Annotated in this window: 97 protein-coding genes and 5 pseudogenes (2 of these 102 cut by a window edge); 63 read left to right on the top strand and 39 right to left on the bottom strand. The window is 45.4% G+C overall.

Annotated elements, in window-relative coordinates:
* The 3 genes from nudC to AC6I8Y_RS15755 form a co-directional block, all read left to right on the top strand.
* Positions 1-476, top strand: partial view of an NAD(+) diphosphatase gene (gene nudC, locus AC6I8Y_RS15765; RefSeq protein ID WP_498021536.1) — the 3' portion only. Its footprint begins 307 nt before the window's first position; 476 of the gene's 783 nt are visible here — the last part of the coding sequence; its start codon lies beyond the left edge, outside the window; the stop codon is at positions 474-476.
* A gap of 308 nt (positions 477-784) precedes the next feature.
* Positions 785-1,852, top strand: a complete 1,068-nt coding sequence (hemE, locus tag AC6I8Y_RS15760; protein ID WP_498020522.1) for a uroporphyrinogen decarboxylase — start codon at positions 785-787, stop codon at positions 1,850-1,852.
* Between the two features lie 120 nt (positions 1,853-1,972).
* Positions 1,973-2,503, top strand: coding sequence for a DUF4136 domain-containing protein (locus tag AC6I8Y_RS15755; protein ID WP_498020521.1), 531 nt, complete (start codon positions 1,973-1,975; stop codon positions 2,501-2,503).
* Between the two features lie 296 nt (positions 2,504-2,799).
* Here AC6I8Y_RS15755 and AC6I8Y_RS15750 read toward each other — a convergent pair whose 3' ends face one another.
* Complete coding sequence (locus AC6I8Y_RS15750; RefSeq protein ID WP_394151372.1) at positions 2,800-3,933, bottom strand: integrase core domain-containing protein; 1,134 nt, start codon at positions 3,931-3,933, stop codon at positions 2,800-2,802.
* Between the two features lie 399 nt (positions 3,934-4,332).
* Entirely contained in the window at positions 4,333-5,259 is a 927-nt protein-coding gene (locus AC6I8Y_RS15745) for a D-2-hydroxyacid dehydrogenase (RefSeq protein WP_394153092.1), read from the bottom strand.
* Between the two features lie 65 nt (positions 5,260-5,324).
* On the opposite strand from AC6I8Y_RS15745, the gene AC6I8Y_RS15740 reads away from it, so the two are divergent.
* Complete coding sequence (locus tag AC6I8Y_RS15740) at positions 5,325-5,912, top strand: YjaG family protein (RefSeq protein ID WP_042478981.1); 588 nt, start codon at positions 5,325-5,327, stop codon at positions 5,910-5,912.
* Positions 5,913-5,947: 35 nt separating this feature from the next.
* On the opposite strand, the gene greB is transcribed toward AC6I8Y_RS15740, so the two are convergent.
* The gene (greB, locus tag AC6I8Y_RS15735) at positions 5,948-6,427 is read right to left on the bottom strand and encodes a transcription elongation factor GreB (RefSeq protein WP_234494973.1); all 480 of its coding nucleotides are present in this window, start codon (positions 6,425-6,427) and stop codon (positions 5,948-5,950) included.
* A 105-nt stretch (positions 6,428-6,532) separates the two neighbouring features.
* Positions 6,533-7,402 (bottom strand): helix-turn-helix domain-containing protein, encoded by an 870-nt coding sequence (locus AC6I8Y_RS15730; protein ID WP_498020520.1) that lies wholly within the window; start codon positions 7,400-7,402, stop codon positions 6,533-6,535.
* 354 nt (positions 7,403-7,756) lie between these two features.
* Between AC6I8Y_RS15730 and ompR the strand changes: the two genes are divergently transcribed.
* Together ompR and envZ are read left to right on the top strand one after the other, a co-directional pair.
* Positions 7,757-8,476, top strand: coding sequence for an osmolarity response regulator transcription factor OmpR (ompR, locus tag AC6I8Y_RS15725; protein ID WP_498020519.1), 720 nt, complete (start codon positions 7,757-7,759; stop codon positions 8,474-8,476).
* 86 nt (positions 8,477-8,562) lie between these two features.
* Positions 8,563-9,885, top strand: a complete 1,323-nt coding sequence (gene envZ / locus AC6I8Y_RS15720; RefSeq protein ID WP_498020518.1) for a two-component system sensor histidine kinase EnvZ — start codon at positions 8,563-8,565, stop codon at positions 9,883-9,885.
* A 90-nt stretch (positions 9,886-9,975) separates the two neighbouring features.
* On the opposite strand, the gene recG is transcribed toward envZ, so the two are convergent.
* From recG to gmk, 5 genes are all read right to left on the bottom strand, one after another.
* Positions 9,976-12,054, bottom strand: a complete 2,079-nt coding sequence (gene recG, locus AC6I8Y_RS15715) for an ATP-dependent DNA helicase RecG (protein ID WP_394153123.1) — start codon at positions 12,052-12,054, stop codon at positions 9,976-9,978.
* 135 nt (positions 12,055-12,189) lie between these two features.
* Complete coding sequence (gene trmH / locus AC6I8Y_RS15710) at positions 12,190-12,876, bottom strand: tRNA (guanosine(18)-2'-O)-methyltransferase TrmH (protein WP_498020517.1); 687 nt, start codon at positions 12,874-12,876, stop codon at positions 12,190-12,192.
* A gap of 63 nt (positions 12,877-12,939) precedes the next feature.
* Positions 12,940-15,057, bottom strand: coding sequence for a bifunctional GTP diphosphokinase/guanosine-3',5'-bis pyrophosphate 3'-pyrophosphohydrolase (gene spoT, locus AC6I8Y_RS15705; RefSeq protein WP_042476939.1), 2,118 nt, complete (start codon positions 15,055-15,057; stop codon positions 12,940-12,942).
* 45 nt (positions 15,058-15,102) lie between these two features.
* Entirely contained in the window at positions 15,103-15,375 is a 273-nt protein-coding gene (gene rpoZ / locus AC6I8Y_RS15700) for a DNA-directed RNA polymerase subunit omega (protein WP_006071268.1), read from the bottom strand.
* Between the two features lie 193 nt (positions 15,376-15,568).
* A complete protein-coding gene (gmk, locus tag AC6I8Y_RS15695) occupies positions 15,569-16,192 on the bottom strand; it encodes a guanylate kinase (RefSeq protein ID WP_042477262.1) in 624 nt (207 codons plus the stop codon).
* Between the two features lie 380 nt (positions 16,193-16,572).
* Between gmk and AC6I8Y_RS15690 the strand changes: the two genes are divergently transcribed.
* The gene (locus AC6I8Y_RS15690) at positions 16,573-17,943 is read left to right on the top strand and encodes an NCS2 family permease (protein WP_394153130.1); all 1,371 of its coding nucleotides are present in this window, start codon (positions 16,573-16,575) and stop codon (positions 17,941-17,943) included.
* Positions 17,944-18,260: 317 nt separating this feature from the next.
* Here the strand turns inward: AC6I8Y_RS15690 and AC6I8Y_RS15685 are convergent, their stop codons facing one another.
* Positions 18,261-19,127 carry a YicC/YloC family endoribonuclease gene (locus AC6I8Y_RS15685; RefSeq protein WP_128648010.1) on the bottom strand — a complete coding sequence of 289 codons (867 nt, stop codon included), beginning with the start codon at positions 19,125-19,127 and terminating at the stop codon, positions 18,261-18,263.
* Positions 19,128-19,278: 151 nt separating this feature from the next.
* On the opposite strand from AC6I8Y_RS15685, the gene rph reads away from it, so the two are divergent.
* Positions 19,279-19,995, top strand: a complete 717-nt coding sequence (rph, locus tag AC6I8Y_RS15680; RefSeq protein ID WP_234494980.1) for a ribonuclease PH — start codon at positions 19,279-19,281, stop codon at positions 19,993-19,995.
* 236 nt (positions 19,996-20,231) lie between these two features.
* Entirely contained in the window at positions 20,232-20,873 is a 642-nt protein-coding gene (gene pyrE / locus AC6I8Y_RS15675) for an orotate phosphoribosyltransferase (RefSeq protein WP_338165597.1), read from the top strand.
* 61 nt (positions 20,874-20,934) lie between these two features.
* Here the strand turns inward: pyrE and AC6I8Y_RS15670 are convergent, their stop codons facing one another.
* The 4 genes from AC6I8Y_RS15670 to coaD are packed head-to-tail and all read right to left on the bottom strand — an operon-like array spanning position 20,935 to position 24,732.
* On the bottom strand, positions 20,935-21,747 hold the full coding sequence (locus AC6I8Y_RS15670; protein WP_498020516.1) for a galactosyltransferase-related protein: 813 nt from the start codon (positions 21,745-21,747) through the stop codon (positions 20,935-20,937).
* A 2-nt stretch (positions 21,748-21,749) separates the two neighbouring features.
* Positions 21,750-23,189, bottom strand: a complete 1,440-nt coding sequence (locus tag AC6I8Y_RS15665; RefSeq protein WP_498020515.1) for an ArnT family glycosyltransferase — start codon at positions 23,187-23,189, stop codon at positions 21,750-21,752.
* A 47-nt stretch (positions 23,190-23,236) separates the two neighbouring features.
* Entirely contained in the window at positions 23,237-24,235 is a 999-nt protein-coding gene (locus tag AC6I8Y_RS15660) for a glycosyltransferase family 9 protein (RefSeq protein WP_498020514.1), read from the bottom strand.
* A 2-nt stretch (positions 24,236-24,237) separates the two neighbouring features.
* Positions 24,238-24,732 (bottom strand): pantetheine-phosphate adenylyltransferase, encoded by a 495-nt coding sequence (gene coaD, locus AC6I8Y_RS15655; protein WP_498020513.1) that lies wholly within the window; start codon positions 24,730-24,732, stop codon positions 24,238-24,240.
* A 141-nt stretch (positions 24,733-24,873) separates the two neighbouring features.
* On the opposite strand from coaD, the gene AC6I8Y_RS15650 reads away from it, so the two are divergent.
* Positions 24,874-25,905, top strand: coding sequence for a glycosyltransferase family 9 protein (locus AC6I8Y_RS15650; RefSeq protein WP_498020512.1), 1,032 nt, complete (start codon positions 24,874-24,876; stop codon positions 25,903-25,905).
* Positions 25,906-25,969: 64 nt separating this feature from the next.
* Here AC6I8Y_RS15650 and AC6I8Y_RS15645 read toward each other — a convergent pair whose 3' ends face one another.
* Both AC6I8Y_RS15645 and AC6I8Y_RS15640 read right to left on the bottom strand, forming a co-directional pair.
* Positions 25,970-26,767, bottom strand: coding sequence for a glycosyltransferase family 2 protein (locus AC6I8Y_RS15645; RefSeq protein WP_498020511.1), 798 nt, complete (start codon positions 26,765-26,767; stop codon positions 25,970-25,972).
* Positions 26,764-27,819 (bottom strand): glycosyltransferase family 9 protein, encoded by a 1,056-nt coding sequence (locus AC6I8Y_RS15640; RefSeq protein WP_498020510.1) that lies wholly within the window; start codon positions 27,817-27,819, stop codon positions 26,764-26,766. Before AC6I8Y_RS15640 ends, AC6I8Y_RS15645 begins: the two co-directional genes overlap by 4 nt.
* A 121-nt stretch (positions 27,820-27,940) precedes the next feature.
* Between AC6I8Y_RS15640 and AC6I8Y_RS15635 the strand changes: the two genes are divergently transcribed.
* Complete coding sequence (locus tag AC6I8Y_RS15635) at positions 27,941-28,645, top strand: 3-deoxy-D-manno-octulosonic acid kinase (RefSeq protein ID WP_498020509.1); 705 nt, start codon at positions 27,941-27,943, stop codon at positions 28,643-28,645.
* 21 nt (positions 28,646-28,666) lie between these two features.
* Here AC6I8Y_RS15635 and AC6I8Y_RS15630 read toward each other — a convergent pair whose 3' ends face one another.
* The 12 genes from AC6I8Y_RS15630 to rfaD all read right to left on the bottom strand — a co-directional run bounded on the left by AC6I8Y_RS15630 (position 28,667) and on the right by rfaD (position 41,929).
* Positions 28,667-29,587, bottom strand: coding sequence for a WavE lipopolysaccharide synthesis family protein (locus AC6I8Y_RS15630; protein ID WP_498020508.1), 921 nt, complete (start codon positions 29,585-29,587; stop codon positions 28,667-28,669).
* A 9-nt stretch (positions 29,588-29,596) separates the two neighbouring features.
* Positions 29,597-30,337, bottom strand: a complete 741-nt coding sequence (locus AC6I8Y_RS15625) for a glycosyltransferase family 2 protein (RefSeq protein ID WP_498020507.1) — start codon at positions 30,335-30,337, stop codon at positions 29,597-29,599.
* Complete coding sequence (locus tag AC6I8Y_RS15620; protein WP_498020506.1) at positions 30,334-31,929, bottom strand: capsular biosynthesis protein; 1,596 nt, start codon at positions 31,927-31,929, stop codon at positions 30,334-30,336. Before AC6I8Y_RS15620 ends, AC6I8Y_RS15625 begins: the two co-directional genes overlap by 4 nt.
* Positions 31,920-32,300: an HAD hydrolase family protein gene (locus AC6I8Y_RS15615; RefSeq protein ID WP_498020505.1), complete on the bottom strand. Its 381-nt coding sequence runs from the start codon at positions 32,298-32,300 to the stop codon at positions 31,920-31,922. The genes AC6I8Y_RS15620 and AC6I8Y_RS15615 overlap by 10 nt, the downstream gene beginning before the upstream one ends.
* Positions 32,297-33,556 carry an O-antigen ligase family protein gene (locus AC6I8Y_RS15610; protein WP_498020504.1) on the bottom strand — a complete coding sequence of 420 codons (1,260 nt, stop codon included), beginning with the start codon at positions 33,554-33,556 and terminating at the stop codon, positions 32,297-32,299. The genes AC6I8Y_RS15615 and AC6I8Y_RS15610 overlap by 4 nt, the downstream gene beginning before the upstream one ends.
* Positions 33,557-33,573: 17 nt before the next feature.
* Complete coding sequence (gene waaA / locus AC6I8Y_RS15605) at positions 33,574-34,848, bottom strand: lipid IV(A) 3-deoxy-D-manno-octulosonic acid transferase (protein WP_498021534.1); 1,275 nt, start codon at positions 34,846-34,848, stop codon at positions 33,574-33,576.
* A gap of 22 nt (positions 34,849-34,870) precedes the next feature.
* Entirely contained in the window at positions 34,871-35,281 is a 411-nt protein-coding gene (locus tag AC6I8Y_RS15600) for a GtrA family protein (protein ID WP_498020503.1), read from the bottom strand.
* Positions 35,281-36,276 (bottom strand): glycosyltransferase family 2 protein, encoded by a 996-nt coding sequence (locus AC6I8Y_RS15595; protein ID WP_498020502.1) that lies wholly within the window; start codon positions 36,274-36,276, stop codon positions 35,281-35,283. Before AC6I8Y_RS15595 ends, AC6I8Y_RS15600 begins: the two co-directional genes overlap by 1 nt.
* On the bottom strand, positions 36,276-37,121 hold the full coding sequence (locus tag AC6I8Y_RS15590; protein WP_498020501.1) for a glycosyltransferase: 846 nt from the start codon (positions 37,119-37,121) through the stop codon (positions 36,276-36,278). Before AC6I8Y_RS15590 ends, AC6I8Y_RS15595 begins: the two co-directional genes overlap by 1 nt.
* Positions 37,122-37,197: 76 nt before the next feature.
* On the bottom strand, positions 37,198-38,214 hold the full coding sequence (gene waaF, locus AC6I8Y_RS15585; RefSeq protein ID WP_498020500.1) for a lipopolysaccharide heptosyltransferase II: 1,017 nt from the start codon (positions 38,212-38,214) through the stop codon (positions 37,198-37,200).
* Complete coding sequence (locus AC6I8Y_RS15580; RefSeq protein ID WP_498020499.1) at positions 38,211-39,977, bottom strand: bifunctional glycosyltransferase family 4 protein/polysaccharide deacetylase; 1,767 nt, start codon at positions 39,975-39,977, stop codon at positions 38,211-38,213. Before AC6I8Y_RS15580 ends, waaF begins: the two co-directional genes overlap by 4 nt.
* A gap of 1,010 nt (positions 39,978-40,987) precedes the next feature.
* Positions 40,988-41,929, bottom strand: a complete 942-nt coding sequence (gene rfaD, locus AC6I8Y_RS15575; RefSeq protein ID WP_498020498.1) for an ADP-glyceromanno-heptose 6-epimerase — start codon at positions 41,927-41,929, stop codon at positions 40,988-40,990.
* Positions 41,930-42,182: 253 nt separating this feature from the next.
* Here rfaD and AC6I8Y_RS15570 point away from each other — a divergent pair, with 253 nt between their 5' ends.
* The 28 genes and pseudogenes from AC6I8Y_RS15570 (at position 42,183) to AC6I8Y_RS15435 (ending at position 74,818) form a co-directional block, all read left to right on the top strand.
* Positions 42,183-42,407 carry a hypothetical protein gene (locus AC6I8Y_RS15570; protein WP_394153167.1) on the top strand — a complete coding sequence of 75 codons (225 nt, stop codon included), beginning with the start codon at positions 42,183-42,185 and terminating at the stop codon, positions 42,405-42,407.
* A gap of 130 nt (positions 42,408-42,537) precedes the next feature.
* Positions 42,538-43,179, top strand: coding sequence for a YjbF family lipoprotein (locus tag AC6I8Y_RS15565; RefSeq protein ID WP_498020497.1), 642 nt, complete (start codon positions 42,538-42,540; stop codon positions 43,177-43,179).
* Between the two features lie 50 nt (positions 43,180-43,229).
* On the top strand, positions 43,230-43,751 hold the full coding sequence (locus AC6I8Y_RS15560) for a capsule biosynthesis GfcC D2 domain-containing protein (RefSeq protein WP_498020496.1): 522 nt from the start codon (positions 43,230-43,232) through the stop codon (positions 43,749-43,751).
* Complete coding sequence (locus tag AC6I8Y_RS15555; RefSeq protein WP_498020495.1) at positions 43,681-43,995, top strand: capsule biosynthesis GfcC family protein; 315 nt, start codon at positions 43,681-43,683, stop codon at positions 43,993-43,995. Before AC6I8Y_RS15560 ends, AC6I8Y_RS15555 begins: the two co-directional genes overlap by 71 nt.
* Positions 43,982-46,178 (top strand): annotated as a pseudogene (locus AC6I8Y_RS15550) (YjbH domain-containing protein). Before AC6I8Y_RS15555 ends, AC6I8Y_RS15550 begins: the two are co-directional and overlap by 14 nt.
* Positions 46,179-46,457: 279 nt before the next feature.
* Positions 46,458-47,573 carry a polysaccharide export protein gene (locus AC6I8Y_RS15545; protein WP_498020494.1) on the top strand — a complete coding sequence of 372 codons (1,116 nt, stop codon included), beginning with the start codon at positions 46,458-46,460 and terminating at the stop codon, positions 47,571-47,573.
* A 49-nt stretch (positions 47,574-47,622) separates the two neighbouring features.
* The gene (locus AC6I8Y_RS15540; RefSeq protein ID WP_498020493.1) at positions 47,623-48,063 is read left to right on the top strand and encodes an arsenate reductase/protein-tyrosine-phosphatase family protein; all 441 of its coding nucleotides are present in this window, start codon (positions 47,623-47,625) and stop codon (positions 48,061-48,063) included.
* A gap of 77 nt (positions 48,064-48,140) precedes the next feature.
* Positions 48,141-50,303 (top strand): polysaccharide biosynthesis tyrosine autokinase, encoded by a 2,163-nt coding sequence (locus AC6I8Y_RS15535; RefSeq protein WP_498020492.1) that lies wholly within the window; start codon positions 48,141-48,143, stop codon positions 50,301-50,303.
* Between the two features lie 599 nt (positions 50,304-50,902).
* Positions 50,903-51,382: an outer membrane beta-barrel protein gene (locus AC6I8Y_RS15530; RefSeq protein ID WP_498021532.1), complete on the top strand. Its 480-nt coding sequence runs from the start codon at positions 50,903-50,905 to the stop codon at positions 51,380-51,382.
* Between the two features lie 58 nt (positions 51,383-51,440).
* Complete coding sequence (locus AC6I8Y_RS15525; protein WP_498021530.1) at positions 51,441-54,143, top strand: SLBB domain-containing protein; 2,703 nt, start codon at positions 51,441-51,443, stop codon at positions 54,141-54,143.
* An 18-nt stretch (positions 54,144-54,161) separates the two neighbouring features.
* A complete protein-coding gene (locus AC6I8Y_RS15520) occupies positions 54,162-55,124 on the top strand; it encodes a Wzz/FepE/Etk N-terminal domain-containing protein (RefSeq protein ID WP_498020491.1) in 963 nt (320 codons plus the stop codon).
* A 389-nt stretch (positions 55,125-55,513) separates the two neighbouring features.
* Positions 55,514-56,830: a flippase gene (locus AC6I8Y_RS15515; protein WP_498020490.1), complete on the top strand. Its 1,317-nt coding sequence runs from the start codon at positions 55,514-55,516 to the stop codon at positions 56,828-56,830.
* A 41-nt stretch (positions 56,831-56,871) separates the two neighbouring features.
* The gene (locus AC6I8Y_RS15510) at positions 56,872-59,190 is read left to right on the top strand and encodes a polysaccharide pyruvyl transferase family protein (RefSeq protein ID WP_498020489.1); all 2,319 of its coding nucleotides are present in this window, start codon (positions 56,872-56,874) and stop codon (positions 59,188-59,190) included.
* A gap of 5 nt (positions 59,191-59,195) precedes the next feature.
* Positions 59,196-60,419 carry a glycosyltransferase gene (locus AC6I8Y_RS15505; protein ID WP_498020488.1) on the top strand — a complete coding sequence of 408 codons (1,224 nt, stop codon included), beginning with the start codon at positions 59,196-59,198 and terminating at the stop codon, positions 60,417-60,419.
* Positions 60,407-61,207: a glycosyltransferase family 2 protein gene (locus AC6I8Y_RS15500; protein ID WP_498020487.1), complete on the top strand. Its 801-nt coding sequence runs from the start codon at positions 60,407-60,409 to the stop codon at positions 61,205-61,207. Before AC6I8Y_RS15505 ends, AC6I8Y_RS15500 begins: the two co-directional genes overlap by 13 nt.
* Before the next feature lies 1 nt (position 61,208).
* Positions 61,209-62,483 (top strand): WzyE family oligosaccharide polymerase, encoded by a 1,275-nt coding sequence (locus AC6I8Y_RS15495; RefSeq protein WP_498020486.1) that lies wholly within the window; start codon positions 61,209-61,211, stop codon positions 62,481-62,483.
* Positions 62,483-63,562 carry a glycosyltransferase family 4 protein gene (locus AC6I8Y_RS15490; RefSeq protein WP_498020485.1) on the top strand — a complete coding sequence of 360 codons (1,080 nt, stop codon included), beginning with the start codon at positions 62,483-62,485 and terminating at the stop codon, positions 63,560-63,562. Before AC6I8Y_RS15495 ends, AC6I8Y_RS15490 begins: the two co-directional genes overlap by 1 nt.
* On the top strand, positions 63,555-64,019 hold the full coding sequence (gene pssD / locus AC6I8Y_RS15485; protein WP_498020484.1) for a PssD/Cps14F family polysaccharide biosynthesis glycosyltransferase: 465 nt from the start codon (positions 63,555-63,557) through the stop codon (positions 64,017-64,019). The genes AC6I8Y_RS15490 and pssD overlap by 8 nt, the downstream gene beginning before the upstream one ends.
* Positions 64,016-64,477 carry a PssE/Cps14G family polysaccharide biosynthesis glycosyltransferase gene (gene pssE, locus AC6I8Y_RS15480; protein WP_498020483.1) on the top strand — a complete coding sequence of 154 codons (462 nt, stop codon included), beginning with the start codon at positions 64,016-64,018 and terminating at the stop codon, positions 64,475-64,477. Before pssD ends, pssE begins: the two co-directional genes overlap by 4 nt.
* A pseudogene (gmd, locus tag AC6I8Y_RS15475) lies at positions 64,477-65,599 on the top strand (GDP-mannose 4,6-dehydratase). Before pssE ends, gmd begins: the two are co-directional and overlap by 1 nt.
* A gap of 83 nt (positions 65,600-65,682) precedes the next feature.
* Positions 65,683-66,642: a GDP-L-fucose synthase gene (gene fcl, locus AC6I8Y_RS15470; protein WP_498020482.1), complete on the top strand. Its 960-nt coding sequence runs from the start codon at positions 65,683-65,685 to the stop codon at positions 66,640-66,642.
* 42 nt (positions 66,643-66,684) lie between these two features.
* Positions 66,685-67,137, top strand: a complete 453-nt coding sequence (locus AC6I8Y_RS15465) for a GDP-mannose mannosyl hydrolase (protein ID WP_498020481.1) — start codon at positions 66,685-66,687, stop codon at positions 67,135-67,137.
* Positions 67,138-67,178: 41 nt separating this feature from the next.
* A complete protein-coding gene (locus AC6I8Y_RS15460) occupies positions 67,179-68,621 on the top strand; it encodes a mannose-1-phosphate guanylyltransferase/mannose-6-phosphate isomerase (protein ID WP_498020480.1) in 1,443 nt (480 codons plus the stop codon).
* Between the two features lie 22 nt (positions 68,622-68,643).
* Positions 68,644-70,092, top strand: a complete 1,449-nt coding sequence (locus tag AC6I8Y_RS15455) for a phosphomannomutase (protein WP_498020479.1) — start codon at positions 68,644-68,646, stop codon at positions 70,090-70,092.
* Positions 70,093-70,145: 53 nt separating this feature from the next.
* On the top strand, positions 70,146-71,315 hold the full coding sequence (locus AC6I8Y_RS15450; RefSeq protein ID WP_498020478.1) for a nucleotide sugar dehydrogenase: 1,170 nt from the start codon (positions 70,146-70,148) through the stop codon (positions 71,313-71,315).
* Positions 71,316-71,451: 136 nt separating this feature from the next.
* Positions 71,452-72,638: pseudogene (manA, locus tag AC6I8Y_RS15445) on the top strand (mannose-6-phosphate isomerase, class I).
* A 250-nt stretch (positions 72,639-72,888) separates the two neighbouring features.
* Positions 72,889-73,770 (top strand): UTP--glucose-1-phosphate uridylyltransferase GalU, encoded by an 882-nt coding sequence (galU, locus tag AC6I8Y_RS15440; protein ID WP_498020477.1) that lies wholly within the window; start codon positions 72,889-72,891, stop codon positions 73,768-73,770.
* 94 nt (positions 73,771-73,864) lie between these two features.
* Positions 73,865-74,818: a patatin-like phospholipase family protein gene (locus tag AC6I8Y_RS15435; RefSeq protein WP_498020476.1), complete on the top strand. Its 954-nt coding sequence runs from the start codon at positions 73,865-73,867 to the stop codon at positions 74,816-74,818.
* 94 nt (positions 74,819-74,912) lie between these two features.
* Here AC6I8Y_RS15435 and wecA (AC6I8Y_RS15430) read toward each other — a convergent pair whose 3' ends face one another.
* From wecA (AC6I8Y_RS15430) to AC6I8Y_RS15420, 3 genes are all read right to left on the bottom strand, one after another.
* A complete protein-coding gene (wecA, locus tag AC6I8Y_RS15430) occupies positions 74,913-75,992 on the bottom strand; it encodes a UDP-N-acetylglucosamine--undecaprenyl-phosphate N-acetylglucosaminephosphotransferase (RefSeq protein ID WP_498020475.1) in 1,080 nt (359 codons plus the stop codon).
* Positions 75,993-76,193: 201 nt separating this feature from the next.
* Positions 76,194-77,285 carry a UDP-N-acetylglucosamine--undecaprenyl-phosphate N-acetylglucosaminephosphotransferase gene (wecA, locus tag AC6I8Y_RS15425; RefSeq protein WP_498020474.1) on the bottom strand — a complete coding sequence of 364 codons (1,092 nt, stop codon included), beginning with the start codon at positions 77,283-77,285 and terminating at the stop codon, positions 76,194-76,196.
* A 330-nt stretch (positions 77,286-77,615) separates the two neighbouring features.
* The gene (locus AC6I8Y_RS15420; protein ID WP_042477068.1) at positions 77,616-77,840 is read right to left on the bottom strand and encodes a hypothetical protein; all 225 of its coding nucleotides are present in this window, start codon (positions 77,838-77,840) and stop codon (positions 77,616-77,618) included.
* A gap of 334 nt (positions 77,841-78,174) precedes the next feature.
* On the opposite strand from AC6I8Y_RS15420, the gene AC6I8Y_RS15415 reads away from it, so the two are divergent.
* The 18 genes and pseudogenes from AC6I8Y_RS15415 (at position 78,175) to AC6I8Y_RS15330 (ending at position 98,253) form a co-directional block, all read left to right on the top strand.
* A complete protein-coding gene (locus AC6I8Y_RS15415; protein ID WP_498020473.1) occupies positions 78,175-79,527 on the top strand; it encodes an MBL fold metallo-hydrolase in 1,353 nt (450 codons plus the stop codon).
* A 327-nt stretch (positions 79,528-79,854) separates the two neighbouring features.
* Positions 79,855-80,868: a UDP-N-acetylglucosamine 4,6-dehydratase (inverting) gene (pseB, locus tag AC6I8Y_RS15410; protein ID WP_498020472.1), complete on the top strand. Its 1,014-nt coding sequence runs from the start codon at positions 79,855-79,857 to the stop codon at positions 80,866-80,868.
* The gene (gene pseC, locus AC6I8Y_RS15405; protein WP_498020471.1) at positions 80,865-82,040 is read left to right on the top strand and encodes a UDP-4-amino-4,6-dideoxy-N-acetyl-beta-L-altrosamine transaminase; all 1,176 of its coding nucleotides are present in this window, start codon (positions 80,865-80,867) and stop codon (positions 82,038-82,040) included. The genes pseB and pseC overlap by 4 nt, the downstream gene beginning before the upstream one ends.
* Positions 82,040-82,732, top strand: a complete 693-nt coding sequence (gene pseF / locus AC6I8Y_RS15400; protein WP_498021528.1) for a pseudaminic acid cytidylyltransferase — start codon at positions 82,040-82,042, stop codon at positions 82,730-82,732. Before pseC ends, pseF begins: the two co-directional genes overlap by 1 nt.
* Positions 82,729-83,817 carry a UDP-2,4-diacetamido-2,4,6-trideoxy-beta-L-altropyranose hydrolase gene (gene pseG / locus AC6I8Y_RS15395; protein WP_498020470.1) on the top strand — a complete coding sequence of 363 codons (1,089 nt, stop codon included), beginning with the start codon at positions 82,729-82,731 and terminating at the stop codon, positions 83,815-83,817. The genes pseF and pseG overlap by 4 nt, the downstream gene beginning before the upstream one ends.
* Positions 83,814-84,467 (top strand): formyltransferase family protein, encoded by a 654-nt coding sequence (locus AC6I8Y_RS15390; protein WP_498020469.1) that lies wholly within the window; start codon positions 83,814-83,816, stop codon positions 84,465-84,467. Before pseG ends, AC6I8Y_RS15390 begins: the two co-directional genes overlap by 4 nt.
* Complete coding sequence (locus tag AC6I8Y_RS15385; protein ID WP_498020468.1) at positions 84,454-85,149, top strand: formyl transferase; 696 nt, start codon at positions 84,454-84,456, stop codon at positions 85,147-85,149. Before AC6I8Y_RS15390 ends, AC6I8Y_RS15385 begins: the two co-directional genes overlap by 14 nt.
* A gap of 1 nt (position 85,150) precedes the next feature.
* The gene (pseI, locus tag AC6I8Y_RS15380; protein WP_498020467.1) at positions 85,151-86,206 is read left to right on the top strand and encodes a pseudaminic acid synthase; all 1,056 of its coding nucleotides are present in this window, start codon (positions 85,151-85,153) and stop codon (positions 86,204-86,206) included.
* On the top strand, positions 86,196-86,867 hold the full coding sequence (locus tag AC6I8Y_RS15375) for a PIG-L deacetylase family protein (RefSeq protein ID WP_498020466.1): 672 nt from the start codon (positions 86,196-86,198) through the stop codon (positions 86,865-86,867). Before pseI ends, AC6I8Y_RS15375 begins: the two co-directional genes overlap by 11 nt.
* 20 nt (positions 86,868-86,887) lie before the next feature.
* Positions 86,888-88,114, top strand: a complete 1,227-nt coding sequence (locus tag AC6I8Y_RS15370) for a lipopolysaccharide biosynthesis protein (protein ID WP_498020465.1) — start codon at positions 86,888-86,890, stop codon at positions 88,112-88,114.
* Between the two features lie 113 nt (positions 88,115-88,227).
* The gene (locus AC6I8Y_RS15365) at positions 88,228-89,409 is read left to right on the top strand and encodes a capsular polysaccharide export protein, LipB/KpsS family (RefSeq protein ID WP_498020464.1); all 1,182 of its coding nucleotides are present in this window, start codon (positions 88,228-88,230) and stop codon (positions 89,407-89,409) included.
* The gene (locus AC6I8Y_RS15360; protein WP_498020463.1) at positions 89,402-90,511 is read left to right on the top strand and encodes a glycosyltransferase; all 1,110 of its coding nucleotides are present in this window, start codon (positions 89,402-89,404) and stop codon (positions 90,509-90,511) included. The genes AC6I8Y_RS15365 and AC6I8Y_RS15360 overlap by 8 nt, the downstream gene beginning before the upstream one ends.
* Position 90,512: 1 nt before the next feature.
* Entirely contained in the window at positions 90,513-92,795 is a 2,283-nt protein-coding gene (locus AC6I8Y_RS15355) for an NAD-dependent epimerase/dehydratase family protein (protein WP_498020462.1), read from the top strand.
* Entirely contained in the window at positions 92,785-93,630 is an 846-nt protein-coding gene (locus tag AC6I8Y_RS15350) for a glycosyltransferase (RefSeq protein ID WP_498020461.1), read from the top strand. Before AC6I8Y_RS15355 ends, AC6I8Y_RS15350 begins: the two co-directional genes overlap by 11 nt.
* 1 nt (position 93,631) lies before the next feature.
* On the top strand, positions 93,632-94,540 hold the full coding sequence (locus tag AC6I8Y_RS15345) for an NAD-dependent epimerase/dehydratase family protein (protein WP_498020460.1): 909 nt from the start codon (positions 93,632-93,634) through the stop codon (positions 94,538-94,540).
* Positions 94,537-95,088, top strand: a complete 552-nt coding sequence (locus AC6I8Y_RS15340; protein ID WP_498020459.1) for a sugar transferase — start codon at positions 94,537-94,539, stop codon at positions 95,086-95,088. The genes AC6I8Y_RS15345 and AC6I8Y_RS15340 overlap by 4 nt, the downstream gene beginning before the upstream one ends.
* Positions 95,089-95,162: 74 nt before the next feature.
* A pseudogene (locus AC6I8Y_RS15335) lies at positions 95,163-97,075 on the top strand (polysaccharide biosynthesis protein).
* A gap of 11 nt (positions 97,076-97,086) precedes the next feature.
* Positions 97,087-98,253, top strand: a complete 1,167-nt coding sequence (locus AC6I8Y_RS15330) for a nucleotide sugar dehydrogenase (protein WP_498020458.1) — start codon at positions 97,087-97,089, stop codon at positions 98,251-98,253.
* A gap of 108 nt (positions 98,254-98,361) precedes the next feature.
* On the opposite strand, the gene rraA is transcribed toward AC6I8Y_RS15330, so the two are convergent.
* Positions 98,362-98,877, bottom strand: coding sequence for a ribonuclease E activity regulator RraA (gene rraA, locus AC6I8Y_RS15325; protein ID WP_234495051.1), 516 nt, complete (start codon positions 98,875-98,877; stop codon positions 98,362-98,364).
* A 79-nt stretch (positions 98,878-98,956) separates the two neighbouring features.
* Complete coding sequence (locus AC6I8Y_RS15320; RefSeq protein WP_498020457.1) at positions 98,957-99,874, bottom strand: 1,4-dihydroxy-2-naphthoate polyprenyltransferase; 918 nt, start codon at positions 99,872-99,874, stop codon at positions 98,957-98,959.
* A gap of 189 nt (positions 99,875-100,063) precedes the next feature.
* Between AC6I8Y_RS15320 and AC6I8Y_RS15315 the strand changes: the two genes are divergently transcribed.
* The gene (locus AC6I8Y_RS15315; RefSeq protein ID WP_498020456.1) at positions 100,064-100,360 is read left to right on the top strand and encodes a GIY-YIG nuclease family protein; all 297 of its coding nucleotides are present in this window, start codon (positions 100,064-100,066) and stop codon (positions 100,358-100,360) included.
* Between the two features lie 69 nt (positions 100,361-100,429).
* Here the strand turns inward: AC6I8Y_RS15315 and hslU are convergent, their stop codons facing one another.
* From hslU to priA, 5 genes and pseudogenes are all read right to left on the bottom strand, one after another.
* Positions 100,430-101,764 (bottom strand): ATP-dependent protease ATPase subunit HslU, encoded by a 1,335-nt coding sequence (hslU, locus tag AC6I8Y_RS15310; RefSeq protein WP_234495054.1) that lies wholly within the window; start codon positions 101,762-101,764, stop codon positions 100,430-100,432.
* Between the two features lie 213 nt (positions 101,765-101,977).
* Positions 101,978-102,520: an ATP-dependent protease subunit HslV gene (gene hslV / locus AC6I8Y_RS15305; protein ID WP_234495055.1), complete on the bottom strand. Its 543-nt coding sequence runs from the start codon at positions 102,518-102,520 to the stop codon at positions 101,978-101,980.
* A gap of 158 nt (positions 102,521-102,678) precedes the next feature.
* Positions 102,679-103,223, bottom strand: a pseudogene (locus AC6I8Y_RS15300) (SPOR domain-containing protein).
* An 81-nt stretch (positions 103,224-103,304) separates the two neighbouring features.
* Entirely contained in the window at positions 103,305-104,312 is a 1,008-nt protein-coding gene (gene cytR / locus AC6I8Y_RS15295) for a DNA-binding transcriptional regulator CytR (RefSeq protein WP_234495057.1), read from the bottom strand.
* A gap of 270 nt (positions 104,313-104,582) precedes the next feature.
* Positions 104,583-106,784, bottom strand: a complete 2,202-nt coding sequence (gene priA, locus AC6I8Y_RS15290; protein ID WP_498020455.1) for a primosomal protein N' — start codon at positions 106,782-106,784, stop codon at positions 104,583-104,585.
* A gap of 283 nt (positions 106,785-107,067) precedes the next feature.
* Here priA and rpmE point away from each other — a divergent pair, with 283 nt between their 5' ends.
* Positions 107,068-107,286 carry a 50S ribosomal protein L31 gene (gene rpmE / locus AC6I8Y_RS15285; protein ID WP_006071169.1) on the top strand — a complete coding sequence of 73 codons (219 nt, stop codon included), beginning with the start codon at positions 107,068-107,070 and terminating at the stop codon, positions 107,284-107,286.
* Between the two features lie 593 nt (positions 107,287-107,879).
* On the top strand, positions 107,880-109,139 hold the full coding sequence (locus AC6I8Y_RS15280) for a malic enzyme-like NAD(P)-binding protein (RefSeq protein ID WP_042477146.1): 1,260 nt from the start codon (positions 107,880-107,882) through the stop codon (positions 109,137-109,139).
* Positions 109,140-110,286: 1,147 nt separating this feature from the next.
* On the opposite strand, the gene metJ is transcribed toward AC6I8Y_RS15280, so the two are convergent.
* Positions 110,287-110,607, bottom strand: a complete 321-nt coding sequence (metJ, locus tag AC6I8Y_RS15275) for a met regulon transcriptional regulator MetJ (protein WP_006071165.1) — start codon at positions 110,605-110,607, stop codon at positions 110,287-110,289.
* 271 nt (positions 110,608-110,878) lie between these two features.
* On the opposite strand from metJ, the gene AC6I8Y_RS15270 reads away from it, so the two are divergent.
* The 3 genes from AC6I8Y_RS15270 to metF all read left to right on the top strand — a co-directional run.
* A complete protein-coding gene (locus AC6I8Y_RS15270) occupies positions 110,879-112,048 on the top strand; it encodes an O-succinylhomoserine (thiol)-lyase (protein ID WP_042477149.1) in 1,170 nt (389 codons plus the stop codon).
* Between the two features lie 6 nt (positions 112,049-112,054).
* Positions 112,055-114,490: a bifunctional aspartate kinase/homoserine dehydrogenase II gene (locus AC6I8Y_RS15265; RefSeq protein ID WP_498020454.1), complete on the top strand. Its 2,436-nt coding sequence runs from the start codon at positions 112,055-112,057 to the stop codon at positions 114,488-114,490.
* A 469-nt stretch (positions 114,491-114,959) separates the two neighbouring features.
* Positions 114,960-115,343, top strand: the 5' portion of a protein-coding gene (gene metF, locus AC6I8Y_RS15260; RefSeq protein ID WP_042477154.1) for a methylenetetrahydrofolate reductase. 507 nt of this gene lie beyond the right edge of the window; the window shows 384 of its 891 coding nt (coding positions 1-384); it begins with the start codon at positions 114,960-114,962; the stop codon falls past the right edge of the window.

Genomic DNA, 115,343 nt, shown 5'->3' with positions numbered 1-115,343 from the left:
CTCAATGCGGAGGTCGCAATCACCTAAACCATAATCAGCTCACTATGCAGTGCCAAGACTGCCGAACGCTGCATTATCCACGTATCTTTCCCTGCATTATCGTCGCTGTACGCAAAGGGCAAGACATCTTGCTGGCTCAGCATAATCGCCATGCAGGCGGCATGTACACGGTGATTGCTGGGTTCTTGGAAGTGGGTGAGACACTAGAAACTTGCGTTGCTCGTGAGGTGGAAGAGGAAACCGGCATCAAGGTCGCCAATATTCGCTATTTTGGCAGTCAGCCATGGGCGTTTCCATCGAGTATGATGATGGCGTTTCTTGCTGACTATGAGAGTGGTGATATCAAACCGGATTACAGTGAGCTCAAAGACGCCCAGTGGTTTAATACTAATGAGCTCCCCTTGGTCGCGCCTGAAGGGACCATTGCCAGATCGCTCATTCATGCGACCGTCGAGGCGGCTGCAGCAGAAAAATGACAAAAAAAACCCTCCGCGTGCGGAGGGGGTAAGTAAGATGTCGTTATGAGATGCTGAGTCTAGAGACTCAGTAGTATTATTGTAATTTTCGCTAGCAAACAAACTTTTAACATTCCTTTTGGTCCTTGGCAAACTCACCACATAACTGCGTATTGATAATATGATCTGCTTTGCAAAGTGACTCTTTTTTGAGCGGTAGCGCAACACAGGCGATGACCCTCAAATTTTGGTAAAAGAATTGTTATCTAAGGCTGCCAACCATGAATGAATAGCGGTAAACTAACGCCTTTCGAATTGGAGAAAAAAGAATGACGGAATTAAAGAACGATCGCTATCTTCGAGCGTTGTTAAAGCAACCTGTAGACTACACACCAGTATGGATGATGCGCCAAGCGGGCCGTTACCTTCCAGAATACCGTGAGACTCGCTCAGTAGCGGGTGATTTCATGTCACTGTGTAAGAATGCAGAGCTAGCGTCTGAGGTGACCCTTCAGCCGCTACGCCGTTTCCCACTGGATGCCGCCATTCTATTTTCTGACATCTTGACGATTCCTGATGCAATGGGCCTAGGTTTGTACTTTGAAGCGGGTGAAGGTCCTAAGTTTGAGCGCCCGATTACCTGCAAAGCAGATGTCGACAAGATTGGTATTCCAGATCCAGAAGGCGAGCTAAAGTACGTAATGAACGCCGTCCGTCAGATCCGTAAAGACTTGAATGGTGATGTTCCGCTGATTGGTTTCTCTGGGAGCCCTTGGACACTAGCCACTTACATGGTAGAAGGTGGCAGCTCAAAAGCCTTCACTAAAATCAAGAAGATGATGTACGCAGAGCCGCAAATACTGCATGCACTTCTTGATAAGCTAGCAGACAGCGTTATCGAATATCTAAATGCTCAGATCAAAGCGGGTGCTCAGTCTGTGATGGTATTTGATACTTGGGGTGGCGTATTAACTCCTCGTGATTACAACCTGTTCTCACTTCAATACATGCACAAGATTGTCGATGGCCTTATCCGTGAAAACGAGGGTCGCCGCGTTCCAGTGACCTTGTTCACTAAGAACGGTGGCATGTGGCTAGAGCAAATCTCTGCAACAGGTTGTGATGCGGTCGGTCTAGACTGGACCATCAACATTGCCGATGCGAAAGCTCGCGTAGGCGATAAAGTGGCGCTTCAAGGTAACATGGATCCATCCATGCTTTACGCGCAACCTGAGCGTATTCGTGAAGAAGTGGCGACCATCCTAGAAGGCTTTGGCGACGGTGGTACAGGTCATGTATTCAACCTAGGTCACGGCATCCACTTGGATGTACCACCAGAGAATGCTGGTGTGTTTGTAGAGGCCGTTCACGAGCTATCTAAGCCATACCACAAGTAATTCACCGCCAATTACTGACGTCTAAATAATGAGATGCCGTTATTTCCTAAAGGGGAGTAACGGCATTTTTGTCTCACTTTGACTACGCTTTAACTAGGTCTTGTGTTGTGAGGCAACCCTATGTTCAAAGTGCTTGTTTCCTTTCTAGCTTCGCTGCTGTTTCTCACCGGTTGTGCCTCAGACGTCGCAACCGACTACAACTCTAGCGTTAACTTCGCTGCGTTCAACACGTATCAATACCAAGAAAACGCTGAGGCGCCAGTTAGCCTAGATGGTGCCCGTATCAAACAAGCCGTTGATAACGAGCTCAATGTTCGAGGTTTTTCCATGGTGGAACAAGATGCAGACTTGGTTGTGCGCTATGACATCCTTGAGGGCACAGAATTAAGGGCGGATGGTCCTAGCTTTGGATTTGGTATCGGAACAGGGGGGTACAACAGCGGCTATGGTGTAGGTGTCCGCACTCCAACGCGAGTGAAGGAAAAGAAATTTGGTAAATTGGCGGTCGAGCTTGTTGACCCAAAAACCAATGATGTGGTGTGGCGCTCTGTCTCGCAGCGCCAGTTAACCGAGACCATGGAGCCAGCCGACAGAGATGTGTTTGTGCAGGAGCAGGTTCACAAGATGTTTGAGGAGTATCCTGCGAGATAGTCTAGTTGCGTCGAGTAGCCCCCTGCCTACGTAGGTGAGCGGCTAGTAGGGTGGCGACCATTTTGAGTATGACGCACCCACAACTCGCGTCATTCCTGTGCAAGCAGGAATCGACTTGAAGCTTGGTGCGTACGTTGAGTAGACCCCTGCCTGCGCAGGGGTGACGAATATCTTGCGAGCAATGAACTAACAACTCACGTCATTCCTGCGCAGGCAGGAATCTACCTGAGGCTTGGTGCATGCGTGTACTGATGGTCACATAGGTAACACTTTAAACCGGCCACATAGGTAACACCCTATGTTGGCCGAATTACTTTTCCAACAACTTCATCGACAATCCCTAATCTCATTTCTCCAAATCGAAGCAACCAACATCGATTGTCGATATATTCCAAACTGACGTACTCGCCTAATAGTCTTCTAGTGACATAAATGGCTTGCCCGTTAAGTTTAATATAGCCGCCACATTTCACCTTTCTGACTTCATGTTCGCTAGGATATTCCAGCGGTGGTAATTGATTGGGGAATGGTCGAGGAGACTTTCTATAAACGTCCGCAGGACACTTCCCTAATCCAAGAGATTGATGAGGACGCTCTTCATTGTATTGCAATTTGAAGCGATTAAGAGCCCGTTGCTGAGCCGATAAATTGCCCTTCGGTGGTTTGGCTACCTCAGCCTTCAAGGTTCTATGCATCCTTTCATGCCGGCCATTCTGTTGTGGGCACCCCGCCTTAATTCTCTCAGGATAGATACCAAGACGAACTAGCCAGATTGATAGCGGAGTAAGCCCTCCTAAGGTTACACACGCAAATGGCCAGCCATTGTCCGTTCGAATCATTCTAGGTAAGCCATACTCCCGAAAAGCCGCTTCATAGGCACTTTGTACAGCGGGCAGTTTGGTGTTGTAGAGTCCTTTACACACCAGGAGCATACGACTGCAATTGTCAGTGAGAGTGAGTGGGTAACACCACCTATCGTTCCCCATTTTAAACTGACCTTTAAAGTCTGCACTCCAAACATCATTTGGCTCCATCGCATGAGCAAGAGGCTGAGTTTGAGGTGGCGTCGTCAGTCTTCTTCTCTTGGGTCTGACAAGGTTGTGGCGCTTAAGGATTTCACCAATGGTACTTGGCGCAGGCCAATGCTGAGAATGGTTAGAACGATAGAGGGCGGAGTGGATTTTGACAGGCCCCCAGTTTGGATAACGAACCTTTAAATCAAGTATCCGTTTCACAACCCAGTCCGGCGTTTGATTGGAATGGGTATGTCTAGCTCGACTCAAGTCAGCTAAACCAGTCATTCCTTGCTCACGGAAACGGTTGATCCATTTGTAGCCTGTTTTACGAGCTATGCCATAACGCTGGCACAGCTCGCTAATAGAAAATCGATGGCTAAGCCAATCTTCAATGAAAAGTTCTCTTTGGCTCATGATACAAGTCTCTTCCCATGGCATAAGCTTCTCCTCTTCGAAGCTTACACATTAGCACTTGTTACCCATGTGCCCGGTTAGAACTGTTACCTATGAGCCCGGTCAATACCGCGTTGAGTAGACCCCTGCCTGCGCAGGGGTGACGAATATCTTGCGAGCAATGAACTAACAACTCACGTCATTCCTGCGCAGGCAGGAATCGACTTGAGGCTTGGTGCGTACGTTGAGTAGACCCCTGCCTGCGCAGGGGTGACGAATATCTTGCGAGCAATGAACTAACAACTCACGTCATTCCTGCGCAGGCCGGAATCTACCTGAGGCTTGGTGCGAGCGTCGAGTAGCCCTCTGCCTACGTAAGCGCGCGGCTAGTGGGGTGACGACTACTGAGAGTGATGACTCCTAATACCCACGCTCAAAATCAATCAAATTCTGTAACTGAAACCCATCACGCCAACGCAGATAATTCTCAGCAAATATCTCGACCACCTGCTCAGGAAAACTAATCGCCGCTATATGAGGTGTCACGGTTACGTTCGGATTACTCCAGTAAGGGCACTCTTGCGAGATAGGCTCATCAATAAACACATCTAAAAACGCATGCACCAGATTACCGCGTTCCAAGGCGTTAAGCAGAGCGTTGCCATCCACCGTTTGACCGCGGCCAACATTAAAAAACAACGCATGGCGACAAGCCGCAAATAGGCGCTCATCGAAAAGGCCGTCAGTAGATGGCGTATTAGGGAGCGTGTTGACGATGATATTCGCACTTTCAAGCGCTTTGCCCGCCTCATTGATATGGTAGGTCTCTGCAAAGGCACTTTGTCTTGGTGGGATTCCGGTGCGATTAATGCCTATAGGGATAATCCCGAGAGCTTTGACAGTATTGGCAAGATGGCTACCAATTGCGCCGGTACCAAAAATGACCATGCGTTTACCGATCATGGATTGATAAGTGTGAGGCTGCCAATCACGTTTTTGTTGCTGCTGCTTGTAAAGGTCGAAGTGTCGGAAATAGCCAATCGAGTAACCCAGAACGTATTCACTGATCTGCTGACCAAAAATGCCTTTCACATTAGTGAGTTTGTAATCCTTACGAAGTGACTCGCCAAGCAGTGCATCGATACCAGCATACGTTGACTGAACCCACTCTAACTCCTTAGCGTCACCCAGTTGTGATGCCAGCTTTGGTGGTGCTGCGAGCAAGATGGTTGCATCACCGATCTCGGCGGTGATCTCGAGATCTGGCAACTGTTTGGTTTCAAGGAGCTTTAGATAGTGGTCATTGTTGTCCGTCACAAGTGCTAAGCGATGCTTTTGCGTCGTCATTTCTGGCTATTCCCTATCCGTTTGGTTACACTTCCGCTGTCTACATTCACTACGGCAGAGCGACCATGTTAAAGAACCCTATTCAGGTACGTATCGAAAAATTTGAGCCTTGGCAGCATATCACTTTTATGACCTGTTTGTGCGAACGTATGTACCCCAACTTCGCTATGTTCTGTGAGCAAACCGAGTTTGCGGAAGCGCGCGTGTACCGCAATATCTTGGATGCGGTATGGGAACTGCTGACGGTGAAAACCGCTAAAATCAACTTCGAAAAGCAGCTTGAGAAGCTAGAAGAGGTCATTCCGAACTCAGAAGATTTCGAGATGTATGGCGTATACCCGGCGATTGATGCCTGTTTTGCGCTGTCGACGCTTCTGCATGGTTTGCTTGATCGCGATTACCTACTTGAGTCGAGCCTAAAAATCAGCCAGCAGTCCGTAGCGACGGTTGCTCAACTAGAGCAGGCTGAAACCGGCGTTGAGATCACCAACGACAACCAGAAAGAAAACGAAGCCGTGTGTGAAGAGTGGGATGTTCAATGGGCTATCTTCCGTCCACTTCGTGACAGTGAAGAGCGCGATATTGAGCTGATTAAAGATCTGCGCCTAGAATTGAAAGAGCAGGGCATCAGTAATATTGGTGTTGAGATTTAAATACAAAAATGGCCCAGTTCTCTGGGCCATTTTTGTTATAAACCGTTGTAGCTTATTCGATTAACAAACCACTCTTTGATGCCTTCTGGTGTCTTCACCACGAATTCATCATCGACTTCTTTCTTTAGAATCGCTCTTGCCATTGGTGCATCAATGGAAATGTAGCCTTTCGCGCCACCGTAGATTTCATCTGGGCCGACAATACGAAAGCTCATGGTATCGCCATCTTCGTTCTCAATCTCGACCCAAGCACCAAAGAAGACTTTGCCTTCTTGCTGAGGGGAGTAATCGACCACAGTGACTTGCTCTAGGCGTTTGCGAAGGTAGCGGACACGGCGGTCAATTTCGCGCAGGCGCTTCTTGTTGTACTGATAGTCAGCGTTCTCGGAGCGATCTCCAAGCGACGCAGCCCAAGTCACTTTTTTCGTTACCTCAGGGCGCTCTTCACGCCACAAGAAATCGAGCTCTTTTTTAAGTTTGTCATACCCTTCGCGGGTGATTAGGTTTGTTTTCATTGTTCAATCGTTTCGCCATTCATCATTGCGAGCTAAGTCCACTCACGGAGTAGTGGATTCATTCGCACATGGCTACATATTGCCATGAAAACAAAAAAGCTCAATCTATGCTGGAGTGGCGCTTTTCTCGCTGTGAACTTCGGCAGCATTGAGACGGCGGTCTCTTTGCACTTTCTGGTGGTGACTCAGCAATGACAAGATCCGACCTTCATCATGTATCCGCTCAAAGAATGGGTTGGCAGTCAGCGCATTAATGTTGCACTCATACACGCTGAGTTCGCCAATGCTGTACTTCTCTGGGATATAAATGTCGGAAATCACCGTCTTAGCGTATGGTTTGATCGCTGTGGTCAGCACTTTCTTGCCTTCAAACATCTCGCAAGCATGGCGGTGAACCTGACGATACAGCGTTTTATCGAGGGCGAGATAGCTAAGTAGGCAGTCTTGGCCGCCGCCATCTTTACCATAAACGATATGACCAACCATCGCGTTATTGTGAAGGGCGACCACCACATGTATTTCACTGACAGACATCACACTGATCAAGTCATCAAAGCCGATATTGCGATAGTTCTCTTGCGCGTAAAGGATCTGCTCGCGATAGACCTCAGGCAGTTTGTCCCAAGGGTAGGTGACATAGCGATCGATAGTGCATGGGTATAAAGTATCGAATCCGACAAAGAACTGATCGTATTTCTCAACACTTTGAATGAGCCTGAGCTCTTCTTCTGAGTACTGATAAGGCTGCTGAAAAAACGCCGCAACGCCAACGCGTCGCATGAGAGAAGGTTGGCCATTGCCATGCTCCCACTTACTCAGCATAGGTTGATTGACGCCTTGAAAAGCTCGGTGAGACAAACTCAGCGCTTCCACGAGGTCTAGTTGAGACATACCATTGAAACTTCGCCAGTGCTTTAGAGCCTGGGCAAAATTATCACGCGAAAAATGAAGTTCCCATTGGGGCGCTAGAGTCATAACCTTTCCTTGAATAATTCAAAACAAGATACCGTATACAGGGTATATGACAGAACGATGCCTCGTACGCTAAAACCAAGTTTCAGGATGTTACAAAGCGTTAGCGGGCGCAAGGAATATAGCTACAGGGTTAAATAGGTTTCAGGGAGTAAATTTCCTCAACATGCGATAAACATCGCTCATATCACATAGAACTGTGACGAAGGTGAATAATATAGACCATAATTAATAATCTCTAACAATTCCGTGCACAATTTTTACGCAAGGAATGTTACATTTACCGCTGATACGCTGATTTGTCATAGTGTTAGACAATTTAGTGTGTGGATAGCCTTTTTAGTGGTGGAATCGAATATGCAAGAAAATCACAAGATTTTAGTTGTTGATGATGATGCACGTCTGCGTGCATTACTAGAGCGTTACTTATCAGAGCAAGGATTCCAAGTACGCAGTGTTGCTAACAGTGAGCAGATGGACCGCCTGTTAACCCGTGAAAACTTTCACCTTATGGTATTGGATTTAATGCTACCTGGTGAAGATGGCCTGTCGATCTGTCGTCGTTTACGTAACGCCAACAACATGTTGCCGATTCTAATGCTGACAGCGAAGGGCGATGAGGTAGACCGTATCGTTGGCCTTGAGGTTGGCGCGGATGACTACCTTCCTAAGCCATTCAACCCGCGCGAGCTGCTGGCTCGTATTAAAGCGGTGTTGCGTCGTCAGATTATTGAAGCGCCGGGTGCACCTAGCCAAGAAGAGTCTGTGGTTGAGTTCGGTGACTTCCGACTAAACCTAGGTACTCGTGAAATGTTCCGCGGTGAAGAGGCGATGCCTCTAACCTCTGGTGAGTTTGCAGTACTGAAAGCGTTAGTGACTAACGCGCGTGAGCCAATGTCTCGCGACAAACTGATGAACATGGCGCGTGGTCGTGAATACTCAGCAATGGAGCGTTCAATCGACGTTCAAATCTCTCGCCTACGTCGTATGCTAGAGATTGACCCAAGTAAGCCTCGTTACATTCAAACGGTATGGGGTTTAGGTTACGTCTTCGTGCCAGACGGCAAAGAAGCATAATCTCGCTGGTTTTATGAAGGCTCTGGATGGATTCAGAGCCTTTTTTGTTTATTATCAACTCTCGTCTTCGCTCCAAAGGAAACGTTATGCGCTTTCGTAGCTCGTTCACCCAATCCATTCTTTTGTTCTTTACTCTGCTTATCGCCAGTCAGGTTTTCTCGTACTACGCGGTGTATAACTACGCGCTGGTACCAAGTTTGCAGCAGTTCAACAAGATACTGGCGCATGAGTTGGTGTTCTTCTTGGAAGATACCGAAGATGTCGATGGTCAGATTGAGATGGACGCGCCGCTGCGCAGACAGGTGCTGGCTCAGCTTGGTGTGACCATTCATGCTGATGACAGTGCGATGGCGAATGAGTTTAATCATGCTCTGCCTATCGACTTGATGAGTGAAGAGATGACCGAGGAGCTGCAATCCAAGACCGAGGTGCGGCTGATCTTAGGCGAAGAGAGCTATATTCTCTGGATGCAGATTGATGCTCTTCCAAACTCTCTGATCCGCATTCCTTTGTCGGAGCTGCAAGAAGAGGATTTCGCACCGCTGTTTCGCAATAGCTTGATTATGGCATTGTTTGTTATTGTGGGTGGTTGGCTGTTTATTCGACTGCAAAACCGTCCATTAACCGCCTTGGAGAATGCAGCAAAGCTGGTGGGTAAGGGTGAGATCCCACCGCCACTGCCAGAGCGAGGCGCGTCAGAGATTCGCTCTGTAACCCGTGCATTCAATCAAATGGCGAAGGGCATTCAAGAGCTTGAACAAGACCGTACATTGCTTATGGCCGGTATCAGCCATGATATCCGCACGCCTTTGACTCGTATTCGACTCGCAACAGAGATGATGTCGCCAGAGGATAGCTATTTGGCGGAGGGGATCATCAGTGATACCGAAGAGTGTAATGAGATCATCGGTCAGTTCATGGATTACCTCAAACCGGTCAATACTCAATCCTTTGAACCTATGAGCCTCAATGATATCTCGTCTGATATTGTTTCTTCCGAGGGTGGCTATGAGGTGCAGATTGAGTACGCGCCAATGAAGAACATTAAAGATATCGAAGGTAGTCCAATTGCCATCAAGCGGGCCATTACCAATCTGGTAGTGAATGCGGTTCGTTACGGTAATGGTTGGGTGAAGGTCACGACAGGGATGACGGTGGATAACAAACTGGCTTGGGTCACCATTGAGGATAATGGCCCAGGTATCGAAGAGAGCCAGATCGGTCGTTTGTTCGAACCGTTCACTCGCGGTGATACCGCTCGTGGCAGCGAAGGCACGGGTCTAGGTCTGGCGATCGTGAAGCGAATTATCAGTCAGCATCATGGCTCGGTGAGCATCACTAATCGCAGTGGTGGTGGCTTGAAGGCACAAGTGAGTTTTCCTGTGCCGAAAGGCAATAAAAAGCTCTAATCAGCCTCACTTGAATAGAAACTGAATAAAAACATTGAAAGGTAAAGTCACGCGCTGGCAGCGTGTGACTTTACTTGCCTCGCTCTAGAGTTATGCTTTCGCGTAAAACTCTCGGTCGCCGAGCCAGCGGTCGATAATCTTCTTGGCGTTGTCTGGATATTGCTCATGAACATGGCGCGCAATGCGCTGAACTTCGGGCACTAATCGTTGGTCGCGCACCAAATCCGCAATCTTAAACTCAGCCAATCCCGTTTGCTTGGTGCCCAGTAGCTCGCCCGGCCCACGGATCTCCAAGTCTTTTTGCGCGATCACGAAGCCATCATTACTCTCACGAAGCACGCCTAAGCGCTTCTGTGCAGTTTTAGAAAGTGGGGAGTGATACAACAGCACACAGTGGCTCGCCACACTACCACGTCCCACACGGCCGCGTAACTGGTGCAATTGAGCTAGACCAAGGCGCTCTGGGTTCTCGATAATCATCAAGCTGGAGTTGGGGACATCCACACCCACTTCAATCACCGTAGTGGCCACCAATAGATGCAGTTCATTGTTTTTAAAGCGCTGCATGACGTCTTGTTTCTCGGCAGGCTTCATGCGGCCATGCACTAAGCCTATTTTGAGATCGGGCAGTTTGCGCTGCAGGTCTTCAGCCGTGTCAGCTGCTGCTTGCGCTTCAAGTACTTCCGACTCATCGATAAGGGTACACACCCAATAGGCTTGCTTGCCTTCGTGTAGGCAGGCGTTTTTAACTCTTTCAATCACATCATCGCGCTTAGTATCGGGAATGGCGACGGTTTGAATCGGGGTTCGACCTGGTGGAAGCTCATCGATAACTGAAGTTTCTAAGTCAGCATAAGCGGTCATCGCCAGCGTTCTTGGAATTGGCGTTGCCGTCATGATCAACTGATGAGGGTAGAAGCCTTGCTTGGCCCCTTTTGCACGTAGCTCTAGACGTTGGTGGACACCAAAACGGTGCTGCTCATCGATGATGACAAGGGCGAGGTTGTTAAATTCAACTGACTCCTGAAACAGCGCATGAGTCCCCACCACCATCTGCGCTTCACCACTGGCTATGCGCGCCAGCTCGGCTTCTTTCGCTTTACCTTTCTGCTTACCAGACAGCCAACCGACTTGGATGCCCATCGACTCAAACCAGCCGGCAAAGTTAATAGCATGCTGCTCAGCAAGCAGTTCAGTAGGCGCCATCATAGCGACTTGATAGCCGTGTTCAATGGCGCGCACAGCAGCCAAAGCGGCAACCAGCGTTTTACCCGATCCCACATCGCCCTGGACTAACCGCATCATAGGGATTGGCTTTTGTAGGTCGGTTTCTATCTCTTGAACGACGCGAGCCTGAGCGCCTGTTGGTGAGAAGGGCAGTTGTCCGAGTAGCTTTTGTTTAAGCGTCTCGACAGGCTGCAGCGCGATAGCCGCGTCCTGCTGACCTTTGCTTCGCACGGCCAACATCGACAGGTTCTGTGCCATCAACTCTTCAATGATAAGACGCTGCTGCGCAGGGTGTTTGCCTTCATCAAAATCGTCGAGGTTAATATTCGGTGGCGGGCGGTGAATTACGTGCAGCGCCTCAGCAAGCGTCATCTGTTGGTTGTACAAGCCGCTTGGGAGGAGTTCATCTACTGCTGCACCGTCCATTAGCTCAAGGGCTTGGTCGGTTAAGCTCTTTAGAGTGAGCTGCCTTAAACCTTCTGTCGTCGGGTAGATGGGCGTCAGTGTTTGCTCTAGCTTTGGCGTTTTCCCTTCAGCATGAAATTTGTATTCAGGATGGATGATTTCAAGACCATGATTACCGCGCTTTACCTCACCATAAGCGACGATGATGCGCCCTTCGGAGAAGTTGTTCTTCATAGCCGCGGTGAAGTTGAAAAAGCGTAAGGTAATGGTGCCATTGCCATCACTAACCTTCACCGTCAGCATCTTGCGACGACCAAAGGCGACATCGCTGCTCATCACCTTACCTTGCACTGACCCCCAAAGACCGGGGTGTAGTTTGACGATAGGGTAAATACGCGTGCGGTCTTCATAGCGATGAGGTAGGTGAAACAGCAGGTCTTGCACCGTGTGCAATCCTACCTTTTCAAGTTTCTCTGCGACTTTTGCCCCAACGCCAGAAAGCGAAGTTAAAGGAATTGCCGACAGTAACTGAGCCATATTCACCATCCATCAGAGTGTTAGATGAGAATATTCAAGCATTTTACTGTCTTTTTGTACAGTTTTAATGGCTTCAACCTATATTATCGAGCTCTGCCCTCACGGCGCTTTCTATATGGTATGAAGCCGATAAGGCTACTTCTTCTGCATCTCCTTCCACCACGACTCATCAGCAACAATCTGCCCTTCGTCATCGAGTGGTGGATAGGGCATATTTTTCTTCTTTGCGACCTTGGCGAGAACAGGATGACCACGCTCAAAGAGGATGCGGTGAATGGTTTCTTTTGGAAGTACACTCGTATCGCGATCGTACATACCCGCCAGCTGACGCTGACGTTGCGCTTCGAATAAAATAAGCGCGCTGGCAACCGAGACATTAAGTGATTGCACCATGCCTACCATCGGAATAATGATGTCCTGGTCTGCTTCACCTAAGGCGTCTTGGGTAATACCGTTTTTTTCACCGCCGAGGATGATGGCCGTTGGCTTGGTGTAGTCGATCTCGCGAAAGTCGACGGCGTTATCTGATAGGTTGGTGGCTAGTACTTGCATGCCTTGTCTCTTTAGCTCGCGCACAGCATCTGCGACCGTATCGTGAGTTTCAACTTCCACCCAGTTACGCGCGCCTGCTGAGGTGTGGCTTAGGGTACGCATCTTCTCATCAGGCCAAACTGCATGGACCTTGTGCACACCCGCGGCATCGGCGGTGCGAATAACGGCAGAGACATTGTTCGGCTTGTGAACTTGTTCTAGCAGTAAAGTCAGATCGGGTTGGCGTGCTTTGAGCACTTCCTGAATACGATTGTAGCGTTCTAAATTCATTAGGATGTTCCAAATAAAACGGGCTCGATATTCATCGAACCCGTGTTAGATCAAGCATTAGCTTTAGTTCTTACGACGTCTGACTCGCAGTGCGTGTGGCATAACGCGAATGCGCTTCATGATGCCGGCAAGGTGCACACGGTCTTTGGTTGTCAGCAATACCGTCACAGTATACAAACGACCATCACGCTCTTCCGTCGAAATGCCGTGAATGTTTGAGCCAGTCTTCGCAATCACATTGGTGAGCTCGGCAAGCGCACCTTGGTGGTTTTGCAGATCGACTTGAAGTTCTGCAGTGAACTCTTGCTCGTAGTCGTCACTCCACTCTACCGCCATGTACTTATCTGGCTCTTTCTGGTGACCACGAACGTTTGGACACGTTTCACGGTGAACCACAAGACCACGACCTGGCGACACATGGGCAATGATGTGATCATCAGGGATTGGGTGACAGCAGTTCGCGAACGTCAGAAGAATACCTTCCGCGCCGCGGATTGGCAGCTTCTTACCTGATGATGGAATAGAGCTTGTTTGTGTTAGCTCGTCCGTATCACCCAGTAAGCGTCTCGCAATCACGATGCTCATGAGTTCGCCAAGACCAATCGCAGCAAGCAAGTCGTCGAGCGACTCAAGCTTAAGGTCGGTGAGCACTTCGTTGATGTTCTCTGGGTAGATGGTATCAACAGAGTGGCGACCTAATGCATGGTTAAGCAGGCGGCGACCCAGAACCACAGACTCTTCACGACGCATGGTCTTCAGCACCTGACGGATCTTAGTGCGAGCACGTGACGTCACGACATAGTTTAGCCATGCCGCATTTGGACGAGCACCTGGTGCACTGATGATCTCAACGGTTTGACCGTTCTTTAGAGCCTTGCTTAGTGGGTACGGGTTACGATCAACGCGAGCTCCCACACAGGTGTTACCGACATCGGTATGCACCGCATAAGCGAAGTCGACCGCAGTCGCGCCAAGCGGTAGCTCGACGATACGACCTTTTGGTGTGAACACGTAAATCTCATCTGGGAACAGATCGGATTTTACGTTTTCAATAAATTCAAATGAGTTACCTGCGCTTTGCTGTAGCTCAAGCAGGCTTTGCATCCAACGCTGTGCCTTAATCTGCGCAGTAGTGCCAGTGCGATCGCCATTGCCTTTGTATGCCCAATGCGCTGCCACACCCTTGTCTGCCATCTGGTCCATGTCTTCAGTACGAATTTGTACTTCAACAGGAACACCGTGAGGACCAACCATCGAGGTGTGAAGAGATTGATAGCCGTTCGCCTTTGGTACCGCAATGTAATCTTTCATGCGACCTGGACGGGGCTTATACAGGCTGTGTACTTGACCAAGTACGCGATAGCAGGTGTCCGCCGTGTCCACGATAACGCGGAAGGCGTAGATATCCATGATGGTGTGGAAGCGCTGCTCTTTGGTTTTCATCTTGTTATAGATGGAGAACAGATTCTTCTCACGACCTAGTACGCGACAGTTCAAGCCAACCTCACCGAGGCGGCCTTCGATCTCGCTATGGATACGTTGGATCATTTCCTTACGGTTACCGCGAGCAGCTTTCACTACTTCTTTTAGAACGCGATAACGGTTTGGATAAAGCGCTTCAAAACCTAACTCTTCAAGCTCGGTCTTGATGTTGTGAATACCGAGACGATGCGCAAGCGGCGCATAGATCTCTAGGGTTTCACGAGCAATACGGCGTTTCTTGTCCGGACGAAGCGCGCCCAATGTACGCATGTTATGAGTACGGTCACTGAGCTTAATCAAGATCACGCGGATGTCTTGCACCATGGCAAGCACCATCTTGCGGAAGTTTTCCGCTTGAGCTTCTTTGCGATCTCGGAATTTTAGCTTGTCGAGCTTAGAGACGCCGTCCACGAGTTCCGCGACGGTGTTGCCAAACTGTTCTTCTAGCTCTTCTTTGGTGACTTCCGTATCTTCAATAACATCATGCAACAGTGCTGCTTGCAGTGTTTCAATATCCAGACGCATTTCTGCGAGGATACGAGCTACCGCAACAGGGTGGATGATGTAAGGTTCACCGCTAGAGCGGGTCTGCCCTTCATGGGCATCTCTTGCTACCACATAAGATTGACGCAGAGCCTCAATTTGAGGCTCTGTTAGGTATTCTTGGGCAACGTCTTTAAGGCTATCGAATAGGTACAAATTATAGGCCCGAAAGTCGATGGAACTCTGATTGGATAGGTCGAATTAACGGTTGTGAGCGATGCTGCTTACTGCCGCTAGTTCTGCAGCTTCTTGCTCTTGCTGCTCTTGACGCTCGCGTGCGTCTAGTACTTCTTTCGTGATCAAGCCTTCTTCGATTTCGCGTAGAGCGATAACCGTTGGCTTATCATTTTCTTCTGGCACTAGTGCATCTTTACCACCGATTTGCATCTGACGTGCGCGGCGAGCCGAAATAAGAACTAGGTCGAAGCGGTTGCCAACTTTTTCAACAGCGTCTTGAACAGTTACGCGTGCCATAAGAACTCCAATAGTTAACTAAATTTTTGATGACGAGAAAGTATACAGGCTATTACATTTAGATTCTAGATCACAAATGATCCGTTTAGCTACTGTTACTTAGGGTTTATCGGCGATATCACTAATGAGATCGCCTGTTATTTCATTTCATCGCGCTAGGCGAAAAACAGAATAGGTATGAAATACGAGCGAATTACTCCGCTAGTAGCGCATCCAGCATGCCTTTATATTTCACAGCTTGCTTGTCTTGCTTCAAACGCTCAGCGCGTAAAATTGCTTTAAAATCAACAAGTGCGCCATCAAAGTCATCGTTGACGATAACATAGTCGTACTCGTTGTAATGTGACATTTCTGATTTTGCTTCGCTCATGCGTTTTGCGATCACTTCATCGCTGTCTTGACCGCGCACGTTTAGGCGACGCTCAAGCTCACTGTTTGACGGCGGCAGAATAAAGACGCTTTTCGCTTCTGGCATCTGCTCGCGGATTTGGCGCGCGCCTTGCCAGTCGATATCTAGGAAGACATCGATGCCTTTATTTAGCGTTTCTTCAATCCACAAGCGAGACGTACCGTAGTAGTTACCAAACACTTCGGCATACTCAAGAAACGCGCCTTGCTCAATCAGTGATTCAAACTCTGATTTTTCAACAAAGTGGTAGTGCACGCCGTCTTCTTCACCAGGGCGCATGCCGCGAGTGGTGTGAGAAACAGAAACCTTCATTGCGTAGGTTGGGTTTTTTTCCAACATAGCTGCAATTAAGCTCGATTTACCAGCGCCGCTTGGTGCCGATACGATATACAGGGTGCCTTTACCAATCATTTGTCAGTGTCCGCATTCTTGGGTTGAAGGAATAGAAGCTGCGCGATGCACTCTTCTATTTTAGATAAAACACTGGCCCAAGTGCTGAAATTTCGGCCAGAAAAATGGAGGCGAAGAGTATCATGATTGAGGGCAGCACGACAAGCTGTCTTCTCTTTGATGTGAGGACTTGCATAAGGCGCGTAGGGTAGGTGCCGATAGTCGAGAGATAACATTGAAGGCAAACGTTTGCTTATTTATCAAGGTTTTGTTTTTTAAGCGATAAAAACCAACAAGAAAAACATTGATTTATTTCTCTGGCTGATTAGAATTCGCGCCATTATTTTTGTCGCGCATACGTTTGCGTCTCCGTCATTTCTATCTTTAAAGGTTCCACTGTGAGTGCAGAATTAGCTGGCCAAAGGCAAGCCAACCCCTCTTTTATCGAAGCTACCTTCAAGGTGAGCGAGCGTAAATCTACGATCGGCACCGAGGTATACGCAGGTTTTATTACGTTTCTAGCGATGAGCTACATCCTAGCGGTGAACCCAGCCATCTTGGGTGACATTCCCGGCATGGACCGTGGCGCGGTATTCACTGCAACGGCGCTAGCTGCGGCATTTGCGACTCTGATTATGGGTTTCTTTGGTAACTACCCAGTGATGTTGGCACCAGGTATGAGCATGAATGGCTTCTTTAAAGGCATGCTTCTTAGCGGATCTGTGGCTCTGGTTTGGCATGAAGCGCTACTGGGTATCTTCTTCTCGGGCATCATCTACTTGATCTTATCGATGACTAAGATCCGTAAGGCGATGATTGAATCGATTCCAGAAGACCTTAAGCTGGCGATTACCGTATCGCTCGGCTTGTTTATCGCGTTCTTGGGACTTAAGAACGCCGGTATCATCGTTTCAAACCCAATCATCTTGGTGAGCATGGGCGATATCCTGAACCCTCAGGTTATGATCGCTTACATCAGTATCTTCATTGCTCTGGGTTGTATGGTTCGCGATATCAAGCTAGCGACGTTTATCTCGTTCATGTCGGCCATCGTTCTAACCATCCTTGCTGACACCTTTATGGGCACAAGCAACGCGCCAATTCCAGACCAGCTCGTCGCGATGCCGCCAAGCATGGCAGGTAGCTTTGGTGCTATCTTCGATTTCTCTGGCTTAACGGCAGAGAAGATGTTTGATCTGCTGTTCATCGTGATTATCTTTTTGATTGTCGATTTCTTCGATGGCTTGAGCACGATTGTTGGTGTGGGCCGCGACGCTGGCATCATCGACAAAGACGGGAAGGTGCCAAATGCTCGTTCAGCGCTCGTTGCAGATGCGGGTGGTACTGTAATGGGTTCGCTGCTTGGCACAACGTCGGTTACAGCATTCTCTGAGTCGGGTATCGCGTCTTCTCAAGGTGCGAAAACGGGTCTAGCGGCAGTTGTAGTAGCCGGTTTGTTCTTTGTCTCTCTATTCTTATACCCGCTATTCTCATTGTTCTCTGCAGCCATGGTGGCACCAGCGATGGTCGTCGTTGGTATCTATATGATTGGTCGCCTGGGCGATATTAAGTGGGATAAAAAAGAGTCGCGCATCGCTGCCTTCTTTACCATTATGTTTACTGTGCTGAGCTTCTCACCAGCAAACGGTATGGCGATGGGCTTTATCAGTTATGCGTTTAGTATGGTTGTGGCAGGCAAGGGCAAAGAGGTTCACCCAGTGATCTATGTGTTGTCGGCGCTGTTTATGACTTACTTGGTGTTGTTGTAGTCACTAATAATCGGATAACCCTACAGCGCTGTCATTCCTGTGCAGACAGGAATCTATTTGAGGCTTGGCGCGAGCGTTGAGAAGACCCCTGCCTGAGCAGGCGCACGGCTAGTGGGGTGACGATCATTTTGAATTGCGATGAACCCTAAAACGCCGTCATTCCTGTGCAGACAGGAATCTTCTTGAGGCTTGGTGCGAAAGTTGAGTATCCCTCCGCTAACGCAGTAGCACGACTCATGTGTGGGCGGTTACTTTGAGCGCGGTACACAAGCAATAAAAAAGCAGGCATCAGCCTGCTTTTTTGTCATTCAACAGAATTACTCAATATTCTGAATCTGCTCACGCATCTGCTCAATCAACACCTTAAGCTCAACACCTGATGCGGTGATATCCGTGCTGATGGACTTAGACGCTAGCGTGTTCGACTCGCGGTTAAACTCTTGCATCATAAAGTCGAGACGACGACCGACTGCACCACCTTTCTTCATGATGCTGTTGGTTTCTTTAACGTGAGAATCGAGGCGATCTAGCTCTTCGGCTACGTCAGACTTTTGCGCCAGAAGAATCAACTCTTGCTCAACGCGAGAAGCATCAAGCTCGATCTTAGCTTCTTCAAACTTGCCAAGTAGACGTTCACGTTGCCATTCGATGATTTCTGGCATGCGAGCGCGAACCTTCACCACTTCTTCTGTGATGGCATCTAAACGCTGAACGATCAACGCCTTCATGTTTTCACCTTCACGACCACGCGCTTCGATGAAGTCACTCAGTGCACCCTCAAAGCCGTCTAGTAGTGCTTTGTTGATGGTGTCCATATCTTGCTCTGGCGTTTCCATCACACCTGGCCACTGCATGACTTGGAATGGGTTAATGCGGTTTTGCTCACCAGTCAGTCCCATGATTTGGTTCGCTGCACCAATCACTTGCTTAGCGAGTGTTTCATTGATGTTCAGCTCGCCTTTAGCTGCAGGGTTTGCTTCAAAGCGAAGGTGACATTCGACCTTACCGCGCGCCAAACGCTTACGGAAGCGCTCACGAAGTACAGGTTCAAGACCACGGAACTGCTCAGGAAGACGGAAGTATGTTTCGAGATAACGTTGGTTTACAGAGCGGATTTCCCATACTGCGCTACCCCAGTCACCTTTGACCTCTTTGCGCGCGTACGCGGTCATGCTGTAGATCATGAAATGATTCCCTTGGATTCAATAAATGTGTTCAAACTGTCTTCATGGTAGCACAGAGCTCGAATCGAAGTCACACAACCTAGACCCATACTCGCTTCTCCGTTATAATCTTCGCCCAACCAAATTCGCTTCCCCAACAAAGGTAATGTCCATGCGTCCAAATGATCGCGCAGCAGACCAAGTGCGCCCAATAAAAATTACTCGCAACTATACCGCTTACGCAGAAGGCTCTGTGCTGGTAGAGTTCGGCAATACCAAAGTGTTGTGTAACGCAACAGTGGAAGAGAATGTACCTCGCTGGCTAAAAGGCCAAGGTAAAGGCTGGGTAACCGCTGAATACGGCATGCTACCACGCTCAACGCACTCAAGAATGCGCCGTGAAGCGGCAAGTGGCAAGCAAGGCGGCCGCACCATGGAAATCCAACGCCTAATCGCTCGTAGCCTACGTGCAGTCGTAGACCTAGAAGCCATGGGTGAAATCATGGTGACAGTCGACTGTGACGTTATCCAAGCGGATGGTGGTACTCGTACTGCATCTATTTCTGGCGCTAGCGTTGCAATGGCAGACGCATTTGCTCACCTTGTAGCAAAAGGCACACTAAAAGCGAACCCAATGAAAGGGCACGTTGCGGCAGTATCTGTGGGCATTCTTGGTGAAGACGTTCTGTGTGACCTTGAATATACCGAAGACTCGGCAGCCGATACCGACATGAACGTTGTGATGACGGAAGATGGTCGCATGATCGAAATCCAAGGCACCGCAGAAGGCGAACCGTTTAGCCACGATGAGCTAATGGCGCTACTGGCGTCAGCGAAGAAAGGCATTACCGAGATCGTAGCAGCTCAGAAGCTGGCATTAGAAGATTGATTGATGGCTCCCGTAAGGGGGCTATTTTTTTGTGTATTACAGATACACAACGACACGTCATTCCACTGGCCGTGCGCCTACGCAGGCAGGAATCTACTTGAGGCTTGGTGCATGCTTTGAGTAGACCCCTGCCTGCGCAGGGGTGACGAACTGTTTAGGCAGTAAAAAGACAAAAAGCATCATGTCTACCGGGTATGACAACAACATACCTAAACACAACAACCGAGAGAGATAAAATGAAAGCATACCAGCGTGAATTTATTGAATTTGCATTAGAGAAAGAAGTCCTAAAATTTGGCGAGTTTACCCTTAAATCTGGTCGTAAAAGCCCTTACTTCTTTAACGCTGGGCTTTTCAATACGGGTCGTGACCTTGCACGTCTAGGTCGCTTCTACGCAGCAGCGCTAGCGGACTCTGGCATTGAGTTTGACGTGCTATTTGGTCCTGCTTACAAAGGCATCCCAATTGCAACAACTACAGCGGTTGCCTTGGCCGATCACCACGACATCGATACACCTTACTGCTTCAACCGTAAAGAAGCGAAAGACCACGGTGAAGGTGGCAACCTGGTAGGTAGCGCACTTGAAGGTCGTATTATGCTGGTGGATGACGTAATCACGGCAGGTACTGCGATTCGTGAGTCAATGGAAATCATCAAGGCGAACGGTGCAGACCTCGCGGGCGTGCTGGTTGCTATTGACCGTCAAGAGAAAGGCAAAGGTGAGCTATCTGCGATTCAAGAAGTTGAACGCGACTTTGGCTGCGCAGTGATTTCAATCGTAAGCCTGACTGACCTTATTACTTATCTTGAAGAGAAAGGTGGTAATGCTGAGCATTTAGAGGCGGTGAAGGCGTATCGAGCTGAATTTGGTATCTAGTTACCTAAAGCAAAGCGAAAGATAAAAGAGCAGGCATAAGCCTGCTCTTTTTCGTTGATGACTAAAGCCATTTTGAGAGCCCGTTTCGGGCAAATTTAACGCGATTTTTTTCTTTTTCTTCTTTGATGCGCTTTAGTTCTTCGTCACCGTCATCGGCCTCTCTAATAGGGTGTTCTAAGTGAAACAGGACAGCTCTGCCCGCAACACCATAATAATCAACGTCTGCGAGTATTAGACGCCGGTGTAGGTCAATATCTTCCCCCCCCCATCCAACGTAATCCTCATCAAATCCGTTTACTTCCAGAAAATCACTGCGGTCAACGGCAAAGTTGGCACCGTAGGGCCAGATGTCTTTGACTTTCTTCAGAAAAGGTAGCATTGCGTCTGGGAAACGTAGAGCTTGCTCCGAGTGAGACGCCACCTTGAAGATAGATAAGCAAAGCAATCTAACGCTGTTATTCAAGAAACTCGGCTGTTTAACTCGGCGCTTGAGTTCGCTCGTTAGTTTCTCTCGCAAGTTAATACGTGGCCCGGTCGTTATCATCTTTGGCTGATATAACGACCTATGGTCACTTATAAAATATGGGCTAGGGATACAATCACTATCTGAAAAAATAATTCTGTCAGCAGTGCTGCTAGCGGCTGCTTTGTTTAGAATCATCGATCGACGAAATCCTATATCTTCATGCCACACATGGCGAATGTTGAGTCCCTTGTTCTTAAAGTCTTCAACTACGTTTTTTATCGATGGACCCGAGCCATCATCAGCGATGCAAATGGTAAAGTCTGTATCTCGCTGGTTTAAGTAGCCAGCGAGAGTCAGAGACAAAACATCCGCATCATTGTAGGCAGACAATATGACTTCGTATTTCATTACTATTTGATATCTTCTACTTTATCGCTTTCTACGTCAGCGTTATCGAGATGACACAAATAAGCGATACGAGCCGAACTCGTTGCATTTGTCTCTTCACAAGAGTCTAGCAACTGATAAGAGTTCAGTTCCCATTCAACCGCTTTACGGCGAAGGATCAGGTAGAATTCTTTTTCACCCTTGGCTTGTTGCTCCGCGTTGTAAACTTTAGCCTGACCATTACTGTAGTACTGGCCAGAGTAAGTGCGGTGGTGCGCATAGTAAGTTGGGATGTTAGGGTCGATAGCGTCAAAGATCGATTTATCACTATTGTCCGCAACTTTGCCTGTCGACAGCAAATAAGTCGCAACGATAAGCGCTACCGGTACCACAAGAGCTGCGATTGACAGCCAAACAATATCTTTCTTCTTCCAGAAAATAGCGAACAGCAAACCTACCGCTGGTGCTCCAGGCAGTACGTATGTTGGTAGGATATTGCTAGACATAGTAAACAGCACAAGCGGTGATAGCGCCCACCAGATGGCGAAACTCGTAAAGCCATTGTTTTGTTTCGCTTGCTCTAAACCAAACTTGGCTCGAACAACCATCAGAACAGGTAAAATCAAAGACCAAGGAAGGACTGCGAGTAACCAGAAGAACCAAATCTTACCCTTTGGCTCTTCGTGGCCGCTGCCATAAAGATCGCCGGTCCAGCCTGGCTCAACGAAGCGCTTGTAATGCTCGCCAACAATGAAGTAGTCAAGGAAACCAGGGGTCGCTTTTTCTGCAAGCAGGTACCATGGCAGGGCGATGGCCAACATTAGTAGGGTGCCTTTGATGAGCGGGAATCGCTTCCAAAGCTCAACAAATGCGCCAATCAAACCGTGCTGAATGACCATCCACGGGAAGACAGCTAGTCCAAATAGCACGATGGCTACCGGTCCTTTCGCTAGCAAGCCGACAGCAAGCCCTGCGAAGCCAACATAGCCCCAGAACGTCTTGCCAAGCCAGCATTGATAAAAGCCAATCATGGCCATGGTAAGACCGACTGTTAATGCCATATCGGTCATCACTGCACCCGCAGAGATAGAAAAGACCAGCGTGGTAGATAACACAACGGCTGCGACTAGCGGGTTATAGCCATTCTTCTTGGCAAACCAAGCGACGCCCCATACAACGAGAACACCAGCAGCCCAATGTGGTAGACGCAGTGTAAACTCAGATAAACCAAACATTTCGACGCTGATGGCACTCATCCAAGTAAATAGTGGTGGTTTACCCCAGAAAGGAACGCCATAGTCAAAGAGAGGCGTTAACCAGTTTCCGGTTTCGACCATTAGACGCGCCATTTCACCATAGCGAGATTCCGTCGTATCCATTAAAGGATATAGACCCAATGTCAGCAAACGGATAAGCAACGCACCTATCAATAAAGTCCAAAGCGTGCGTTCTTTATTAATCATCTTTTACTCCTAAAAAATAAGGCAATGTAAGCTGTCGATATTCAGTTTCACGACTGGCTAATGTATGGGCGGATTATGTCTAAGACCATCTCTGGGTACAGTTGTTTCATACACAGGTTATTCTTACACGCTTTAAATCGTTCAGTATGAGAACAGGGGCTGCATTCTATGTCGATTGAAGCGATGTGAACAGTATTATACTTACATGAATAAGGAGCGGTTCCATTTGGATCACTCGGACCAAACAGAGCAACCGTTGGTACCCCTGTCGCTGCGGCCATATGAGAAGGGCCTGTATCTGTGGTAATAACGACGTTTGCCCCTTCTAGTACCGCAATAAGCTCAGGCAGAGTGGTATTACCCATTAAATCAATGACGTCAGTGTCAAGTTCAGCTAAGAAACTGGTCAGAAACGCTTTTTCTTCATTGGTGCCAACAATAACGGCTTTAGTACTGATAGACGCTGAACTTATCAATGATTTCCAATGCTCTAATGGCCAAGAGCGATAGCTTCGATAGTCGGGTTTGTCAGAATGACTGTTTGCAGGATGAAATACAACATACTGCTCTGGAAGCTCAAACTTGGCCTTTACGGTTGCGACCTCTTCACCGACGAGTCTTGGAAACCCTTCAGTGTCGGTGACACCTGACAAAGAGAGTGCTGCCAACATGTTTTCAACGGCGTGCATGTCTGAAACGTTGGCGTCTAGATCCGCAATGTGTATGGTTTTCGCTGCTTTGATATTGTTGACGAAGCGACGAAACGAGCGAGAGTGCTCCAAGTTCACCACCAAGTCGTACGGATGCTGTCGAGCCTGAGCAAGCATTTTTAGCTTAGGGATATTGAACGGCATCGCTAAATTTCGGCTTTTTAGCGTAAACACATTTGCAATGCGATGATCTTTTGCGAATAACCCTTTTGCTAGTGGGTTGCCCAGCCAGTCAATATGGGTATTCTTACCAAATTGTTTGCGTAAGCAGTCAATCACCGCCGTGGCAAAAATGGTATCGCCGAGGGCGCCCGCTCTTATTACAAGAATTTTCATAGCTATACGATTTTCTTTGATTCTAGAGCAGTAGCGACGACAGGTGGAACAAATTGAGTTACATCCCCACCATGAATAGCGACCTCTCTTACCAGTGTTGAAGATATGAAAGCGTGCTCTTCAGCTGGCGTCAAAAATACGCTCTCTAGTCCCGGTAATAGACGGCGATACATATTAGTTAGACCAAACTCGTACTCAAAGTCGACTGTCGTGCGCAGGCCTCGAATAAGAACATTGGCTTGCTCCGCTTTAGCGAAGTCAACGAGAAGCCCAGAGAAGCCCTTAGATGTCACGTTTGATAGATGACTGGTGACTTGTTGAGAGAATGCGACGCGCTCCTCTAGAGTAAATAGCGTGTTCTTGCTTGGGCTGGCTGCGATAGCAATAATGATTTCGTCAAACATAGTGGAGGCACGCTCGATAAGGTCAAGGTGTCCGTTCGTAATAGGATCAAAAGTGCCAGGGTATATGACTCGAGATAGGCGTTTTGGGCTCACAGTGTTCTCTCTGGTAGAGGTTTGACGTCAGTTTACCATTTTATAGACAGGAACAAAGGGTTAAGCAAGAGTTATCATTATGCAGTGGAATTGCTATCATCACCGACAGATCGACAACTAGAGTGAAAATGAGTGAGCAGAATGAAAAACATACTCGTGGTGCGTAATGACAAGATCGGAGACTTCATGCTTGCGTGGCCAAGTTTCGCGATGCTAAAGCAATCTCTTCCTGATTGTCGCGTTACTGCTCTGGTTCCCAGTTACACCGCCGCGCTCGCCAAGGCATGCCCTTGGATTGATGAGGTCATTATTGATGCTGGCAAAAAAGCCGATAAAGCGACGCAGCAGGCTCTAGTGCGCACCATCAAAAGTGCCAAATTTGACGCATCGATCAATCTGTTCTCCGATACCTATAACGCGCTGCTGGTGTGGAAGGCGAGAATTCCTTATCGTTTAGCGCCTGCCACCAAGTTTGCACAGGTGTTTTACAACAAGCGCATTAAGCAAAAGCGCTCGCAAAGTGCCAAGCCTGAGTTTGAATACAACTTAGACCTTATCCGTGTATTTCTTAACGACCAGTCAGTTGCGATTGTTGAGCCAAAAGCCCCTTACTTTTCCTTTTCTTTAGATTCGCTCGCTAAGCAAAAAGAAAAGTTGTCCGAGCAACTTGGCTTGAACAAGGCGAAGCCATGGCTCTATGTTCATGCAGGCAGCGGTGGCTCTGCGAATAACCTGAGCTTGGAGCAGTACTGCTCGCTACTGAAAGGACTTAATGAAGATTTTGAAATCGTACTGACCGCAGGACCAGGGGAACAAGAGAAAGCGAAAGAGCTGCAGAGTCTGCTTAAAGAAAACGCTCTATCAAGTGTGATATACGATAAAAATGACGGTCTCGTGGACTTCTCTTGTTCGCTGGCGTGTGCGAGCTTGTTCATCGCTGGCTCAACAGGACCGCTTCACATTGCCGCAGCGCTGGATGTTCCTACCGTTGGTTTTTTCCCAGCCAAGCGCTCAGCGACACCGCTGCGTTGGCGACCGCTAAACTCTGAAGGTAAACACATCGCGTTTTGCCCACCAAAAGCAGAAGATAAGGCGAGCCAAGATGATATGTCACGAATCGATGTCAATGCATGCTCGAACGATGTAAACATTTGGTGGCAGGGCATTCGATAGAGGCAAAAAAGCCAAGAGGTTATTCTCTTGGCTTTTCGTTTATTCGGGATGGCCTTTTCAGCGATTAAGATTTTTGCTGGCTATCGTTCGCTCTTGCCCAAAGGTCAGCGTATTTGATGAATGTTGAATGCGCCGACAGAATCGCAATCAAAAAGCCTTGCTTGCCATCTAAAAAACCACGCTTTAACACGTACATTTTTAAGAAGCAGCCAAGCGCGTGCAATATCGCTTGCGACAGCGAGGCCGATTTACCGCGTTTTTGTTTTTGATCCGCCCAAGCGCGACCGTAACTTGCTGATTTCACCAAGTAGTGTTCCATATCCTTGTATGAATAGTGGAGGATGTCCCCCTTGAGTCGCTTAGTCTCGGTTCCTTGTGGAATGATGACCGACTCATGCACTAAATTATCGTTGTATTTCGTTAATGCATTTGGATACAAACGAACATGGTGATAGTACCAACCCGAGTGCTTTAGGAAGCGACCAAACACCCAAGTCAGCTCATTTAAACTGAATACCGTGTTTTTCGGCGGTGATGTCAGCATGGTTTGGATCTCCTGCTGCAGCACATCATCAATGCGCTCGTCAGCATCCAAAGCGAGTATCCAATCACAGTCAGTATACGACTGAGCCAGTTGTTTCTGTTTACCAAACCCAGGCCACTCACTGTTTACGAAGAATTTCGCACCGTACTTTTCTGCGATCTGCTGCGTTCCATCCGTACTGCCAGAGTCGACGATGACGATCTCATCAACCCAGCTGACACTTTGCAAACACTCCTCCAATGACGCCTCTTCATTTTTTGTAATGATGATGGCAGCAATAGATGCTCGCTCTTGATGGGCTGTTGTTTGTGATGTCATAGTTTTTCCTCGTGACAAACAAGGTCGAACATGTCGATTACTTGCTGTGGTTGGATGCGTTGCATCGCTTGTTTATCTTTCACTCGTGTACGCCACTCAAGCTCACTGCTTGGCTTACCGGTTTCGGCAATGATAGCCTCTTCATAGGCGGAGACAACATACTTTTGATAGTTGTAGGGGCCGGTGCGAAGCGGATTATGGTGAGCATACAACCCAATCACCGGCGTCGCCATAGCGTTAGCCATGTGTGTTGGCCCAGTATCAGGGGCTAACACTAAATCGGCGCGATCAATCAGTGCCAACATCTGCATAATGTCTGTCTGACCGATAAGGTTGGTCACTTGGTTGGGGCACAGTCTTTCAATCTTTTCGCCAAGTTCAAGTTCGATCTGTGCTGGGCTGCCACCTAAAATGATATTCCAGCCAAGAGTAACGGCGTGTTGAATCACTTGAGCATAACCATCCGCGGTCCAATTTTTATAACCTTTGCTTGCCGCAGGTACGATGACCAGGTTTCGTTTTGAATCTTCTGAAATAATACCCTCAGCCCAAGATCTAGCTTCTGCCGGGTAGTCCAGGCTCCACTTTGGAGAGGTTGCTGGCACTCCTAAGCTCTGTGTGAACGCCATTAACCCATCAAGTACATGGAGTTGAGTTGGAGAGGGCACTTTCACGTTGGTAAACAAATGCTGCAAGTCCTGTGAGCGCGCTTTATCAAAGCCTAGCTTGTATTTTGCTTTGATTCCCAAGGTAGCAATGCTCGCTCGAAACGCATATTGCATATGCAATAGAGCATCAAACTGCTGGCCATTGAGTTGCTTCCAGAGCTGAGTATAGCCACGCCAGCCAGCTTTCTTATCGAATACCACGACGTTTACGCCAGGTAGGCCGCGAATCAACTTCGCTTCAAGACCACCCGTCACCCAAGTAATACTCACCGAAGGCCAATAAGATTGAATTGCTTGCACCGCAGCAATGGTATTACATACATCGCCAAGGGCGGAAAGCCTTAGAATACAAATTGATTTAGGTGGCTGACTAAACAGAGACATAGAAATGCGGTCTTGGGGAATAATGGTAAAGATTATGCAGGGCAGAGGTTTGATTGTAAAATGGCATGAAGGAAAAAGGCACTCGGTCGATACCGCCATCTTGTTGAAATAAGGCTTGTCTGTGAAAAAACTACAAAAAAATAATACGACCTATTGGTATGACGAAACGCTGCTAAAAGAACCGGTGGAGCAAGTCTTCGACCCTGAGTTTTGGCAGTTAGACGATCGTATTATTGGCAGTGCTCAAGGGCGCGGTACCACATGGTTTGTGAAAACAGAGACGGGAGAAGCTGCTCTCAGACATTATCGACGTGGAGGCCTGTTTGGAAAGCTAGTAGAAGACCAATATTGGTTTACAGGATGGGAAAAATCGAGAGCTTATGCGGAATATCAGTTGCTTAAATTACTTGCGGGCTCTGGGGTGAATGTCCCAAGGCCATTAGCCGCAAGAGTAGTCAAGACGGGTTGTGTCTATCGAGCAGATATCCTAAGCGAGAAAGTGGCGAACGCGCGCGATTTAGTTGCCGTGTTACAAGACAAGGCTTTGAGCTCTCACATGTATCAAGCCATTGGCGCCGAGATTCGCAAGATGCATGACGCCTCTGTCAATCATACGGATCTCAATATTCATAACCTGCTTATTGATAGCAAACAAAAGGTTTGGATCATTGATTTCGATAAATGCTATCAGCAAACGGGTGAGGGCTGGAAAGCCGATAATATAAATCGCTTGAAACGTTCTTTTGAGAAAGAACTCAAGCGATTCAATATCAAGTGGCAGGAGAGTGATTTTCTGGCACTTCTCGATGGCTACGCTAAAGGTTAGCCGTCATCGCATACGCATCTGTTAAACTTTAAAAACAGAGCGCAGTTTCTCAGGGGCTCTTTGGAGCAACAAGCCAATGTGTTTAGTTGCCGAGAACGGTGCGTTGTTCGCTTTCAGCCAATCAAGATGAGTCCATTCATTGTATCGACGTTTGCGGCTAGTAAAACGTTCATTGATCGTTAGCCCTAGGTTCTCTGACGCTTCAACGATTAGGTTATTGGCAACAAAAGTGCGCCAAAAGCTCTCTTCTGCACCACCGGTATCATTAGCTTTGTTATGGACAAATAGTGAGCGCTGGACGAGCGGGTTTAACCAGTGCAGAGTGAGAAACTGCTCCGTCAGAGGGTAGTGGCTCTTGTAGCCATCTGATGGGAAAAACTCTAACTCGGGAACCAGAGTTTCTGGCCAAATCTTGAGAAGATCTTCCGTTAAACCAAAGTCAAATAAATCACTTTTGTGGTAGTAAACGTCTTGTCCGTAGTGGTATTTAGTGAAAAACACACTCGATGTCAGTACACGCTGTTTGAAAACCGCCGCTTCGGAATCACGAGGTATATCAAAGCAAGCTTGGTAGACGTCCACAAATTGCCTAGAACAAATCATATTATCTGTTCTGAGTTTTACAGCGTAAGGAGTCTCTACTGCGCATAACCCTCGGTGCGTACTGACCAGTTGACGATTGTTGTTCAGCGTTTGCTTTTCACCATTGACATAAACCACATTAGACCCAGGGTCGTCATGCAGCAGTACTTTATCCGCATCAAGATGTTCAACGTCTTGGCCTTTCCAAGTGGATAAAATAATGGGAGATTGAGGAAACAGCTCTCTCAATTTAGCGATTGCTTGACTAGTGATATCTGATGACATACTACGACCATCGTACTGGGCTACTGGTCCCTGTAGAACGAAAGTAATGTCTTTGTCCAATATAGGTTTAATCATAGAGATCACTTACTTCCTATTAAGAAAGTCATCATACTCGCTTGGTACGCCGCAAAAAATTACTTCAGAACGTTCGATAAGGTGATAGTGAATCTTCTTACCTTCGTTAATTAAATAGTTATACAAAGGTGCGACATATAGCTCACCTTTCTCCCATTCACTTTTAGGGAGTGAGAGGTAGTGATGGTAAGCCGACATATAGTCATCCACCGTTCGGAAGTGATAAAGACCAGTACAACATAGGTTGGAGATTGGATTCTTTTCCGCAGTTTGTTTTACTTGGGTCGTGTCATCAGAGATGGGTAGAGCGAACGACCAGTTGTCACCAGTGCCTTTAAATACCTCTAAGTAACCGTCTTGCATGGCGTTGAGGTCAGGGTACTCAAAGTTAGGGCGAAACGTGTCAATGTTAAAGATAGTCATTGGTATATTTTGGTTTGACGGGTTCTCATCTTGCCATTGAGACAAACCTAGGGTTACCGTCTCGGCTTGTCCGCGAGTTTCTTCTTTCAGAGAAACGATGTAAAACTCGCTAATCCCCATCTTTTCTGCTTGTGCTTTAACAAAAGCGGCGGTGTCATAGACGTCACGTACAATAAACAAAAACGCGGTATTGTGAAAGTATGCTTTGAAACTGTTAACGGCATGCTCAAACAGAGTTTCGCCATGTGCAGTCAGCATGTATTTCGGTAAGGTGTATCCTGCTTTGAAAAAGCGAGAGCTCAAACCTGCCATTGGAATTACGATCATTCTTCTAACCTTTTCATTTTAAAGTAGAGTCTAAATGCATTTGCGAAGAGTGCTTTTTGACGTTGCTCATCATCGGCATGCAAAGGCAGCATGGATAAGAACAGCTGGATCTGCATCGCCATGAGTGCTTGAGCATTGATGGAAAACTCTTTTTGTATGATCTCGATAAAACGTTGTTGAATTACCTTGTCTGCTTGCGTTTCTTCGATAGCAAAATCAATAGATTGCTCAGCAATCTCAATGTCGTAGCAGCCTGCAATAATCCAATCATACATCCCGAGTACTGAATGGCTCAGCTTGGCGATGTCGTATCTTAGGTCGCCGTAGATCGTATGCTGCCCTGAAGGCGTCGTGCCTCGAGGGTCGATAACTTTTATTTTTTCAGCTCTAAAGTCGTACAGGATATTACTAAAACAGAAATCACCGTGTAGAACAGATATTGGCCATTCATTAGTGTCATTGGTAGGCAAGTGTCGCTGACTTTCATCGACAAGCTGTTGCAGGCTCACCGCTTTTTCCTTGTTATAAAACCAAGGTTGCGTCATCGAAATCTGATGCTGTTGACAATACTGCTGCAGTCGCTCATGAGTCTTAGCACCAAACAACTGCTGCAAATCGTTGTGGGCTTCTTGCTTAGACGTGTTTTCTACCAGGCAGTCTTTAAGGAATTCGATACACCCTTTGAGGATTTGTTCCCATTTACCAACGGTAAGCTCCCCAAAGACATAGAGCTCATTCAGCGCAGTCTGGTGGAGGTACTCCAAGCGATAAGAGATAGAGTTGCCGTTATCGAAGGTACCCAGAAACTGTGGGGTATATCCGCGTAAAGAGCTTGGTAGCGTATTGAACCAGTTCGCTTCCGCGGCAATTTTACTGTTTTTCTCAGATGACTTTTCTATCCACTTAGAACATATAAACAGCGAGTTAAAAGCTCTTTGTGTTGTAAAGTGCGCTTTTGAACGGTAGTAGGTGTTAACGTGTCCAAAGTCGAGCCAACTATCCGAAGGCACTGTCGTTAGACCCACACTTTGATGGTAAATGTTCAATCCGCTGATAAAGTCCCAGTTAGCTTGAGTGATCGCGCGAACCAACTGGCGTGGTGAGCTGAACTTGAAGTAGCCATTAACAATATTAAGAGCATTGTTTTTTGCATCGCTATGGCTGTCTTGCACCCAATTTAGGTTGTTCTCCGTAACAACTGCCCAGTCATAGCCATCGGAAGCTTCCGAAACACAAATAATGTCATTCCCATCCGGGAGGTTGGTGAATAACGTATCTCCAAACAGGACATGTAAAGGGGAGTGCTGATCATAGTCCGACAAGTTCATCGCAGCGACGAGAGATGAACCAAGAGTGATGTTGTCTGGAACCGGAATGATCTCGACACCGTGTGACTCAAGCCATTGCTTATCGGAGGCTGAGACGGTGAAAGACTCTGGCACAGTGAGTGCGACATGGCTGCCCTTTGGTGCGAGAGCGACTTGATGTTGGAAAAGCCTACGATTACCAAGAGGCAAAAAGCTAGGGGGTATACGCCCAAATTCGGATTGCATCTCCTGGTCCACATAAGCTGCGGACATGATCAGGAACATACATTCTCCTTCGCCAACAGATCGTTGATTTCTTCTAGAGTGAGCGAGGCAAACTCCGAGGGGCGGACAGCCTTATCGTCAATGTAAAATCCCTCATGACCACACCAAGGCTTACCAACCAGCACTTCGTCATAAGGTACATCATGCTTATCCAACCACTTTGTGATGATAGGAAGGGTATGAATATTGATCTTACCCACATTCCCTTCATAGGTACGCATATTACGAGCCGTTGCGATAGTGATATCGAAACCTTGCTGCTTGTATTGGCGTAACTGTTCTATGACATCGAGCCTAGGAAGCACATTCTCATAATCACTGGTATTTGCTTGTGTCAGAGTTCCATCTAAATCTACGATCAGTCTTTTCATTGCAGTGATACCTTTTTTGTTTCAGTGGCTTTTAATGTTCTCAACATATACCCAAGCAAGATAGCGTTGGTTGTCGCATATAAGACGACGCCCTCATTGTGTAAGAAGTGATCTTGACTAACACAGAATCCCGCAGTGGAAAGAATGTGAAGTCCTCCTAAGGTAGCCCAGAGCTTTGTTTCACTATTGGAAGTTCGCAATAGCGTCATTAAGTAAATAATGCCTGGACCAGCCAAAAATGCGAACAGCCCTAAGAATCCAAAGATGCCACGTTGAGAAAGCGCATTGAAATAGGCGCTATGAGCGTTTCCGTTGAATGAACGGGCATACTCAGACAAGGCGCCATTGGCGACTTCAATGTCCAATCTTGGCTGTAGAGCATCTTGTCCCCAACCCAAAATAGGACGTTCTAAGAATAGCTTCCAAGCACTTTGCCACATCTCTAGTCTTACTCCGACAGATCTTTCGCTTTCCGTTGCCTGATTGACGGCTTGAGCAATGCGATCTTCCACACTAGATGTGTTGAACACCACCAATGCCGTTATTAACAGCGAACACGTAGCGAGCAGAATAAACCGCAACCCGCAGTGTCGATAGAAAACAATAGCGGCAACAAGGTAAGTGAGCGGTGCCAAAATCCAGCCCCCTCGAGTTAGAGACAGTAAGCTAGCTGCGAGAGCGAGGTTAGCCCCTAACAGACAAGCGACAGCAAGGCCTTTACGGCGCTTAAAGAAATAGAGGGCAAACGTGAGCAGCATCGAAGAATACAATATCGCCGCATTGCCTTTTTGGATTGGCATTAAATCCTCGAAGCCGCGAACGCCTCGAATATAGCTATCGTATCCTGCGATTGCTGCACCGAGTACTGACCCGATGATCAATCCGTAACAAAGCGCGGAAGTTGGAACGCGAGAGTAGATAATGGCATAGCCAACCAAACACAGCAGCACAGCTTTGACCGGATACTCCAGTGATTTAACAACGCTGCGAGTTTCTAGATCTAAGTAAGCGCTCAACACAAGAACCACTAAATTGATCGTAAATAAGCCTAGAGTGACGGTCAGCAGTCTATTTTGGTTACCAGCAGTAGTGTTTGTTGTTTTGCGTTCAATGAAGAGGCAAGAGAGCGCGCTGATTAGCAGCAATGCAGATGTGAGATTGTAAGCTTCGTGAAAATACGAAGCGAAAAAGAGCAATATAAACAAGCTAGTGAGTTTGCTTCGCCAGTCTAATGCTTGAAAATGGGATAGAGTCATAGTTGGTACTGCGTTAATTATGAGGTAGAAATCAAGTCCAATGTGCGTTCGAGAGCACCTTGGTTTTGTTGGACAACTTTTTGTCCCGCTATACTCATGCGTTCAGCCTGCTGAGGTTGAGCAAGCAACGTACTTACTGTGTTTATAATATGGTTTGCGTCGCCACATATAATAGCAGCATTTGCCGCTGTGAGCTGTTGCGTAATATCAGTGAAGTTAAAGTAGCTTGGTCCAGTGAGTGTTGGCATACCAACAGCCGCTGGTTCCAGCAAGTTATGGCCACCGACTTTATCTCCGATTAAGCTGCCCCCCACAAAACAGATGTCGCTAGCAGCAAGATAAACCATCATCTCGCCCATCGTATCCCCAAGGAATACCGAGGTGTCTTGATTGACGGCTCTATTGCACTCGGAGCGTCGCTCGATACCAAAACCTCTCGTTTGACATAACGCTTGAACAGCATCAAATCGTTCTGGGTGTCTAGGCACTAGAATTAGCAGCAAGCTTGGGAATTGTTTAAGTAGTGCCGAATGGGCATCAAGCAGTTGTTCGTCTTCGCCACTGTGCGTACTGGCTGCAATCCAAACTGGTCTATCAATACCGAGTTGGCTGCGAAGCGCTCTGCCGTCATCTCTGTGCTTCTGAGAGATAGTGATATCGTATTTTATCGAGCCAGTTGTATGGACTTTGTTTTCAGCAATACCAAGCTTAATAAATCGCTTTGCATCATCCTCATACTGGCAGCTGATCGAAGACAAGTGAGGTGCAAGCAGGTTAAATATTGGTTGGAACTTCTTATACCGCAGGTAAGAGCGCTCAGAGAGTCTGGCATTAATGACAGAAATTGGGATTTCTGCACTCGCCACACAGCGTAAAGTGTTTGGCCATAACTCGGTTTCCATGATGATAAGTTGGTTGGGTTTAATAGACTTGAGAAAGCCTTTAACCGCAAAACCAAAATCGATGGGCATGTAGCGATGTTCTGCAATATCAGAAAGCTTATTGGCTTGCTCTGCTCCAGTCGGGGTAGTCGTAGTAATAACGATGGTGTTTTGTGGATGCAGTTTCGCGTATTGGCGGATGAGTGGTGTGACAGCCAACACTTCGCCAACAGAAACGGCGTGAAACCAGATTACATCAGAACCAGACTTGGACAACGTCGGTGTGTGACCAAAGTGCTCCTTCCATCGCGGCCCGACATTCGGTTTTCCTGGCTTGTTGCGAAATAGTCCCCAAAGAAGAAAGGGAGCAGCAAGAGCGAGCACTACGGTGTAAATAAGTCTGAGCATGATGGAATTGGTGACCCTTTAAAAATTATGTGTCGCTTTGATCTGGCTTTGCCTTATCCGAGAAGGTCCAAAACTTATGCATAAAGTAAGTCACAATTGGCAGAACGACGACGACAATGAGCACTCGGATATAGCTATTGAGCTCAGCGAATAACTCACTGAAACCTTGAGAAACCATCAATGCACAAAACTGAACCAAGAAAAAGCGAATCAAGTTGCCAATATTGATTTTCTGCTTAAAGACCAGCAAGGTTTGCGCGATGTACGAAAACACAAAGGCAATCGAAAATCCGACAACATTAGCAAAAAATACGTTGTCCGCGATAAGGTGCAAAAAGCTAAACGCAACAGCAATATGAATCGCCGTTGCCATACCACCTGTTAAGATAAAACGAACGATTCGATGTTCGAGTAAACGATCTAACAACGCGCGCATTATTCTGACTTCTGATCGCTATCGCGTTGGGTTTCGTTACTGTGCAAGCGATCGTCTTCAATCAAGCTATCTTCTTCAATGATGTAAGTCGGTCTTCGCTTAGACTCCATATAGAGTCGACCTATGTATTCGCCCATGACACCAATACCAATGAGCTGCACACCACCCAAGAAGAGCATCACGGTAATCAAGGATGCATAACCCGGTGCGTCGATGCCGTAGATGAGAGTCTTAACGACAGTAAAGCTGCCATACACGAATGCTAGCGCAGAGATAAATGAACCGATATACAACCAAATACGCAGTGGTGCGGTGCTAAAGCTGGTAATGCCATCAAGAGCAAAGTTCCAGAGCTTCCAACCGTTGAAGCTAGTTTCACCCGCTTCTCGAGCTTCGCGCTTGTATTCCACCACGGAGGTTTTAAAACCGACCCAGGAAAAGATGCCTTTCATAAAGCGCTGGTTTTCTGGAAGCAGCTGTATCGCCTGAACCACACGGCGGTTAATCAGTCTAAAATCGCCAACGTTTTCAGGGATCTCAACCTGAGCGACAGCGTTGTGAAACTTATAGAAAAGCTCAGCACTAAACTTCTTCGCCCAAGAATCGGTACTGCGGTCGACACGTTTAGCGACAACCACATCAAAGCCTTTTTCCCATTCGCTTAGAAAATCATGGATCAGCTCAGGGGGATCTTGCAGGTCAGCATCAATAGGTATCAGCACTTCACCTCGAGCGACATCAATACCAGCAGTTAATGCCGCTTCTTTACCGAAGTTGCGAGACAGGTTAATGATACGGATAGATGAGTACTGCTGCTGAAGCTGCTTGATGGTGTCCAGCGTATTGTCTTTGCTGCCGTCATTGATCAGGATGATTTCATAACTGTATTTAGTGTCGTCTAGTACAGCGCTAATGCGTTCCATAAAAAGCCCAACAACCTGTTCTTCGTTGTAGCATGGGCAGACGATGGAAATGGTTGGTGTGGATTCGGTCATCAGTTATCTCTAATTTGATCAATGCCGTTGAGGCAACGAGTTAGGTTTTGTTGTTTTTTAGCCTCAAACATCAATGAGGCTTCTTGTCCTTGCTGCTTCTCTTTGTGGTACAGATGGAACAAGGCACAACGACCTAATACAGTTTGGATTTTCATTCCGGACTTTTCTAGGCGCCATACTAAATCCGTCTCTTCCATGCCATAGCCTTCATAATCTGAGTCAAACCCGTTGACATCAAGAAGTGCCTGACGCGGCACGGCCAAGTTGGCCCCGATCGCCCCTCTTGGTTTCCGGTTCCAATGACGCAGTATAAAGTTAGGAAAACGAATCGCCATTTCTGGGCGTTTAAGTCCCTTCTTGAGTGCTTGGGCAAATAACCAAGGCGCATTTTCTATCTGTTCCAGCGACACTTCATGGTGGCGAAGTTTATCACTCGCCCCCTGATATAAATCGACTCGTCGCCCAAAGAACATAGTGTCTTGGCGAAGCACTTGTCGGTAATCGTGTACGAAGTGTTTTGACGGAATACAGTCGTTATCCGTCATAATAATGAAGTTACTAGTGGAACTTGCGATCGCTTTATTAAGAGCGAGTGCTCTGCGGTAGCCATTGTCTTCTTGCCAAAGATGGCGAATATTCAGTCCAAGTGAGGTATAGACATCAATCAATGCTTTGACCTCGGGACCTGAACCATCATCCGTCACACACAAACTAAAGTTGGCGTCAGTTTGGCGCAAATAGCCCTCGAATACCAAACGCATATCGCGAACATTGTTGTACGCGGCCATGATCACTTCGATGGTCGATTCGTTTGAAGTCAAATTGGTATCACTGGCGTTGGTCATTAAGTTTCTATTCCTTGGCTCCGATAGGGAAGTCGATTTTTTAACGTGTTCGTCATCATGTGGTGAGCATGCTCACCTACTTCAAGCGCGCGATAACCTGTTCTGGTTCAAGTTGCTTAAGGCAATTCAAATGACCTAAAGGACATTCACGCTTAAAACATGGGCGACACTCTATATCAGTATTGACGATCTGTACATTATCACTCAAAGGTGGCGTGTAATCCGGAGAGCTTGACCCATAAACGGCGACGATCTTACAGCCAACGGCGGCAGACACGTGCATTAAACCGGAGTCATTGCTGATAACCGTATCGCAGGCAGCCAGCAGATCCACAGCCTCTATAAGTGATGTGTTGCCGGCGAGATTATGGCAGTGCTGCGCTAGCTCTGGAGCAAGGGCATTACGAATTTTTTTGGTGACTTCTCTGTCTTTTGCAGAACCAAACAGCCACACCTGCTTGCCTTGCTCAATAGCGTATTGGGCGACGGCAGCATAATAGGCATCTGGCCAGCGCTTCGCCGGTCCGAATTCAGCGCCAGGACACATTCCAATCACGGTACGGCTCTGGTTTAAACCCAACTTATCAAACGCGTGTTGTTGGGTTTGAGCGTCAACAGATAGCGATGGTTTAGGGCAATTTGATAACGAGACTTCGTTCAACATATCTTGCTTAGAAGACGCCAAAGCCACAAAACGCTCCACATAGTATTGGAACACGCGTTTATTTGGGCGCAGATCGGTCAGCATGCCGTAGCGAGACTCACCTTTCCAACCGATGCGGTTAGGAATTCTTGCAAACAGAGGAATCAATGCCGACTTTGCAGAGTTCGGTAGCACATACGCATGGGTATACCCCTCAGACTTAAGACCTCGACCTATCTTCCAGCGACCTTTAAGGTCAAACGCACCATGCCCAATCGGCATCTCTATTGATCGATTCACCTCTGGCATGCGCGCCAAAATCGGCTCACACCAAGCGGGTGCCAGTACATCGATGGTGGCAGTAGGGTGCTTCTTCTTGAGCGCTTTATAAAGGCTTTGGGACATGACCATGTCGCCAACCCAAGAAGGACCGATAACTAAAATCTTCACTGTTTTACCTTTTTGAACAGATAGTTGCCACGCACTTTGCGCCATAAACCAAAGGCGTCAGTCTTAGGGAAAATCGCGATGCGCCTGATCTGGAAGCGATCTTCATGAAATTTTAACGGACCTGAGTCAGTCGCCACCGCATAGGTATAACCCAGAGACTCAGCGAGCTTTTTCGAATCATCATTATGATCGCCATAAGGGTAGGCGAATGACACCAGCGGCTTACCAATAATGGCTTCAAGCTCTCGCTTATTGGTTGCGATCTCATGCGCTTGTTGATCAGCAGAGAGTGTGCTCAGTCTTGGGTGAGTCAGGGTATGACCACCAATTTCAACATACCCAGAATCCGATAGCTCACGAACCTGCTCGGCATTCATTATATCCAGCTCACGTTCTTTCTGCTCAGTCTCAACATCCCAGCGGTTAAAGGTTTCCCCCGTCACCACATACACCGTTGCCTTAAACCCGTATTTTTTCAGTACAGGCAGCATGAGTTCAAGGTTATCAACATAGCCATCATCGACAGTAATCATGATATAGCGTTTGCCTGGCTCTAGACGTCGAATCGTACGACCATCAGCAAGATCTTCAAACGTTAAGGTTTCAAAGCCTTGTTTTTTGAGCATAGCTAAGTGCTTATCGAACATATCGATATGGATGTAGGGCGCAAAGACGTTCTTATCTTCATCGTTATCGATAAAGCGGTGATACATAATCACTGGCATTTCGCGTCTAAGCTTTTCCACATAGATATCTTGGTACACGCGCTCAACCTGATCGACGATGTTGGTCAACGTGTAGTTATCACGAATCACCTGGCTGGTGGCATCACTGCAATGAGGCGTGCTCAAGCCTTTCTCCACCAATGCTGCAATAGTGGAGAAGTCGATATTCATCTCTTTAGCGCCGATATCACCAAAGTTACACGCCATCGCCTCAGCGACATTGGTTTCATCCACAATGCCCACACAGCTTGCTTCGCCTACGGCTAACGTCGGTCTGCCGCATAGCAAAGATTCCATCGCCACACGACCAGCGCCAATGACAAGATCGGCTTCACTGAGCATTTTCGGCACATCATTGGTGTAGCCAACAAAGTTAACCGTTGAGGTGAACTGCTCAAATCGCTCGGTCATTTCAGAGCCAGTGACGACGCGAATATCATATTTAGTCGCATCCAAACATTCACTGAGCAAGCGATAACACAAGTCACCCTTGGGCCCTGTTAAACGACCAACAATAGTCACAACCGGTTTGGAATTATTAGGAGCCGCAGTTTTCTGGAAGCGATCGGTTTCTATACCATTGCGGCTGACTTCCATTTGCTCTAATGGAACATCGAGCTCGTTGTGCAGTTGGTCTCGAATGGCTTCACACACTGGAAGCGCTTTATCGCCCATCGCATGGAATTTCTTACGCGAGGCATGAGCAGGTTGGCGACCATGCACCGTGGTCACCATTGGCGTGCCAGTAATTTTACACGCCACATGACAACTCCAACTCGATGCTCGAGAGTGAGCATGCACCAGTTGGATATTGTGCTTTTTAATCAAATAAACCAAATACCCCACATGCCAAAAACGACGAGGCACACTGCGCTTATTAAACCGCAGCGAAAAAAACTCACCGTCGTGAGGCTTAGTCAGGGTATCAGAGACATAAAACACATTATGACCCCGAGCCGTCAGTTCATTACCTACCGTAGTAGCGTAAACCTCAGCCCCAGTCACTTCGAGCTGGGACAGGGCCATAAGAATGTTCATTAATAAACTCTTTTAGATTGTTCTCTTTTATATCGTCACTTAAATGACGATGCTGCGTTTGACGACACTCCGCTATTATCGTCATCCCGCTAGCCGCGCGCCTACGCAGGCAGGGATCTACCATCAGCGCGCACCAAGCCTTCAACCAAGATTCCTGTCTACACAGGAATGACGAACCTAATAGCATTGCGTTTCCCAAATTTGACGTCATCCCTGCGCAGGCAGGGATCTACCACCAGCGCGCACCAAGCCTCAACCAAGATTCCTGTCTTCACAGGAATGACGGCGCTGAGCGTTTATTGCCACCCGTCAACACCGGCACTCACCAATATCGTCATCCCTGCGCAGGCAGGGATCTACCACCAGCGTGCACCAAGCCTCAACCAAGATTCCTGTCTTCACAGGAATGACAGCGCTGAGCGTTTATTGCCACCCGTCAACACCGGCACTCACCAATATCGTCATCCCTGCGCAGGCAGGGATCTACCACCAGCGCGCACCAAGCCTCAACCAAGATTCCTGTCTCCACAGGAATGACGACGCTGCAGGTTATACGTGGCTAGAAAGCCTTCGTTACCCAATTGTTTCGTCATCCCTGCGCAGGCAGGGATCTACCACCAGCGCGCACCAAGCCTCAACCAAGATTCCTGTCTTCACAGGCGCACGGCCAGTGGAATGACGACGCTGTATGTTTAGCGTCACCTAAATGACGAACATAGCGGGATTGCACTTCCCAACCTTTACGTCATCCCTGCGCAGGCAGGGATCTACCATCAACGCGCACCAAGCCTCAACCAAGATTCCTGTCTCCACAGGAATGACGACGCTGCAGGTTATACGTGGCTAGAACGCCTTCGTTACCCAATTGTTTCGTCATCCCTGCGCAGGCAGGGATCTACCATCAGCGCGTACCAAGCCTTCAACAAGATTCCTGCCTACGCAGGAATGACGGCGCTATACGTTTGACGACTCTGCAGTTTAACGCCACTCAAATGACGACCTCAGCAACCTTACTTATTCACAATCGCCAAATACTCAGCCACACCCTCAGCAACCGCCTTAAACTCAACATCACAACCTGCAGCACGCAAGTTCGTCAAATCCGCCTGAGTAAATTCCTGGTAAGCACCCTTCAAATGATCAGGGAACGGAATATTCTCAATCTCACCCTTACCATGATGCTTAATCGCCGCCTGAGCAATCGCCTCAAACGTTTCAGCATTACCGGTACCACAGTTATAGATGCCCGAAACACCATTCTCCATAAACCACAGGTTCACTTTCGCTACATCACCAACGTAAACAAAGTCACGCTTAAACTGGCCGCTGCCTTCAAACAACTTAGGATTCTCACCCGCATTCATCTGATTGTTCAAATGAAACGCAACCGACGCCATGCTACCTTTATGCTGCTCACGAGGACCATACACATTGAAGTAACGGAAACCCGTCACCTGCGACAGTTTCTCACCATGTGCTTCTGCATCTGCCCATAGGCGGCGCACATAGTTATCAAATTGCTGCTTAGAATAGCCGTACACATTAAGTGCACCTTCATACTCACGCTCTTCCTTAAATACCGTCGTCACACCATAAGTCGCCGCTGAAGAAGCGTACAAGAACGGAATCTCACGATCCAAACAGTAATGAAGTAACTCTTTAGAATACTCATAGTTATTGAGCATCACATACTTGCCATCCCACTCCGTCGTTGCCGAGCACGCGCCTTCGTGGAATATCGCCTCAATTGGTCCAAAGTCATCACCAGCCATGATCTGCGTTAAGAAGTCATCACGGTCCATGTAATCTGTGATATCAAGGTCAACTAAGTTTTTGAACTTACGTCCATTTTTAAGGTTGTCTACCACCAGAATATCATTCAAGCCAGCCTCATTAAGCGCCTTGATAATATTGCTGCCAATCATGCCAGCACCACCAGTTACAATGATCATAAAATGTTCCAATTTGAGTGGGATAATGACTTGAAGTATATAAGATTTACTAAGGGGTTCAAAGGAGTTCCTAGGCAGCCGAACCTTGCCAACTCTTGTAACACTTTGTGACGAGTCGCTCAAAAAATATCTTTTGTCAGTAAAGTGTAAAAATAATCTCGTTTACAAGGCTTTATACAATGGACTAACATTGAAAGTCAGTGTGCTCAACTGAGTGCATTGAATTATCGATAATTGAGAAAAGGATATAACCATGAAAAAGATCGCATTGATCATGGCGATTGCAGCAGGTATGGCTAGCCCAGCATTTGCAGAAGCTGAAGGCGGCGCAGCAGGTGGCGCAGCAGGCGGTGCAGGCGCAGGTGCAGCAGTTAGTGGCGGTGTTGCTGTCGGTGTTGCAGGAGCAGTAGCAGTTGTAGCAGTAGCTTCTTCTGAAGATAGCGCAGCAACAACGACAACTGTAAGCGCACAGCAGTAATCGTGATTTAAACAAAACTCCCTTTACGTGAAATACTGTATTGGGAGTTTTGTTTTCGTGTTTATCCTCTGAAAGCTCAATCGAAATTTCTATGGGCTTGTTAGCCCTACCTATTTAGTGGGATGTTGTATTGAAGTTTAAATCCACTCTCTTAGCGTGTTCCGTGCTTATTCTTGCTGGATGTTCGCAGCGCTTTCAAGACGTTAATGCCACATTGTCAGAAGCATTCTTAGGCGCTGACGATATAGTGATGACAGCGGAGCAGATAGAAAGCTTACCTTATGCCAGTGCCTACGCACGCATTAACGATGGTGCTCAGATTTTTGTGGTGCTCGCGTTTGCTGAGAAAAATCCCGCAACCGGTGAAATGCAATACAAGTGGATGTCCTCTGACCGCGCCATGTTTATCTTCGAAAGTGGGCGACTGGTCAAAACCATAGGTCTGTATGGTGACAACCTTCAAGGTGCGACACACAAGCAAACCACTGACTCATCTTGGACCACCCAATACGATTGGATGCCTGACTACCGTTATGGCTACGTAGGTACAGTCACACGCACGCAAGGTACAGAAGAAGTGATCGAGACACCACTCAATCGCTACCAAACACAAAAATATACCGAGCGAGTTCGTTTCGATGCTATTGACCATGTGTTCACGAACCAGTATTGGCAAAGCCAGTCTTCAGGAAGAATGGTGAAGTCTATCGAGTATCTTGGTCCGCAGATGACCAAAATTGAATTCACAGTATTAAAACAACCCTCAATGTAACCGCTAGGTGTATGAGTCTTATTAGCTTTTAGACTCAATAAGGAATGATAATGTTGCACGGATGGCTTAAAAAGCACAGTTTTGCTCTTCTACTTGCTTGCCCTTTTTACGCGTTTAGCACCGAGCTATCGGTAGTGCTTGCCGAGCAATCGGTTCGACTCGATTACCCTCAAGCCGCCCGTTTAGAAACCGTATTAAAAGATACTCATGCACAAGCGCTGCTAACTAATATGCCGCTAGAGTCGCTACAAGCACAGCTGTTCTCACCTGAAAAAACAGCATTAATAGAATCGCAAGTTAAGCAAATATCTTCTCAACTTAATACATTACAGCAGCAAGACCCAGATCTAGGCACCGAACACCTTTTAAAGCAAATACAAGAATCACAGTTTCTGTACCGAGAATTCACCTCCCTCGACTACGATGTCGTGCAATCACAGCGAGAAGGAAACCCTCTTTTATCCGGTAACTATCAACTCAACATAGGTCCTAGAAACGACAGTGTCATCTTTATGGGCGCAGTCAAAAAAACAAGAGTCTGTACCTCAGCGCGCTCAATGGTTCTTAGCTGATTACTTTAGATCGATAGGTGAGATCAGACTAGACTCGGCTAGCCCAAGCACAGCTTGGGTGATTCAGCCTGATGGAAAAGTGGTAGAAGCCCATTATGGAATATGGAATTTTCAGCCCCACTTTATTGCCCCAGGTGCAATCGTCTACGTGCCATTCAAATCACTGCCATCAGAATTTAGCTCGATCAATCAAGACATCGTACAACTGCTGCGCCATAAGGTGAAAAATAATGAACAACAATAAAACCGCGCCTTCATTGCTAGCAGTTGCAATCACAACAGCTTTAACAGCTAGCGTAAACGCAAATGTATTTGAACCAGCGACACTAACCCCATCTCAATCAGACTTTGGTGGTGTTGGCTTAATGCAAATGCCCACTGGGCGTATGGCGGCAGAAGGGGAGTTCAGTCTCAATGGCGACTGGAGTGAGCATTACCACAAGTACAACATAAGCCTTCAGTTAATGCCTTGGTTTGAAACCACGATTCGATACACACTCGTTCAGGACTTGCTTTACAGTAATGATCCAGGTTTCAGTAATGACACCAAATACACTGATAAAGGTATAGACCTAAAGTTTCGACTGTTAGAAGAAGGTGACTACCTACCTGAAACGTCCATCGGTCTGAGGGATTTTGGCGGTACAGGTTTATTCGATGCGGAGTTTATTGCAGCCACCAAACGTTTCGGTAACCTAGATGTCACTTTAGGGATGGGATGGGGGGTATCTCGGCACACGAAATAGTATCACTAACCCTTTTTGTAAAATAAGTGATGGTTACTGCACTCGGCCCTCTGACTATAGAGGGAGTGGTGGCATGGTTGATTACGACCGCTGGTTCAAAGGACCCGCTGCGCTTTTCGGTGGCATTGAATACCAAACACCGTGGCAGCCACTCCGATTTAAACTTGAATATGACTCTAACGATTACTCACAAGATTTTCCGGTTGTTAGAGCGGGTGTTGACATGACACCATCCACACCATGGAATGTGGGCGCTTTATATCGAGTAGGTGACTGGGGGGATATCCGCGCTAGCTACCAAAGAGGCAACGCCGTTGCCGTTGGTATTACCCTTCGCACCAACTTTAACGATACAAAATCGTATTGGTTAGATGAACCAAAAACAGAACTTCGTCCAACAGTGTCTGAAGATGCAAGTACACAAATAGACTGGGATAAAATAGCGGGTGAGCTAAGTCTCAACGCAGGCTATGACGATGTTGCTATTGAGCGCAACGGATCATCCGTCACCATTATCGGTAAACAGACAAAATATCGAGACAGAGAAGAGGCTCGCGATCGCGCCGCTCGTGTCTTAGCAAATCATCTTCCTCAGGAAATTACCTCCTATAAGATAGTAGAAACCAACTTTAATCAGCCGCAAACCGAGACCAATGTTGATGCAGAAGCGTTTAAGCAAATTGCTATTAATCAACCTATAGGCCGCGATATAACCGATGCCATGGTTGAGGGCGAAGTCAATGACAAGCAACCAGCGTCCACCGAGTACGATGGATTTGAACGTTTTGATTACTCATTTAGACCGACGCTTGCACAGTCCATCGGTTCAGCCGAAAACTTCTATCTCTATGAAATCGGTATTGATGGCACCGCAGAAGCGTGGGCGACAAAAAATCTAAACCTATCGGGTACGGTGCACCTAAATGTCATTGATAACTACGATAAGTTTAACTACATAGTGCCACCAGATGGAACAGACGTACCGCGAGTGAGAACCTTGTTTAGGGCGTATGTTTCCGACAACACATTGTGGGTGAAAAACCTTCAAGCGACTTACTTCCAAGAGTTCGGGAATGGCTTCTACGGTCAGGTCTATGGTGGCTACCTAGAAACCATGTTTGCGGGTGCTGGTGGTGAACTGCTTTACCGTCCTCTCAATAAAAACTGGGCAATCAGTGCTGATATCAACCTTGTCACACAGCGTGACCCAAGAAGTGCCTTTGGTCTGTTTGATGAGGAGCAGCAAAATATCCCAGAATTTGGGCGTCCATTCAAAGCAGTGGTCAAAGGTACAACAGGCTTTTTGACCGGCTATTACATGCCGCAATGGTCATTCATCGACAACACACTACTTAAAGTCGGTGTGGGTCAATTCTTGGCGGGAGATGTAGGTACCAGGGTAGACTTCTCTAAGCAATTTAAGAGCGGTGTGATTGCAGGCGCATACGCAAGCTTTACTAATCTAAGTTCAGAAGAGTTTGGTGAAGGCAGCTTTACCAAGGGCTTTTATGTCTCGATTCCATTCGACATCATGACAGTCAAACCGAGTGCCAACAGAGCTAACTTTAACTGGCAGCCTATCACCCGAGATGGTGGTCAAATGCTGGGTAGAAAGTATGAGCTGTTCAGTGTTACGGATGCTCGTTCCCCATGGTTGCAACGACCGAGTCGCGTAGAATGATATGAGAGCTAGTCTAATTTACTGATTATTCCATCATTTTAACTTATGCATTTAGTGATTTTGGTCACAAATGCATAAGTTAAATGTTTCTGAATTCGAATCAACCTCATGTTTTCATGTGAATTAATGAAAATATCGGTATATTACGCAGCTGGTTTTAATTCAGTTTGTTTTACTGCTTTTGTGTGCTATTCCACTAATTGCTTTCAAGTGTAACTATGCAATGGCGGTAGCATGGGTGGTGAAAAATGGTGAGCTCTTGTGGTGGGACGATCGGGAATGAACAAGAATAATATTGCAGGCATGCTAGCGTTATTGCTTTTAGTTGGGTGCAGCTTGCCGGGAAGCCATTTACCGACCAGTGATAAAACCACAAAAGAGTCCCAAGATACCAATTTAGAACAGCAAGTTTCTATCTACCCGCTTACGGCAGAAAAAGTCGTCCAATTCAAACAACAAACACCGCAGGCCACCGCTAACCCAGCGCTCGACTTAGCGATTGCTAAATATGAGTATCGAGTAGGTGTGGGTGATGTGCTCAACATTACGATTTGGGATCACCCAGAGCTGACGATTCCCGCTGGCTCTTACCGAAGCTCAGAAGAGGCCGGTAACTGGGTTCATGCCGATGGCACTATTTTTTATCCTTATATCGGTAAGGTGCATGTCGTCGGAAAAAGCGTTACTGAGATCCGAGTCGATATTGCCAAACGACTTTCTAAGTTTATTGAAAGCCCACAAGTGGACGTAAATATTGCCGCTTTTCGCTCACAGAAAACCTATGTAACGGGTGAAGTGCAAAATCCTGGGCAGCAACCGATTACCAATATCCCTCTTACGCTTCTTGATGCTATCAATCGTGCTGGTGGTTTAGCGGATGATGCCGATTGGCGTAATGTGACGCTGACCAGAAATGGGGAAGAGCAAACGCTTTCTCTCTATGCGCTGATGCAGCGCGGTGATTTAACCCAGAATCTGCTTCTTAAACCTGGGGATATTGTGCATGTCCCTCGAAATGACGATCAAAAGGTATTCGTACTTGGTGAGGTATCTACACCACAAATGCTCAAAATTGATCGTGCAGGCATGAGTCTGACTGAGGCACTCAGTTCGGTAGGCGGTATTAAAGAAGTCGCGGCCGATGCATCTGGTGTATTTGTCATTCGTAACTCTGCCAAAGCGGACCAAGTTGCCGACATCTATCAACTCAATATCAAAGATGCTACCGCCTTGGTGATTGGAACCGAGTTTAGTCTGCAGCCTTATGACGTGGTTTACGTAACAGCGCAGCCTATCTCTCGTTGGAATCGCTTAATGACTCAGCTTCTTCCTACGCTTACTGGTATTAAGAACATTGCCGATGCGGGTAATTCATACAGAGCTTGGGGTAACTAGAGCCTAATATGAAGTCACTTGCTAACGAAATGACATTAAGAGTGTAATTATGTTCAACAATATTTTGGTTGTATGTGTCGGTAATATTTGTCGATCACCCACAGCAGAGCGAGCTCTGCAAAAGTTAGTGCCAACAAAAAAGGTTACGTCGGCTGGTATTGCTGCAGAAAAAAGCCGTTTAGTGGGCAAGACTGCTGACACTATGGCAATTGATACTGCTAGTCGCTACCAGCTAGATGTGTCAAACCACAGCGCTAGACAGCTTACTGCTGAGATGTGTCGTGACAACGACCTTATTCTGGTGATGGAAAAAGGGCACATTGACGCCGTATGTGATATTGCGCCTGCAGCAAGAGGTAAAACCATGCTATTTGGTCAATGGGAAAGTCAACAAGAAATCCCAGATCCATATCGCCAAAGCCAAGAAGCGTTTGACCACGTGTTCAAGCTTATAGAGCAGTCCGCTAGCCAATGGTCAAAACGGCTCTAGCGCCTTTTTTGCTTCACTAAAATAACCTTGTTGCCCTTAGATTTAATTTATACTTTCGCTGCCTAGTTAATAAAAACATGCAAACAGAATCTCAAAAATACAGTAGTAACACCGCCGATGAAATCGACTTAGGTCGTTTGTTCAACCTATTGCTTGAGGCGAAATGGTTCATCATCACCATTACGTTTCTGTTTGCAGTGGTTGGTGTGATGTATGCGTTACTAGCAACGCCTATCTATAAAGCAGATGCACTGATTCAAGTTGAGAGCAAGAATTCAGGTGTATCTAGCCTTATTAACGAAGGACTAGGTGACCTATTTACTCAAGAGTCATCAGCAACAACTGAAATCGAGATTATAAAATCAAGAATGGTGTTGGGTGAAACTGTCGATAAACTAAACCTAACGACTATCGCAGCCCCTAAAGAAATGCCAATCATCGGCAAAGGATTAAGCCGTTTAAGCGGCGAGCAGACTTACATAGATGTGGCACGTTTTGACGTGCCGAATTATTTAGAGTCTGAAGCGTTTACCCTTGAGGTTGTTAGTGCTGACTCGGGAGAGTACCGCTTACTAAATGGCGATGGTAAAAAGTTGATTTCTGGTTTTGTCGGCGAGCTAGCGGAAAAAGACGATTGGAGATTGTTTGTTCGAAGCCTAAAAGCGGTCAGTGGTGATGAGTTTACGCTATCTAAGCGTTCTAGACTGGAATCAATCCAATGGCTGCAACAAACGCTAACTATTAGCGAAAGAAGTAAGCAAACGGGCATCTTACAGCTCGCGTTTGAGGGTGAAGACAAACAACAAATCAAGGCAATCCTTGATGACATAAGCATGAACTACTTTCTGCAGAACGTAGCACGTCAATCAGCGGAAGCGGAAAAAAGTCTAACCTTCTTGCAAAATAACTTGCCTCAGATTAAAGCCACGCTGAATGAATCGGAAGATAAACTCAATCGTTTTAGACAACAAAATGAGTCGGTAGACTTGGGACTTGAGGCGCAATCAGCACTTAAAGTTATTGTTGACCTTGAGGCTCAGCTCAATGAGCTTACCTTTAAAGAGAGTGATATCAGTCAGCGCTTTACTAAAGATCACCCATCTTATAAGTCCCTGCTCGATAAACGCGATACTTTGCTCCAGGAGCGTGAGCGTTTAAATCGACAGATCCAAAAGTTACCGAAAACGCAGCGCGAAGTCCTACGAATGACTCGCGATGTGGAAGTGAATCAGCAGATTTATGTTCAGCTACTGAATAAAGTTCAAGAGTTGAACATTATGAAGGCGAGTGCAGTGGGGAATGTGCGCATTCTGGATACCGCCCAAGTGTACGCCCACCCAGTAAAACCGAAGAAGTCATTAATTGTTGTACTCGCTACCTTACTTGGCGGTATGGCAAGCGTCGCCTTTGTATTAGTTAAAGCGGCATTTCATCAAGGCGTCACTAGCCCAGAAGAGATAGAAGCCCTTGGTGTACCGGTATACACCAGTGTACCGAAATCTGAAATGCAGTTAAGTTTTGCTGGTGCTGGCAGAACGGGATTGACGAGAAAAAACAAGAGCGTTAATACTGGGCTACTTGCTAAAGTTAACCCAGCTGACCTTTCTATTGAAGCGCTACGCGGCTTAAGAACTAGCTTGCACTTTGCCATGCTAGAAGCAAAGAACAACATTGTCATGATCTCTGGCCCCGCACCTGGTGTAGGCAAATCGTTTGTAGCCACCAACTTTGCTGCAGTTGCTGCAGTAGCTGGTCAAAAAGTGCTACTTATTGATGCCGATATGCGCAAAGGCTATTTACAACGAAGCTTTAACTTAAAATGGGATTGTGGTTTGTCTGACGTGCTCGCGGGCAAATACACAACAGAACAAGCGTTGAAACCGAGTGGTATTGACGGTTTGGATGTGATCACTCGCGGCATGATTCCGCCTAATCCGTCAGAGTTGCTGATGCATCAACGCCTCAGAGACCTACTTGATTGGGCCAGTTCAAATTACGATTTAGTCCTCGTCGATACGCCACCAGTCCTAGCGGTAACAGATCCAAGTATTGTCGGCGCACAAGCGGGCACGACCTTGATGGTGACAAGGTTTGGTCAAAATACCGTTAAAGAGATAGAAGTCGCCAACGATAGATTCAAAAAAGCTGGCATTGAAGTGAAGGGTGTTATTCTCAATGCTATCGAGAAAAAGGCGTCGAACAGTTACGGTTATTACCAGTATTCCTATGAAAGCCACTAGTTAAGCTGGCGAATAGGTGACGAAATAGCCAAAACATGACTCGAATCCATAAAGCTCTATAAAGCGAGAAAACTCCCTTGCTCAGCTATATCGAATATGGATAATAAAGCGCTGTGTCATTTTTTTTAACCCGACACAGCGTTACATTTTTGTCATGGAAATGACACAGACGAAGGCTTAATCGTCTGTAAGATAGTAAGGCACAGAGCAAAGCTGGCAAATGCGCAATGTGGTTGACGCACTACCAAAGGGCGGTAGCGTGCCACAAAAGAAAACAAAAGGAAAAGTGCACAAATAGAAAAGCACTCTATAAGGAAGGCTAGGTTGTATGCGCAGCTGCGGCTAAGGTACTGCATAAATTCATGACTGTTGTGGTCTGCATGTCAGACAGACAAAATGATTAGCGGACAATCTCTCCGTTCTCTCTCCCGCGTAACATTCCTTCTTTAACTTCCTTTCGAGAACTTCCTTTCGAGAACTTCCTTTCGAGTTTTTCTGCGCGTTTGCTCTAAGCGAATCCTTCCACGAATTGGACACACCCGAGCTTAGGGAATTTCACTTTGAATCAAAGAACCAAATTTTCATTGGCTGCGGCAATTATGAGCACGTCCCTGTGCTCACCACTTGCCTTTGCCAACCTGTACGCAGGTGCAGCATTTACTTATGCTGGTGCCGAATATCAGCACTCAGCGGAAACTGCTTCGGTCGATGCATCACCACTTATACTTCAAGCTCAGCTTGGCTATTTCTTTAACGATTATTTTGCTGTTGAGGGCCGATTCGGCACCTCTATACAGCGCTCTAACGGGCTAAATGTGGATAGCTTAGCCTCTGCATTGCTTAAAGGTAACGTTCCTGTGACTAATCAGCTTTCCATGTACGGTTTGCTGGGTTACTCGTCAGTCACCATAGATCAGCAATATGTGGGCTCGAGCACGCAAGGTGGGGCAAGTTTTGGTCTTGGTATGCACTATGCGTTAAGCAGTGAAACGGCTGTGACCTTTGAATTTCTTAACAATCTCAATAGTGATGAAGCTCGTTTAAACGGGTTAAGTCTCGGCTTTCAATATCGCTTTTAAATAGCGAATGAATGAGAACGAATACAGGAATCGTTAAGAAATGAAGAATAAACAAACAATGCAGCCTACATCAAAAAAGCAAACGTTTAAGTCGAGAGCAACCCGAGTGCTGACGAGCCTCAGTATTGCACTATTGTTCAGCAGTCCGACGTTAGCACAAACGCCAACACCCCAACAGATGGAGATGTTTAAAAGCCTGCCTGCCAGTCAGCAGCAAGCTCTAGCTGCGCAATATGGCGTGACCCTACCAACATCAACAGGGACGACCGAGCAGTTTCAAAATCCTCAGGTAATGAATCCTCGTGTAACGAATGAAGCTGCGAATCCATCAACCACTGCTTCTTCAAAGGCGCAGGAAAACGCAAAAGATGGAGAAACGGAACTAAAGCGCTTCGGTATCGAGTTATTCGCAGCATCGCCTTCTACCTTTGCGCCTATTAGCGATGTACCGGTTCCTGCTGAATATCAAGTGGGCCCTGGCGACGAGATAGTGATTCAACTGTTTGGTAAAGAGAACCAAACACACCGTTTGCGTGTAAACCGTGAGGGCGTCATTAACTTTCCAACGCTCGGTCCGGTGCAAGTCGCTGGAATGAGCTTCTCGAATGTTCGAGAGTCGCTACAACAACGTGTTCGTGAGCAGATGATTGGTGTTCGCAGTGATGTGACCATGGGTGAACTGCGCACGATGCAGATTTTTGTCATGGGTGACGCTTATAAGCCGGGGGCTTATACCGTGAGTGGTTTGACGACCATTTCACAAGCCATTTACTACAGTGGCGGCTTTAGTGAAAGTGGCGCACTGCGTGATATCCAGTTAAAGCGAAACGGTAAGCTGATTCGTCGACTTGATATGTACGATATGTTGCTAAAAGGCGATACACGTAACGACGTTCGTTTGATGCCGGGTGATGTTGTCTTTATCGGCCCTGTTAAAAACACCATTGAGATCGATGGTGAGGTAAACCGTCCAGCTATTTACGAGATTCAACCTGGCGAAAGTTATGCTCATATCTTAAATATGGCGGCGGGCTTGACGGCAAATGCTTATGCAGACCAAGTGCAAGTAAAACGTGCTGCAAAAAATGGTATTCGCGAAGTGCTAACATTGGCATTGAATAAAAATTCTGGCTTGAATACTAAAGCGAAAAATGGTGATCAGGTCACCGTTGGCAAGCGAAGTGATGAGCTTAAAAACTTTGTACAAGTAGAAGGGGATGTGCTTCATCCGGGCTACTACCAATGGCGAAGCGGTACCAAGCTTTCCCATCTCTTTTCAGGTGTAGATACGGCGTTCAATTCCACTGCCGATGTGCACTATGCGTTGGTCGTACGTGAAATTAACCCTCAAAGAGATATCCGAGTTTTCCAAGTAGACTTGGCAAACGCTATCATGGATCCAAGTAGTAAAGATAACCTTCTATTGAGTTCTCGTGATCGTGTTCTTGTCTTTAACCGCTTTAATTTAGAAGAACTTGAAGCGTTAACACAGCCAGCAGAGCAAGAATCGACAGCAAAAACCTTTGAGCAAGCTCGACAACAATCTTTTGAAGAAGAGCTAAAAGAAAAACAAACCCACAACATGGCCTTACAGCAAGTCGACAAACAGCAAATTAAGCTAATCTATCAAGGTCAAGAAGTCGACCAAGAGCAGATTGATAAGGTTAAGCAGTCAACCAGGCAAGCGCTACTAGCACCGATTTTGATGCAGCTTCGTCAACAAGCCGTTTACGGGCATCCTCCTCTTATTGCTGAAGTAGGCGGTGAGGTGAAACACCCAGGTAACTACCCAATTGCTAGTGGAACAACAGTAAAAGACTTAGTTGAAGCTGCGGGTGGTCTCACTCCCGATGCCTTCATCATGAATGCTGAGTTATCAAGAAACGTATTTGATGCCCAAGAGCAGCGATCTGTGCTTGATGTATCGCGCATCAACCTTGGTAATGCTCTGCTAGGTGATGTGAATGAAAACGTGCAAGTAGGTCCACGCGATAGGCTAAACGTTCTCGAGCAACCCTATGCAAACCTACGTCGCACTGTGACGCTTAGAGGTGAAGTACGCTTCCCTGGAACCTACAGTGTGCGTCAAGGCGAAACCATGAGAGAGCTTATTGAACGTGCAGGTGGACTGACGAAGTTTGCTCATCCGCAGGGGGCGATATTTACTCGTGAAGCACTTCGTTTACAAGAAGAGAAACAACTTAATCAATACGCTGCAGATATTCGCAAAGAAACGGCGAAAAAGACCTTCCGTGTAGATAATAATCTTGGTTCGACGATTACCGACCCAGAGAAGACCCTCGCGTTTGTAGAAGAAGCGAGCAAGAGCAAAGCGCTTGGTCGCATGGTAGTTCAACTGGATCAGATTACCGGAGGAAATGAGTCAGCAGACTTTATGTTGGAAGACGGAGATTTTCTATTTGTTCCAACATTCCGCAATTCGATCTCGATTATGGGTGAAGTTCAGGTATCAATTACTTACCTTCTTGATAATAATCTAGATGTTGATGATTACCTCAATAAAGCTGGTGGCATCAAAAAGCAGGCTGATGAAGACAGAATCTTTGTAGTGCGAGCAGATGGCTCGGTCTATAAGCCAAATTCTGGCTATTGGTTTGGTAATAACAAAGAAACGTTAATGCCAGGTGATACCATTGTCGTCCCTATCGATACTGATTATCGTGATGCGCTCAGCACATGGACTGCAGCTACCCAAGTTCTATACCAAATTGGTGTAGCAGTTAACGCGATTAATAAGTAATAGATTGGAGTAGAAAGTATGAGCCAGAATAACTACCCGAATCAACTTCCACCAAAGATCGCACAACAAAATCATGAAGATGAAATTGACCTCAAAGAGCTATTTATAGCTCTTTGGAAAGGTAGATGGATAATTTTAATTACCACATTTGTTTTTGCTGTTGGAGCTGTACTATTTGCAATAAGCCAACCTAATACCTACAAGGCCGATACGTTACTAGCTCCGGCAGAAAGTTCGGGCCAAGGGGGGCTTGCCAAGATGGCAGGACAACTTGGTGGGTTGGCTGCACTGGCAGGGGTAAATTTAAGTGGTAGTGAGAGCAGTCAAACAGACCTAGCAATACAGGTTATGAACTCTCGTCAATTCGTTGAGCATTTTATTCAAAAACATGATCTTTTGGTGCCAATAATGGCAGCGAAAGATTGGAATGCCAAAACTAATACCTTGATTTTAGACGAAGATGTTTACGATGCTCGCTCGGGTAAGTGGTTACGTGCACCGAAAGGGTTACGAGGTGCCGAACCGACAGCACAAGAAGTTTATGAAGTGTTCATAAAAGACATGTTCAGCGTGAGTCAGGACAAGGTCAGTAACCTATACACAGTAAGTATCGAGCACGTTTCTCCATTTCTAGCACAGCAATGGACAACCTGGTTGGTAGAAGACATCAACAAAGTAATGCGAGAGCGCGTGATCGCAGAAAGTACTCAGAACTTAGATTATCTTGCGAAGCAACTCAACAGAACATCGGTTGCAGAGATGCAAAGTGCTTTTTACCAAATTGTAGAAGAGCAAACTAAGAGCTTGATGTTGGCGGAGGTGCAGGAAGAGTTCATTTTCAAGGTGGTGGATCCTGCTGTTGTACCTGAACTAAAAGCTGGACCGAATCGTGCACTGATTTGTGTCCTTGGTGTTTTCCTTGGAGTCGTGTTGAGTGTAGTAATTGTGTTTATGAGTTTCATCTTTAGAAAAGGAGAATGAAGTAACTGAACTTTGGGCTAAAGGTTCTATTTTTCTTTATTCAATTTACATAGCCCCCTAGCGCTAAGCTTAGCTACTATTCAAGTTAATATCTGCATCGGGCAGTCATATCCTTGGATATAATCAATAACTAGGAATTTCAAATTTCATGAAATTGATTTCTATTGTAGGGGGCAGCGTAGATGGTTGCCAAAGTTCACGTGTTACTATTCAAGTTTTTCTTAGGTCATCATTTCGACTAATACAAAAGTTTGATAAATACTTATAAGTAAGTATTAAAGTCAATCGCTCAGTGGAGTAGTATTTTTCATCGAAGAATCTTCTAGTCAGAAAAAGCATTCAATTATTAAAAACAATGATTCGAGGTGCACTGTTATATAGGAAAAATTGTGAAAGTGTTTAAAAATTCCCTTTGGCTAATTGGGGAGAAGGTGTTTAGATTGATATTAGGGGTGGTTGTTACATCATATCTGGCAGGTTATCTCGGTGTATCGTTATTCGGAGAATATTCACTTCTCTTAGTTTCAATAGTAGTATTGACCGTAATTAACTCATTGGGAATGAATAGAATATTAATCAGAGAAGTTGCAAAGAACAAAGAGAATAGAGCAGTTGTAAATAGCCATGTTGTTACGTGCATATATTTAAGGCAGATATCTACTTTTATCATACTAACATTGCTATTTTTAGTGTCATTATTTTTTGATTATGCAGATGTTAACCAATACCTATTAGTGTTAACGTCATTGTTCTTTATTTCCTTCGATGTTTTTGATCTGGTTAATCAATCCTATCAAAATTTCAAAACTATCAGCAAGCTAAAAACCATCGCATTTACAATTTCGAGTTTAGTGAAAATAACGTTGGTTTACCTAAACTCTGAATTTATTTGGCTGCTGTTCTCAATTATTCTAGAATATATAATTATCGCATTTGTTCTCTATCTAGCATCAAAGAAATATCAGTTTTCATTATCTTTTAGGTTATTTTCTAAGCCAATTGCTATGAAGATATTGAAGGAGTCTTGGCCTGAAATGTTAGCTGGATTGTGTGCAATTCTGTATATGAGACTAGATCAGTTAATGCTGAATCTGTTGACTACGTCAGAATCTGTAGGGATATACTCAGCAGCGATTAGAATTAGTGAAGCATGGTACTTTATTCCTGCAGCAATTGTAAGTGCCTCATATCCCTTAGTTATAAAGTGGTCGCATGAAAACAAAGAGTTTTATGAAGATGGTGTTCAATATATTTACACATTCCTGTCATATCTAAGTATTGCAGTAGCTCTATTTGCGATGCTTGTAGGGGACTATGTTATAACTCTACTTTTTGGTCCAGAGTTTCGAGAGTCGAGCGCGGTGCTTAATATACATATATGGGCAGGACTATTTATGAGCATGGGTATTTGCTCAGGATCAGTTTTAGCTACTGAGGGAAAACTACGTTATAACTTATATAGAAACATAGTTGGGCTGACGTTGAATATTTTTTTGAATTTCGCTCTGATTCCTGAATATGGGGTTATTGGTGCAGCGTGGGCTACTTTGATTTCATTAGCTATTTCATTTTGGGGGTTTGATGTTACATCGTCATATATGAGGCCGTTTTTCTATCACAAACTCAACTCCGTGAAACCTACATATCTAATGAAGCTGATTGGTTTCTCTTATCAAATAGCAAATAAGAATCACAAGATAAAGTAAGTTTGTCATTTACCAACATTATAAAATACCAAAGCTATTATATGAAAATAAATAAACTACTAGGTGTATCCAGAGATTTTATTTTTGGACCAGATACAAGTTTTCAGAAACCCAAAGTTATCCAGTTTCCTGTTAATGACATTTGTAATTCAAAATGTCAAATGTGTAGAATATGGGAAAATAAAAAAAGTCAAGATATTACATTAAGTCAGCTTGAGTTAGGGTTAAGTGATGATTTGTTTTCTGAAGTTGAAGCAATTGGATTCAATGGAGGGGAACCAACTTTAAGAGATGACCTTATTGAATTAGTTAGAGTTGCAGTCAATAAACTCCCTAAGTTAAAGCATGTATCTTTAATTACTAACGCATATAAATATAAAAAAGTTATAGAGCAGATAGATGGTATTAGTCATGTCGTAAAGTCTAAAGAGCTAAGTTTTGATGTTATGGTTTCTTTAGACGGATTTGGTGAAATTCATGACAAAGTTAGGGGAAGAAGTGGAAACTTCGAGAATGCTAAACATGTATTAAATCATGTGAAGAATTCTACAATGGTAGACAACCTTAGAGTCGGGTGTACGATAATAAAAGAAAACGTTTTCTATTTAGCGGACCTTTTAGAGTTTTGTATTGATCAAAAAATATATATAAAGTACAGGCTAGGAGTACCACATCAACGATTATATACAGAGAACTTACTTGAACCATACTCTTTGTCCTTTGAAGAAAAATATGAATTGATTGAGTTTCTAGAGAACCTCATAATACACTATGAGACCAATTTTCAACAGAATTACTTCTATAGGTCTCTAATTCAACAAATAGTAAATTCGGAGCCTAGAACCGCAGGGTGTGATTGGCAACATCGAGGTGCCACTATCACAGCTAAAGGCGAACTAGCCTATTGTGCTATCAAGAGTAAGAGCTTAACTTCAGATATATCAAAAGGTGATCTGGAAACTGTCTATTTTGGCAATAAGCAACACCTTGATGAAATTAGGTCTAAACACTGTGATAGTTGCAATCATGATTATGTTGGTTTACTTCCTAAAGCAATATACCGTAAAAAAACTCTATCTAAGATCGTTGATAAGTTAAAAATTAAATCAATCGCTAGAGTAACTCCTGGCTTCAATTTGTTAAATAGATATAGAGCTAATTATAAGTTTAACAAACTTTTGGAGTATCACAGGCAGTCAAGTGATGAATCTAATATTAGCTTTAATAGTGAAAAGAAGGTGATGATTTGCGGTTGGTATGGCACAGAAACCTTAGGTGATAAAGCTATAATAGGTGGAGTGATGCATGCATTTCGAAACGTTTATGGTGAAAACACAAAGTTTGTTGTTGTTAGCTTACACACCTATATTTCGGATATGACAAAGCGTCAAATGCCTGAATTTAGAAATACTAGTGTTGTAAGTACAAGCCAGGGATTAAAATTGATCGATAAGGTTGATGTATTAGCGTTTGGTGGAGGACCATTAATGTCTATTAATGATCTAGCACCGATTCAAGCGCTATTTGAAAGAGCAAAAGCTTTCAATGTCAAAACAATTATCACGGCGGCAGGCATTGGGCCTTTTGGGAATAATGCTCAAAATAAGAGTATAGAAACTATTCTAAATCTTAGTGACATTCGAATATATAGAGATGCTAAATCCAAAGAACATGCAAAGCACCTAGGCATCAATGTAATTGACGATATTGTTTCTGAGGACCCAGCATTTACTTGGCTAGCAACACAAAATTTATCAAAAAATAGTATAATTGATAAACCTAAAACTTTGCTGTTAGGCCTAAGGGACTTTCCTTACAAAGAATATGCGCGTCACCTTCCAATTAGCAAATCACTATCTATCAAAGAAAACTACGAAAGGGAAGTTATTAAATCACTAGAAATAGTTGTGGGAAAATATCCTGATATAACTATTAAACCACTTCCTATGTGTACTAATCACTATGGCTCAGACGACCGCTGGTTCTATCGTAGACTATTCAGAGGTACTGCGAAATTGGAAAGAAATATGGACTACTCCTTACTGGGAAGGGAGCTTCCTCCGGAGGAATATTACAAGGAATTTCGTAATTCAGACGCTCTGTTAGCAATGCGATTCCATTCACTAGTCTTTGGAATTTCAACAGGACTACCATCCGTAGCATTAGATTATACTCTTGGTAAAGGTAAAGTAAGCTCATTAGCTGCTAAGTTCAGGGCTCCTATCCTTCAAATGGAAAATTTGTCTGCTAATGATATTGTTTCCGAGCTATGCAAGGCTATTGAAGGAAATAATCAAGCCCCTCTACTACTAGAAAACTTAACTTTCACCGATGTGATGTCTGAAAGACTGAAGAGGTAAATGACATGAAAATTTTACATGTTTGTTATTCCGATGTAGAGGGGGGGGCTGCAAGAGCTGCCCATCGGTTATATAAGGCACAAAGAAAAGCTGGATTAGATAGCTATATGCTAGTAGTGGATAAGCGAACTAATGATGAAAACGTATATAAAGTATCTCCGATAAAGAAGCTTTATATACAGGTTATTGAGAAAATATGCCAAGTAATGCTTGGCTTTGGCAAGACAAAAAATAAGACAATACGAAGTATAAATTTATTCCCCACATTTTTGCATCAGGATATAAATAGGATAGGCGCCTCAGTTATTAATTTTCATTGGGTAAATAAATCTATGATACAGATTGGGGAGATAGACAAAATCAAGTCCCCGATTGTCTGGACGTTGCACGATATGTGGGCTTTCTGTGGGACAGAGCACTATGATGACATGGATGATAAAGAGCGCTATCAAGCAGGATATACGAGAGAAAGTAAATTAAAAACAAGCTCTGGGATAGACTTTGATAGGTTTACCGCCAATAGGAAAAAGACTTTATATAACAAAAAAAACATTAGATTCGTTACTCCTAGTACTTGGTTGAAGGACTGCTGCTCTAACTCTGACATACTAAAAATGCATGATGTTTCAGTTATACCTAATACATTGGATAAAAGTATATATAAACCTTTGGACAAGAAATTCTGTCGAGAGATGTTTAAATTACCGATTGACAAAAAACTATTGTTGTTTGGAGCAATGTCAAGTACAAGTGATCCGAGAAAAGGATTTCATTTACTGTTCGAGTCAGTGAAGTTTTTAAAACAGAAGCATTCACGCGCTGATATTGAATTTATCGTTTTTGGTTCATCTGAGGGTGAAGATTTATTGGGGTATAAGACACATTATTTAGGTTCGTTTTCTGATGATGTCTCTTTGAGTCTACTTTATAATTGTGCAGACTTGTTTTTAGCTCCTTCTTTGCAAGATAATCTTCCAAACACTTGTTTAGAGGCGCTGCACTGTGGTGTGCCTTGTGCGGCATTTGATATAGGTGGTATGCGAGACCTTATTTCATCAGAAAGCTGTGGGGCTTTAGCTCGTCCATTTGATGCTCAAGAATATGCTGAACTAATTATAGATACTATTTCTAATGTCAATATTGACGCTTCCTCGAGCGATATATTGGTTGACTCTATTGCTGTAGTGGAAAGGTATAACCAGGTTTATAATGAAGTATGTCAAAACTAATCTCTATAATCACCGTAGTCTTTAATGATCCATTTGGATTGGAAAAAACATTTAGCAGCATAGAGCAACAAAAATGCGAAAGGGAGCTGTTTGAATACATTGTAATAGATGGAGGGTCTACGGATAGTAAAACTCTTCCTTTAATAGATGAAAACTTCGAACTATGCGATGTTACTGTATCTGAACCTGATCAGGGGATTTATGATGCTATGAATAAAGGAGCAAGGCTCGCGAAGGGGCGTTGGCTTCTATTTATGAATGCGGGGGATACATTCTATGAAAGAGATAGTTTGAATAAGATAATTAAACTATTAGAGCGTTCTAGGAGTAGTCTTGTTTACACAAATTACATTGAAGTATTTAAAACTCATGAGAGATTAGTAAAACCACCTGCTTCTATTGATGTAGACGACATAAAATTACAATTGTCGATATGTCATCAAGCATCATTTATTAATAGGTTTTCTTTTATCAAACTAGATGGATTTGATCTTAGGTATAAATATTGTGCTGATCACGATATGATAATTCGGTTGTTAGACGGTAATCATTTATTGGAGAAAAGAGAAATAACCACATGCTACTACGATACAACGGGAGTTAGTGCTAATAATAGGTTCTCGGTGCTAAATGAGAGAAAGAAAATACTCAAAAGAAATGGACACTTTACTATGCGTGATGCTCTTTCGATTTACCAATACAAGCTGAAAATCTATTTTGTCAAAGGTATGATACACCTTGGCGTGATCAACGCTTATAGAGAATTAAAGCATAGGTTGTTAGGGTAATATGTATAGCGTATTGGGTTTGGCACTTTGCTGCTGGTGTATAATACATTTTTATAAGTATAAAGTTGAACGTCCTGTAGTTTTGTTTAGCCTTTTTTACTTTATGGTGTATGGCCTAGGTTATTTGTTTATTATTGCAATAAATATATTTGAGCCTTTCAAAATAGCACTTTCAGAAGTGGATGCTTATATGCCCTTGACTCTCTATAGTTATGTCGCGTTTATAGTGTTTTACTTCTTTTTTTTAGGCTTTTTCGGAAAGTTTAAAACGTTACATGGAGTGATTAATTTAGTTTCTCTAAAATCTATATCTGTCTCGAAACCTTTTTTTATTGCTATCGGTGTATTGGGTGCAGTGATATTTGCATCTCAAAATGGATTTGTATTAATGAAGGTAATCGTAGGTGGATATAGTGAAAAAAACCATGCCAATGCGGGAAGTGGTCTCGCTAGTATTCTAATAACATATGGCTTTAGTTTTTATATTATTGCAAGGCTGATAGAAAATCCAGTTAATTATAAGAGGACTGCTATAATATCAATATTAATAGGTGTGTTTATTTTTATATTAATTGGTGGCGGAAGGGCAGCATCTCTAATGCTTGTTGTGACTGTGCTTTTAGGCGCATGTTATTTCAACGTTTTGAAAAGTAAAATTATGTTAGTTTACGGACTAATGTTCTTTCTACTCATAATAGTCATGACTATTACTCGCTATGCGGTTGACCTTTCTCATATTGACGATTCTTTAATAGCCTCCGTTATCTATAAACTACAAGGCTCTTTCTCCCCCATAGATTCTTTTATTATCATCGCCAAAAAGATGGATTTGACAGGGGATTATGCACCGGAAGTTATGTGGAATAACCTGTTATACTTTATTCCTCGTGCAATTTGGACTGAGAAACCATTAATACTTGAGAATGCTGCGGGTTATTATACTAAACATATTTTAAATTATGGCGCCCAAGTAACTATATCTCCATCTTTATTGGGTGAACTTTATTTATACGCTGGTTCTTTGGGTTTGGCTATCGGAATGTGGGTTGTCGCTTTGGTTATATCTTTACTAGAACTGATTTATAAGCATAGTAGGCATAGTAGCTTTTTGCAATTGGCATACTTCATGTTGATTCTTAGCACTTTTGGATTAATGAGAGAGGGCATCGCTTTAATGATTCGGGACTTAATATTTTTCTTCGTTGCATTTACTTTCTTTAGTCTATTATTACTTATATATAGACAGGGCTTTTATGATAGGCTTAGGGTTAAGTAATGCTTAATAAGAAAATTCTCGTTGTTTCAAATATTTACCCATCGAAAGAGTTTCCACAGAAAGGCACCTTCGTTAAAAATGCTGTAAAGGGATTATCTAAATATTTTTGTGTTGATACGGTTTGTCTTGAAAATAGTGCGCAATCAAAAATAGGTTCATATTTCCGTTTCTACTATCGATGTTTTAAGTCAATAATTACTGGGCGTTATGATATCGTCTATGTTCATTACGTATCTCATTCATCTTTACCCGTAATCTTTGCTGGATTATTGAGGAAGTTTAAATTTGTTTCTCATGTACATGGTAGTGACGTACTTTGTGAGGACAATGTTTCAACAGCGTTTTTTCTTTTGAAAAAGTTTATAGCAAATATTGCACTAAGACGTTCTGATTGGATTATATCTCCTTCAGATTATTATAAAAATGAGATAATTTGTCGTCATTATGATGTATCTAGAAAAAAGGTAGTTGTATCACCCTCCGGTGGAGTAGACTTATCAGTTTTTCATGATAAAGATACACCTTCTTTTAACACAGATGCTTTAACATTAGGATACGTTGGTAGGCTGACTAAAGATAAAGGAGTGCTCGATTTTATAGAAATTTTCCATAAAATCGAACGGTATTATCCATCGGTAAAGGCTATTATAGTTGGAGACGGCCCGCTAAGAGCGGAAGTTGAAAAGAGCGCAAAGAAGAGTAAAATCGAATACTTCTCCAGTATGCCACAGTCTAATTTACAAAGTATCTACTCTAAACTGGATCTTTTTATATTTCCAACAAAAAGGAGGACAGAAAGCTTAGGATTAGTTGGTTTAGAAGCTATGGCATGTGGAGTGCCTGTATTAGCTTATGATATAGGCGGTCCTAAGTACTATATTGATGATAAAGTTGATGGATACTTAGTCCCCGTTGGCGATATTAGGTACGCGGTAGATGTTATTATAGATATGTGTAATGATGAACTTTCATCTAAGCTGCAGGTTAAGAGGGCTGCTATAGAAAAAGCTAAGACTTTTGATTCTAAAGTTGTTAATAATGAACTAACTAAATTTTTTAATGGAATAGTCAATGAGTAAAACACTTATAGTGTACGGTGAAGGCGGTCATGCAGCTCAAATGGTTAGACTAATTAGTTGTGTTGGTATTGATGAGAGCAAATGTGTTTCTTTGGTTGATTCTAAGCAATTGAATCATTTTTCCAATGTTAATATAGTCAAGCCATTACGAAAAAAGCATGGTACCAATCTAATGTACTTTATGTACTCTTTTTTCTATAACCTAAAGGTTTTAGTTACTATTTTTCGTAACAATAATATCGATTCAATTTTGTCTACTGGACCTGGATTGTGCATTTTACCTGCGCTATATGGCAGGGTCAAAGGTATCCCGGTTGTTTTTGTTGAAACTTGGAGTCGATTCGAAACAAAATCTATAACTGGTCGTGTTATGTATCATTTAGCAACTCATTTTTATGTTCAAAACGAAGAGCTACTGTCCGTCTATCCTAACTCTCTTTATGCCGGTCGCTTATGAAATATTTAGTTACAGTGGGCACAACTAGCTTCGATAGCTTGATCGAATACTTAGATACAGCTGTCTCTCTAAAAAAGGTTGATTTTATTTTTCAGATCGCCAATGGGCAATATATACCAAAAAATCATCCATATTTTAGGTTTGAAGATGATATCTTTGATAAATACAGTAATAGGTATGTTATTTCGCACTGCGGGGCTGGCACAGTTTATTTTTTATTGGAATCTAAAGTTAGGTTTATAACTGTTCCAAACTTGGAAAGAGTAGATAAGCATCAATTAGACTTGGCTAGATTTGTAAGAAGAAATAATTATGGAGTTGTTTCATTTAGTTTTAATGAACTCGCTACCCAGATCAATAGCGATGCTGTTGTAAGTGTAAACTTCGAACGTTACGAAAAAGAACCTTTTTTTAAAGGTGAAGAAATATATAATATTTTGCATCGAGATAAATTATAATGACAGAAATAGTACATAAAAAAGCATTCATTACCGGTATTACTGGTCAAGACGGCTCTTATTTAGCGGAGCTTTTGATTGAGAAAGGTTATGAAGTTCACGGTCTTGTTCGCCGAGCATCATCTTACAATACAGAACGTATTGATGCGCTGGTGAATGATTGCGCCAGTATTAAACTGCACTATGGCGACCTAACGGATTCTTCAAACTTGATTCGATTGGTTAAAGAGATTCAACCTGATGAAATATATAATCTTGGTGCAATGTCTCATGTAGCGGTGTCTTTCGAATCACCAGAATATGTGGCTGATGTAGATGGGATGGGTACTCTTAGGCTTCTCGAAGCAATCCGTATCAACGGTTTAGAAAAGAAAACACGTTTCTACCAAGCATCAACATCTGAGCTTTATGGAGACGTTCGTGAAACTCCTCAACGTGAGACAACTCCTTTTTTATCCTCGGTCCCCTTACGCCGTGGCTAAAATGTACGCATACTGGATTGTAGTCAACTATCGTGAGTCTTACGGTATGTACGCATGTAATGGTATTTTATTTAACCACGAGTCGCCACGCCGAGGTGAAACCTTTGTAACTCGAAAGATCACTCGTGCTATTGCTAACATATCTCAAGGTTTGGAATCTTGCCTAGAGCTTGGCAATATGGACGCGTTGCGTGACTGGGGACATGCTAAAGATTACGTCCGCATGCAATGGATGATGCTTCAACAAGAGCAGGCTGAAGATTTTGTTATCGCTACTGGTAAGCAAATCTCTGTGCGAGAGTTTGTTCGCTTGTCAGCGAAGGAAGCGGGGATCGAACTTGAGTTTTCCGGTGAAGGCATCGATGAAATCGCTACTGTGGTAGCTGTTGTTGAAGAACAAGCACCAAAAGTGAAAGTTGGTGATGTCATTGTAAAAGTAAACCCTCGCTTCTTCCGTCCTGCGGAAGTAGAGACACTACTTGGTGACCCAAGTAAAGCGAAAGCCAAACTTGGCTGGACTCCAGAGATCACTGTAGAAAAAATGTGTGCAGAAATGATTGCGTCTGATATCGAGAAGGCAAAACAACATGCAGTTCTAAAAGAACACGGATTTGACGTCGCGATCTCACTAGAAAACTAATTAATCAGTAACACTGATTCGTTTGTATTGCAGAGTTTCTCATTTTGGACTCTGCTTTTTCTATTTATATTATCGGAACTAGTATGAAAAGAGTATTTGTTGCTGGTCATAAAGGTATGGTTGGCTCAGCTATTGTTCGGCAATTATCTAGAGATCCTTCAGTAGAAGTGATTACTAAAGCTCGTAATGAGCTTGACCTGTTAGATGGACTTGCCGTCGAGGATTTTTTTGCGAATCAAGATATTGATCAAGTTTACCTTGCGGCGGCAAAAGTCGGTGGGATTATTGCTAACAATACGTACCCTGCTGAGTTTATTTACCAAAATTTGACGATTCAAAATAATATTATTCATTCTGCACACCTGCATGGTGTTCAAGATTTACTATTCTTGGGGTCGTCCTGTATTTATCCAAAGTTTGCACAACAACCGATGCGTGAACACTCTTTATTGACTGGAACTTTGGAAGAAACCAATGAACCTTACGCAATTGCTAAGATTGCAGGTATCAAAATGTGCGAGTCCTATAATCGCCAATATGGCCGCAACTATCGATCAGTAATGCCAACTAATCTGTATGGTGAAAATGATAATTTTCATCCTCAAAACTCTCACGTTATTCCCGCGTTGTTGCGTCGCTTCCACGAAGCAAAATTGAACGGCGACAGTAAAGTTGTTGCATGGGGTAGCGGTAAACCTATGCGAGAGTTTTTGCATGTAGATGACATGGCAGCAGCCTCAATTTATGTAATGAATCTTGCTCAAGAGGTGTATCTAGAAAATACGCAAGAAATGCTTAGTCACATAAACGTAGGTACAGGTGTAGATTGTACTATCCGTGAACTTGTTGAAACTGTTGCAAAAGTGGTTGGTTTTGACGGCGAAATTGAATTCGACATTACGAAACCAGACGGCACTCCTCGTAAGTTAATGGATGTTTCACGTTTAAAGAGTCTAGGCTGGGAAGCGAAGACGAGCCTTGAAGATGGTTTAACCACGACTTACCAGTGGTTCCTAGAGAATCAAGAAAATTATCGCGGTTAAAGTACCTAAGGTAGAACTAATATGAGGGGTTAAACAGAGCTTATGTTTTTAAGCAAACAACGTTTTTCTCAAGTGATTGAAAGTACCCCATTAGTTTCAATTGACTTAGTTATTGAGGACGAAAGCGGTCAAGTTTTACTTGGGGAGCGTTTAAATCGACCAGCTCAAGGTTTCTGGTTCGTTCCCGGTGGGCGTATTCTTAAGGATGAAAAGCTTGAAGACGCCTTTGCTCGTTTAACTTTAGAGGAGCTTGGGTATGAGTTTAAGCTCTCTCAGGCAACACTGTTGGGACCTTATACACACCTCTATGATGACAATGTATTTAGTGATGAGTTTACGACTCATTATGTCGCGATTGCCTACAAACTCATTGTCACTCGATCTGAATTGAACTTACCCATGGATGTACAGCATTCTCGTTACCGTTGGTACAATCAAGATGAATTATTGACCAGTGATAAAGTACATATTCATACTAAATGGTATTTTCAATAAATAACTAGAACTATCGCTTAATTAATAACAACGAGTTGACTATGCTTATTCCTGTAATTATGGCCGGCGGCTCAGGCAGTCGTTTATGGCCTCTATCTCGTTCAAAATATCCTAAACAATTCCTTGCTGTAACTGGTGAACAAACCATGCTTCAACAAACATTGAGCCGCATGGTTGGTTTAGAACACAATGCACCGTTTGTGATCTGTAATGAAGAGCATCGATTCCTCGTTGCTGAACAACTTCGCCGTATTAATAGCAATCATAGCGGAATACTATTGGAACCAGTAGGGCGTAATACTGCTCCTGCTATTGCTTTAGCAGCAAAATTTGCCCTATCTGAAAGTCAAACTTCGTGTGAAGATGCTTTGATGTTAGTTCTTGCAGCTGATCATGTGATTAAAGATACTCACTCTTTCCATCAATCGGTGCAAGCTGCTATTCCATACGCACAGCGTGGTGATATGGTTACTTTCGGTATCAAAGCGAATGCACCAGAAACAGGGTATGGCTACATTAAAACTGGTGCTAAGGTTACTGTTGCGGATGAGAGCCGAGGCTTTAGTGTTGATAGCTTTGTTGAAAAGCCTGATCTTGAAACTGCAAAACAATATCTAGAGGATGGCAACTACTTGTGGAACAGTGGTATGTTTTTATTCAAAGCATCTACTTACCTTGAAGAGTTGGCAAAGTTCCGGCCTGATATCTTGAAAGCATGTGAAAGTTCTTACGATAGTCATTTTGACGACCTAGACTTTATTCGCATGTCGTCCGAACTGTTCTCACAAATCCCTGACGAATCAATAGATTTTGCGGTAATGGAAAAAACAGAAAAAGCTGTTGTTGTTCCAATGGACGCAAATTGGAGTGATGTTGGTTCTTGGTCCGCACTCTGGGACGTGAATGAAAAAGATGAACATGGCAATGCAACTCGCGGTGATGTGTTAACTGAGCAGACTCAGAATAGTTTTATTTATTCGCAAGATAAACTCGTTGCGACCGTTGGCATTGAAAATCTTATCGTTGTAGAGACGAAAGATGCAGTGCTAGTTGCGGACAAATACAAGGTTCAAGATGTAAAGTCGATTGTTAATCAACTAAAACAACAAAACCGAGCAGAGTGTCTGCAGCATCAAGAGGTATATCGCCCATGGGGTTCTCATGAGACGGTATCTGAAGGTGAACGTTACCACGTGAAGCAAGTGTTAGTTAAGCCAAAAGAGAAGACTGCTCTTCAGATGCACCACCATCGAGCTGAGCATTGGGTTGTCGTGTCAGGTACGGCTAAAGTGACAAAAGGTGAGGAAACTTTCCTTCTTACTGAAAATCAGTCAACTTTTATTCCAGTAGGGACTCCACACTCCGTAGAAAACCCAGGACAAGTGCCTTTAGAGCTTATTGAAGTTCGTTCTGGGTCGTACTTAGAAGAAGACGATATTGTTCGCTTTGATGAGAAAGCATCTAAGTTTGGCGGCGACTACTAACGACTTATTGAGATAGGAAATTATGGTAACAAAATTAATCACTAGTGAAGTGCTTGGTGCTTCAGGCGTCCAGTTTGGTACTAGTGGCGCGCGAGGACTCGTTACTCAGTTTACATCGGACGTCTGTGCTGCATTTACTCACGCATTTTTGGCATCAATGCGTCGCCATTTTACTTTCAATCAAATGGCTGTGGCAATTGACAATCGTCCTAGCAGCCCATCAATGGCAAAAGCAGTAATTCAAGCACTTACTGATGCAGGTATTGACGCCGTTTACTATGGTGTTGTCCCCACTCCTGCTCTGGCTTTTACCGCAATGCAAGACAATATGCCTTGTATCATGGTGACTGGGTCTCATATTCCATTTGACCGTAATGGAATTAAGTTCTATCGCCCAGATGGAGAGATTACCAAAGCAGATGAAAAAGCAATACTAAATGAGAAGGTAGAGTTTTGTGCCCTAAATGAGTTGCCTAAGTTAACAGTTGATTTCCGAGCGGCTGCACTTTACCGAGAGCGTTATACCGATTTATTTGATGAAGGTTTATTGGCAGGAATGCGTATTGGTATTTATGAGCATTCAAGTGCTGGGAGAGATATTTATCAAGAGCTTTTTAAGTCGATTGGAGCTGAAGTTATCTCATTTGAGCGTACTGATGAGTTTGTGCCGATTGATACCGAGGCTGTTGCAGAAGTTGATAAAGTGAAAGCTCGTGTTTGGTCTGCTCAACACAAGCTAGATTTTATCTTTTCTACCGATGGTGATGGTGATAGACCACTAGTTGCGGACGAACATGGTGAGTGGCTACGCGGCGACATTCTTGGGTTGTTGTGCGCACAAGCGATGAAGGTTGATGCTTTGGCGATTCCTGTAAGCTGCAATACTGCGATTGACTCGTCTAATGAGTTCAAAAAGGTACTAAGAACAAAAATTGGTTCTCCTTATGTTATCGAGGCATTTGCTGAGCTATCGGCAACCTACCAAGCTATCGCTGGTTTTGAGGCGAATGGAGGCTTTTTACTCGGTAGTGATGTAGAAATTAACGGCAAGCTGCTAAAGGCTCTTCCGACGCGTGATGCAGTTCTACCAGCACTTATGCTACTGGCTGCATCGAGAGAAAGTGGAGTAGCTTCGCTTGTCAGTTCTCTTACTCCTCGTTTTACTTTCAGCGACCGAATTCAAAACTTCGCGACCGAGAAAAGTAGAGAGATCATCTCTAAGGCTACAGGCCATGAGCAGTTATTGGTTGAGATGCTAGGGCTAGAAAATGTGTTTGTCACCGACGTTGATTATACCGATGGGCTCCGCATTACGTTAGACGTAGGTGATGTTTTCCATCTTCGTCCTTCTGGTAATGCACCTGAACTGCGTTGCTATGCTGAGTCTTCAACAGCGCAGAGAGCTCAAACTCTGGTTGAGCAAGTTCTTGCCAATGTTCAGAGCGTTGATGTTAATCAATGGACAAACTAACCAGTCTGGCATTTGTGTTGCCTAAGAATTTTAAATGATTTGGATGTAAACTAATGAAAATCACCATTGCTGGTACAGGCTACGTAGGCCTGTCTAACGCAATGCTGTTAGCGCAGCATTGTGAAGTCGTCGCGCTAGACGTGATCGCAGAGAAAGTGGAGATACTAAATAACCAGCAATCTCCAATTGCAGATGCAGAGATAGAAACCTTTCTTAAAGAAAGAGAGCTAAATTTCACCGCGACGTTGGATAAGTCACAAGCTTATGATAATGCGGACTACGTTATTATAGCGACTCCAACGGATTATGATCCTGAAACCAACTATTTTAATACCAAGTCTGTTGAAGCTGTTATTGCTGATGTACTGAAGTTTAATCCAACGGCAACGATGGTGATTAAATCCACCGTTCCAGTGGGCTTTACCAAGTCTGTACGTGAAAAGTTTGAGATAGATAACATTTTTTTTTCGCCAGAGTTCTTACGTGAAGGAACTGCATTATTCGATAACTTGCATCCTTCACGCATTATTGTTGGCGAGCGTAGTCAACGTGCGGAGCACTTCGCAAACCTGTTGGTTGAAGGGGCGGAAAAACAGAACATCGATATACTGTTTACTGACTCAACAGAAGCAGAAGCGATTAAACTGTTTTCAAACACCTACCTGGCAATGCGTGTTGCGTACTTTAATGAACTTGATACCTACGCTGAGACACATGGTTTAGATAGCCGTCAAATAATCGAAGGTGTGGGTTTAGACCCGCGTATTGGTAGTCACTACAATAATCCATCCTTTGGTTATGGTGGCTATTGTCTTCCGAAGGACACCAAACAACTTCTCGCTAATTATCAGGAAGTGCCAAACAACTTGATCCGTGCGATTGTCGATGCAAATACAACTCGAAAAGACTTCATTGCAGATAGTGTCCTAAAGCGAAACCCAAAAACAGTGGGTATCTATCGTCTTATTATGAAGTCGGGCTCAGATAACTTCCGTGCATCGAGTATACAAGGCATTATGAAGCGTTTAAAAGCCAAAGGTGTTGAAGTCGTGGTCTATGAACCGGTACTCAAAGAGCCTGAGTTCTTTAATTCGGCAGTTTTAACTGATTTAGATGATTTTAAATCTCGTGCTGATGTCATTGTATCTAACCGAATGGCGGAAGAGTTGTCTGATGTAGCGAATAAAGTATACACACGCGACCTTTTCAATGGTGACAAGTAACCTTAACGCGTAATTGAACGCTACGTAATGAATAACGCACAGTTATAGACAGACTAATAAAAAGAGCAGTGGAGTTTTCTTCCGTTGCTCTTTTTGTATTGAATCAACGAACAAATTTAGAAATGCGAGTTTAACAGTGACTATTTATAAACTTAATAATTGCATTCAAAACTATGCGTGGGGTAGCCGTACTTCTTTGAGTGAGTTATTTGGCATTGATAATAGCGATGGCCGGCCACAAGCCGAGCTTTGGATGGGCGCACATCCGCATGGATGTTCGGCACTTGAATCCACTGGTACTTTGTTGTCAACTTACATCAAACAAAATAAGCAGGATGTATTAGGAGGTTATTCGGCAATGCGATACGGTGAACTGCCGTATCTATTAAAAGTGCTTGCTGCAAAAATGCCACTCTCTATCCAAGTTCACCCTAACAAAGCAAATTCCGAGCGAGGCTTTGCTCGAGAGAATGAGCAAGCCATTTTGCCCACGGCTGCCAACCGCAATTATAAAGATCCAAATCACAAACCTGAGCTAGTATATGCGTTGACGCGTTACAAAGCGATGAATGGTTTTAGACCAATAGACCACACCATAGCACTATTTGATGAAGTCGGCATACCTAGCTTAGAAAACGAACTTTCATTATTAAAAGCACAGCCAACCTCTCAAGGTTTAAAGCATTTCTTTTCCGCGTTGATGACACTTGCTGGAGAAAAAAATCAGAGGTGCTGATTGAGATAAAAGGATCATTTGGTCGCGAAAACGTATCAGAAATGGCGCGGCAGGCACTATGTTACTGTCAAAGCTTTACAAACTATTATCAGGATGATGTCGGTATTTTGGCGCCACTAGTTCTGAATATTGTAGAGCTTGAACCCGGTGAAGCGATGTTCTTGCACGCTGAAACGCCACATGCTTACGTTGAGGGAACTGCACTGGAAATTATGGCAAGTTCAGATAATGTCCTTCGTGCTGGTTTAACTCCTAAACACATAGACGTGCCAGAGCTTATCGCAAACACTAATTTTGAACCTATGGCACCAGAAAAGCTGAAGTTATCTCCAATAAGAAAGGAAGGTCGATTGAATTTCCCAGTGCCAGTGGATGATTTTGCATTGGATATCGTAACGGTCAAACCGGCAGTGAGTAAACAGTATGTTCGCAGTGCCGAGATATTATTCTGTATGGAAGGCGATGTACACGTGTGGGCTGGAGATAGTCGAGTTAGTCTCAAGCCTAGCGAGTCAGTATTCATTCCTTATAATGCGCAATCGTATTACTATGAGGGCGAAGGTCGGATGGCGAGGGCTTATAACTAGCCAATAGTCATAGCTCCTAGAAAAGGAACTTTGTGACATTTTTATTGATCAAATTCAGATGGTTAATATGAAATTGTCTCAAGCCCTAGACGCCTTTGAGGCAGCTTTAGTGTTTTGGAAAGTCCCCCTATAGTCATTTTCAGCCTTTTTAGGCCATTATAGTCAGGCTCCTAATTACAATGAGGTAACGCAAAGGAGCGTGTGTTGCCTTTTGGTCTATGCTCCCCCAGTTAGTTGGACAAGAATTATTATGATAAAACACTGTTTATTCCCTGCCGCAGGTTACGGTACTCGCTTTCTTCCGGCGACAAAATCCATGCCTAAAGAGATGATGCCGGTTGTCAATAAACCGCTCATCGAATATGGCGTTGAAGAAGCCATTCAGGCCGGAATGGGTCATATGGCGATCGTCACTGGTCGCGGCAAGCATACGCTCATGGATCATTTTGACAAAAACTATGAGCTTGAGCACCAAATTAGTGGCTCGTCCAAAGAGTCACTCCTTACAGATATTCGTTCTTTGATTGATTCTGCGTCGTATACCTACATTCGACAGCGCGAAATGAAAGGCCTGGGACATGCGATACTCACAGGAAAAGAGCTTGTGGGTGACAACCCTTTTGCTGTCGTGCTAGCAGACGATCTTTGTGTCAATGAAGAGTGCGGCGTATTGTCACAAATGGTCGAGCTCTACAATAAGTTTCGATGCTCTATTGTTGCCGTCGAGGAGGTGCCGGAATCAGAGACTCATAAATACGGAGTCATTTCTGGAGAACAATTAAAAGGCGATTTGTACCGTGTCGACAATATGGTTGAAAAGCCGGCACCTGGCTTTGCACCAAGCAATTTAGCGATCATTGGACGTTATATTTTGACGCCAGATATTTTTGAGCACATTGAAAATACTGAACCAGGTAAGGGCGGAGAAATTCAAATTACTGATGCCCTGCTTAAGCAAGCACAGCAGGGCTGCGTGATGGCCTATAAATTTAAAGGCAAGCGTTTTGACTGTGGCAGCGTAGAGGGGTACATGGAAGCAACAAACTATTGCTACCAAAACCTTTACTTGAATCACAGCTCGAAGGAACAACCTAAAATCGAGCAACTCGATAAAGAACTATCGCCTGTGTAATACAAGCAAATCAGTTTTGCGAGTCACTTAAAGTCAGATATGCCATAAAGCTCCTATCCTTGCCCTTGCTAATTAACAAGCAAGGAGCAAAGTTATGGCATATTTATTTAAGAATCTCATTTTTGAGGGCGGAGGCGTCAAGGGTCTCGCCTATCTAGGTGCTCTAGAAGTTTTAGAACAAAATAACTTAATGCACAATATCGAGCGTGTTGGCGGTACCTCCGCCGGCGCGATAAATGCTGTGCTACTGTCTCTAGGCTACTCCCACCAAGAAATGCGCGACATCCTCTGGAAGCTAGATTTTGGTAATTTCTTGGATGAGGATTGGGGTTTTGTACGTGATGCCAAGCGATTAACTGAAGAGTTCGGTTGGTACAAGGGCGACTACTTTCGTAGCTGGATTGCCGGATTGATTGAAGCGAAGACTGGTAACTCGGAATCTACGTTTGCTGAGTTGGAGGCGATGAAGGCTCAAAAAGGCTTTCGCTCCATTTATTTAGTCGGTACTAATATCTCTACCTCGTTCTCTGAGGTTTTCTCTGCTGAGAGCACTCCCAGCGTCTGCATCGCCGATGCAGTACGTATCTCTATGTCTATTCCACTATTCTTTTCTGCCAAGCGTAGCTTACGCGGTGACGTGTATGTGGATGGTGGGCTGCTACGCAACTATCCAATCAAGCTGTTTGATTATCAGCATTTCATTGATGATACAGCACCCGATGGGCTGAGCATTGTAAACAAAGAAACTTTAGGTTTTCGCTTAGATAGCAAAGAAGAGATAGATTGCTTTCGTGATCATAAAGAGCCAATAAAGCGAGAGATTAACGACCTGTTCGACTACACCTCTGCTCTTATCAATACGGTATTGGAAGCTCAGCAGAGTCGTCATTTAAATAGTGAAGACTGGAAGCGCACTGTTTATATTGATACCAAAGGCGTGAATACTACCGACTTTGATTTGAGTGATGAGCGAAAAGCTATGCTTATCCAGTCTGGTCGAGATGGATGTAAGCATTATTTTGAATGGCTTGATAGCCAATTATCTTAAGCCAGTAAGTTATTGGTCTGCTATATACAAAGGGCCCCAACCTTGATTAGGTTGGGACCCTTTGTTTTTGTAATCTATGCCGCTCTGGTTTTGCTTAGTTTGATTCGACGGTTTCTGGTTGAGGCTCTCGACCCAGCTTGATACGAACAAAGCGCGTGATTCGCCAGATGTAAGATAGGCAAAGCGCATAGCCAACAAAGCACGCAATAAAGCCGTAGAACATAATAGGCTCTGAAATCTGAGCAATCTCGCCGTAGAGTCCAAAACCTGTCAGCGCTGAAGCCAGTAAGCAGATTGCGAATAGAGTTTGACGTGAGCTTAAGCCAAGGCGTTGGCAGATGTGGTGTAAATGCTCGCGATCAGGCTTGAATGGCGAATCGCCGCGGCGAACGCGTCGAATCATAATGGCTGCCATGTCCATCAAAGGTAGGGCTATTAGCCACAGTGCTGTTACGGGTCTCATGATCGCACCAGACTCATCCTGACTGCCGCTGAGTAGTAACCAAATAATGCTGAAGCCGATCATCATGCTACCCGCGTCACCCATAAAGACTTTGCGCTTGCGACCGAGTAAACCTAGATTCATGCCGATATATGGCAGTGCTGCCGCGATAAAGATGAGACACAGCATGCCCAGCCCTGAATGCCCATCTTGATAGAGCAGAAATGCTAACGCGCCAAAAGACACGATCGATAGCCCACCGAGCAGCCCGTCAATGCCGTCCACCATGTTGAACGCATTGATAGCACCAATCACGCCCAGTACGGTAATCAGTACCGCAAAGCCGCCTAATTCCGTGTGTCCAAGACCAAACATATTGCCTAGCGTGTGCAGTTCTAGTTCGGCGAAGTGCATCATGGCGAGTGAAAGCAGCGCCTGGCAAAGCATACGAGATTTGAAACTCAGGTCATATTTGTCGTCGATTGCGCCTAGCACAGTGAGTGTGCAGATAGAGAAGAGGAACAAACCTGCGTGCTGGATATCAATATCAAACACAAGTACGGTGAGCGTCACCGTGATACAGATTGAAATGCCGCCGACTAGGGGAACAACGCCTTGGTGATGTTTTCTAGCATTGGGTTTGTCGACAAGACCAACGGCTTTTGCCACGCGTCTTGCAAAAAATAAGGTGATAAAGGCGGTAATCGCCACAAAGCCGAGAAGTAATATCATGTAACCCACTGATAACTGATCTGTATGTCGTTAGAATTATTTGAGTTCTTTTATGCGACTCTTGGCTTAATGGTACTGAAGATCGAGCCTTTAATGAAGTCGGAGTTCCATATATTTTTTGGTTATTACTTCTATTCTCAAATAAAACTGACCAATATCACAGTGTGTGCAATCATGCTCACATAAAGAAGGGTAAAGAGCTCACCCCGCCGATACTTCTTGAGGTTGGCTTCTTCTTACCAAACGAATATAGGCAGTGAAGCGAAAAATCTTAGTCAAAATCCAGTAATAGCAACCGAATAGCGCTAAGAATAGATAGAACATCGTCGATTCCGTTACATCCAACACTTCACCAATCACGCCCACAGAGGCAAAGAACAGCGCAATGGCCGAGATGATAAACAGTGTCTGTTTCGAGTCAAACCCGATGCGTTGGAATATGTGGTGCAGATGACCTCGGTCAGGGGTCATCGGGGATTGCCCTTTTCGAGCTCGTCTTACCATGATCGCCACCATGTCCATGAGTGGTACGGCAATCAGCCAAAGAGCGGTTACTGGGCGAACCGATATATCATCTATAGTGACCAGTGGTGTTTGCTTTTGTGTCAGGGTGAACAGTAGCCATACCACAACAAATCCAATCATCATGCTTCCTGCATCGCCCATAAACAGGCGATACTTGTTGCCAAGTAAACCAAGATTAAACGCAAGGTAAGGACCTATTGCACAGAGTAGCAGCATACAAAGCTGAAAATGTGCCATATCGCCCTGAAGTGCAAACAGCACACTAAGCCCAAGAAGGGTAATACTGGCTAAGCTGCCTAATAGGCCGTTAATACCATCGACCATATTAAACGCATTGATGGCACCAATGACCGCAACCACCGTCAGTGGCAGTGCTAGCCAATCGAAGATGACGTGACCAAACCCAAATAGATCGCCAAAGGTCACGAGTTGAACATCGGCAAACACGGCAATTGATACGGCGATGGTCGCTTGTACTATGAGCCGGCTGCGACAGCTTAAGTCATAACGGTCGTCTAACACCCCAAGAAATACTAGTGCCGCGACCGACAAGACAAATAGAGTTTGGTAGGGGATAAGTTGGGGCATTAACACTAATGCGCTACAAAGGGCGAATCCTATAGCGAGGCCACCAACCAGTGGTATCTGTCCTTTGTGACGTTTACGAATATCTGGGGTATCGACCAAGCCGAGTCGAGGGGCGAGTTTATGTGCGACGAGCAACGCTATAAACGTGCCCACCAACACACTGATCATTTGCCATGCCATATAGAATCCAACTGTCCGTGCTGCAATATTGCGACCAGAGTGTTTGTTGTGCGGAAGCGTTATTTTTTACGTCTTTTCTTCGTGCACTGTCGGCAATATTCACTATGTTATTTTTTATGAATCAAGGTTTATATTGCGTCTTGTGCTGGTCGCCAATCCTGTATTTAGGTTAAGACGAACCCGAAGATTTGCAAATCAGAGCTGAGAGGGTAGTTTTGGCAAAGCAAAGCTAACTGGTTGAAAAATAATCTTATGGTGAGTGGTGAGGTCCAGAGGGCAGACCTCACGTAGTTTTATTTATTGTGATCATTATCACGAATGACTGTCAGGTTACTGCGGCATCGACCTGCGAATTTCTTCAGCACGTCTAAAAAACCAGAAGGCGCCCACGCAAAAAAATGTGGCGATTAATGCAGGTAAAATAATGTATAGCTCACTGGCCGTGACCAACACTGTCATGGAGAGAATGGCGAGCGCTATCACTAAGGACTCAATAGTACGTCCTTTTGTTTGGTTCTTATGTCGAAAAAAAGCATATTTTAGAGTGAGTTCCATACTCTGTGTCCTCTGTTAATTCCCTTACTATCAATAGTAGTAGAGTACGACAGGGTACGTGCAACAATTTAATCGTGGCGTGCAAAATGGAAGCGTGACCACATAAAAAGTGCGGTCTTGATCCCTTATTGTACAAGGGTTTTTCATGATCATGACAATCAAATGTCTACGGGTGCATAATTCGATATGTGAGCAGTTGTGCATCGGTGATGGCGACTTGCAGAAAAAATGACATTGAAGTGAATGGTCACTCTCAAATGAGAGATGCGGTGTTGGATGGCGGTACTAATCCTTAGATCCTAGCTCGTTTAATTAGAGGAAGGGGATAACTTAAATGGAATTAACAGAGGGTGTCTTTGTCACTCACCACGGCGGTAAAGATACCGTCACTGGCTCTTGTCATGAGCTTAGTATTAACGGCAGCTCGATTCTTATTGATTGCGGTCTGTTCCAAGGTGCAGATGCACTAGGTTCGAGGCTGGATATCAGTTTTTCATTGAGCTCTGTGCGCGCGTTAGTGCTCACTCACACCCACATAGACCACATTGGTCGCCTGCCATGGTTATTTGCCGCAGGGTTCCGCGGTCCCATTTACTGCACCGAGGCGACAGCGCATCTTGTGCCTCTGATGCTAGAAGATGGCTTGAAACTCCAGCTCAATCTTAAAGCTGCAGCGCGGGGTCGTATATTGGAGCTTATTACTCGGCATTTACGACCGGTTCGGTACCAAGAGTGGGTGCCGGTGAAAGATACTCGCCATGACTATTTCACTTACCTCAGGTTTCAACATGCTGGGCATATCTTAGGGAGCGCGTATGTCGAGATCAAACTGCCCAATAATGAGATTGTGGTGTTTTCTGGTGATCTCGGTCCTGCTCAAACGCCTTTGTTGCCAGATCCAAAACCGCCACAGCGAGCGGACTACCTATTTTTGGAATCGACTTACGGCAATAAGCGTCATGAAAGCCCCGCTACTCGCAGCCAGCGTTTACGAAAGATTGTTGACCGTAGCTTAAATGATGGTGGCACCATTATCATTCCAGCCTTCAGCGTCGGTAGAACTCAGGAGCTGCTTTATGATTTCGAACAGCTGCTGTTCGATAATGAAGTAAGCAGTCGCTTACCGATTATTCTCGATTCTCCAATGGCAGCCAAGGTAACTAAGGCGTATCGGCAATACCGGAAGTTATGGACTAAAGAGGCGAAGCAACATGTCCAAAGTGGTCGACATCCCTTGAATTTTGAGCAATGCGTGGTTGTCGATTCTCATCGTGACCATATGCGAATCGTGAATCGCCTCGCTGCAAGCGGTGAACCTACGATCGTGATCGCAGCATCAGGAATGTGCCAAGGCGGGCGTATTACCGATTACCTAAAGGCACTACTACCCGATGAGCGAACGGACGTGGTGTTTTGTGGCTATCAAGCGAGCGGGACGTTGGGGCGGGCGATTCAAAGCGGTCAACATCATATAGAGATTGATAGTGAAACCGTGAAGGTGAGCGCAAAAATTCATTCAATGTCAGGCTACTCGGCCCATGCCGATCAAATGGACCTACACGCATTCGTTTTAGGTTGCTCAAGCCAGCTTAAGCAAGTTCACTTGATACACGGCGATAACAAGAGCAAAGAAAAACTTGCCGAGAGTATAAAACGTGCTTGTTCGGATCTCTCTGTTATATCTTAACGACAAAACCTATACTTTGGGGGAGAAGGGGAAAAGACCTCATCACTTTAGTGCTTGGTGAAACAGTCGCGTCATTCCTCTCACTCAGGTACAATCCCACAATGTTTTTTCTGTCCGTAGCATACCGACAACGACGATATTAGCTGCGGCTGGAAAGTGAGGGGGACGAACCGACCTTTGGGAGCGTAAACCTAGGGCGGTAGCGTATTTAGAAACTTTCACGTACCCCACGTGGCGCTGATTTATCGGAGCATGCCATGCATATTGGTACTCGTTTCCATGGATCAGCTCGCTACCGTGAACACCTTTTAATACAGGTCAACAAGAATGCTAAATAATAAAACAGTTTTAATCACTGGCGGCACTGGGTCGTTTGGTAAGCAATTTATAAAAACTATTTTAGAACGCTATGCGGATGTAAAGAAAATTATTATTTTCTCTCGTGATGAGCTAAAGCAGTTTGAATTGAAGCAACAGTATCCACACAAAGACTACCCGCAATTACGCTTTTTCATTGGCGATGTTCGAGATCAGAACAGAGTGATCCAGGCTTGTGAAGGTGTTGACGTCATCATTCACGCTGCTGCAATTAAACAAGTAGATACGGCTGAGTATAACCCTACGGAATGCATCCGTACTAACGTTGACGGGGCTGAGAATGTGATTCAAGCAGCGCTTCAGTGCGGTGTGAAAGATGTCGTTGCACTTTCAACCGATAAGGCTTGTGCGCCAATCAACCTTTATGGTGCGACAAAGCTCGCCTCAGATAAACTGTTTACCGCTGCAAACAACATTAAAGGTTCAAAAGATATTCGTTTTAGTGTTGTTCGCTACGGAAACGTTATGGGCTCTCGTGGCTCAGTTATTCCTTTCTTCATGAAGAAGAAGGAAGAAGGGGTTCTCCCGATCACTCACGAAGAGATGACACGTTTTAATATCTCCCTTCAAGATGGTGTCAACATGGTGATGTATGCGCTTGAGAATCATTTAGGCGGTGAAATTTTTGTTCCTAAGATTCCGTCATACAAAATTCTAGATGTAGCAGAAGCGGTAGCGCCAGAATGCAAGACAGAGGTTGTCGGTATTCGTCCAGGTGAAAAGCTGCATGAAGAGATGATCACAGATACCGACTCTCTCAATACGATCGATCTTGGTCGCTACTACGCGATATTGCCATCAGTATCATTCACTTATACAGAGGATGAGTACCTGAACCACCATAAAGCGCAAAAAGTCCCATTTGGCTTTAAATACAATTCAGGTACCAATACTGAATGGGAAAGCGTGGAAAGCTTGCGTGAATTGGTTCGCGAGCATGTAGACCCTAATTTTACGGTGTGAGAAAGAACGTGATTCCTTACGGTAAACAAGATATTGACCAGCAAGACATTGACTCAGTGCTTGAGGTTCTTAAGTCTGATTTTCTAACTCAGGGACCCAAAGTACCAGAGTTTGAGAAAGCATTGACGACTCACACCGGAGCGAATTATGCGCTTGCAATGAATAGTGCAACATCTGCACTGCACGTGGCATGCTTGGCGTTAGGGCTGGGTGAGGGGGACTGGTTATGGACATCACCAGTGACGTTTGTCGCCTCAGCCAACTGTGGTTTGTACTGTGGTGCTAAGGTCGATTTTGTCGACATTGACCCTGCGACTTACAATATGTGCCCGATCAAGCTAGAGCAAAAACTGATTGCTGCGAAAGAAAATGGCACTTTGCCTAAAGTTGTTGTCCCTGTTCACCTGTGCGGTCAGCCTTGTGACATGAAAGCGATATCTACTTTGGCTAAAGAGTATGGCTTCAAGATTATTGAAGACGCTTCGCATGCTATTGGTGGTCGATACCATGATGAGCCGATTGGAAATTGCTTCTACTCTGATATTACGGTATTTAGCTTCCACCCCGTAAAAATAGTAACGACTGCCGAAGGCGGTGCTGCTGTGACTAACGACAAAGTGCTTGCCGATAAAATGGCGCTTCTGCGCAGTCATGGTATAACGCGTGATACCGAGCAAATGGTTGGTGAAAGCCATGGAGGTTGGTACTATCAGCAGGTCGATCTTGGTTTTAACTATCGTATGACCGAGCTTCAAGCGGCGCTTGGTGTTACACAAATGCAGCGCCTCAATGAATTTGTTGCTGCTCGCCATCGATTGGCTTCGCGTTACTACGAAAAATTGGCTAGCTTGCCGGTGGTGCTTCCTCATCAACTTGAGAACACCTACTCGGGTCTGCATCTATATGTCATCAGATTAAAACTCGATGAAATTAAGCTGTCGCATCGCGAGGTGTTCGATGCACTCCGCGCAAATGGAGTTGGTGTGAACTTACACTATATCCCGGTGCATACTCAGCCATACTATCAAGCGAAAGGTCACCGACTTGGTGACTACCCAGAGTCAGAGCGTTACTACCAAGAAGCTATTTCCCTTCCTATGTTCCATGCCATGACCGAACTACAGCAAGATGAGGTTGTTCAGATCTTGAAGAAAATCTTAGTGGAGCAATGATGAGAATAGCCGTTATCCCAGCTCGAGGTGGCAGTAAAAGGATCCCTCGAAAGAACATTAAACTGTTTCATGGTAAGCCTATTATTGCGTACTCGATTGAAGCGGCGTTGGGCGCAGGTTGCTTTGATAGAGTAGTTGTATCTACTGACGACCAGGAGATCGCGGACGTTGCCCGAGAGTATGGCGCTGACGTTCCTTTTATTCGAACACCGGAGCTAGCCGATGATTTCACGGGGACTAATGCGGTGGTTGCAGATGCGTTGCGTAGGCTCGAAATCTCTGATGGTGAGGCTTGTTGTATCTACGCAACCGCGCCGTTTGTGACCTCAAAAACGCTTAATCGAGGACTGAGCACCTTGAAAACAAGCGGCGGCGATTATGCCGTGACAGTGACGTCCTTTCCTTTTCCTATTCAGCGAGCTGCCAGGGTAAACGACGCAGAGATGTTGGAGCTGAATGAACCCGAACATCGAATGACACGTTCTCAAGATTTACCAGAGATGTTTCACGATGCCGGACAAGTGTATTGGGGTACGGCACAAGCATTTCTGCAAGATAGCCCGCTTTTTTCGGGCACCACTTCTCCGATAGTGCTACCTAGACACTTTGTGCAAGACATAGATACGCCTGAAGATTGGGTTAGAGCGGAGGCGATGTACCATGTGCTTCACTCACAGGGAGCATTTGAGTGAATATTGTTATTCGAGCTGATTCAGGTATAGAAATCGGCACAGGTCATGTAATGCGGTGTCTGACACTCGCTAAGGCGCTGAGAGCAGCAGGGCATACGATTGTCTTCGTCTGTAAAGATCATGATGGAAACATTGTTCGTCATCTTGAAAATGAAGAGTTTACAGCACTGCTTCTCCCTGTCGACGGCAAAGACGAAGAGGGTTCACTCGATCACTCAAAGTGGTTGGGAGGCTCTCAACAAGCTGATGCAAAACAAACCATCGCAATGAGCCAGCAATATTTCGAGAAAGCTCCGGATTTGATGATTGTCGATCATTACGGTATCGACAGGGTGTGGCACATGATAGTTAAAGCGCACTCTGACACAACGAAGATTTTTGTTATTGATGATTTAGCAGATAGAGACCACGAGTGTGACTATCTTTTAGATCAGACATTTATGCGTTTAGATTCGGATTATTCCTTACGTGTACCCAAGCATTGTCAATTAATGCTAGGCACTCAATTTGCCTTGCTTAGGCCTGAGTTTGCTTTATTAAGCTCTGAAGCTAGAGATGTTCGTCGTTTGGGCTTTGATGAGACTGCCAAGCGTATCCTCGTGATGATGGGGGGGACTGATCACCTTAATGTGACGGCGATGGTGTTAGATGCCATACAGCCGGAATCTTCAATTTCAAAAATCACCGTTGTTTTAGGTCCTACTGCCCCTCATCGTGAGGCGATAAAGCAAGCATTTGGATCCGATAGTCGCGTAGAGCTCCTTTCTGGCGTGTCTAACGTTGCTGAGCTAATGCTTGAGCATGACGTGTGCTTTGGCGCAGCGGGGACGGCGTCTTGGGAGCGTTGCGCAATGGGTCTTCCAAGCATACTGGTTGCTTTTGCGAGCAATCAAAAGACTATCTTGTCGATGCTCAACCAATTTGGTGCGGTTTCTGTTTTTGAACTCTTTGATCAGCCAGACATCATCAAAGCGCAGTTACATCAGACTTTTGATACGAACACATACAGTAAAATGGTCGCAAGCTGTTTTAAAGTGAGTGATGGGCTCGGCACTCAACGCGTGGTAGGAGTTTTAACGCAATGAAGAACATAAACACAGTCAATGTATTGGTTGATAATGACTCGTGGATACTCCCGTATGCAGAACAGTTGGTGACGACTTGCAAAGAGATGGGACTGGGCGTAACTTTTGCACGCAATCAGCATCAGTTGGTTCAAAGTGACGTCAGTTTTTTTATTGGCTGTACTCAATTGGTGAGTCCGGAAAATCTGAAAAAAAGTGCGCTAAATCTCGTCGTGCATGAAAGTGCCTTACCAGAAGGTAAAGGCTTTGCACCGGTGGCATGGCAGATCCTTGAAGGGAAACATGATATCCCCATTTGTTTGATAGAAGCATCAGAAGCTGCAGACAGCGGTGATATTTGGCTTCAAGACAGCTTTTCACTTACTGGAAATGAGTTATACCATGAGTGGAGAGCTAAACAAGGACAAGCCACACTCGCGCTGTGCATCAAGTTTCTAAATGACTCTCAGAGTATTACGCCTATCAAACAGCGTGGCGTGGAATCTTTTTACGCCCGACGTACTCCTCGCGATAGTGAGTTGTCGATTGAGAAAACGCTAGAGCAACAGTTTGATCTATTACGTACTGTTGATAATGATAATTTTCCTGCGTTTTTTCACCATCGTGGGAAAACATACAAACTCGAGATTTCAGAATATGACGTCGAATAATTACCTTGTCGCCACCATAAAACCTTGGAACATCGAACAGTTCCAAAAAGTGAAAGATACGCTTCCTGGTAACTGGCATTTGGTTACCGATCATACTGAGCTGACATTAGAATTACTCGAGAAGTTAAACCCACGTTATATCTTCTTCCCTCATTGGAGTTGGATTGTACCAAGTGCAGTACTTGAACGATGGGAGTGTGTCTGTTTCCACATGGCCGATGTTCCTTATGGGCGAGGTGGCAGTCCTTTACAAAACCTGATTGTAAGAGGCCACACTGAAACCAAACTTAGTGCACTTAGGATGGTAAGTGAGTTAGATGCTGGCCCTGTTTATCGTAAACTTCCGCTTTCGCTAGAGGGGACGGCACAAGACATTTTCCATCGAATGGCACCGTTAATGTTTGAGCTGGCCCGAGATATTGCCACTGATGAGCCTGAGCCGAAAGAGCAAGAAGGTGAAGTAACCTTGTTTAAAAGACGAACGCCGGAGCAGAGTGTACTGCCAAGTGAAGGGGATATTACCAACGTATATGACCATATTCGCATGTTAGATGCCGAAACCTATCCGATGGCGTTTTTGGAGCATGGTGATTTTCGTTTAGAGTTCAGTCAAGCAGAGATAGATGAACATGGCCAATTGCACGCACGTGTGAGTATCGTGAAGAGTGATTTGAGTAAATAATATGAAAGAAATTAAAATTGAAGGGCGCACCATTGGCCCAAACAGCAAGCCTTACATCATTGCTGAGTTATCTGCAAACCATAATGGCTCGATCGATAGAGCGTTTGAAACGATAGAAATGGCGAAACGTGCCGGTGCCGACGCTATTAAGCTTCAAACTTACACCCCGGATACGATGACCATCGACTGTGATAAACCAGACTTTCAGGTCGAGGGTGGCCTTTGGGATGGATATAAACTCTACGACTTGTATCAATGGGCGCATACACCTTTCGAGTGGCACAAAGCTATGTTTGAGAAAGCGAGAGAAGTGGGGATCACTGTTTTCTCCACGCCATTTGATGAAACAGCTGTTGATTTACTTGAAGAGCTCGATGCACCCGCCTATAAGATTGCTTCATTTGAGCTGACTGACCTGCCGTTAATCAAGCGCGTTGCTCAGACGGGTAAGCCAATGATTATGTCTACTGGTATGGCAAACTACGAAGAGATCGCTGAGGCAGTGAGCACGGCACGAGATAATGGGTGTCAAGAGTTGGTTGTTTTGCATTGTATTAGTGGATACCCGTCACCCGTTGATCAAGCCAACCTTGCGACCATTCCAGATATCGCTAAAGAATTTGATTGTGTTGTTGGACTGTCTGACCACACACTAGGAACAGCCGTTTCTGTTGCGTCGATTGTCATGGGAGCAAGCCTAATTGAAAAGCATGTCACCCTTAGCCGTGAAGATAAAGGTCCTGATTCTGAGTTCTCTCTTGAGCCTGAAGAACTGAAGACCTTGTGCTTGGATACCGAATCTGCTTGGAAAGCAATTGGTAAAGCAGGCTACGAGCGTAAGCCGGTTGAAGAAGCAAGTATGAAGTTTCGACGTTCCATTTACTTCGTAAAACCGTTGAAAGCGGGTGAACAGATTACGCGAGAGCATATCCGTAGAGTACGCCCTGGGTATGGGCTGCCACCGAAGTTCTTTGAGGAGCTAATCGGAAAATCGGTCAAAGTGGATGTTGATTTTGGTGACGCGACCTCTTGGGAGAACATAGAACGTGGCGAATAAAAACACGGTACTGGTTGTTGCAGCGCACTCTGATGATGAAGCGCTAGGATGTGCTGGTACCATTGCTAAGCACGTTGATAATGGAGACGACGTATTTGTCGTCTTCATGACTGATGGCGTAGGTGCGCGCGGCAGTAGTGACGGAAGTGATGAGCGTCATACTGCATCGGACAAAGCATTGTCTCTGCTAGGTGTCAAAAAAGCGTATAGGTTTGACTTTCCTGATAACCAAATGGACAGTGTTCCATTGCTATCGGTGACAAAGCAAATTGAAGCAGTAGTTTCAGAAGTATCTCCAAACATTGTGTACACGCATTTTTCTGGTGATCTAAATGTGGATCATCAGATCACACATAAAGCAGTGATGACCGCCTGTCGCCCGCAAGCGTGGTGCAGTGTAAAGGAGATCTATTGTTTTGAAGTGTTGTCTGCAACAGAGTGGAACTCCAAATCGGCTCCTGCTTTCCTGCCACAAAAAATCGTGGATATCACGAAACAGTGGGATCGTAAACTAGCGGCATTGGCTTGCTACAAAGAGGAAATGAGAGCTGCTCCACATAGTCGTAGCATTGAGTCTGTCAACGCATTGGCATGCATCAGAGGTGCTTGTCACGGGCTTCCCATGGCAGAGGCTTTTTATGTTGAGAGAATTGTTTCGTAATTAAGTTATCTTTAGCGCGCATGAATACTATATTTAATATCGGATTAAGAGCGGCTTTATTAGGTGCTCGATTTCTGTTTTTGATCATCGCTGCAAAGTATTTAACTAATCAAGACATGGGTAGCTATGTCATTTTTTCCGCAACGGTTAGTTATATGATGTTTGCTGCGGGCTTGGAGTTTTACCGATACGCGCATAGAGAGGTGTTAAAAGGTACAGACATTAGTAGTGTGTTTGTTAGTCAGTGCGCACTATATGCCCTTTCACTGTTAGTATTCATATCAATTACTGCATGGGTGGAAGCTATTGATGTCAATGTGGCTTACTTCTCTATAATTCTGATAACGGAACACTTGATCCAAGAAGTATCTCGCCTCAAAGTTATTTTAGGTAAATATATTCAATCTAATTTTCTTCTCTTTTTAAGAGGAGTGAGTTGGTCCATGATTTGTGTAATGCTCATGTTTATGAATAGCAATGTCACATTCGACACTGTTATTCATGTATGGGCGCTATGCAACGTGTTTTCTTTGGTTGTGTCTATATTATTTCTTCGTGAAATTGACTGGTGGCATGGCATCAGGAATATGTGTTCAAAAGAATGGTTTGTTCGTGGCGCACAAGCAACTGTATTGATATTTTTAGCTACGATGGCGACGAGAAGTACATACTTTCTGGATCGTTACTTAATTGAGTATTACTCAGGCTTAGAGATTGTTGCTGTTTATGCTATCTACTTGGGAATTGCAAGCTCATTAGCATCATTTATAGATACGGGTGTGCTCGAAATTTACTACCCACGGCTAATCAAAGCAGTGCAAGATGGTGATTATAACAGCTTGATGAAATGCATGAATCTTATAATTAAGAAGGTGTTTCTCGTTGTGCTAGTTCTATCATTGGGCAGTTTTATATTGATAGACTACATTTTTGTGTTTATTGATAAAGTAGAGTATCTGGAATACCAGTCCAACTTTTGGCTGTTATGGTTGGTATTTAGCCTTCAGTCGCTGGTGACTCTAATGAACACAGTTGTTTATGCTCGTGAAAAAGACAAAGCTAACTTAATGATAGATATATCGCGTCTGGCTGTTTTTTTATTAGCAAGCACCTTTTTGGTTCATATGGGCCAAGATGGTCTAGTTTCTATTGTTTTAGGTCTTCTAATTTCTGTTGTATTTGCTCTCTTGGTACGATTACATGCAGTGGTTGGGATTTGTATTGATATTAAGAGGGAGGCTCACTAATGAGGTATATTTTCTTTTTGAACCACAGCCCGGAGTGGAAAAGAATCATCGATTCAGAGATCGATGCTTTAGTAGCTGCAGGTAAACATGTTGAGATTCTTTGGGAGTCCAATATGGCTAAAACCTTATTTGCCGATAGCTACCAAGGTTTCCCCGATAAATGCTTACTAGATGGTGAGTTTGATCGAAGCTGTCTGCCTAGGGTAAGTGGTAGGTCAAGCATTCCATATACTGTATTTTGCTCAGATGTCGATCGTTGGGAGTACTGGGGTACGGTAGGCAGTGATTTAGAGTATTTAGAAAGCTATTTTTGGTATTGCTATGACTGGTTGCTTGAGCAATATGCTGGGCAAGAACAAGTGACCTTTGTCTATGAACAGCCAACGACCACCATCTGTCATGTATTTGCTGAACTGGCCAAGTTAGATGATTTTTCTTACCGCGGTTACATGTTAGCGCGAGTAGGCGGCTACTGCGAAATACACAAAGATGGACAGCCATTTTATCCCGCGATAGACGCTGCAATTGATGAGCAAGTTACTCAGGAGGAGCTACAGAGCTCCGTACCTGACTATATGAAAACTAACGTCAATAAGCATGTAATAAGTGGGTACTTTAACGCTGAGCGTTTCAATAGGCTTCGAATGTCGCTCAAGTTCAGAAGAAACTCGTTTCAACTTGCCGATGTCAGTTTGTCTTACTTGTGCTTTGCTAGATTAAAAATGATGAAGGTCGTCAATGCAGTCAGAGCGAAAAAGTTGATGAAGACTGCAGCGCCTAACAAGAAGTTCTTCGTTTTTCCTCTCCACTTTAGGCCCGAGGCATCAACATCTTATAATGCCTGGTGGATGCCCGATCAATATGAGTTGTTAAAAATTCTTCGTAAAAGCCTGCCAACGGATGTTGTGATTGTGGCTAAGGTTCACCCGGTAGCGGTCGGACAAGAGTTTAAGGCAATGAGAACCATGAATAAGTATTGGGCAGGAATTGAGTTCTTGAGCCATGAGTATTCAAATAAAGACCTTCTCGAAGACAAGAACTGCTTGGGATTATTGTCAATTAATAGCACGATGATCTTTGATGCGCTCAAGTATCGTAAGCCAATCGGGTACTTTGGTAATGGCCCGTTTCCAGGCAATAAACCTTATCTAAAGCAGCTTGTTATTGGTGAGACGCTTCCTGAAGATATTATGAGTTTGACTCAGGTTTCCGTCCCTGAAAATGCTTATAATGAGTGGTCTGATAGTTATAGAAGAATCTGTCATCTGCAAAGAGGAAGCTCAAATTTTGACTAGTAAAGTTTTGTTTCTTTCAGAGATTGACTGGGATTACTTGTGGCAAAGACATCAGATATTTGCTTCAGAATACTCACATCGTGGACATGACACGACGTACTTTAACAAGTTCGGCATGCGCATGCCCAAATTGACAGAAATACCTTATGTGCTCAAAAGGCTTCTTGCGTCTGCCAGTGGCTCTTCGGCAAAGGAGGGTGAAAACTCTTCTACGTTAGTTCGAATAGCGAGTCCGATTTTCTTACCGGAAAGTGTTGTCGGGGCTAAATGGATCAATAGGAATATACTCATTCCTAAGTGCTTCAAACGCTATACCGGACGCAATGAAACGCTAATCGTCCATTTGTATCAACCGACTATTTTGACGCGAGACATTGTTAGTTATCTCAAGAAACACTGTCAGGAAGTAAAGGTTATCTACGATTGTGTTCAAAATTATGACTACCACCCAGCTCGTACGGCTAAGACAAAAGAGCTTGAAACCAATTTATTGCATAGCGCCGATGTGGTTATCGCTGACTCCGATTTTCTCTATTCGAAGCACAATAAAGTCAGGCAGGATACGATTCAAGTGCCACCTGGAGTCGATTTTGAATATTTTCACTCTTGCTTTCGCGGAGATGAAGTTAGTAAGTCAAGCGCCTTCTATTTTTATGGGCATTTACGCCAAGATAACGATATAGACTTGCTCAATAATTTGGCAGAACGAGACGGTCAAACGATGACTGTTATCGGAAAGGTTGATGTTAGCGTCGCAGATAAACTTTCAGAGAAAATAGAGTTGATACCACCTGTATCATACAAGGAACTGGCAGCGTACTTGGTGAATGCCGACGTGTTAGTTTTGCCTTATGAGGTCAATGAGTTTACCAAAGGTATTGTACCTGCGAAGTTTATGGAGTGTTTAGCAAGTGCAAAACCTGTCATCGCTACAAACCTCCCTGCTTTTAAAGATTATGAAGATGTTGTAACCATTGTCGATTCGTCGGGAAATTATCGAGAGCTTGCCTACGATCGCGAGAAGCAAGTAAGCATAGCCAAAGATGCCAGCTGGCAATCCAGATTCGATTCTTTTTATCAACCACTTATAGAAGAGAAGTAAAGTGAAAATTCATATTACTGGTGTCAATGGTTTTATCGGTAGTTGGTATAAGCGTTCCACCGCACATAACATCGTCGAAGTGTCTCGTCATACACTGTTTTCTAGTCACCGAGCTTCTACTGAACGCGGTGTTAATGATGATGTGCTAGTTAACTTTGCTTTTGATCCCCGTTACCAAGACAATTTCAAAATAATTGAATCTTGCTTCAATTATGCCGTCGCGAATGGTATCAGTAAGTTAGTGTTCTTAGGCTCTATCGTTGAGTATGACAGAGTCAATAACAAGACTGTTAATGAAGAGACTGCACCCTCACCATCGCGTGATATTTATACTCAAGAAAAACTGGCGGTATCCCACCTTATTGAGACTCTGGCGAGTAAAAACCCTAGAATTGATGTGGCTATTATTCAGCCTACGGTTGTATTGGGTGGCGGTAGCTGGGGGCAGTTTATTCAACGTTGTTTAGCACACTCAAAAGTAATTTTGCCTGCTGAGAATAGAACTTGTAATTATGTTCACATTAGTTATCTGTGCGAAGCTCTTGATAAGCTGCTGCAATGTAAGAGTTTCGGCAGCCAACAGGTAAATCGATTCATCGTCACGCAAGCTCCAGAAAAAACGTGGGAACAGGTCCTATCGGACTATGGTGCGAAGTATGAACACAATGACGATTGCCCAAATCGATATCATCGCAGCGGGAAAATCAACTTTATATTTAAAGCTTGGAATGAAACGCCATTCGGTAGCATTTTCAATAAGCTAGTAAAGGTTCTATTTTCTATTCGAAAAGGGGGCGGTGGCGGTTCTGGCGGTGAACCTTCTCCTTCTTCGGACCCTATGTATGTCAACGGCTCTGCTCGTGCAGAGATGATGTTAGACTCCCGAGTCGAAACATCAAAATTATCCACACTGGTTTCTGGTGTAGATATGCCAGAGCCTCAAGCCTGTGAAAAGCAGTCAAAGCCAACGGTGATTGTTATTGGCTCAGGCATTGCGGGCAACGTACTGGCAAATAATCTAGTCGAGACACACCGCGTCATTATGTTAGATAAAGGGCCTAGAAGCGGCTTTGCCTATGATCATCAGCGTGAGGAGTCGCTTTCTTCTGTTCCTACTTATTGCTATGGCAAAGGAGGAACAAGTCATCTTTGGCATAATGGCTTGATTGCGTTTGAGCGCTCTAATATTAGCGACCCCGAAATGCTGAAGCTTCTAGCTAGAACTGAGCCTTATCTGGACAAGGCAGCAAAGGCGCTTGGTTATGATGAATCGAATGATTTAAATTCTGCAAAGCAGCAAGCACTGTCTTCCTCAGAGTTACCGGATTTAGATGCAATATATTATCCCAATCATCGACGAGTTATTAAGCTTGATAGTCGTGTCGAGTTTTATGGCCTTGTGCGCAATCTTGAATCTATTCAATCGGATAGCGGACCTATTGAGCGCATCAAATTTGATTCAGAGGGCACGACGTTCGAGCTAGAGGCAGATCGTGTAGTCATCACTGCTGGCGGGCTAGGTACTAACGGAGTGATTGACTCGCTCAAGCTGCCTGTGAAAACGTCTACAAGTTTTATCGATCACCCGATGGGTTTTATTGGGAAGATTAAAGTTAAGCCGGAATATAGAGACGCTTTCGCAAGGCTATGTACCGCTCCTTTGAAGCACGGATACTTTAAATCGGGCTTTACGACCAAGGTAGGCGAGCATAGCGCCATCTTCTATGTCGGTTCTGCATTTTCAATGAAAAATGAGCTCTCTCTCTATCGCTACAAGTCTAAACTGGGTGCATCGTCAGGGCTCAATCGGATTAAACAAATGTTCAGTTTGAAGATGTTTGATCCAGATGTGGTGGCTGTGATCCTTAATCACCTCTTTGGTTGGCAGTTAAGTAAATCAACCTATACGTTGATGGCTGTTTTTGAGCAAAGAGAGTCAACCAATGTTGTTAATGACAAAGAAGCAAGTCTGCTTATCTCTGAGGATGAACTCGATGTGTTTAGGCAGCATTTAGCTCAAGTTGTAGAAAAGCTGACTCCGTATACCGAGTCTGTAAACGTGGAGAGAAAGCTAACAGCCCCATGGCTTTGGTCGGCAGCTCATTTCTCGGGTAGTTTACGAGAACATCTCTCTTCATTGGACGAAGCGCTTTCGCTGCCAAATATTGGAAATGTTCATATTTGTTCGCCTTCTGTATTTAGTGAGCATAGCTACACAAATACAGGTGTAGAAATCGCCGCGCTGTCACTTTACCTTGCAGATGAAATTAAGAATGAGTTGTAACGATAGTAAGCATCGAAATGATAGAGGGGATGGTTTTTCGGTGCTGATGTCCTTGTATCATAAAGAGTCTCCTCACTACTTGGATGAATGTTTCGAAAGCCTCTTCAATCAGACACTGCCCGCTACGGAAATTGTCTTGGTTATTGATGGTCCGATTGGCGATGCTCTTGAGGAGGTTGTAACTAAGTGGAAGAATGAGCTTCCGCTTAATGTGTACCCACTGAAAGAAAACGTAGGCCTTGGGCGCGCGCTTAATTACGGTTTAGAGCAATGCCAATATGACATCGTTGCGCGTATGGATACGGATGATTTGTGTGTCTCCACTCGATTTGCCCAGCAAGTGTCGATTATGAAGGCGCAGCCAGAGCTTGCTATTTTAGGCTCTGCGATAAGAGAGGTTGAAGCTGAGTCATTGGAGACCATTAGTCACCGTCGAGTTCCTCTCTCAATGTCACATATTCGCTCAACAGTGCCAAAGAAGAACCCCTTTAACCATATGACTGTGATTTACAGTAAACGTGTAATCCAAAGTGTTGGGGGCTACAAGCACCTACCTTTTATGGAGGACTGGTACCTATGGTCTAGAGTTATTGCGAATGGTTATAATGGTATGAATGTTGACGACTGTTTGGTAGATGCTCGTACTGGGCGAGAAATGATTCTACGTCGAGCTGGGTGGATATATATAAAAAGTGAATGGGAAATGACGGTAAACAAAGTGAAACTTGGTCTTGTCGGTTGGATTCCAGCACTGCTTATCTTTATTCAGCGTGCGACACCTAGAGTTATGCCAAAATCAATTTTGTCATTTATCTATCGTTTTAGTCGGAGGTAGAGTGAAAGTTTTACTAACAGGAGCGACGGGCTTTATCGGTCGTGAACTTGTTGCTCAGGAGAAGTTGGACTTTCGCTATGTCGTGCGTTCACCTCAGTCGAGTATGCAAGATGCCGTTGTTGCGAATTTGAGCTCAGAAACAAACTGGTTACCAAATCTGAAGGGGTGTGAGGCCATCATCCATTTAGCGGGATTGGCGCACAATAAAGCCAGTGATATAAACGAGTTTTACGAGGTCAACAGAGACGGAACGATTAAACTCGCCCGTGATGCTGCTCTTGCTGGGGTTAAGCGTTTTGTTTTTGTTAGTTCTATCGGGGTTAATGGTGTCGCTACGACAGGTGTTCCACTGAATCCAAACTCTAAGTGCAATCCGCACAACGATTATGCTCGTTCAAAGTATGAAGCTGAGCAAGCTCTGTTTGAGATAGCAAAGGAAACGGGTCTAGAAGTGGTTATTGTCAGGCCAACGTTAGTCTATGGCGCTGAGGCTCCGGGTAATTTTAATTTGTTAAAGTCTTTAGTGGCAAAATTCCCAATTTTACCGTTTGGCTGTGCAACAAATAAGCGCGACTTTATTTCGGTGTATAACCTTGCTGACTTATTAGCGTTCTGTACCACTAATGAAAAAGTTGCGAACCAGATAATTTTGGCGGCTGAGAGTGAAACGGTATCAACACGTCAATTTACAGATGCAATCGCTAAAGGGCTGAACAAGAAAGTGCTGCAACTGCCTATTCCAGTGTCGTTATTTCGTTTGTTAGGGAAGCTAACCGGTAAGTCTGCAACGATAGAGCAGCTTTTTGGTGATATGCAGGTTGATGCCTCGTCTTTGACATCAACTCTTGGATGGCATGCGCCGTGGTCAATGGCACAGAGTATGGCCAAACTTAATGAGATTAGAGAATGATTCGACTTTTAGACTTCTTAATTGCTTTTATTGGACTGGCTTTACTTTGGCCAGTGTTGCTTATTGTGACCATAATAGGTCTGTTTGATACGGGCTCTCCTGTTTTTATTCAGGAGCGAGTAGGCCGCAACAAAAAACCATTTAACCTCATCAAGTTTCGAACTATGTCCGTAGATACAGAGTCGGTAGCGAGCCACCTAGCCAGTCGAAGCTCAATCACTAAACTGGGGGCATTCTTAAGAAAGACTAAGTTGGATGAACTCCCTCAACTGCTTAATGTTCTCAAAGGTGATATGAGTCTCGTTGGACCACGTCCTAATCTGTTTAACCAAACAGAGCTTATCGAGGTGCGAGAACGTCTGGGGATTTATGAGGTGCTCCCTGGTGTTACTGGTTTGGCACAGATTAATCACATAGACATGTCGACACCTGAAAAACTCGCTAAGACTGACAAAGAAATGATCGACACGCTTACAGTATCGCTCTATTTCCGCTATATAATTGCTACTGCAACCGGCAAAGGTGCTGGTGATCGCGTTTCAAAATAGTCAGCGTTTTCGAATTAACAGCTCTATTGGCAAGATGAACTTGTGCGTTGCGAACCATAAAAAGAGGTAATTTGGTGCTTTCTCTCTCTCCTATCTGGGCAATGCCTCGACCACTAAAACGTGTGGTGAGCATTCTTGTAGATGCAGTATTTATTACGGCCGCTTTTTGGGGGGCGTATTACTCGAGAATGGGCTCTCTGGAGCGCTATTGGGGGCATGAGGAATATTGGTCTTTGTTGGGAATTGTCATCGTTGTGACTGTTCTAACATTTGCTTATACCGGCCTCTATCGAGCTATTCTGCGCTACCTCAGTATGAAGGCAATAGTGACCATTGGTACAGGGGCGATTATATCCTCATTAACCATTGTTTTGGTCTCCTATTACCTACAACTGCATTTACCGCGCACGGTTCCTGTTATCTACGCCACATTTATGATGACGTTATGCGGGGGCTCACGCCTTTTGGTTCGGTATTTAGTATCAAACTTGTTAAATGGAGACAGAGTACCCGTTTTGATTTACGGAGCGGGAAGTGCTGGACGTCAGCTACATAATTTGATTTCACAATCAGGAACTTACCGTGTTGTAGCATTTATCGATGACAATCGAGCCATGCATAAAACCATGATTCATGGGGTAACGGTTTATCGACGTAAATATTTGCCGAAGCTGATTCAAAAAGGCCAGGTTGAGAAAGTGTTATTGGCAATGCCTGCCGCGAGTAGAAGTGAGAGAAAGTCAGTCGTGGAGCATGTATCAGCCTTTCCTGTGGAGGTGCTGACGATTCCTAATTTGTCCGATATTGTCAGTGGTGAATTCCAGTTAGACCAACTCAAAGAAGTGGCTATCGATGATCTGCTAGGGCGCGATGCTGTAGCACCAGATCAAACCTTGCTTGAAAAAACATCAAAGATAAAACTGTCATGGTAACCGGGGCTGGTGGCTCGATTGGTTCGGAGCTTTGCCGACAGATTATTAAGTACAGCCCGAAAAGGCTTGTTTTGTTTGAGGCATCAGAATTCTCTCTATATAACATTGAGAGGGAACTAAATCAAAAGGCTGATGGAGTAGAGATAGTTCCCATCATGGGCAATGTTCAGAGCCAGCAACGACTAGTCAATACAATGACAAACTTCAGAGTTGAAACGGTTTATCATGCGGCTGCATACAAGCACGTTCCACTTGTCGAGTATAACGTCGCGGAAGGTGTCCAAAATAATGTATTTGGTACCTATAGAGCGGCAAAAGCTGCGATTGACGCCGGCGTTTCATCTTTTGTGCTTATTTCCACCGATAAAGCGGTGCGTCCTACCAATGTTATGGGAACTACAAAGCGCCTTGCTGAACTCGGATTACAGGCACTGGCGAAAGGCTATCAGCAAGAGCATAAAACACTATTTTCGATGGTACGGTTTGGTAATGTGTTGGGCTCTTCCGGCTCAGTTATTCCACTCTTTAAAGCTCAGATTGCCAAAGGCGGTCCAGTAACCGTTACACACAAAGACATCATCAGATACTTTATGACGATTCCAGAAGCGGCACAGCTCGTGATTCAGGCCGGAGCAATGGCAAAAGGCGGTGATGTGTTCGTGCTTGATATGGGAGAGCCTGTGCGTATCTCGGATTTGGCTAAGAACTTGATCCATCTATCGGGATTAGAGGTGAAAGATACCCATAACCCCGATGGCGATATTGAAATTTTATACACTGGCTTAAGACCTGGTGAGAAGTTATTTGAAGAACTTCTTATCGGAGATTCGGTTTCGAAGACGTCTCACGATCGCATTATGACCGCGAGCGAAGTGTCGATGGAGCAAGATGAGTACAATCAGTTACTTGACGATTTGTTGAGTGCGGCACAAGATTATGATCAACCTAAGTTGCGCCAACTGATGCTCGATGCTCCTACGGGATTCGTACCGACAGATGGCATTGGCGATCTGGTATGGGCACAAGCCAACGAAAACAAATCACAAACAAATTAAAAGACAGAACAATGAAAATAGCGGTTGCTGGAACAGGCTATGTAGGCCTATCAAATGCGATGTTACTGGCTCAGAATCATGAGGTAGTGGCGGTCGATATTAATGCTGAGAAAGTTGAGATGTTACGCAATGGGCAATCGCCGATTGTTGATGCTGAGATTGAGGCATTCCTTAAGCGTGACGATCTGAACTTCACGGCGACGCTAGATAAAGAGCTGGCGTACTCAGGTGCAGATTATGTGATTGTGGCGACGCCAACAGACTATGATCCGCAAACCAATTACTTCAATACGGGTTCTGTCGAGGCGGTGATTAAAGACGTCTTGGCAGTTAACAAGGATGCTGTGATCGTCATTAAATCGACAATTCCTGTGGGTTACACGTCTCGCGTTCGTGAAGAACTGGGAACAGAAAATGTCTTCTTCTCGCCAGAGTTTCTGCGTGAAGGCAGTGCGCTTTACGATAACCTGAACCCTTCTCGCATCATCATTGGTGAGCGCAGTGAGCGCGCTAAGGTGTTTGCAGACATGCTAGTCGAAGGTGCGCAGAAAGAAGAGATTGATGTGCTGTTCACTGACTCGACCGAGGCAGAGGCGGTGAAGCTGTTCTCAAACACTTATCTAGCGATGCGCGTGGCTTACTTTAACGAGTTGGACTCTTATGCTGAAGCTTTGGGTCTGGATACGCGCCAAATCATCGAAGGCGTCGCACTTGACCCACGAATTGGTGGTCACTACTGTAACCCTTCGTTTGGTTACGGCGGCTACTGTCTACCAAAAGACACTAAGCAGCTTTTGGCGAACTACCAAGAGGTACCAAACAATATTATTGGGGCTATCGTGGATGCGAACCGCACTCGTAAAGACTTTATTGCTGAGTCGATCCTAAAGCGCGAGCCGAAAGTCGTCGGTGTTTATCGTCTTATCATGAAGTCTGGCTCTGATAACTTCCGTGCATCGAGCATTCAGGGCATCATGAAGCGCCTGAAAGCGAAAGGCATCGAAGTGATTGTGTATGAGCCTGTTTTGAAAGAAGAGCACTTCTTCCATTCGCGCGTGATTCGCGATGTGGATGCGTTTAAACAGGAAGCGGATTTAATTATCTCGAACCGTATGTTACCTGAACTAGAAGACGTAGCTGAGAAGGTTTACACGCGAGACCTGTTCGGTAACGATTAATCTTTGCTGGCTTAATAGCAAAAAGAGTTAATGAAAAAATGGGAGCCCGATGGCTCCCGTTTTTTATGAATTTCAACAAGTTGTTGCTCGATGCGAGACTGAGGTTAGTTACTCTTCGACCTCATCAGACTCTTCATCGAAACTCACATCCAGAGGCTCTTGAGATAAGATGATGCCGGTATTGTCGGCATATACATAGTCTTCAGGCAGGAAGGTCACGCCACCAAAGTTAACCGGTACATCGACTTCACCAACATCAGACTGAGCGGCGCCAACAGGAATAGAGGCGAGCGCTTGGATGCCCAAGTTCATGTCTTCGAGCTCGTCTACTTCGCGTACGCAGCCGTAAACCACAATGCCTTCCCATTCGTTGTCTTCTGCAAGCTGGGCTATCTCGGCATCAATCAGCGCTTTTCTTAGCGAACCACCACCATCAATCAACAAAACGCGACCCACGCCATCTTGCTCTAGCATCTCTCGAATTACCCCGTTGTCTTCAAAACATTTTACTGAGGTAATTTGACCTGCAAACGAGGCTCTGCCGCCAAAGTTACTAAACATTGGTTCTACAACGTCTACTTGATCTAAGTAGATATCACATAGGGCTGAAGTACTGTATTCCATGGCGACTCTTCTATGCAGTTTACAAAAAGTATAAATCGAGTATATCGGGTGAATAGGTCAATGCAATGACAAGGCTCAATTAAGTGATCAGAGTTTGAGCTATAACCACTCCAGAAAACAGGATATTAGTAACCAGTGAGCACTTCACCACGATAGGCATCATAGGAGCGATTTGCGCAGGTTGCGTGGCTTGCCATACGGCTCTGCCATGCTTGAGAACGACCACAAGACTGAGCACAAATGGCAGGCTAATCCAAAGCGGTGATTGCTGAACCGACAGGTAAATAGCAAAAGCCGCAACCGCGGCCATGAGCAGAATAAAGTGATACAGCTTTGCTTTGTGCTCACCTAATCGGACAGCGACGGTGCGTTTGCCACACGCGCTGTCATTTTCGATATCACGCATGTTGTTGACGTTGAGAACTGCAACCGCCAGTAGTCCGCAGCCAATTGCCGGTAAGAACAATAGAGTATCGAGGTGTCCAGTGTGCAGGAAATAGGTACCAGAGACGCCGAGTAAGCCAAAGAAGATAAAGACGGAGATATCGCCAAGACCAACGTAGCCGTAGGGCTTGTTACCTACTGTGTAGGCTATAGCCGCAGCGATGGCTAACACGCCCAGCCCAATAAAGGCGAGGATGTTCTGCAGTGATTCAAGGGCATGCAAAACCAAAAACAGACCAGAGGCTATCGTTAGTACCACATTCAAAATAATCGCTTTTTTCATGTCTTGCTGCGTGACTTCACCGGACTGAATTGCGCGCATTGGACCGAGACGGTTTTCGTTGTCGGTGCCTTTTACCGCATCCCCATAATCGTTAGCGAGGTTGGACAAGATTTGCAGCAAGGTAGCCGTGAGTAGGGCGAGTACCGCCACGCTCCATGACATCTCTCCTTTAGAGAAGGCGAGGGCGCTACCTGTCACAATCGATACCAGCGCAAGTGGAAGCGTTTTAGGTCTGGCGGCGTCTAACCAGATTCGAAAAGATGAGTTCATGTGCGATTTTTAATTTAACAGTTTGTTTTAGTATACGGGAAAAGCAGAACAGGCTAAACACGCATGAATTATAAGGTCGTAGTATGAGATTAGTATGATATTGGGAAAGGCGTGAAGTGCGCTGAAAATCTGATCTTTGAAACTCGTTAGGATGTCGTTGTTGGCAAAGGTAAAAACAGAGATCAGAAAATGACGACGACAAAGAAGCCTTGTATGTACATCACGACCTCAAAAGGGCGTGGTGTGATTTATATTGGTGTCACCACAAACCTATCGGAGCGCATGTGGAAACACAAACATGGTGTGACGGAGGGGATGGTGAAAAAGTATCAGGTGAATCAATTGGTTCATTATGAGTGGTTCGAAACGATGGAGGAAGCAATGTCTAGAGAACAGCAAATCCGTGATTGGAACCATGCATGGAAGAATGAGCTGGTGACGAGTAATAATCCTTATTGGAAGGATTTGAGTCATGAGTTGTGGTGACGACTGTGCTACAAAAAAACGGCACCAAGTTGGGTGCCGTTTCTGTTTAAGTGTCAATTTACTCTGCTACTACAGAATAAAGCGACTCAAATCCTCATCTTCCACAAACTCACCAAGCTTAGACTTCACGTAGCCAGAATCGATCACCAGCTTAGAACCAGGCTTGTCTGTCGCTTCAAATGAAATCTCATCCATTAGGCGTTCCATAACGGTATGTAGACGTCGAGCACCGATGTTCTCGGTGGTTTCGTTAACTGTCCAAGCTGCATCTGCGATCTGCTGGATGCCGTCGGTTGTGAACTCTACGTCCACTTCTTCGGTCTTCATTAGGGCAATGTACTGCTCTGTTAGCGACGCTTTTGGCTCTGTTAGGATGCGTTTGAAGTCATCGCTGCTTAGCGCTTCTAGCTCAACGCGGATTGGTAGACGACCTTGCAGCTCAGGAATCAGATCCGATGGTTTAGCTACTTGGAATGCACCTGAGGTAATAAACAGAATGTGGTCTGTTTTTACCATGCCGTGTTTGGTAGAAACCGTGCTGCCCTCGATTAGAGGGAGTAGGTCACGCTGTACACCTTCACGAGACACATCAGGGCCAGACGCTTCGCCGCGCTTACAGATTTTGTCGATCTCATCGATAAATACGATGCCGTTGTTCTCAACGTTGTAGATCGCTTGTTCTTTCAGCTCTTCTTGGTTAACCAGCTTCGCCGCTTCTTCTTCCGTCAGCGCTTTGAATGCTTCCTTAATCTTTAGCTTACGCTTCTTCTTAGTGTCGCCACCAAGGTTTTGGAACATGCTTTGTAGCTGATTGGTCATCTCTTCCATGCCTGGAGGAGACATGATTTCCACACCCATCTGCGGAGCTGCAGTCTCGATGTCGATCTCTTTGTCGTCTAGCTTGCCTTCACGCAGTTTCTTGCGGAAGATCTGGCGTGTATTCGATGAAGACTCTTCAGGTTGTTCATTTTGACCCCAAGCGTCACGTGCTGGTGGCAGTAGGGCATCAAGGATGCGCTCTTCTGCTTGCTCTTCTGCACGGAATTTTACTTTTTCCATCGCTTGCTGGTGGGTCATCTTGATCGCTACATCGGTAAGATCGCGGATGATGGTCTCGACTTCTTTACCCACGTAACCCACTTCAGTGAATTTGGTCGCTTCTACCTTGATAAACGGAGCATTGGCAAGTTTAGCTAGGCGGCGCGCAATCTCGGTTTTACCCACACCTGTTGGACCGATCATGAGGATGTTCTTTGGTGATACTTCTACACGCAAGCTCTCTTCAAGCTGCATACGACGCCAGCGGTTACGCAGGGCGATAGCCACAGAGCGCTTTGCTTTGTCTTGGCCAATGATGTGGCGGTTTAACTCATGAACAATCTCGCGAGGAGTCATCTCAGACATAATCAATTCCTTACAAAACTTCTGACTTTAAAGCTCGTCAGTTTGAAATTCGACTCATGACCTAGTTAGTTTCAGTGTCATGCTTAAAAGCACGTCATTCCTGTGAAAACAGGAATCTACTCAAAGGCTTGGTGCTTGCTAACAATAGATCCCTGCTCATGCAGGGATGACGTACTTCGTCAGCAGCCTGAGAAATTCTATTTCTAGTCGACGTTACTTGTTGTCTGTCGCGTCGCTATCGAGTTCTTCAATCGTGTGGTGATGGTTAGTGAAGACACAAATATCACCAGCAATCTTTAGGGCTTTTTCTGCGATTTCACGTGCGTCGAGCTCTGTGTTTTCTAGTAGTGCTGTCGCAGCGGCTTGTGCAAAATTACCACCAGAGCCAATTGCAATTAGGTCATTTTCTGGCTGCACGACATCGCCGTTACCTGTGATGATAAGCGAAGCGGTTTCATCAGCAACTGCCAATAGTGCTTCTAGCTTACGAAGTGCGCGGTCGCTGCGCCAGTCTTTAGCAAGCTCAACCGCGGCTTTGGTCAGGTGACCTTGGTGCATTTGCAGTTTGCTTTCAAAGCGCTCAAATAGAGTAAACGCGTCAGCGGTACCGCCAGCGAAGCCTGCTAATACTTGGTTGTTGTAGAGTCTACGAACCTTACGGGCATTCCCTTTCATTACGGTGTTGCCAAGGGATACTTGTCCATCACCAGCGATCACGACTTTGTTATTACGGCGTACAGATACAATAGTAGTCACGACGTTTGCCTCTTATTGGTTTTAATTCGGTTATGGAATGGATATGTGGACGCGTGGAATAGAATTCAAGGGGAAGGGCTTGTGACTGACTTAAACGAAACCAGCCCCTGTAAACAGGGGCTGGTTATAGGTAATGACTTGTCTAACGGCAAAAAGGCTTATTGCGCTTCTTTCCAGATGGCACAAGGCTCGATTTTCGCACGTTGCAGTTTGTGTTTATCACGCTCGGCATCGCGTTTTAGTTTGTAAGGGCCTAGTACCACTCTAAACCAGCTGCTGCCTTCTTTTTTCGGATCTGGCTAGAGATGCCCTGGAAGGCGATATCGAGCTTACGAGCTTCGGCTTGAGCCAAGGTTTTGTAAGCGCCACACTGCATGATGTATGGGATCTTAGAGACCACTTGCTCTTTCGCTTGAACCTCTACCTCGCGCTTTGGCAGCGTTTCTACGTAGTCCCACTTCTCTTCTGGAGGCGGTGGAATCGGCTTAGCTGGTTTTGGTTTCGGCTTAGCTGGCTTTGTGACAGTAGGTTGTGGCTTTGGCGGCTCTGGGTCATTACTGAGCGTGTAAAGCCCGTAGCCAAACGCACCGGCTAAGATAATTGCCAGCAGACCACTGCGCCACGGTTTTTTACCGGAAGTCTTCTTTTTTGCAGGTCGGCGGCTGGTGCCTTTGCCCCGTCTTACATAGTCTCGGTTTGCCACTTAGATAGGTTCTGATTGAAATAACTTACTGACCTCATGGTAAATTCCACAAGGTCAAGTTGCAAGTCAGTATCGTGCCAACTACAGGATTCTTGGAGGAGCCGCACTGTCGCGGATCACAAGTTCTGTATCCAGAAGACGAGAGCCTGCTCTTACATCGGCACCTTTTAGCACTTCGAGCATCATGTACATGGCTTGTCGTCCAATCTCATAGCGAGGCTGTGAGACTGTCGTCAACGGTGGATCGCAGTACTGAGCAAATTGGATATCATCGAAGCCGACGACAGAGAGATCTTGAGGCACACGCAGTCCTAATTTTTTCGCTTCTTGCATGGCACCAATCGCCATCACATCATTGTGACAGAATATTGCGGTTGGTGGCTCTGGCAGTGCCAAGAGGGTGCGAACAAGTCTAGCGCCAGCTTCAAAGGTGAAATCACCCTTCACGGTGTACGCGGGATTCATTGGCAAACCGGCACGGCGCAGCGCTTGCTGGTAGCCTTGTTGTCTAAAGCGGCATAAGAATGCCGAGTCTGGACCGGCAATCTGAGCGATGCGCTTATGCCCAAGATTGGATAGATAGTTCACCGCTTCAAACGCTGAGGTCAGGTTATCAATGTGAACGGTTGGCAGCTCAAGCTCAGGCGCAAATTCACAGGCCATGACAATTGGTGGCAGGTTCTTTTGCTCTGGCTTACTGATGTCGAAAGGAAGATCCGTTCCTAACAGCAACATACCATCAGCTTGTTTGGTGAATACGAGGTTCACAAACGAGGTTTCACGTTTTTTCGACTGACCGCTGTCCCCCAGTAATACGAGATAGCCATGCTCCATAGCGGCATCTTCAATACCACGAATGATCTCGGAGAAATATGGGTCACAGATGTCAGGTACAATCGTCACAATGGTTTTAGATTCATTTCTGCGAAGATTGCGTGCGAGTGAATTTGGAGAATAGCCAGCTTCTAAAACCGCATCTTCCACTCGCTTACGAGTAGACGATGAGACTTTTTCTGGGTTCATCAGAGCTCTTGATACCGTAGCCGTAGAGACGCCTGCAAGCTGGGCAACATCCTTCATTGTCGCCATAAACGTTTGTCCTCTTTTAAATGTCTAGACCTATCGAATAACTATTATTATTTAGTGCTATGTTTCGCGATGGGTTATTGCTGTGTTAAATGTTTAATTTATCTAATAAATAGATTTTCAAAATCCGTTTTTATAATCATGAACTATTACTAAATATTATTCATTTCTCGAATGAAAGTTACGGTCTGATTAACAGATTTTGCAATACAATTGTGAAGCATATCACAACTCGCAGTGGTTATCGTTTTGTTATTAATCAAATTTTACTGATTAACTTAAATCTTGTGGCTCGATATCCAACGACCAGCGCACCTTTTTCGCGAGCGGTAATTGCGCGATAACGGGCTTGGCTGCGGTGATGATTTTTTGCATCTGTGGTCTTGAGGGCACTTGAAGCATGAGTTGCCAGCGCGCTTTTCCTGCGCGTTTTGCTATCGGTGCAGGGGTTGGACCTAACACCATACAAGCATTATCAAACAGCGGATGAGCTTCTAAAGAGTAGCGAACCTGACGCAAGAAGGTCTCGACGTCATTGCTGTTATTGGCCTCGGCGCGAACCAGGGTCAAGAAGCTAAAGGGAGGTAACTGCGCCAGTTTACGCTCTTCAATCACGGTCTCGGCAAAATGGCGATAGTCTTTATGGAGCAGGCTTTGAAGCAGTGGGTGCTCTGGGTGGTGAGTTTGCAGCAGCACTTCACCGGGCTTGCTTGCGCGTCCCGCACGTCCTGCAACCTGTATAAACAGCTGTGCTAAACGCTCTGAAGCGCGAAAATCGCTGCTATAAAGAGAGCCGTCTACGTCAAGCAGCGCGACTAGTGTGACATTGGGGAAGTGGTGCCCTTTGGCCAGCATCTGGGTACCAATTAAGATCTGGTACTCATTGTTCTTGATGGCATTGAGCGCTGCTTCTAGGCTGCCTTTGCGTCTGGTGCTGTCTCGGTCAATACGAATGGTATTGTATTCAGGGAATAGGCTTTCTAGCTGAGCTTCAAGCTGCTCTGTCCCGACGCCCACGGTAACCAACTGATGTGAGCCACAACCTTCACACTGATGAACGATAGGGCGCTGTGAGCCACAATGGTGGCAGCGGATCTCGTTACTCGACTGGTGATAGGTGTAATAAGCATCACAACGGTGACATTCTGCTGTCCAGCCACATTCGTGGCACATGAGGGCAGGACTAAATCCACGGCGGTTGAGGAACAACATCACCTGGTTGCCTGCTTCTAAATGGCGGCGCAGCTCAGCAATCAGTGGCGCTGATAGTCCAGCTTCCAGAAACTGACCTTTGACGTCAATGACTTTATTGGTCGTCGGTACCGCAAGTCCCGCTCGTTGGCTGAGTATTAAATGATGATACTTGCCTGCCAGCGCATTTTGCAGTGTTTCGATAGACGGCGTGGCAGAGCCAAGAATAATCGGGATCTGCTCTTTATTCGCACGCATCACCGCGACGTCACGGGCATGGTAACGCAGGCTGTCTTGCTGCTTATATGACGTGTCGTGCTCTTCGTCGACAATAATAATGCCGAGGTCGGCAAATGGCGTAAGTAGCGCCGAGCGCGTTCCGATAACAATACCCGCCACTTTGTCTCGTGCGCTTAGCCACGCGTTGAGCCGCTCAGTATCATTAAGACCTGAGTGGATAACCTCAGTGGGCACATTAAAGCGTTTACGAAAGCGATTAATGGTTTGCGGAGTAAGGCCGATCTCCGGCACCAACACCAAAGCTTGTTGTCCGCGCTCCAGTATAGGCTTAATCATCTGCAGGTAGACTTCGGTCTTGCCTGAGCCCGTGACGCCTTCAAGCAGGTAGCAGCCAAACTCAGTCTGACTGTTGACCGACGCTATCGCCACGGCCTGTTCGGCATTCAAGCGAAGATCGACAGGATCGTTGCAGATCGCCTCTGGCCATTGAGTTTGCTGGGTTTGTCTCTCTATCGACGTGATCCAGCCTTTTTCTGTCAGTGTCTTGAGAACGCTAGTGCTGACGTCACTGTCGATAAATAGCTGATGCGAACACGGACCAGATTCCAACATATGCATGACTTTGGCTTGCTTCACCGCTCGCCCAAAGCCGGACATTAATTGATTCTTGCCAGCTTCTGTGATCTGCCACTCCACGGTTGCGGCAAATTCAGCTGGCTTGCCTTTTCTAAGAGCTGCGGGTAGCGCGTTACTCAAGGTGTCGCCGAGTGGATGCTGGTAATAAAGGCTGCACCATGAGATAAGGTCAAAAAGAGGCTTAGACCAAACTGGTGCGGTATCTAACGCCGCTTTTATCGGCTTGAGTTTGTCTATCGGAAACTCAGACTCATGACTAAACTGCATCACAATACCGACGAGCGTTTTTGGTCCAAATGGTACAGACACGCGCCCGCCAACCACAGGAAAAAGGTGGGCAGGGACGAGGTAGTCAAACTGTTTATCAAGTGGGACTGGAAGAGCCACTCGAGCGACATTTGGGCGCATAGTTAGGTCGATATTGATAAAGAAGACGTCTATTCTAACGGTATGGGTCGCCTTGTATAGACTGGATAATCAATTTATCGGCTAAGGCTCACCGAAGGTGGCGAAAAAAGTCGCAATTTTAGTTGATTCCCTTGGCACTATTCATTACTATACTGCGCCTTGATGGCATGGCTTCTTGCTTTCATATTGAAATGCAAAGCGATGGTATCATCTATTTATTAACTACGTGTGGTGTCCGGCTTAGAATCGGATGGCGACACGGCCTAAATTATTGAGGTTTCCCATGAAAGCTGGTATCCACCCAGAATACAAAGCTGTAACAGCAACTTGCTCTTGCGGCAACACATTCGAATTCAACTCTACTCTAGGTAAAGATTCTATCCACCTAGACGTATGTGACAAGTGCCACCCATTCTACACTGGTAAGCAGCGTATCGTTGATACTGGCGGCCGTGTTGATCGCTTCAACAAGCGTTTCGGTGCTCTATCTAGCAAGAAGTAATTATTACTTTTGCAGATTAAAAAAGGACGCTTCGGCGTCCTTTTTGCTTTTTAGCTGTTTGTTTATCTGTCAACATCCGCTTGCATAACGTGCTACCTATCTCTACTTTTTTCTTCGCTTCATCCCTTCCATCCATTCAAAAGCCTAATAAACTCGCGTAGTATTAGTCCGTCAGAGTAATGAACATCAGAGATACCTCCTCTCCGTTCAAATGTACCCACTCTGTGTGTGTAACCCTTTAGAAGCAACGCGAATAAAAATAAACGGGCTTATACCCAAGTAACCTCAAGATTCAGGTTCAGCGAGATTTGCTTGGTTTGCAGCCAAGGCGGTGGTTTGAAAGCATAGTGGTTCTATGATGAAAACCGCCAACGCAGGCTGCGGACCAAGCAAACTCGCCCGAAGGGAGCCCTAGAGAGCGCTTATCTCAGCGTCAAATAGCCTTGAAATGGACTACCATTTCTGCGGTTATTTTCCTTGATATAAGCACTCTCTAGGGCTCTGAATCCTGAGTCTTGAGGTCACTTGGGTATATACTCATAACTACATCACTTAAGTAACTAATCAGTCTTATAAAAGCAGGATAGCTAACCATGTCCGATGACCATCAAATTGACGAATTTCGCCAGCAAGCGCTTGATTACCATGCCAACCCTGTACCTGGAAAAATCGAAGTAGCATTAACTAAACCCGCCAACTCAGCCGCCGATCTCGCACTGGCCTACAGCCCTGGTGTGGCAGAGCCTGTGCGTGAAATCGCGCAAAATGCCGAGAATGTTTATAAATACACTGCGAAAGGCAATATGGTCGCAGTGATCTCTAACGGTACCGCCATCCTAGGTCTCGGTAACCTAGGTCCAATGGCGTCTAAGCCAGTTATGGAAGGTAAAGCGCTACTGTTTAAACGCTTCGCGGGTCTAGATTCCATTGACATTGAGGTAAAACACCGCACTATCGATGAGTTCGTAGATACTGTTGCGAACATCTCAGACACCTTTGGTGGTATCAACCTAGAAGATATTAAAGCGCCAGACTGTTTTGAGATTGAACGACGCCTTATCGAGCGCTGTGATGTGCCGGTATTCCACGATGACCAACACGGTACAGCGATTGTTACTGCAGCAGGTATGCTCAACGCTATCGAGCTTCAGGGCAAAGATCTGAAAGAAACCACTATTGTCTGTCTAGGTGCAGGCGCAGCGGCGATCGCTTGTATGGAGCTGTTGATCAAATGCGGTGCGATGCGTGAGAAGATCTATATGCTGGATCGTAAAGGTGTGATCCACACTCGTCGTGACGATCTTAACGAATACAAAGAGCTGTTTGCCAACAACACAGATAAGCGCACGCTAGAAGATGTGATCGAAGGCGCGGACCTATTCCTAGGTGTATCAGGTCCTGATCTGTTGCCACCAGAAGCGCTTAAGCTAATGGCGGACAAGCCAATCGTGTTTGCGTGTTCAAACCCAGATCCAGAAATCAAACCTGAGCTTGCTCATCAGGTTCGTGATGACCTAATTATGGGTACAGGCCGTTCAGACTACCCGAACCAGGTAAACAACGTGCTGTGTTTCCCGTTTATCTTCCGTGGTGCTCTTGATGTGCGTGCGAGTGAGATTAATGATGAGATGAAACTAGCAGCGGTAGAAGCGATTCGTGAGCTAGCGAAAGAGCCAGTACCACAAGACGTACTCAATGCCGCAGGTGTTGAGGCGCTGACCTTTGGTAAGGACTACATCATTCCAAAGCCAATGGACCCGCGTTTGCTTCCTCGTGTGGCTAAAGCGGTAGCGAAAGCTGCGGTTGAATCTGGCGTGGCTCGTATTGAGTTACCCGATAGCTATATGGCTTAAGGTTGTGGCACAAGCCAAACGCATTTAACGAGAAGAGGGTCTAGATGACCCTCTTTCTTATTGAATGGTGCAATGGTTGTTGCTTATGTGACCGGATTAAAGTGTTACCTATGTGACCATTAGTACATTTTGACTGTGGTGACTCTAAAACGCGCGTCATTCCTGCGTAGGCAGGAATCTTCTTGAGGCTTGGTGCGCGCTTGTAGTAGGCCCCTGCCTGCGCAGGCGCGCGGCTAGTAGGGTGACGATAAATTTGACCGTGATGACTCTATAGCGTGCGTCATTCCTGCGCAGGCAGGAATCTTCTTGAGGCTTGGTGCGCGCTTGTAGTAGACCCTTGCCTGCGCAGGCGCGCGGCTAGTAGGGTGACGATAAATTTGACCGTGATGACTCTATAGCGTGCGTCATTCCTGTGCAGGCAGGAATCTTCTTGAGGCTTGGTACGCGCTTTGAGTAGACCCTTCTTACGCAGGCGCGGCTAGTGGGATGACGATAAATTTAACCGTGATGACTTTAAAGCGCGCGTCATTCCTGCGCAGGCAGGAATCTTCTTGAGGCTTGGTGCGCGCTTTGAGTAGACCCTGCCTACGCAGGCGCGCGGCTAGTGGGGTGACGATAAATTTAACCGTGATGACTCTAAAGCGCGCGTCATTCCTGCGCAGGCAGGAATCTTCTTGAGGCTTGGTATGCGCTTTGAGTAGACCCTGCTTACGCAGGCGCGGCTAGTGGGGTGACGATAAATTTAACCGTGATGACTTTAAAGCGCGCGTCATTCCTGCGCAGGCAGGAATCTTCCTGAGGCTTGGTACGCGCTTTGAGTAGACCCTGCTTACGCAGGCGCGGCTAGTGGGGTGACGATAAATTTAACCGTGATGACTCTAAAGCGCGCGTCATTCCTGCGCAGGCGCGCGGCTAGTGGGGTGACTAAATTTGATCGTGATGCCTCTAAAGCGCGCGTCATTCCTGCGCAGGCAGGAATCTTCTTGAGGCTTGGTATGCGCTTTGAGTAGACCCCTGCCTACGCAGGGGTGACGATAATTTTAGGGAGACGGTATCTATAGAACTGTGTTGCTACGCTCATTGAACAGAAGCTAGCGGAGGAAGTTCTTATGAACTTGAAGATATGATCTTAGAAATAGAATGCTACCTACTCTTCATCAAACGCTTCAAACTCAATCCCCATCGCCGTCATCAGCTCTTTCGCTTCTGTTGGGATATCATCAGGACGGTCTTTTCTTAAATCTTCGTCGGTCGGAAGCGGCTGGCCAGTGTAGGCGTGCAGGAAAGCTTCGCACAATAGTTCACTGTTGGTTGCATGGCGTAGGTTATTGATTTGGCGACGAGTACGCTCATCGGTCAATACCTTTAGCACCTTCAGCGGGATAGACACTGTGATTTTTTTTACCTGCTCGCTTTTCTTACCGTGCTCCGCATATGGGCTAATGTATTCACCATTCCAATCTGCCATTACACACCTTCGCTCTGTTAATCATAAATAGTAGTAATAAGAATGCTGCAATTTTAGCGGGATTTACTGCCATAAGCAAAGACATATAGACGTCTAGAAGTGTTGACGTCTCACATTTTGGAAAGTAAAGTGGGGCAACGAATGTGGATATTTATTTTAATGCAATGTTAATTCTTTAACGTTTGTGGCGTTTGCCGGTTCCCATATTACCGGTAAAAGTAGACACTGTGGTTACACCAACTAGCCATGCGATCTGAGAAAGGAAGTTTCTATGAGCAATCGGAAGCCAGCGACAATAGCCGTACGTACTGGTATCGAATCGGATACCCAGCATCACGCTGTGGTGCCACCTATTTATCTCTCTACTAACTATGGTTTCCCTGCCTTTGGGGAAGTGCCGACTTACGATTACACCCGCTCAGGAAACCCAAACCGAGGTTTGTTAGAAACTGCTTTGTATGAGCTGGAATCTGGTAAAGGCGCGGTAGTGACTAACTGTGGTACCTCTGCACTCAATCTTTGGGTTTCTGCTTTCTTAGGTCCAGAAGACACGATTATTGCTCCCCATGACTGTTATGGTGGCACGTACCGCTTGTTCAACACGCGTGCGCAAAAAGGTGACTTCAAGGTTAACTTTGTCGACCAAAGTGACGAGCAAGCCTTTGATGCTGCGCTTGAGCAAAAACCAAAACTTATCTTGCTTGAAACGCCGTCTAACCCACTTGTGCGTGTTGTCGATATTGCGGCCGTGTGTGAAAAAGCGAAAAAGGTCGGTGCGCTGGTAGCAGTAGACAACACCTTTTTGACACCTGTGTACCAAAAGCCTCTCGAGCTTGGTGCAGACTTTGTGATTCACTCAACGACCAAGTATATCAACGGTCACTCTGACGTGATTGGCGGTGTGGTGATCACCAAAACCGAAGAGCACGCAGAAGAGCTCGCATGGTGGGGCAACTGCATCGGTGCGACGGGTACGCCTTTTGATAGCTACATGACTTTGCGTGGTATTCGCACGCTTGGCGCACGTATGCGTGTCCATGAAGAGAGCTCGCAACAGATCCTAGATTTTCTTAAGCCGCAACCATTGGTAAAAGTGATTTATCACCCAAGTCTGCCTGAGCACCCTGGTCATGAGATTGCTAAGAAGCAGCAGTCTGGTTTTGGCTCTATGTTGAGCTTTGAGTTCGCGGGTAGCTTTGAGCAGCTTAAGTACTTTGTTGGTGAGCTAGAGCTATTCTCGCTCGCAGAGTCTCTTGGTGGCGTCGAAAGTCTGATTTGTCACCCAGCGTCTATGACGCACCGTGCGATGGGCGAAGAAGCATTAGCCGAAGCGGGCGTTTCTCAGCAGCTCCTTCGCCTCTCTGTTGGTCTAGAAGACGCGCAAGATCTGATTGATGACCTTGCCCAAGCGTTTGAGAAAGCATCTGCATTTAAAGGATAAGCCGGCATGAGTCAAAGCAGTACCCTGAATAACAGACACGGTAAGCAGTTGCACAAATTCGGCGGCAGCAGCTTAGCAGACCCTGAATGTTATCGCCGAGTGGTCTCTATCTTAAAAGACTACTCTAATGAAGAAGACCTTATCGTGGTCTCGGCGGCGGGTAAAACCACTAACCGTCTCATCGAATTTCTAGATGCGCTTAATAAAGATGGGCGCATTGCGCACGAGCACCTACAGGCGCTTCGTCAGTTTCAGATTGAGCTGGTGGAGTCACTACTAACCGGTGAAGAAGCCGAAGGTCTGGTCTCTCAGTTACACGACGAATTTAGCACGCTTGGTGAGCTTAGCTATCCGCTCACAGACGCTGAGCGCGCATCGGTATTAGGACACGGCGAGGTGTGGTCTTCACGCCTATTGGCTGCGCTGCTTAGACAGAGCGATTTGCCTGCAGTCGCACAGGACGCAAGAGCCTTCCTTCGCGCTGAGTTCGGCACTCAGCCAGAGGTAGACCGCGCTAAATCCTACCCGCTGATCAAAGAAGTATTGGCACAGCATGCGCATCACCGTGTGGTGATCACTGGTTTCATGGCGCAAAGTGAATGCGGCGAAACCGTGCTGCTGGGTCGTAATGGCTCTGACTATTCTGCTACTGTGATTGGCGCATTGGCGGAAGTGTCATGCGTGACGATATGGAGTGACGTTGCAGGTGTATACAGCGCGGATCCACGCGTGGTGAGTGATGCATGTCTATTGCCTTTGCTACGTTTAGATGAAGCCAGCGAACTGGCGCGTCTTGCAGCACCTGTATTGCACAGTCGTACGCTTCAGCCTGTTGCTCAAAGTGCGATGGACTTGAATCTACGCTGCAGCTATCAGCCTGAGTCCGGGTCAACACGCATTGAGCGTGTGCTTGCATCAGGGCGCGGCGCAAAAATCATCACGTCACTCGATGAAGTTTTGCTTATTGAACTGGCATTTGGTGCGGGTCACGACTTTGAGCGTGCGCAGACTGAAGTGCTCAATAGTCTTAAGCGTGCACAATTGGCACCGTTAGCGTTTGAAGCGCAGGCGGACCAATCTCGACTTCGCCTTGCTTATACCGCGGAAATTGCCTCTGGCGCGCTTACTGAGCTGCAAGACCTGGCTATTGAAGCTGAGATTAAGCTCAAAGAAGGCTATTCCATGCTGGCCGCAGTAGGCGCTGGCGTGACTAAAAATGCCAACCACTGCTTTGGCTTCTATCAGCAACTTAAACATGCGCCAGTTGAGTTTATTTCAGAAGCTGAGTCTCAATTGAGTCTTGCTGCTGTGCTACGTAAATCAGATATTCAACCTCTCGTGAAATCGGTCCATACTCAGCTGTTTCAAGCGCAAAAGCGTGTTGCGGTTGCGCTGTGCGGTAAGGGCAATATTGGCTCAAGCTGGCTATCTCTATTTAAAGAGCAGAAAAGCGAGCTGGAGAAACGTCGTGGTATGAGTTTCAACTTAGTCGCAGTTATCGATAGCCAGACCTATTGGTTTGATGAAGATGGCATCGACGAGCAGCAGGTGCTCACGCGCTATGAAGATGAAGCGATTGAATACCAAGGTGACATCTGGCTACAACGCCTAGCGGCACTTCAAGGCTATGATGAAGGCGTGGTGTTAGACGTGACAGCGAGTGCGGCACTGGCGGAAAGATACGTCAGCATCGCAGAGCATGGTCTCCACCTCATCTCAGCGAACAAGGTTGCGGGCTCTGCTCCAAGTAATGACTATCACGCTGTGCAAGATGCGTTTTCGAAAACCGGTCGTCACTGGCTCTACAATGCCACTGTGGGCGCAGGGTTACCAATAAACCATACCGTTCGCGACCTGCGTGAAAGTGGTGATGACATCGTTGCGCTTTCAGGGATATTCTCTGGCACTTTATCGTGGTTGTTCCAGCAGTTTGACGGCTCTGTACCTTTTGCTGAGCTTGTCGACCTAGCGTGGCAGCAGGGCTTAACTGAACCAGATCCGCGCTCAGACCTCGATGGCTCTGATGTGATGCGCAAGCTGGTCATCCTGGCTCGTGAGTCAGGACTCGATATCGATCCTGACGCCGTCGAGGTGGAGTCTTTGGTGCCTGAAGAGCTTGCTGAGCTATCACTCGAGGGCTTCTTTGAAAAAGCCACGCTGCTTAGCGAGATCTTGCAAGAGCGTTTAGAGAAGGCTCAACGTGAAGACAAAGTGCTGCGTTATGTTGCTCGTTTAGATCGACAAGGTAAGGCTCGTGTAGGGATTGAAGCGCTATCGAAAGAGCATGCGCTGGCAAACCTTTTACCTTGCGACAATATCTTTGCGATTGAGAGTAAGTGGTACAAAGATAATCCGTTGGTGATCCGTGGCCCTGGTGCCGGTCGTGAAGTGACGGCTGGGGCGATTCAGTCGGATTTGAATTTGATGTCGAGCTTTTTTTGATTGAGAGCTTTAAGAGCAAAAGCAAAAGCAAAAGCAAAAGAAAGATCAAGAGCTATACCCCCTCTAGCTCCCCCTATATTAGGGGGAGAATGACGGGCTCGCTCCTATCGTCGCGTAGCCTATAGCGAAATCATAGGCGATGCGTAGCTAGCCGTTGTTCCTCCCCTTACAAGCGGGGCGCGTAGCCGGGAGGCTAGGAGGGGTAAAGCGCCAGCGCTGCGAAACTTCCAGCGCTTATCTATCTAAACTATTCCCCCGCTAAACCACTCCCACCCCCATCTTCAATTTCCCTAACTCTCCACATGAAAAAAATTCATAATCCCTCTATTGACTTTAAAACCCATTCATTTCATTCTGTAGACATATAGACGTCTAAACGTCAAAAATTAAAAAATCATCATTTAAAGACAGACAGGTTTTAATCTGAGATTGGATGGGATAACCAATCTTGGTGATTAGGGAGAGGACCATGGGATACACACACGCAGGCCACATTGATGCTTTGAACCAGAATATTGCTGAGCTATCGGACAATATTAATGTTTCATTCGAGTTCTTTCCGCCGAGCACGCCGACAATGGAAGAGACGCTGTGGAAATCGGTTCATCGCCTAAAAACACTCAAGCCTAAGTTTGTCTCAGTGACTTACGGTGCTAACTCTGGTGAGCGTGACCGTACGCACTCTATCATCAAAGAAATTAAATCAGAGACAGGCCTTGTGGCAGCGCCGCACCTAACGTGTATTGACGCGTCACGCGATGAGCTTATCGATATCGCTGAAGACTACTGGGCGAATGGCATTAAGAACATCGTTGCCCTGCGTGGTGATATTCCTGAAGGCGGTGGTCAGCCA

The sequence above is a fragment of the Vibrio sp. KUL78 genome (genome assembly GCF_059725505.1).
Note: the sequence above shows the minus strand (reverse complement) of the source record. Positions and strands in the feature narration are given on the sequence as shown.

Excerpts from the sequence above, each read along its gene's own strand:
- AC6I8Y_RS15685 (WP_128648010.1), bottom strand. The coding sequence starts at position 19,127 with ATGATCTACAGCATGACCGCGTACGCGCGCAAAGAGGTCAAAGGTGAC.
- rpoZ (WP_006071268.1), bottom strand. The coding sequence starts at position 15,375 with ATGGCACGCGTAACTGTTCAAGACGCTGTTGAAAAAGTTGGCAACCGC.
- AC6I8Y_RS15370 (WP_498020465.1), top strand. The coding sequence starts at position 86,888 with ATGAATACTATATTTAATATCGGATTAAGAGCGGCTTTATTAGGTGCT.
- recG (WP_394153123.1), bottom strand. The coding sequence starts at position 12,054 with ATGGCTCAGTTACTGTCGGCAATTCCTTTAACTTCGCTTTCTGGCGTT.
- rpmE (WP_006071169.1), top strand. The coding sequence starts at position 107,068 with ATGAAAGCTGGTATCCACCCAGAATACAAAGCTGTAACAGCAACTTGC.
- AC6I8Y_RS15740 (WP_042478981.1), top strand. The coding sequence starts at position 5,325 with ATGTTAAAGAACCCTATTCAGGTACGTATCGAAAAATTTGAGCCTTGG.
- trmH (WP_498020517.1), bottom strand. The coding sequence starts at position 12,876 with ATGAATTTAGAACGCTACAATCGTATTCAGGAAGTGCTCAAAGCACGC.
- AC6I8Y_RS15540 (WP_498020493.1), top strand. The coding sequence starts at position 47,623 with ATGTTCAACAATATTTTGGTTGTATGTGTCGGTAATATTTGTCGATCA.
- AC6I8Y_RS15545 (WP_498020494.1), top strand. The coding sequence starts at position 46,458 with ATGAACAAGAATAATATTGCAGGCATGCTAGCGTTATTGCTTTTAGTT.
- AC6I8Y_RS15755 (WP_498020521.1), top strand. The coding sequence starts at position 1,973 with ATGTTCAAAGTGCTTGTTTCCTTTCTAGCTTCGCTGCTGTTTCTCACC.
- AC6I8Y_RS15595 (WP_498020502.1), bottom strand. The coding sequence starts at position 36,276 with ATGACCGAATCCACACCAACCATTTCCATCGTCTGCCCATGCTACAAC.
- AC6I8Y_RS15420 (WP_042477068.1), bottom strand. The coding sequence starts at position 77,840 with ATGGAACTCACTCTAAAATATGCTTTTTTTCGACATAAGAACCAAACA.
- AC6I8Y_RS15650 (WP_498020512.1), top strand. The coding sequence starts at position 24,874 with ATGAAAAACATACTCGTGGTGCGTAATGACAAGATCGGAGACTTCATG.
- rraA (WP_234495051.1), bottom strand. The coding sequence starts at position 98,877 with ATGGAATACAGTACTTCAGCCCTATGTGATATCTACTTAGATCAAGTA.
- wecA (WP_498020474.1), bottom strand. The coding sequence starts at position 77,285 with ATGGCATGGCAAATGATCAGTGTGTTGGTGGGCACGTTTATAGCGTTG.
- pseI (WP_498020467.1), top strand. The coding sequence starts at position 85,151 with ATGAAAGAAATTAAAATTGAAGGGCGCACCATTGGCCCAAACAGCAAG.
- AC6I8Y_RS15385 (WP_498020468.1), top strand. The coding sequence starts at position 84,454 with ATGACGTCGAATAATTACCTTGTCGCCACCATAAAACCTTGGAACATC.
- AC6I8Y_RS15615 (WP_498020505.1), bottom strand. The coding sequence starts at position 32,300 with ATGAAAAGACTGATCGTAGATTTAGATGGAACTCTGACACAAGCAAAT.
- AC6I8Y_RS15670 (WP_498020516.1), bottom strand. The coding sequence starts at position 21,747 with ATGAAATACGAAGTCATATTGTCTGCCTACAATGATGCGGATGTTTTG.
- AC6I8Y_RS15745 (WP_394153092.1), bottom strand. The coding sequence starts at position 5,259 with ATGACGACGCAAAAGCATCGCTTAGCACTTGTGACGGACAACAATGAC.
- AC6I8Y_RS15535 (WP_498020492.1), top strand. The coding sequence starts at position 48,141 with ATGCAAACAGAATCTCAAAAATACAGTAGTAACACCGCCGATGAAATC.
- rph (WP_234494980.1), top strand. The coding sequence starts at position 19,279 with ATGCGTCCAAATGATCGCGCAGCAGACCAAGTGCGCCCAATAAAAATT.
- cytR (WP_234495057.1), bottom strand. The coding sequence starts at position 104,312 with ATGGCGACAATGAAGGATGTTGCCCAGCTTGCAGGCGTCTCTACGGCT.
- AC6I8Y_RS15590 (WP_498020501.1), bottom strand. The coding sequence starts at position 37,121 with ATGACCAACGCCAGTGATACCAATTTGACTTCAAACGAATCGACCATC.
- AC6I8Y_RS15530 (WP_498021532.1), top strand. The coding sequence starts at position 50,903 with ATGAGCACGTCCCTGTGCTCACCACTTGCCTTTGCCAACCTGTACGCA.
- AC6I8Y_RS15620 (WP_498020506.1), bottom strand. The coding sequence starts at position 31,929 with ATGTTCCTGATCATGTCCGCAGCTTATGTGGACCAGGAGATGCAATCC.
- AC6I8Y_RS15505 (WP_498020488.1), top strand. The coding sequence starts at position 59,196 with ATGAAAATTTTACATGTTTGTTATTCCGATGTAGAGGGGGGGGCTGCA.
- AC6I8Y_RS15510 (WP_498020489.1), top strand. The coding sequence starts at position 56,872 with ATGAAAATAAATAAACTACTAGGTGTATCCAGAGATTTTATTTTTGGA.
- AC6I8Y_RS15630 (WP_498020508.1), bottom strand. The coding sequence starts at position 29,587 with ATGATTAAACCTATATTGGACAAAGACATTACTTTCGTTCTACAGGGA.
- hslU (WP_234495054.1), bottom strand. The coding sequence starts at position 101,764 with ATGTCTGAGATGACTCCTCGCGAGATTGTTCATGAGTTAAACCGCCAC.
- AC6I8Y_RS15415 (WP_498020473.1), top strand. The coding sequence starts at position 78,175 with ATGGAATTAACAGAGGGTGTCTTTGTCACTCACCACGGCGGTAAAGAT.
- fcl (WP_498020482.1), top strand. The coding sequence starts at position 65,683 with ATGAAAAGAGTATTTGTTGCTGGTCATAAAGGTATGGTTGGCTCAGCT.
- priA (WP_498020455.1), bottom strand. The coding sequence starts at position 106,784 with ATGCGCCCAAATGTCGCTCGAGTGGCTCTTCCAGTCCCACTTGATAAA.
- AC6I8Y_RS15500 (WP_498020487.1), top strand. The coding sequence starts at position 60,407 with ATGTCAAAACTAATCTCTATAATCACCGTAGTCTTTAATGATCCATTT.
- AC6I8Y_RS15265 (WP_498020454.1), top strand. The coding sequence starts at position 112,055 with ATGAGTCAAAGCAGTACCCTGAATAACAGACACGGTAAGCAGTTGCAC.
- wecA (WP_498020475.1), bottom strand. The coding sequence starts at position 75,992 with ATGATATTACTTCTCGGCTTTGTGGCGATTACCGCCTTTATCACCTTA.
- pssD (WP_498020484.1), top strand. The coding sequence starts at position 63,555 with ATGAGTAAAACACTTATAGTGTACGGTGAAGGCGGTCATGCAGCTCAA.
- envZ (WP_498020518.1), top strand. The coding sequence starts at position 8,563 with ATGCGCTTTCGTAGCTCGTTCACCCAATCCATTCTTTTGTTCTTTACT.
- AC6I8Y_RS15580 (WP_498020499.1), bottom strand. The coding sequence starts at position 39,977 with ATGAACATTCTTATGGCCCTGTCCCAGCTCGAAGTGACTGGGGCTGAG.
- AC6I8Y_RS15435 (WP_498020476.1), top strand. The coding sequence starts at position 73,865 with ATGGCATATTTATTTAAGAATCTCATTTTTGAGGGCGGAGGCGTCAAG.
- AC6I8Y_RS15280 (WP_042477146.1), top strand. The coding sequence starts at position 107,880 with ATGTCCGATGACCATCAAATTGACGAATTTCGCCAGCAAGCGCTTGAT.
- pseB (WP_498020472.1), top strand. The coding sequence starts at position 79,855 with ATGCTAAATAATAAAACAGTTTTAATCACTGGCGGCACTGGGTCGTTT.
- metJ (WP_006071165.1), bottom strand. The coding sequence starts at position 110,607 with ATGGCAGATTGGAATGGTGAATACATTAGCCCATATGCGGAGCACGGT.
- AC6I8Y_RS15270 (WP_042477149.1), top strand. The coding sequence starts at position 110,879 with ATGAGCAATCGGAAGCCAGCGACAATAGCCGTACGTACTGGTATCGAA.
- AC6I8Y_RS15645 (WP_498020511.1), bottom strand. The coding sequence starts at position 26,767 with ATGACATCACAAACAACAGCCCATCAAGAGCGAGCATCTATTGCTGCC.
- pssE (WP_498020483.1), top strand. The coding sequence starts at position 64,016 with ATGAAATATTTAGTTACAGTGGGCACAACTAGCTTCGATAGCTTGATC.
- ompR (WP_498020519.1), top strand. The coding sequence starts at position 7,757 with ATGCAAGAAAATCACAAGATTTTAGTTGTTGATGATGATGCACGTCTG.
- rfaD (WP_498020498.1), bottom strand. The coding sequence starts at position 41,929 with ATGATCATTGTAACTGGTGGTGCTGGCATGATTGGCAGCAATATTATC.
- AC6I8Y_RS15520 (WP_498020491.1), top strand. The coding sequence starts at position 54,162 with ATGAGCCAGAATAACTACCCGAATCAACTTCCACCAAAGATCGCACAA.
- AC6I8Y_RS15560 (WP_498020496.1), top strand. The coding sequence starts at position 43,230 with ATGTTGCACGGATGGCTTAAAAAGCACAGTTTTGCTCTTCTACTTGCT.
- AC6I8Y_RS15495 (WP_498020486.1), top strand. The coding sequence starts at position 61,209 with ATGTATAGCGTATTGGGTTTGGCACTTTGCTGCTGGTGTATAATACAT.
- AC6I8Y_RS15750 (WP_394151372.1), bottom strand. The coding sequence starts at position 3,933 with ATGAGCCAAAGAGAACTTTTCATTGAAGATTGGCTTAGCCATCGATTT.
- hemE (WP_498020522.1), top strand. The coding sequence starts at position 785 with ATGACGGAATTAAAGAACGATCGCTATCTTCGAGCGTTGTTAAAGCAA.
- AC6I8Y_RS15330 (WP_498020458.1), top strand. The coding sequence starts at position 97,087 with ATGAAAATAGCGGTTGCTGGAACAGGCTATGTAGGCCTATCAAATGCG.
- AC6I8Y_RS15320 (WP_498020457.1), bottom strand. The coding sequence starts at position 99,874 with ATGAACTCATCTTTTCGAATCTGGTTAGACGCCGCCAGACCTAAAACG.
- AC6I8Y_RS15365 (WP_498020464.1), top strand. The coding sequence starts at position 88,228 with ATGGCTAAAACCTTATTTGCCGATAGCTACCAAGGTTTCCCCGATAAA.
- AC6I8Y_RS15340 (WP_498020459.1), top strand. The coding sequence starts at position 94,537 with ATGATTCGACTTTTAGACTTCTTAATTGCTTTTATTGGACTGGCTTTA.
- AC6I8Y_RS15460 (WP_498020480.1), top strand. The coding sequence starts at position 67,179 with ATGCTTATTCCTGTAATTATGGCCGGCGGCTCAGGCAGTCGTTTATGG.
- AC6I8Y_RS15610 (WP_498020504.1), bottom strand. The coding sequence starts at position 33,556 with ATGACTCTATCCCATTTTCAAGCATTAGACTGGCGAAGCAAACTCACT.
- pseF (WP_498021528.1), top strand. The coding sequence starts at position 82,040 with ATGAGAATAGCCGTTATCCCAGCTCGAGGTGGCAGTAAAAGGATCCCT.
- AC6I8Y_RS15315 (WP_498020456.1), top strand. The coding sequence starts at position 100,064 with ATGACGACGACAAAGAAGCCTTGTATGTACATCACGACCTCAAAAGGG.
- AC6I8Y_RS15730 (WP_498020520.1), bottom strand. The coding sequence starts at position 7,402 with ATGACTCTAGCGCCCCAATGGGAACTTCATTTTTCGCGTGATAATTTT.
- pyrE (WP_338165597.1), top strand. The coding sequence starts at position 20,232 with ATGAAAGCATACCAGCGTGAATTTATTGAATTTGCATTAGAGAAAGAA.
- AC6I8Y_RS15465 (WP_498020481.1), top strand. The coding sequence starts at position 66,685 with ATGTTTTTAAGCAAACAACGTTTTTCTCAAGTGATTGAAAGTACCCCA.
- AC6I8Y_RS15640 (WP_498020510.1), bottom strand. The coding sequence starts at position 27,819 with ATGTCTCTGTTTAGTCAGCCACCTAAATCAATTTGTATTCTAAGGCTT.
- AC6I8Y_RS15490 (WP_498020485.1), top strand. The coding sequence starts at position 62,483 with ATGCTTAATAAGAAAATTCTCGTTGTTTCAAATATTTACCCATCGAAA.
- AC6I8Y_RS15570 (WP_394153167.1), top strand. The coding sequence starts at position 42,183 with ATGAAAAAGATCGCATTGATCATGGCGATTGCAGCAGGTATGGCTAGC.
- galU (WP_498020477.1), top strand. The coding sequence starts at position 72,889 with ATGATAAAACACTGTTTATTCCCTGCCGCAGGTTACGGTACTCGCTTT.
- AC6I8Y_RS15390 (WP_498020469.1), top strand. The coding sequence starts at position 83,814 with ATGAAGAACATAAACACAGTCAATGTATTGGTTGATAATGACTCGTGG.
- AC6I8Y_RS15450 (WP_498020478.1), top strand. The coding sequence starts at position 70,146 with ATGAAAATCACCATTGCTGGTACAGGCTACGTAGGCCTGTCTAACGCA.
- AC6I8Y_RS15455 (WP_498020479.1), top strand. The coding sequence starts at position 68,644 with ATGGTAACAAAATTAATCACTAGTGAAGTGCTTGGTGCTTCAGGCGTC.
- AC6I8Y_RS15665 (WP_498020515.1), bottom strand. The coding sequence starts at position 23,189 with ATGATTAATAAAGAACGCACGCTTTGGACTTTATTGATAGGTGCGTTG.
- AC6I8Y_RS15350 (WP_498020461.1), top strand. The coding sequence starts at position 92,785 with ATGAGTTGTAACGATAGTAAGCATCGAAATGATAGAGGGGATGGTTTT.
- AC6I8Y_RS15660 (WP_498020514.1), bottom strand. The coding sequence starts at position 24,235 with ATGAAAATTCTTGTAATAAGAGCGGGCGCCCTCGGCGATACCATTTTT.
- AC6I8Y_RS15600 (WP_498020503.1), bottom strand. The coding sequence starts at position 35,281 with ATGCGCGCGTTGTTAGATCGTTTACTCGAACATCGAATCGTTCGTTTT.
- AC6I8Y_RS15525 (WP_498021530.1), top strand. The coding sequence starts at position 51,441 with ATGCAGCCTACATCAAAAAAGCAAACGTTTAAGTCGAGAGCAACCCGA.
- greB (WP_234494973.1), bottom strand. The coding sequence starts at position 6,427 with ATGAAAACAAACCTAATCACCCGCGAAGGGTATGACAAACTTAAAAAA.
- AC6I8Y_RS15625 (WP_498020507.1), bottom strand. The coding sequence starts at position 30,337 with ATGATCGTAATTCCAATGGCAGGTTTGAGCTCTCGCTTTTTCAAAGCA.